This window comes from Sphingobacterium sp. UBA7855, from assembly GCA_002500745.1.
GTDB lineage: Bacteria > Bacteroidota > Bacteroidia > Sphingobacteriales > Sphingobacteriaceae > Sphingobacterium.
In genome coordinates, this window is record DLST01000018.1 from 618,598 (window position 1) to 733,940 (window position 115,343).

The 115,343-nt window shown below is 39.5% G+C and carries 97 protein-coding genes and 1 tRNA gene (2 of these 98 only partly in view); 36 read left to right on the forward strand and 62 right to left on the reverse strand.

Annotation, left to right across the window (positions count from 1 at the left end; translation table 11 throughout):
- From truA to B2107_RS18810, 3 genes are all read right to left on the reverse strand, one after another.
- Positions 1-121: the 5' portion of a tRNA pseudouridine(38-40) synthase TruA gene (gene truA / locus B2107_RS18800; protein ID WP_293957264.1), read on the reverse strand. It extends 635 nt beyond the left edge of the window; the window shows 121 of its 756 coding nt (coding positions 1-121); the start codon lies at positions 119-121; the stop codon falls past the left edge of the window.
- Between the two features lie 72 nt (positions 122-193).
- Positions 194-316 carry a hypothetical protein gene (locus B2107_RS18805; protein ID WP_293957265.1) on the reverse strand — a complete coding sequence of 41 codons (123 nt, stop codon included), beginning with the start codon at positions 314-316 and terminating at the stop codon, positions 194-196.
- 136 nt (positions 317-452) lie between these two features.
- A complete protein-coding gene (locus B2107_RS18810) occupies positions 453-1,754 on the reverse strand; it encodes a UDP-N-acetylmuramoyl-tripeptide--D-alanyl-D-alanine ligase (protein ID WP_293957266.1) in 1,302 nt (433 codons plus the stop codon).
- Positions 1,755-1,947: 193 nt separating this feature from the next.
- Between B2107_RS18810 and B2107_RS18815 the strand changes: the two genes are divergently transcribed.
- From B2107_RS18815 to B2107_RS18865, 11 genes are all read left to right on the forward strand, one after another.
- Entirely contained in the window at positions 1,948-2,928 is a 981-nt protein-coding gene (locus B2107_RS18815) for a pectinesterase family protein (protein ID WP_293957267.1), read from the forward strand.
- An 88-nt stretch (positions 2,929-3,016) separates the two neighbouring features.
- Positions 3,017-4,687 (forward strand): glycoside hydrolase family 28 protein, encoded by a 1,671-nt coding sequence (locus B2107_RS18820; protein WP_312362334.1) that lies wholly within the window; start codon positions 3,017-3,019, stop codon positions 4,685-4,687.
- A gap of 7 nt (positions 4,688-4,694) precedes the next feature.
- Positions 4,695-6,611 (forward strand): glycoside hydrolase family 88/105 protein, encoded by a 1,917-nt coding sequence (locus tag B2107_RS18825; protein WP_293957268.1) that lies wholly within the window; start codon positions 4,695-4,697, stop codon positions 6,609-6,611.
- A 5-nt stretch (positions 6,612-6,616) separates the two neighbouring features.
- Entirely contained in the window at positions 6,617-7,654 is a 1,038-nt protein-coding gene (gene pelA / locus B2107_RS18830; RefSeq protein WP_293957269.1) for a pectate lyase, read from the forward strand.
- 16 nt (positions 7,655-7,670) lie between these two features.
- Complete coding sequence (locus B2107_RS18835) at positions 7,671-9,188, forward strand: tagaturonate reductase (RefSeq protein ID WP_293957270.1); 1,518 nt, start codon at positions 7,671-7,673, stop codon at positions 9,186-9,188.
- Positions 9,189-9,280: 92 nt separating this feature from the next.
- On the forward strand, positions 9,281-10,927 hold the full coding sequence (locus B2107_RS18840) for a UxaA family hydrolase (protein WP_293957271.1): 1,647 nt from the start codon (positions 9,281-9,283) through the stop codon (positions 10,925-10,927).
- Positions 10,928-10,940: 13 nt separating this feature from the next.
- On the forward strand, positions 10,941-12,341 hold the full coding sequence (gene uxaC / locus B2107_RS18845) for a glucuronate isomerase (protein ID WP_293957272.1): 1,401 nt from the start codon (positions 10,941-10,943) through the stop codon (positions 12,339-12,341).
- A gap of 5 nt (positions 12,342-12,346) precedes the next feature.
- The gene (locus B2107_RS18850) at positions 12,347-13,372 is read left to right on the forward strand and encodes a sugar kinase (protein ID WP_293957273.1); all 1,026 of its coding nucleotides are present in this window, start codon (positions 12,347-12,349) and stop codon (positions 13,370-13,372) included.
- A complete protein-coding gene (locus tag B2107_RS18855; RefSeq protein ID WP_293957274.1) occupies positions 13,369-14,016 on the forward strand; it encodes a bifunctional 4-hydroxy-2-oxoglutarate aldolase/2-dehydro-3-deoxy-phosphogluconate aldolase in 648 nt (215 codons plus the stop codon). Before B2107_RS18850 ends, B2107_RS18855 begins: the two co-directional genes overlap by 4 nt.
- A gap of 97 nt (positions 14,017-14,113) precedes the next feature.
- The gene (locus B2107_RS18860; RefSeq protein ID WP_409456555.1) at positions 14,114-15,556 is read left to right on the forward strand and encodes an MFS transporter; all 1,443 of its coding nucleotides are present in this window, start codon (positions 14,114-14,116) and stop codon (positions 15,554-15,556) included.
- A gap of 71 nt (positions 15,557-15,627) precedes the next feature.
- Complete coding sequence (locus tag B2107_RS18865; protein ID WP_209578345.1) at positions 15,628-17,247, forward strand: NADP-dependent glyceraldehyde-3-phosphate dehydrogenase; 1,620 nt, start codon at positions 15,628-15,630, stop codon at positions 17,245-17,247.
- A 144-nt stretch (positions 17,248-17,391) separates the two neighbouring features.
- On the opposite strand, the gene B2107_RS18870 is transcribed toward B2107_RS18865, so the two are convergent.
- From B2107_RS18870 to B2107_RS18885, 4 genes are all read right to left on the reverse strand, one after another.
- Positions 17,392-18,159: a rhamnogalacturonan acetylesterase gene (locus B2107_RS18870; RefSeq protein WP_293957275.1), complete on the reverse strand. Its 768-nt coding sequence runs from the start codon at positions 18,157-18,159 to the stop codon at positions 17,392-17,394.
- Positions 18,160-18,229: 70 nt separating this feature from the next.
- Entirely contained in the window at positions 18,230-19,789 is a 1,560-nt protein-coding gene (locus B2107_RS18875) for a DUF4957 domain-containing protein (RefSeq protein WP_293957276.1), read from the reverse strand.
- A 16-nt stretch (positions 19,790-19,805) separates the two neighbouring features.
- Entirely contained in the window at positions 19,806-21,587 is a 1,782-nt protein-coding gene (locus B2107_RS18880) for a RagB/SusD family nutrient uptake outer membrane protein (protein WP_293957277.1), read from the reverse strand.
- Between the two features lie 4 nt (positions 21,588-21,591).
- Positions 21,592-24,786, reverse strand: coding sequence for a SusC/RagA family TonB-linked outer membrane protein (locus B2107_RS18885; protein WP_293957278.1), 3,195 nt, complete (start codon positions 24,784-24,786; stop codon positions 21,592-21,594).
- A 218-nt stretch (positions 24,787-25,004) separates the two neighbouring features.
- Here B2107_RS18885 and B2107_RS18890 point away from each other — a divergent pair, with 218 nt between their 5' ends.
- Positions 25,005-26,015, forward strand: a complete 1,011-nt coding sequence (locus B2107_RS18890; protein WP_293957279.1) for a LacI family DNA-binding transcriptional regulator — start codon at positions 25,005-25,007, stop codon at positions 26,013-26,015.
- Between the two features lie 83 nt (positions 26,016-26,098).
- On the opposite strand, the gene B2107_RS18895 is transcribed toward B2107_RS18890, so the two are convergent.
- From B2107_RS18895 to B2107_RS18905, 3 genes are all read right to left on the reverse strand, one after another.
- Positions 26,099-28,507 (reverse strand): outer membrane beta-barrel family protein, encoded by a 2,409-nt coding sequence (locus B2107_RS18895; RefSeq protein WP_293957280.1) that lies wholly within the window; start codon positions 28,505-28,507, stop codon positions 26,099-26,101.
- Positions 28,508-28,640: 133 nt separating this feature from the next.
- Positions 28,641-30,311 carry a PspC domain-containing protein gene (locus tag B2107_RS18900; protein ID WP_293957281.1) on the reverse strand — a complete coding sequence of 557 codons (1,671 nt, stop codon included), beginning with the start codon at positions 30,309-30,311 and terminating at the stop codon, positions 28,641-28,643.
- The gene (locus B2107_RS18905) at positions 30,304-30,675 is read right to left on the reverse strand and encodes a PadR family transcriptional regulator (protein ID WP_046673104.1); all 372 of its coding nucleotides are present in this window, start codon (positions 30,673-30,675) and stop codon (positions 30,304-30,306) included. The genes B2107_RS18900 and B2107_RS18905 overlap by 8 nt, the downstream gene beginning before the upstream one ends.
- A 153-nt stretch (positions 30,676-30,828) precedes the next feature.
- Between B2107_RS18905 and B2107_RS18910 the strand changes: the two genes are divergently transcribed.
- Positions 30,829-31,212, forward strand: a complete 384-nt coding sequence (locus tag B2107_RS18910; RefSeq protein ID WP_293957282.1) for a VanZ family protein — start codon at positions 30,829-30,831, stop codon at positions 31,210-31,212.
- A 58-nt stretch (positions 31,213-31,270) separates the two neighbouring features.
- Here B2107_RS18910 and B2107_RS18915 read toward each other — a convergent pair whose 3' ends face one another.
- The 6 genes from B2107_RS18915 to B2107_RS18940 all read right to left on the reverse strand — a co-directional run bounded on the left by B2107_RS18915 (position 31,271) and on the right by B2107_RS18940 (position 38,332).
- Positions 31,271-31,969 (reverse strand): ComF family protein, encoded by a 699-nt coding sequence (locus B2107_RS18915; RefSeq protein WP_293957283.1) that lies wholly within the window; start codon positions 31,967-31,969, stop codon positions 31,271-31,273.
- 41 nt (positions 31,970-32,010) lie between these two features.
- Positions 32,011-33,111, reverse strand: coding sequence for a 23S rRNA (adenine(2503)-C(2))-methyltransferase RlmN (gene rlmN, locus B2107_RS18920; RefSeq protein WP_409529463.1), 1,101 nt, complete (start codon positions 33,109-33,111; stop codon positions 32,011-32,013).
- Positions 33,112-33,184: 73 nt separating this feature from the next.
- Positions 33,185-33,766, reverse strand: a complete 582-nt coding sequence (locus tag B2107_RS18925; protein WP_293957284.1) for a tRNA-(ms[2]io[6]A)-hydroxylase — start codon at positions 33,764-33,766, stop codon at positions 33,185-33,187.
- A gap of 68 nt (positions 33,767-33,834) precedes the next feature.
- The gene (locus tag B2107_RS18930; protein ID WP_293957285.1) at positions 33,835-34,875 is read right to left on the reverse strand and encodes an Atu2307/SP_0267 family LLM class monooxygenase; all 1,041 of its coding nucleotides are present in this window, start codon (positions 34,873-34,875) and stop codon (positions 33,835-33,837) included.
- A gap of 172 nt (positions 34,876-35,047) precedes the next feature.
- A complete protein-coding gene (locus tag B2107_RS18935) occupies positions 35,048-35,716 on the reverse strand; it encodes an AcvB/VirJ family lysyl-phosphatidylglycerol hydrolase (RefSeq protein WP_293957286.1) in 669 nt (222 codons plus the stop codon).
- Between the two features lie 21 nt (positions 35,717-35,737).
- Positions 35,738-38,332, reverse strand: coding sequence for a phosphatidylglycerol lysyltransferase domain-containing protein (locus B2107_RS18940; protein ID WP_293957287.1), 2,595 nt, complete (start codon positions 38,330-38,332; stop codon positions 35,738-35,740).
- A 123-nt stretch (positions 38,333-38,455) separates the two neighbouring features.
- Here B2107_RS18940 and B2107_RS18945 point away from each other — a divergent pair, with 123 nt between their 5' ends.
- Positions 38,456-39,691 (forward strand): glycosyltransferase, encoded by a 1,236-nt coding sequence (locus tag B2107_RS18945; RefSeq protein WP_293957288.1) that lies wholly within the window; start codon positions 38,456-38,458, stop codon positions 39,689-39,691.
- A 4-nt stretch (positions 39,692-39,695) separates the two neighbouring features.
- On the opposite strand, the gene B2107_RS18950 is transcribed toward B2107_RS18945, so the two are convergent.
- A complete protein-coding gene (locus B2107_RS18950) occupies positions 39,696-40,805 on the reverse strand; it encodes an MBL fold metallo-hydrolase (protein ID WP_293957289.1) in 1,110 nt (369 codons plus the stop codon).
- Complete coding sequence (gene dcd / locus B2107_RS18955) at positions 40,805-41,341, reverse strand: dCTP deaminase (protein WP_209578319.1); 537 nt, start codon at positions 41,339-41,341, stop codon at positions 40,805-40,807. The genes B2107_RS18950 and dcd overlap by 1 nt, the downstream gene beginning before the upstream one ends.
- Positions 41,342-41,459: 118 nt before the next feature.
- Between dcd and B2107_RS18960 the strand changes: the two genes are divergently transcribed.
- Complete coding sequence (locus B2107_RS18960; RefSeq protein ID WP_293957290.1) at positions 41,460-42,101, forward strand: 4'-phosphopantetheinyl transferase family protein; 642 nt, start codon at positions 41,460-41,462, stop codon at positions 42,099-42,101.
- A gap of 110 nt (positions 42,102-42,211) precedes the next feature.
- Positions 42,212-42,283 (forward strand) — tRNA-Glu (locus B2107_RS18965).
- 328 nt (positions 42,284-42,611) lie between these two features.
- Here the strand turns inward: B2107_RS18965 and B2107_RS18970 are convergent.
- The 26 genes from B2107_RS18970 to B2107_RS19095 all read right to left on the reverse strand — a co-directional run bounded on the left by B2107_RS18970 (position 42,612) and on the right by B2107_RS19095 (position 69,679).
- Complete coding sequence (locus tag B2107_RS18970; RefSeq protein WP_293957291.1) at positions 42,612-43,958, reverse strand: ankyrin repeat domain-containing protein; 1,347 nt, start codon at positions 43,956-43,958, stop codon at positions 42,612-42,614.
- Positions 43,959-43,977: 19 nt separating this feature from the next.
- Positions 43,978-45,174 (reverse strand): ankyrin repeat domain-containing protein, encoded by a 1,197-nt coding sequence (locus B2107_RS18975; RefSeq protein ID WP_293957292.1) that lies wholly within the window; start codon positions 45,172-45,174, stop codon positions 43,978-43,980.
- 152 nt (positions 45,175-45,326) lie between these two features.
- On the reverse strand, positions 45,327-46,106 hold the full coding sequence (locus tag B2107_RS18980) for an enoyl-CoA hydratase/isomerase family protein (RefSeq protein ID WP_293957293.1): 780 nt from the start codon (positions 46,104-46,106) through the stop codon (positions 45,327-45,329).
- Positions 46,107-46,110: 4 nt separating this feature from the next.
- A complete protein-coding gene (locus tag B2107_RS18985) occupies positions 46,111-48,651 on the reverse strand; it encodes a DUF5686 family protein (RefSeq protein ID WP_293957294.1) in 2,541 nt (846 codons plus the stop codon).
- Between the two features lie 206 nt (positions 48,652-48,857).
- Positions 48,858-50,234, reverse strand: coding sequence for an NADH-quinone oxidoreductase subunit N (locus tag B2107_RS18990; protein ID WP_293957295.1), 1,377 nt, complete (start codon positions 50,232-50,234; stop codon positions 48,858-48,860).
- A gap of 17 nt (positions 50,235-50,251) precedes the next feature.
- On the reverse strand, positions 50,252-51,694 hold the full coding sequence (locus tag B2107_RS18995; RefSeq protein WP_293957296.1) for a complex I subunit 4 family protein: 1,443 nt from the start codon (positions 51,692-51,694) through the stop codon (positions 50,252-50,254).
- 15 nt (positions 51,695-51,709) lie between these two features.
- Entirely contained in the window at positions 51,710-53,632 is a 1,923-nt protein-coding gene (gene nuoL, locus B2107_RS19000) for an NADH-quinone oxidoreductase subunit L (protein WP_293957297.1), read from the reverse strand.
- A 19-nt stretch (positions 53,633-53,651) separates the two neighbouring features.
- Complete coding sequence (gene nuoK / locus B2107_RS19005; RefSeq protein WP_209578304.1) at positions 53,652-53,981, reverse strand: NADH-quinone oxidoreductase subunit NuoK; 330 nt, start codon at positions 53,979-53,981, stop codon at positions 53,652-53,654.
- Entirely contained in the window at positions 53,981-54,478 is a 498-nt protein-coding gene (locus tag B2107_RS19010; protein WP_209578303.1) for an NADH-quinone oxidoreductase subunit J, read from the reverse strand. The genes nuoK and B2107_RS19010 overlap by 1 nt, the downstream gene beginning before the upstream one ends.
- 11 nt (positions 54,479-54,489) lie before the next feature.
- The gene (locus B2107_RS19015) at positions 54,490-54,999 is read right to left on the reverse strand and encodes a NuoI/complex I 23 kDa subunit family protein (protein ID WP_293957298.1); all 510 of its coding nucleotides are present in this window, start codon (positions 54,997-54,999) and stop codon (positions 54,490-54,492) included.
- 12 nt (positions 55,000-55,011) lie between these two features.
- Positions 55,012-56,052 (reverse strand): NADH-quinone oxidoreductase subunit NuoH, encoded by a 1,041-nt coding sequence (gene nuoH / locus B2107_RS19020; protein ID WP_293957299.1) that lies wholly within the window; start codon positions 56,050-56,052, stop codon positions 55,012-55,014.
- A gap of 8 nt (positions 56,053-56,060) precedes the next feature.
- Positions 56,061-57,080: a 2Fe-2S iron-sulfur cluster-binding protein gene (locus tag B2107_RS19025; protein WP_293957300.1), complete on the reverse strand. Its 1,020-nt coding sequence runs from the start codon at positions 57,078-57,080 to the stop codon at positions 56,061-56,063.
- A 30-nt stretch (positions 57,081-57,110) separates the two neighbouring features.
- Positions 57,111-58,466, reverse strand: coding sequence for an NADH-quinone oxidoreductase subunit NuoF (gene nuoF, locus B2107_RS19030; RefSeq protein ID WP_293957301.1), 1,356 nt, complete (start codon positions 58,464-58,466; stop codon positions 57,111-57,113).
- A 1-nt stretch (position 58,467) separates the two neighbouring features.
- Entirely contained in the window at positions 58,468-58,989 is a 522-nt protein-coding gene (gene nuoE, locus B2107_RS19035) for a complex I 24 kDa subunit family protein (protein WP_293957302.1), read from the reverse strand.
- Positions 58,982-60,217: an NADH-quinone oxidoreductase subunit D gene (locus B2107_RS19040; RefSeq protein WP_293957303.1), complete on the reverse strand. Its 1,236-nt coding sequence runs from the start codon at positions 60,215-60,217 to the stop codon at positions 58,982-58,984. The genes nuoE and B2107_RS19040 overlap by 8 nt, the downstream gene beginning before the upstream one ends.
- A 10-nt stretch (positions 60,218-60,227) precedes the next feature.
- A complete protein-coding gene (locus B2107_RS19045) occupies positions 60,228-60,722 on the reverse strand; it encodes an NADH-quinone oxidoreductase subunit C (protein ID WP_293957304.1) in 495 nt (164 codons plus the stop codon).
- Between the two features lie 3 nt (positions 60,723-60,725).
- Complete coding sequence (locus B2107_RS19050; RefSeq protein ID WP_046673075.1) at positions 60,726-61,277, reverse strand: NADH-quinone oxidoreductase subunit B; 552 nt, start codon at positions 61,275-61,277, stop codon at positions 60,726-60,728.
- Positions 61,278-61,335: 58 nt separating this feature from the next.
- On the reverse strand, positions 61,336-61,710 hold the full coding sequence (locus B2107_RS19055; RefSeq protein WP_293957305.1) for an NADH-quinone oxidoreductase subunit A: 375 nt from the start codon (positions 61,708-61,710) through the stop codon (positions 61,336-61,338).
- 119 nt (positions 61,711-61,829) lie between these two features.
- A complete protein-coding gene (locus B2107_RS19060) occupies positions 61,830-63,629 on the reverse strand; it encodes a tetratricopeptide repeat protein (protein ID WP_293957306.1) in 1,800 nt (599 codons plus the stop codon).
- A 25-nt stretch (positions 63,630-63,654) separates the two neighbouring features.
- Positions 63,655-64,581, reverse strand: a complete 927-nt coding sequence (locus B2107_RS19065) for a PstS family phosphate ABC transporter substrate-binding protein (RefSeq protein WP_293957307.1) — start codon at positions 64,579-64,581, stop codon at positions 63,655-63,657.
- A gap of 328 nt (positions 64,582-64,909) precedes the next feature.
- Positions 64,910-65,797 carry an energy transducer TonB gene (locus B2107_RS19070; RefSeq protein WP_293957308.1) on the reverse strand — a complete coding sequence of 296 codons (888 nt, stop codon included), beginning with the start codon at positions 65,795-65,797 and terminating at the stop codon, positions 64,910-64,912.
- A gap of 31 nt (positions 65,798-65,828) precedes the next feature.
- Positions 65,829-66,386: an ExbD/TolR family protein gene (locus B2107_RS19075; protein ID WP_293957309.1), complete on the reverse strand. Its 558-nt coding sequence runs from the start codon at positions 66,384-66,386 to the stop codon at positions 65,829-65,831.
- Positions 66,387-66,410: 24 nt separating this feature from the next.
- Complete coding sequence (locus B2107_RS19080; protein ID WP_293957310.1) at positions 66,411-67,073, reverse strand: ExbD/TolR family protein; 663 nt, start codon at positions 67,071-67,073, stop codon at positions 66,411-66,413.
- Positions 67,074-67,183: 110 nt separating this feature from the next.
- A complete protein-coding gene (locus B2107_RS19085) occupies positions 67,184-68,008 on the reverse strand; it encodes a MotA/TolQ/ExbB proton channel family protein (protein WP_209578290.1) in 825 nt (274 codons plus the stop codon).
- 431 nt (positions 68,009-68,439) lie between these two features.
- Positions 68,440-68,790, reverse strand: a complete 351-nt coding sequence (locus B2107_RS19090; RefSeq protein WP_293957311.1) for a translation initiation factor — start codon at positions 68,788-68,790, stop codon at positions 68,440-68,442.
- A gap of 10 nt (positions 68,791-68,800) precedes the next feature.
- Positions 68,801-69,679 carry a diacylglycerol/lipid kinase family protein gene (locus B2107_RS19095; protein ID WP_293957312.1) on the reverse strand — a complete coding sequence of 293 codons (879 nt, stop codon included), beginning with the start codon at positions 69,677-69,679 and terminating at the stop codon, positions 68,801-68,803.
- 305 nt (positions 69,680-69,984) lie between these two features.
- On the opposite strand from B2107_RS19095, the gene metK reads away from it, so the two are divergent.
- Together metK and B2107_RS19105 are read left to right on the forward strand one after the other, a co-directional pair.
- Positions 69,985-71,238, forward strand: a complete 1,254-nt coding sequence (gene metK / locus B2107_RS19100; RefSeq protein WP_293957313.1) for a methionine adenosyltransferase — start codon at positions 69,985-69,987, stop codon at positions 71,236-71,238.
- 153 nt (positions 71,239-71,391) lie between these two features.
- Positions 71,392-71,796, forward strand: coding sequence for a Dabb family protein (locus B2107_RS19105; RefSeq protein WP_293957314.1), 405 nt, complete (start codon positions 71,392-71,394; stop codon positions 71,794-71,796).
- On the opposite strand, the gene B2107_RS19110 is transcribed toward B2107_RS19105, so the two are convergent.
- From B2107_RS19110 to B2107_RS19135, 6 genes are read right to left on the reverse strand one after another with little or no spacing between them, the layout of a single operon-like run.
- Entirely contained in the window at positions 71,789-73,117 is a 1,329-nt protein-coding gene (locus B2107_RS19110) for a DUF58 domain-containing protein (RefSeq protein WP_293957315.1), read from the reverse strand. The two genes, B2107_RS19105 and B2107_RS19110, sit on opposite strands and share 8 nt — an antisense overlap.
- Positions 73,117-74,106, reverse strand: a complete 990-nt coding sequence (locus B2107_RS19115; protein WP_293957316.1) for an AAA family ATPase — start codon at positions 74,104-74,106, stop codon at positions 73,117-73,119. Before B2107_RS19115 ends, B2107_RS19110 begins: the two co-directional genes overlap by 1 nt.
- Positions 74,103-75,296 (reverse strand): DUF4350 domain-containing protein, encoded by a 1,194-nt coding sequence (locus B2107_RS19120; RefSeq protein WP_293957317.1) that lies wholly within the window; start codon positions 75,294-75,296, stop codon positions 74,103-74,105. Before B2107_RS19120 ends, B2107_RS19115 begins: the two co-directional genes overlap by 4 nt.
- Positions 75,293-76,129, reverse strand: coding sequence for a DUF4129 domain-containing protein (locus B2107_RS19125; RefSeq protein ID WP_293957318.1), 837 nt, complete (start codon positions 76,127-76,129; stop codon positions 75,293-75,295). Before B2107_RS19125 ends, B2107_RS19120 begins: the two co-directional genes overlap by 4 nt.
- A gap of 34 nt (positions 76,130-76,163) precedes the next feature.
- A complete protein-coding gene (locus B2107_RS19130) occupies positions 76,164-77,075 on the reverse strand; it encodes an ABC transporter permease (RefSeq protein ID WP_293957319.1) in 912 nt (303 codons plus the stop codon).
- Positions 77,066-78,028 (reverse strand): stage II sporulation protein M, encoded by a 963-nt coding sequence (locus tag B2107_RS19135; protein ID WP_293957320.1) that lies wholly within the window; start codon positions 78,026-78,028, stop codon positions 77,066-77,068. The genes B2107_RS19130 and B2107_RS19135 overlap by 10 nt, the downstream gene beginning before the upstream one ends.
- Positions 78,029-78,143: 115 nt before the next feature.
- Between B2107_RS19135 and B2107_RS19140 the strand changes: the two genes are divergently transcribed.
- The gene (locus B2107_RS19140; RefSeq protein ID WP_293957321.1) at positions 78,144-78,875 is read left to right on the forward strand and encodes an RDD family protein; all 732 of its coding nucleotides are present in this window, start codon (positions 78,144-78,146) and stop codon (positions 78,873-78,875) included.
- Positions 78,876-79,127: 252 nt separating this feature from the next.
- On the opposite strand, the gene fabD is transcribed toward B2107_RS19140, so the two are convergent.
- The 3 genes from fabD to B2107_RS19155 form a co-directional block, all read right to left on the reverse strand.
- Positions 79,128-80,018 (reverse strand): ACP S-malonyltransferase, encoded by an 891-nt coding sequence (gene fabD / locus B2107_RS19145; protein ID WP_293957322.1) that lies wholly within the window; start codon positions 80,016-80,018, stop codon positions 79,128-79,130.
- Positions 80,019-80,238: 220 nt separating this feature from the next.
- Entirely contained in the window at positions 80,239-81,522 is a 1,284-nt protein-coding gene (locus tag B2107_RS19150) for a M16 family metallopeptidase (protein WP_293957323.1), read from the reverse strand.
- Positions 81,523-81,659: 137 nt separating this feature from the next.
- The gene (locus tag B2107_RS19155; RefSeq protein ID WP_293957324.1) at positions 81,660-84,497 is read right to left on the reverse strand and encodes an outer membrane beta-barrel protein; all 2,838 of its coding nucleotides are present in this window, start codon (positions 84,495-84,497) and stop codon (positions 81,660-81,662) included.
- 260 nt (positions 84,498-84,757) lie between these two features.
- On the opposite strand from B2107_RS19155, the gene B2107_RS19160 reads away from it, so the two are divergent.
- A complete protein-coding gene (locus B2107_RS19160) occupies positions 84,758-85,354 on the forward strand; it encodes a ribonuclease HII (RefSeq protein ID WP_293957325.1) in 597 nt (198 codons plus the stop codon).
- Between the two features lie 29 nt (positions 85,355-85,383).
- Here the strand turns inward: B2107_RS19160 and B2107_RS19165 are convergent, their stop codons facing one another.
- The 5 genes from B2107_RS19165 to B2107_RS19185 form a co-directional block, all read right to left on the reverse strand.
- Complete coding sequence (locus B2107_RS19165; RefSeq protein ID WP_293957326.1) at positions 85,384-87,864, reverse strand: YfhO family protein; 2,481 nt, start codon at positions 87,862-87,864, stop codon at positions 85,384-85,386.
- Positions 87,865-88,186: 322 nt separating this feature from the next.
- Positions 88,187-88,507 carry a YbjQ family protein gene (locus tag B2107_RS19170; protein ID WP_209582059.1) on the reverse strand — a complete coding sequence of 107 codons (321 nt, stop codon included), beginning with the start codon at positions 88,505-88,507 and terminating at the stop codon, positions 88,187-88,189.
- A 3-nt stretch (positions 88,508-88,510) separates the two neighbouring features.
- Positions 88,511-89,197 carry a potassium channel family protein gene (locus tag B2107_RS19175; protein WP_293889222.1) on the reverse strand — a complete coding sequence of 229 codons (687 nt, stop codon included), beginning with the start codon at positions 89,195-89,197 and terminating at the stop codon, positions 88,511-88,513.
- A 126-nt stretch (positions 89,198-89,323) separates the two neighbouring features.
- Positions 89,324-91,114, reverse strand: coding sequence for a TrkH family potassium uptake protein (locus tag B2107_RS19180; protein WP_293957327.1), 1,791 nt, complete (start codon positions 91,112-91,114; stop codon positions 89,324-89,326).
- 118 nt (positions 91,115-91,232) lie between these two features.
- The gene (locus tag B2107_RS19185) at positions 91,233-93,128 is read right to left on the reverse strand and encodes a hypothetical protein (RefSeq protein WP_293957328.1); all 1,896 of its coding nucleotides are present in this window, start codon (positions 93,126-93,128) and stop codon (positions 91,233-91,235) included.
- A gap of 95 nt (positions 93,129-93,223) precedes the next feature.
- On the opposite strand from B2107_RS19185, the gene B2107_RS19190 reads away from it, so the two are divergent.
- Together B2107_RS19190 and B2107_RS19195 are read left to right on the forward strand one after the other, a co-directional pair.
- The gene (locus B2107_RS19190; RefSeq protein ID WP_293957329.1) at positions 93,224-94,261 is read left to right on the forward strand and encodes a hypothetical protein; all 1,038 of its coding nucleotides are present in this window, start codon (positions 93,224-93,226) and stop codon (positions 94,259-94,261) included.
- On the forward strand, positions 94,227-96,674 hold the full coding sequence (locus B2107_RS19195; protein WP_293957330.1) for a hypothetical protein: 2,448 nt from the start codon (positions 94,227-94,229) through the stop codon (positions 96,672-96,674). The genes B2107_RS19190 and B2107_RS19195 overlap by 35 nt, the downstream gene beginning before the upstream one ends.
- 122 nt (positions 96,675-96,796) lie before the next feature.
- Here the strand turns inward: B2107_RS19195 and rsgA are convergent, their stop codons facing one another.
- On the reverse strand, positions 96,797-97,717 hold the full coding sequence (rsgA, locus tag B2107_RS19200; protein ID WP_293957331.1) for a ribosome small subunit-dependent GTPase A: 921 nt from the start codon (positions 97,715-97,717) through the stop codon (positions 96,797-96,799).
- 107 nt (positions 97,718-97,824) lie between these two features.
- Here rsgA and polA point away from each other — a divergent pair, with 107 nt between their 5' ends.
- From polA to B2107_RS19255, 11 genes are all read left to right on the forward strand, one after another.
- Complete coding sequence (gene polA, locus B2107_RS19205; protein ID WP_293957332.1) at positions 97,825-100,626, forward strand: DNA polymerase I; 2,802 nt, start codon at positions 97,825-97,827, stop codon at positions 100,624-100,626.
- 4 nt (positions 100,627-100,630) lie between these two features.
- Positions 100,631-101,761, forward strand: coding sequence for a toxin-antitoxin system YwqK family antitoxin (locus B2107_RS19210; RefSeq protein WP_293957333.1), 1,131 nt, complete (start codon positions 100,631-100,633; stop codon positions 101,759-101,761).
- Between the two features lie 24 nt (positions 101,762-101,785).
- Complete coding sequence (locus B2107_RS19215) at positions 101,786-102,439, forward strand: phosphatidylserine decarboxylase family protein (protein WP_293957334.1); 654 nt, start codon at positions 101,786-101,788, stop codon at positions 102,437-102,439.
- Positions 102,440-102,502: 63 nt separating this feature from the next.
- Positions 102,503-103,540 (forward strand): sensor histidine kinase, encoded by a 1,038-nt coding sequence (locus B2107_RS19220; protein WP_293957335.1) that lies wholly within the window; start codon positions 102,503-102,505, stop codon positions 103,538-103,540.
- 89 nt (positions 103,541-103,629) lie between these two features.
- On the forward strand, positions 103,630-104,277 hold the full coding sequence (locus B2107_RS19225) for a DUF47 domain-containing protein (protein WP_209582087.1): 648 nt from the start codon (positions 103,630-103,632) through the stop codon (positions 104,275-104,277).
- Between the two features lie 36 nt (positions 104,278-104,313).
- Positions 104,314-105,324 (forward strand): inorganic phosphate transporter, encoded by a 1,011-nt coding sequence (locus B2107_RS19230; RefSeq protein ID WP_293957336.1) that lies wholly within the window; start codon positions 104,314-104,316, stop codon positions 105,322-105,324.
- A 243-nt stretch (positions 105,325-105,567) separates the two neighbouring features.
- A complete protein-coding gene (locus tag B2107_RS19235; protein ID WP_293957337.1) occupies positions 105,568-106,956 on the forward strand; it encodes an OmpA family protein in 1,389 nt (462 codons plus the stop codon).
- Between the two features lie 181 nt (positions 106,957-107,137).
- Entirely contained in the window at positions 107,138-108,550 is a 1,413-nt protein-coding gene (locus B2107_RS19240) for a tetratricopeptide repeat protein (protein ID WP_293957338.1), read from the forward strand.
- Positions 108,551-108,648: 98 nt separating this feature from the next.
- Positions 108,649-109,395, forward strand: a complete 747-nt coding sequence (locus B2107_RS19245; RefSeq protein WP_293957339.1) for a shikimate dehydrogenase family protein — start codon at positions 108,649-108,651, stop codon at positions 109,393-109,395.
- Positions 109,396-109,439: 44 nt separating this feature from the next.
- A complete protein-coding gene (locus tag B2107_RS19250; protein ID WP_293957340.1) occupies positions 109,440-110,081 on the forward strand; it encodes an MBL fold metallo-hydrolase in 642 nt (213 codons plus the stop codon).
- A 5-nt stretch (positions 110,082-110,086) separates the two neighbouring features.
- Positions 110,087-111,316 (forward strand): FtsX-like permease family protein, encoded by a 1,230-nt coding sequence (locus tag B2107_RS19255; protein ID WP_293957341.1) that lies wholly within the window; start codon positions 110,087-110,089, stop codon positions 111,314-111,316.
- Here the strand turns inward: B2107_RS19255 and B2107_RS19260 are convergent.
- Together B2107_RS19260 and B2107_RS19265 are read right to left on the reverse strand one after the other, a co-directional pair.
- Positions 111,313-111,960 carry a hypothetical protein gene (locus tag B2107_RS19260; protein WP_293957342.1) on the reverse strand — a complete coding sequence of 216 codons (648 nt, stop codon included), beginning with the start codon at positions 111,958-111,960 and terminating at the stop codon, positions 111,313-111,315. The genes B2107_RS19255 and B2107_RS19260 overlap by 4 nt on opposite strands.
- A 57-nt stretch (positions 111,961-112,017) precedes the next feature.
- A complete protein-coding gene (locus B2107_RS19265; RefSeq protein WP_209582127.1) occupies positions 112,018-112,293 on the reverse strand; it encodes a NifU family protein in 276 nt (91 codons plus the stop codon).
- 242 nt (positions 112,294-112,535) lie between these two features.
- Here B2107_RS19265 and B2107_RS19270 point away from each other — a divergent pair, with 242 nt between their 5' ends.
- Genes B2107_RS19270 through coaBC form a run of 3 tightly spaced genes read left to right on the forward strand, consistent with a single transcriptional unit; the run spans position 112,536 to position 114,985 of the window.
- On the forward strand, positions 112,536-113,465 hold the full coding sequence (locus B2107_RS19270) for an outer membrane protein assembly factor BamD (protein ID WP_293957343.1): 930 nt from the start codon (positions 112,536-112,538) through the stop codon (positions 113,463-113,465).
- Positions 113,449-113,778 (forward strand): DNA-directed RNA polymerase subunit omega, encoded by a 330-nt coding sequence (locus B2107_RS19275; protein ID WP_293957344.1) that lies wholly within the window; start codon positions 113,449-113,451, stop codon positions 113,776-113,778. The genes B2107_RS19270 and B2107_RS19275 overlap by 17 nt, the downstream gene beginning before the upstream one ends.
- Positions 113,779-113,788: 10 nt before the next feature.
- Entirely contained in the window at positions 113,789-114,985 is a 1,197-nt protein-coding gene (coaBC, locus tag B2107_RS19280; RefSeq protein ID WP_293957345.1) for a bifunctional phosphopantothenoylcysteine decarboxylase/phosphopantothenate--cysteine ligase CoaBC, read from the forward strand.
- 60 nt (positions 114,986-115,045) lie between these two features.
- Here the strand turns inward: coaBC and B2107_RS19285 are convergent, their stop codons facing one another.
- Positions 115,046-115,343 carry the 3' end of a methyltransferase RsmF C-terminal domain-like protein gene (locus B2107_RS19285; RefSeq protein WP_293957346.1) on the reverse strand. Its footprint extends 1,064 nt past the window's final position, so the window shows 298 of its 1,362 coding nt (coding positions 1,065-1,362); its start codon lies beyond the right edge, outside the window — the gene reads right to left on this strand; its stop codon occupies positions 115,046-115,048.

Here is a 115,343-nt window from a genome sequence, read left to right on the forward strand (position 1 = left end):
ATAGGATTTCAAGCGCATTATTCAGTACTTCTTGCACGGAAATTGCATTATTCTGAATCTGCCAACCATGATAAGCCTGCCCAAAATAGGCTATTTCTAAAAAAAAACGTCTTTTATCCATTATATGTAACAAAGGTACGTTTTTCCAAATGAGCATCATTTCTCAGTAGAACGAATTTGCTCATTTTACTCATTATTTAATTCTTACATGACAAAACTGTTTGTTTTGCACTTCCTTTTTACTCAAATCTGCCTGATGGGTAATTTGGTATTCAGCGGCACCAAAGCCACAGTAAACACCTACTATCTTCGCCATGCGACCACGGTAAGTCCACCGTGAGTCCACGTTGAGTCCACCTTTTAAAGTACATTCAATGCGGGAGCATCATGGTCGCAATATGGTTGCGCGCCAAACTTATCCCCTAGTTGTGCATAACACAAAGCTAAAAAGGCTATAGTAATTCGACTAAATTTTCAAACGCCATGCCCCTTGAGGCTTTCAGTAAAACCGTGCTGTTCATTACTGGCGTGTCACGGATGGCTTGTTTTGCTTCGGCAGTAGTTTCATAAAACTCTCCCCCCTCGTATCGATGCACAAAAAACTCTTTTCCAACAAAGATCTTGCGATCAGCTGGGATAGATCTTACGTTTTCGACAATTTTTTTATGCTCTTCAAAAGATTCTTCTCCCAATTCGAACATATCTCCCAATACAATTGCTTTCTTATCTGCATCAATAATACGGATATTATCTAGTGCAGCGGACATGCTCGTTGCATTTGCATTATAATAATCGCAGATCAGTGTATTGTGTGCAGTTTTCATCACCTGAGAACGATTGTTCGTTGGGGTGTACCCTTCAATCCCCCGATTGATGGCAGCAGCAGAAATGTCAAAATGCAACCCTACGGCAATAGCAGCTAGAAAATTTTCGGTGTTATAAGATCCTGTTAATTGGGTATTTACTATATAAGAGTCGGTCGTACCCTTCTTTTGCCATTCAATTTGCAACAGAGGATTTGCTTTAAGAAGCTTCCCTATGACCTGATTATTTTCCGAAAAACCATAAGTAACAATATCGGTAATTTGGCGGGCGGCAGCCATTTCCTTGAGATGTGGATTATCCGCCTGCAAAAATAATACACCCTGATGGTCCTGCAACCAGTCGTACAGTTCGCCTTTGGTTGTCTTTACACCTTCAAAAGATCCAAAACCCTCGAGATGTGCTTTACCAACGTTGGAAATCAAACCATGTGTCGGTTCGGCAATTCCACATAAAAAAGCAATTTCTTTTAAATGATTTGCTCCCATTTCTATGATTGCCAGTTCGATCGAATCGTCTATTGCTAATAAAGTTAACGGAACTCCAATGTGGTTATTTAAATTTCCTTTCGTTGCATATGCCTTGAACTTTTGTGAAACCACCGCATATAACAGCTCTTTGGTTGTTGTTTTTCCATTCGTACCAGTCACGCCAATAATGGGAATATGCAATTGATGCCGGTGATAATTCGCAAGCTGCTGCAATGTATTAAGAACATCATCAACAAGAATATACCTTTCATCTTTTTGGTAAATATCTTCGTCAATAACAACATATTTAGCGCCCATTTCAATCGCATTTTCTGCGAACGTATTGCCATTGAAATTAGCCCCTTTTAAAGCGAAAAAGATACTATCTTTTCCAATTTTACGTGTATCTGTTGTAATATTCGGATACTGTTTATAAATCTGATAGAGTGATTGGATATCCATGTTGAGCAATTTGTTGAACAAACTTAGAGAAATTGCTTTTTATATGCAATACAATTATCTTTCGTCTAAACAATTTAGCATCTAACACCTTTCCGCAAACGTGACCGATAACGTTTGCGCATTTATTTTGAGGGATTTTCTTTAACGAAGGCTTTAATATTGGTAATTTCATTGACCAATTAAACAATCTGGAATGCGAGCAACTATACTTTCTCTTTTTTTAATCCCTTTTTTTCTTTTTGCTGTGGACGTAAAGCGTTACGACTTTACTGTGGCGGCGGATGGTACTGGAGATTTCACCACGGTTCAAGACGCCATCAATGCTGTCCCTGATTTTCGAAAAAAGGAGACTAAAATATTTATTAAAAATGGAACCTATCGCGAAAAAATCATTGTGCCGGGCAGTAAGCAGTTTGTCACCTTGATTGGTGAAGATAAATTTCGAACGGTTATCAGTCACGATGATTACGCACAAAAGAAAAATCGTTTTGGCGAAGAAATGGGTACCTCTGGCTCTGCAACATTCTATTGTTATGGCGATGACTTTACAGCTTTAAACCTTTCTTTTGAGAACGTATCTGGCCCGGTGGGGCAGGCTGTTGCAGCCTGGATAGCAGGCGATCGCAACCTGTTTCTCCATTGTCGCTTCTTGGGTTTTCAAGACACCTTGTATACCTATGGGAAAGGTGCGAGGCAGTTTTATTTTCAATGCTATATCGAAGGAACGGTGGATTTTATCTTTGGCGCGTCCACAGCTTGGTTCGAGGACTGCGAACTACATTGCAAAAACAGCGGATATATTACCGCCGCCGCAACTCCAGAGCAAGCAGACTTTGGCTATATTTTTAACAACTGCAAGGTAACTGGAAATAAAGACACAAAGAGTTTCTACTTAGGTCGGCCTTGGCGGCCTTATGCCAAAGTAATCTTCATGAATTGTAACCTACCAAAATTTATAGAAAGCAAAGGGTGGCACAACTGGGGAAAGGAATCGAACGAAAAGACAGCCTATTTTGCAGAATATAACAGTAAAGGAGCAGGTTCCATGTCACAAAGTCGTGTCAAATGGAGTCATATCCTAACAGATAGAGAAGTAAAAAACATTACTATTCAGCATATTTTCAAGGATTGGACGCCAAATCTCTCATTCGATAGCCTAAGTGATGGCCGGTAACGATTGCATAAGTTTTTCATCCAAGTTACAAACAAAGAATGTACAATTGCTTTTGCAAATAACCATTTTTAAACCAAAATGTAAAAAAATGACTCCGTTTAAAAGGTACTATTCCCGTACATTACAATTCGCACTCGGTTTGTTTCTTATGCTTCCACAGATTGGCATGTCGCAAGAACCGGCTCGTCCAGTGATACAGCAGGTCGAATTTAAAAAAGACACTTTAAATATTAGTAATTATGGAGCCAAAGGAAATGGTCAATTTCTGAATACGGCGACTATTAACCAAACCATACGCACGTGTAGTGAACGTGGTGGGGGCGTGGTATTGATCCCTGCAGGGATTTGGCTCACAGGCCCTATTGAGATGCAGAGTAATGTAAATCTACACCTTAAACGAGATGCGGTCTTGCTATTTACCAAGGATTTTGATCAGTACAAACTTGTTGAATCAAATTGGGAAGGAGAGCCAGCATGGCGGAATCAAAACCCAATATCGGGTAAAAATCTAAGCAATATTGCTATTACAGGTGCTGGTATCATTGATGGAAGCGGCGATGCTTGGCGGATGGTAAAAAAAAGCAAACTCACAAGCTCTCAATGGAAAAACCTTGTAGCATCTGGCGGGACAGTCGATAGCGATGCCGCAATATGGTACCCCTCGGAAAGTTCTCTTAGAGGTTCAAAACAAAAGAAGGCGGGCGTAATCCGTCCGGGTACGACCGCCGAAGACTTCAAAGATGTTAAAGATTTTTTACGTCCCAATCTTTTGGTATTTACAAATTGTAAAAAAGTATTAATAGAAGGGGTTACAATCCAAAACTCCCCAGCCTGGAATATACATCCCCTTTTATGTGAAGACCTTACCTTACGTAAAGTATCTGTCCGCAACCCTTGGTATGGCCAAAATGGGGATGGTGTAGATGTTGAATCTTGTAAGAACGTCCTCATTGAAGATTGCACTTTCGATGTTGGTGATGACGGCATTTGTATTAAGTCCGGTCGCGATAAAGCGGGGCGAGAACGGGGTAAACCAACAGAAAATGTCATTATCCGCAACAGTGTTGTTTATCACGCTCATGGGGGCTTTGTGATTGGCAGTGAGATGAGTGGCGGGGCGCGCAATATATGGGTTGAAGACTGTTCATTTATTGGTACTGACATTGGACTTCGTTTCAAAACAACACGTGGAAGAGGTGGAATCGTTGAAAATATATTTATCAATAACATCAATATGGTTGATATCCCCGGTGAAGCGATCTTATTCGATATGTATTATGCTGCTGTAGATCCGGTACCGCTTGCTGGAGAAAAGAGACCGGCGATAAAATCAGTCAACATTCCAGTCACAGAAGAGACACCCCAATTCAAGAATTTCTATATCAAAAATATTGTAGCTAAGGGAGCTTCAAAAGGGATTTTCTTCCGAGGTCTTCCTGAAATGCACATTCAGAACATCTGGATTGAGCATGCAACACTGCAGGCAAATAAAGGAATTGAGATCATTGAAGCTTCGCAAATCAATCTTAAAAATATTGTATTAAAAACACAGCAAAGTAATCCACTCATTACTATTGAAAACAGCAGCGGCATACATTTGGACAATATCCAGGCACTGGATACTCCTGAGGTGTATGTCCAAGTATCTGGCGATACAAGTGACAATATACGACTAACAAAATCCAATACATCCTCGGCTAAAGTTGTCAGTCAATTTATTGCAGGAAGTACAGAAAAGTCCTTAACAATTAAAAATTAGGAACGTGATGAGAAAGTTATTTTTATTTTTTTTAGTCCTGCCGATACTTATTCCATTCGCAGGATTTGGACAACAGAAACCTCTTTCTGAACAAATGGCCAACACAGTACTTGAAAAACTTTATCCAGATTCTTTATTTAATAAGACGGACAAGTTTCCAAAATGGTCGTACGATATGGGGGTTATTTTTGAAGGCTTAACAGCGGTATGGCGCAATACAGGAAATGCAGATTATTTTAACTATATGCAATCCCGCATGGATGCTTACCTGAGTATACCTGATTCTATTAAAAATTATGATGTCGAAGACTTCAATATTGACAATGTCAAAAACGGCACAACCCTATTAATGCTATATAAAGTAACAGGCAAAGAAAAATATCTTCAGGCATGCCATCGGTTATATGCACAACTTCAAAAACATCCACGTACTCATGAGGGCGGTTTTTGGCATAAGAAGATTTATCCTTATCAGATGTGGTTAGACGGCCTTTACATGGCCCAGCCCTTCTATGCTGAATACGCTAGCCTTATGAATATTCCATCCGCTTTTGATGATATCGCAAACCAATTTGTCTACATGGAAAAAAATGCCCGTGATCCAAAAACTGGACTTCTGTATCATGGTTGGGACGAATCAAAGAAGGAACGCTGGTCCGATCCAAAAACAGGTCTATCACCACATTTTTGGGCCCGCGGTATGGGCTGGTATGTTATGGCTCTGGTAGACGTATTGGATTATTTTCCGGAAGATCACCCGCGCAGACAGGAACTGATCGCAATCTTAGATCGAACCCTATCAGCCGTTGTTAAATACCAGGACACCAAAACTGGTGTTTGGTACGATATTGTGGATTTGGGAACGAGAAAGGGAAATTATTTAGAGTCTTCAGCTTCCAGTATGTTCGTATTTGGATTAGCGAAATCATTACGTAAGGGGTATATTCGAACATCGTTTCAGAAGTATTTGGATCGGGGCTATCAAGGGATCGTAAAGGAATTTATTAGCGTTGCTGGAGATAACCGTGTAGACCTCAACAAAACGGTGCAGGTTTCTGGTTTAGGCGGAAAAAAATATCGCGACGGTAGTTTTGCATATTACATGAGTGAACCCGTTGTTACTAACGATCCAAAAGGTATTGGTGCCTTTATCCTTGCCGCATCAGAAGTTGAATTTGCGCAGGGAAAAAAAGGCAAAAAACAACATGTCGTCACACTGGATAATTATTTCAACAATGAGTATAAAAAGACGGCATCAGGTGAGCTTAAACCCTATCACTACCTTTGGGATGGTGATGACAACAACGGTTTTTCCTTATTGGGCAGGATATTTGAAAAAAATGGAGGGAAGTTAAATACTTTAAAGACAGCACCCACATTAAATAATCTCTTGAAATCCAATATTTACATTATTGTGGATCCTGACACAGAGAAAGAAACCGAACAGCCGCATTTTATGAACGAAACCCATGCACAGCAGATTGCTCAATGGGTGGACAGGGGGGGCGTACTTGTTCTTTTCTTAAATGATAGCGGTAACTGCGAGATTAAGAAATTCAATATGCTTGCGCAAAAGTTCGGCATTACATTCAATGAAGATAGCCGTAATCGCGTAAAAGGAAATGAATTTCAAACAGGCGCAATACCTATCCCGAAAGGTAATATCGTATTTCCAAATACATCCAAAATATATATCAAGGAGATTTCAACATTACAGGTAAAATCTCCCGCTCAGACATTGATTCAAGACCATGGTGACACGATCATTGCTACAGCAAAATATGGAAAAGGAACGGTATTTGCCATCGGAGATCCTTGGTTGTATAACGAGTATACAGATGGGCGAAAGTTACCGAAAGAATACGAAAATTTTACTGCGGCCAATGACTTAGTAAAGTGGTTATTTAAACAGGTCAATAACTAAGGACTATGAAAAAAATCGCTATTGTAAGTTTCATCGCGGCTTTCTTATTGTGTAGACCATGCGTTGCACAAGGCCTCGCTGCCAAAGATTCACTTGCAGAGAAGATGCTTGTATATCAGCTAACAAATGGTGCCTGGCCTAAGCAGTTGGCCGACAAAAGTGTCGTCGACTATAAGCTTCCACTTACAAAAGAGCTGCTGCAAAAGATCAAAAAGACGGATATTAATCATGCCACGCTTGACAATGGTGCGACAACCCGGGAAATAAATGGGTTAATAAATGCTTTTACGGAAACAAACAATGACATTTACCTGAAGGCTGCCGAAAAAGGCATTTCATATCTCCTATCAGCTCAATATGAAAACGGCGGGTTCCCACAGTATTATCCCAATAAATCGCTTTATAGAGCTGAGATTACCTATAACGATAATGCGATGATCAATGCATTGACGGTTCTATACCATGTGGCCAATAAGCGGCCTGGTTTTGACGCTGTTAATCCTACTTTTATATCCAAAGCTCAACATGCCGTAGCGAGGGGAATAGCTTGTATTCTAAAAACTCAGGTCATCCAAGAGGGAGAGCGGACTATATGGGCTGCTCAATACGATGAGCAAACATTAATACCTGCCCAAGCCCGAAAATTCGAGCCGCCTTCATTGAGTACCAGTGAATCGGTTGCTATCATCCGTTTTTTAATGCTGCAGCCTTTAACGCCCGAGATTAAACAGGCCATTGAACAGGCCATAAATTGGTTTCAACGAAATGATATCGAAGGTTACCGTTTTGATCACGTCAAAAATAAGTTGACAGGCAAGAGTGAACGTAAACTTATCGCTGATAGTTCGTCCACGATATGGGCCAGATTTTATCATCTAAAGGACAATCGCCCACTTTTTGGTGATCGAGACAATACGGTCAAATACCGTTTCGATGAAGTATCTGAAGAACGGAGAAATGGATATGCATGGTTTGGAAATTGGCCCGAAAAACTTATACAAAAAGATTATCCAAAGTGGAAAAAACAACATCACATTCAATAACTAAAAATAGCATCACATGTTACTAACGCAACATACTATACAAACGATTAATGCTGACCTGGTGCACAAGCCCACAGCAATTTCTTTCTCCTATCCGGAAAAGATACTACAGTTTGGTACGGGTGTACTGCTCAGGGGTCTACCTGACTATTTTGTTCATAAAGCCAATCAGCAGCACTTGTTCCAAGGAAGAGTGTTGGTTGTGAAGTCGACCGCATCCGCTGGTGCCGATGCCTTCGAACAGCAGAATAGTTTATACACATTATGTATCAAAGGTATAGAAGACGGGTTGGAAGTCGCTCATTATGAAATAAACAATGCTATTTCTCGTGTGCTATCTGCAAATCAGCATTGGGAAGAAATATTAAAAAGCGCAGAAAATCCAGATCTTGAAATTGTCTTTTCCAACACAACGGAGGTTGGTATTACCATGAGCGATGACAACGTCAATGCAATGCCACCGGCCTCTTTTCCAGGTAAACTTCTCGCCGTTCTGTACCGGAGATTTGTCTATTTTAATGGTGACACAAACAAGGGTTTAACTATAGTTCCTACCGAATTGATTACTGAAAACGGGAGTAAACTAAAATCTATCATCACTGCGCTAGCGAAACTTAACGAGTTACCCGATTCATTTATGGATTGGCTTGATACCGCCAACGATTTCTGCAACACCTTAGTTGACCGTATCGTTCCCGGAGCGCTCCCCTTAACAGCGTATAAAAAAACCTGCGAGCTATTAGGTTATGAGGATCAATTGATGATTATGGCAGAACCCTTTCGCTTGTGGGCAATCGAATCATTGTCTGAGCGTGTGAATCAACGTCTTTCTTTTGCTTTAGCAGACTCCAATGTATTATTGGTTCCGTCCATTGAAAAATACAAGGAAATCAAGCTTAGACTGCTTAATGGCACACATACGTTGAGTTGTGCTCTTGCCCTTCTTTCAGGCTTCAATACGGTAAAAGAAGCGATGAAAAATCATGCTTTCCATCAATATGTCAGTTCCTTAATGCGCGATGAAATCGGTCCCGCTATCGTAAGTGAAACTATTTCCGTTTCAGATATTAACGATTTTTCATCCAAAGTGATTGATCGCTTTGCTAATCCACATCTTGAACACAAATGGGAATCCATTGCTCTGAATTACAGTTCAAAAATGGCCATGCGGAATATCCCTTTATTAAAAAAATGGTATGCAAAGCATCATGAAGCACCGCAGCTTTTTGCGCTTGGTTTTGCGGCCTATCTTTATTTGCTAAAATCCGAGCAGAAAGATGATCATTATATCCGTGTAGTCAATGGGCATACCATTGAGCTTCAAGATGAGTTGGCGCCAAAAATATACGCCGCATGGGCGAATCAGGATCAGATTGTGCATACCCTACTTTCTGCAATAGACCTATGGGGTGAAGATTTAACGGAATTTTCACGTTTTGAAGAAACAGTCAAAGAAAAATTACAACTGATCGCTGAAAAAGGAGCTTTAAAAGCAATTGAGCTTTCGTTAGCCTTTGATAATAAGAAAGTATAACAAGTTACCACATGAAATACGCTCGCTTAAAAATCCGATATGCAAATCAAAACAACCGTGTATTTCAAAGTGAAAAAAAAAAAGAAGCTTTAATGAAAAATAAAGTATTAAAAATACACCCCAAAGACAACGTCTTAGTTGCCTTACAAGATCTTCAAAAGGGTGATACGATCTCGTTTGAGGGAAATCATTATATTTTGCAGGAGGATATTCCTGCCAAGCATAAATTTTTTATGCAAGACATGCACTTTGGTGATGAAATCTACATGTATGGTTTACTGGTAGGGAAAGCGCAATTTGATATCCCGCAAGGAAGTATCATGAATACGGACAATACAAAACATGCTGCGGAGCCCTATCATTTCAGACTATCAAATTATCATTGGGAAAAGCCCGATGTTTCCAAGTTTGAGGGTCGAACTTTCCAAGGCTACTTACGTTCAGATGGTCGTGTTGGAACTGCAAATTACTGGTTATTCATTCCGACTGTTTTTTGCGAAAATAGAAATCTTGATGTCATCAAAGAAGCACTGTATAATGAACTTGGGTATTCTGTGACTGGAAAATATAAAAACTTCACTCACCAGTTATTAACAGCCTACGAAAAAGGGGAAGAGTTATCTGTCGCCGCTCTGGAACGGCTAAATAGTACAACAGACCAAAGTGATCGCATTTTTAAAAACGTTGATGGTATAAAATTCCTAAACCATCAAGGTGGTTGTGGCGGAATACGCCAAGATGCAGCCATATTGAGCAAATTATTGGCTGCCTATGCTGATCATCCAAATGTGGCCGGCGTGACGATCTTAAGCTTGGGTTGTCAGAACCTTCAACTCAACGACCTTGTTAAGGATATCAAATTACGCAATCCTGCTTTCGATAAACCCCTCTTTGTATTTGAACAACAACAATCCAAAAGCGAAGAACTGCTCATTAAAGAAGCGATCTTGCAGACTTTTGTTGGACTGACGGAAATCAATAAATTCTCAAGACAGCCTGTTCCATTGAGTAAATTGACGCTAGGGGTAAAATGTGGCGGCAGTGACGGATTTAGTGGTATCTCTGCCAACCCTGCCGTTGGTTACACAGCCGACCTTCTAGTTGCGCTGGGCGGCAAAGTTCTCTTAGCTGAATTTCCGGAGTTATGCGGAGCAGAGCAGAATTTAATAGACCGCACTATCGACCCCAAAGCAGCGAATAAATTCATTGATCTGATGACGGCCTATAGCCATGCCGCCGAAGCCGTTGGCTCTGGATTTTATATGAACCCCTCTCCAGGAAATATTCGTGACGGTCTTATTACCGATGCAATCAAAAGCAATGGTGCAGCAAAAAAGGGCGGGACATCTCCCGTGGTTGATGTTCTGGACTATACAGAAGAGGCGACGAAGCCAGGTCTTAATCTAGTTTGCACTCCTGGTAATGATGTGGAAGCTACTACAGGAAAAGCTGCCGCAGGTGCAACACTTATTCTGTTTACCACAGGCTTGGGCACTCCTACTGGTAACCCAATATGCCCCGTCATCAAAGTGGCGACAAATAATGTCCTGGCAGCTAGAATGGCTGACATTATCGATATCAATACCGGTCCTATTATAGATGGAGATAAATCGATCCAAACGATGGGAGAAGACATATTAGAATATTGTATCAAGGCAGCCAGCGGGGAAGTAACTCCTAAAGCTGTGTTATTAAATCAGGATGACTTTATACCTTGGAAAAGAGGTGTAAGCTTATAAATCAGCATATAGAATGAAAACTTTTTTAGACGACAATTTTTTATTGAACACGAATACAGCAATTGAGCTGTATCACAATTATTCAAAACAGCTGCCCATCATTGATTACCATAATCACTTGATTCCGGAGCAGATTGCAAACGATGTTAAATTTGAAAATATCAGCCAGGTTTGGTTAAATGGTGATCATTATAAATGGCGTGCCATGCGCGCAAATGGGGTCAATGAGCGTTTTATCACTGGCGACGCATCAGATGAGGAAAAATTTGCGAAATGGGCAGAAACAGTGCCTTATACTTTGCGTAATCCACTCTATCATTGGACACATCTTGAATTACAGCGTTATTTTGGAATTACCGATATCTTATCGCCAAAAACCGCTTCTAAAATATATGCAGATACTGCATCCAAATTGAGCCAAGACAGCTATTCTGTACGTGGTCTGCTTAAAATGATGAACGTAGAGGTTGTCTGCACAACAGATGACCCGATCGATAGCCTAGCATTTCATCAACAGTTTGCAAAAGAACACGAATCGTTCAAGATGCTACCTGCATTTCGCCCCGACAAAGCAATGAACTCGGACGATATTATTGCTTTAAATCAATACATCGATAAACTTGAAGAGGTAAGTGACATGCAAATCAAGAGCCTAGGAACATACTTAGAAGCATTAAAATCAAGACATGATTTCTTTGCGGACCATGGATGTAAAGTATCGGATCACGGATTGGAACAAATCTACGCGGAAGACTATACCGAGACAGAAATCGTAGCAATCTTTGATAAAATTCGGACAAAAAAGGAAATTTCTATCTCAGAGAACTTGAAATTTAAATCTGCGATGCTGATTTATTTTGCCGAATGGGACCATGAAAAAGGATGGGTTCAGCAATACCATCTGGGCGCACTACGCAATAACAATGCGCGTATGCATCGTTTGATAGGCCCAGATACTGGATGGGATTCTATTGGAGATTTTAGTCAGGCACGTGCATTGTCAAAATTTTTGAATAAATTAGACAATCAAGATAAGCTAACCAAAACCATCTTGTACAATCTCAATCCTGCAGACAACGAACTTATTGCCACCATGATCGGTAATTTCAATGACGGTTCTATCAAAGGGAAGATTCAATTTGGCTCAGCTTGGTGGTTTTTGGACCAAAAAGATGGCATGACAAAACAACTCAATACGCTATCAAATATGGGGCTACTAAGCCGACTTGTGGGTATGCTGACCGATTCCAGAAGTTTCCTTTCATTCCCTAGGCATGAATATTTCAGGAGATTAGTCTGTGACATATTTGGGGAAGACATCGAAAAGGGAGAAATACCAAATGATATTCAATGGGTAGGGAAAATCATACAGGATATCAGCTATAATAATGCGAAAGAATATTTTGAATTTTAATGAACATGCAGGGTAAAGTTTTAAGCTTTGGGGAATTGCTGCTAAGAATCTGCCCCGATATCGAACAGGATTGGATCGAACAGCATCAGTTGCCGTTCTATGTGGGCGGTGCAGAATTGAATGTAGCCACAGCTTTGGCATTGTGGGATGTGCCATCAGCCTATCTTTCTGCTGTGCCCCAAAATGCCATCTGCGAGGGTATTGACAACTACCTAAAACGTAGAAATATCGACACATCAGCAATGCTATGGGGTGGAGAACGATTGGGCATCTACTATCTTCCCAAAGGGAAGGATTTAAAAAATGCAGGAGTAATTTATGATCGCGCAAACTCATCGTTTTCCAATCTCAAAGTAGGCAGTGTCAATTGGGACGAGGTATTTTTTGACGTCAAATGGTTTCATTTTTCTGCGATATGCCCTGCAATCAACCAAGATATTGCCGACCTCTGTTTAGAAGCTGTAACAAAAGCGCAAGAGAAGGGTATTTTTGTGTCACTAGACCTGAATTATCGCGCAAAGCTCTGGAAATACGGAAAATCTCCGAAAGAGATTATGCCTGCGATTGCCAAGTATTGCAATTTAATCATGGGAAATATCTGGGCAGCACATAAAATGCTTGGTACGCCACTAGATGAAAGGTTTCTAAACTCTTCTTCGGACTATTTAGAAGAAGATTTATTGGCGCAGGCGGATCGTACAAGCAGAGAAATCATTGCTACCAATCCGATATGTCAATACGTAGCCAATACGTTTCGTTTTGACCATAACAATAAAGGAATAAAGTATTATACAACACTGTTTGACAAAGACAGCCTCATTAAATCAACAACATATATTGCGGACGAGATTTTGGATAAAGTAGGCAGCGGCGACTGCTTTATGGCAGGCCTGATTTATGGGCTATACTCCAATCTATCTCCAAAAGCGACATTAGAGTTTGCAACGCTTGCCGCATTTGATAAACTATTTATTGCAAGCGATGCAACAACAAGTTCTGTAGACGATATAAAAAATAGAATGACAGCATGAATTTAAAAAAGATCGTATTAGACAAAATCATCGAACAGGGGATGCTTCCCTTGTTCTTCCATCACGATAAAGCAGAAAGCATCGCGATTCTACGCACATTATATCAAGCTGGTATACGTGTTTTTGAATTTACAAATCGAGGTCCCGAAGCTTTGGCAGTTTTCGAGCGATTAGTTGCCACAAGAGACCTGGAGATGCCGGATCTTTATTTAGGTATTGGGACGATTAAATCCGTTAACGAAGCACAACAATTTCTACAAATTGGTGCGGATTTTATCGTTTCACCACTGGTCAACCCGCTGGTTGGATCGCTAGTGCACGAACAGCGTAAGCTATGGATTCCCGGATGTATGACACCGACAGAAATCTATACGGCTCAAGAACAAGACGCGGCACTTATCAAATTGTTTCCTGCAAATATCTTGGGGCCAGCATTCATGTCATCAATCCGGGACCTATTTAAAGGTCAGAAATTTATGCCGACCGGGGGTGTAGAAATCGAAATGGATAACTTAAAGGCATGGTTCAAATCAGGCGTATGTGCTGTGGGCATGGGGAGCAAGTTAATTGACCCTAAAGACACAAGTAATTTAGTCGAAAACACACAAAAAGCGCTTGAATTCGTTGCAGAAGCAAGACAATAAAAACTCTGGTGTTACCCTTAAAAAGCGGGCGTACTAAGCGCGTATACTGGCAGGGGCAAACAGACACGTACATTAAAAATAAACTATTAAACCCATTATGATTAACACGGAGAAAAAGGGTAATTACCGTTGGGTAATATGCTCGCTACTATTTTTTGCCACTACCATCAACTACCTGGATCGCCAGGTACTTTCCTTAACGTGGAAGGATTTTATCAGTCCTGAATTTCATTGGACAAACACCGACTATGGCAATATTACCGCATTATTTTCGATTTTTTATGCAGTCAGTATGCTTTTTGCAGGTCGATTTGTAGATTGGATGGATACAAAAAAGGGATTTTTATGGGCAATCGGGATCTGGTCCATTGGCGCGATATTACATGCATTTTGTGGTATCGCTACTTCAGGCATCGTGGCTGGAGAATGGTTTGTTGGTTTTGAAGGGGCAAAAGAAGCAATATCGCATGTGAACAACGTGGGTTTGGTATTGAGCGTCAGTGTCAATCTATTTATCTTTGCACGGTTTGTTCTTGCTGTGGGTGAAGCGGGTAACTTTCCGGCGGCGATTAAAGCTACGGCAGAGTATTTTCCTAAAAAAGATCGGGCTCTATCTACCAGTATTTTCAATTCAGGAGCAACCATTGGGGCATTAGCGGCTCCATTGACCATCCCAGTTATCGCAGCGCATTGGGGCTGGGAAATGTCCTTTATCATCATTGGTGCATTGGGGTTTGTATGGATGGGTTTTTGGATCTTTCTGTATAAAAAACCACATGAAAACCCGAAAGTAAACGCTGCCGAACTGGCTTACATCCACCAGGATGATCATGAACATGCGCCGGAGCAAACTGGTCTAACAAAGCAACCCCGAACGACGATAGCTGAATGTCTAAAATATAAGCAAACCTGGGCTTTTGTTTTTGGTAAATTTATGACGGATGGTGTATGGTGGTTCTTCTTATTTTGGATGCCAGCCTATCTTTCGGCAGTATACGACATCAAATCATCAGATACTGAAGGTCAGCTGGCCATTTTTGTGCTTTATGCCATCACCATGTTATCCATTTATGGGGGCTGGTTACCCACCTATTTTGTTGACAAAAAAGGAATGAATGCATACGAAGGGCGTATGAAAGCGATGTTATTGTTTGCTTTTGTCCCATTAGTTGTACTTTTTGCTCAACCTCTGGGTCACATATCTTATTGGATACCTGTCATTCTAATCGGTTTTGCAGGAGCAGCACACCAATCGTGGTCTGCCAACATTTTTTCAACCATAGGAGATTCTTTTCCCAAACGTGCTATTGCTACCGTTACAGGGATTGGAGGCCTTGCTGGTGGCATAGGCGCATTTATAATTAACAAAACATCAGGCTGGCTATTCGATTATGCAAATGAAACGCAGCTCATTTTTATGGGTTTTAAAGGGGAGGAAGCAGGATACTTTATTATCTTTTCTTTTTGCGCCATAGCGTATCTAATTGCATGGGTTGTAATGAAAACACTAGTACCTAAACTAATTTTAATAAAAAATTAACATATATTGCGAAATTTATATTATATTAGCAATATCTTTATAAATATCAATCTAAACCATTTTTAAAAACAATGAGCTTAAACTTAGAAGGTATCTTCTACGAGGAGAATAACATTCCCGCAGAATTTACGCTAGACGAACAGGTCGATCAAAGAGAGTTCCTTTCCAATGGAGAAATGATTTCTTGGACGGGTCAGGTAAACGAGGTTTTTTCACCAATCTGTGTAAAGACTAAGGATGGCTTGAAACGTAAGCGCATCGGTAGTTTTCCTGTTTGTACAGAAAAAGAGTCCATGGAAGCCTTGGAAGCTGCTGTTAAAGCATACGACAACGGCCGTGGAGAATGGCCGACAATGAGCGTTGCCGATCGTATTACCTGTGTTGAAAATTTCACACAAAAGATGATTGCCAAGAAAGACATTGTTGTCAAGCTCATTATGTGGGAAATTGGCAAATCCTATGCAGACTCCGTAAAAGAGTTTGATCGTACTGTAGAATATATTTACGCAACGATCGACGCATTGAAAGATATAGACCGCGACTCTTCCCGTTTCCAAATCGAACAAGGTATCGTTGCGCAAATCAGGAGATCTCCTTTAGGAGTAGTACTCTGTATGGGCCCATTCAATTATCCGTTGAATGAGACCTTTACCACATTGATCCCAGCATTAATCATGGGAAACACCATGTTATTCAAACCACCTAAGCATGGTACGTTATTACATTATCCTCTATTAGAGGCTTTCAGAACAAGCTTCCCGAAAGGCGTTGTCAATACAATCTATGGCCGTGGAAATAAGATTGTTCCTAGTTTAATGCAATCTGGAAAGATCAACGTATTGACTTTGATCGGTTCAAGCCGTGTTGCTGATGAACTTAAAAAATTGCACCCAAAAGTTAACCGTCTTCGCGCTATCCTTGGACTGGATGCTAAAAATGCAGCTATCATTACGAAAGATGCGGATTTGAATTTAGCGGTTTCGGAAACCGTTCTAGGCTCTCTTTCTTTCAATGGTCAACGCTGTACAGCACTTAAGATTATCTACGTACACCGGAGCCTAGCACAAGAGTTTTTAAAACGCCTTTCGGCAGAAGTGGCAAAATTAAAATATGGGATGCCTTGGGAAAAGGGTGTGTCGCTTACCCCTCTTCCAGAAGTCAATAAACCTGCTTATTTAACGGAATGCATCGAAGATGCAAAAGCCTACGGCGCAAAAGTTATTAATGAGCACGGAGGGCAGGTTGCAGAATCATTCTTCTACCCGGCAATTGTATACCCTGTTAACTCACAGATGAAACTTTACAGAGAAGAACAATTTGGGCCAGTGATCCCTGTTGTTCCTTTTGATGACCTCGAAGAACCTATTGAATATTTAATTGGTTCCTCTCACGGCCAGCAGGTGAGTATTTTCAGTAACAATGCTGCTGTTGTATCTTCATTGATTGATCCATTAGTCAATCAAGTAAGCCGTGTTAACATCAACTGCCAATGTCAGCGTGGTCCAGATACTTTTCCTTTCACCGGTAGAAAAGATAGTGCTGAAGGAACATTATCGGTAGTCGACGCATTGCGTTCGTTCTCTATTCGTTCGCTAGTGGCAACAAAGTTTACTGAGGAAAACAAAAAGTTGCTGAACGATATTGTTAGCGAAAATGAATCCAATTTCTTAAGTACGAAATACATTTTCTAGTCTCTTAAGACATCGTTGAAAAAGCGACATCGATCTGACTGGCATTTGTCAGCTATTGATGTCGCTTTTTTTTATGAAAATCCTCCCCCTATTTATCCAATTGATTGGCGTCTACTTTTTTTCTGATCATGTAACACCCTTAGGTTACTTCAGAATCAACTTTTTTTGGATAGGCAGTGCTAATTCTCGAATTCCGTCGACCACAAGCTTCGCCACTTCGTCTGCTCCAAAAGTGTTTAGATGCGTATCATCTTTCTTACCGTGGGGGTAATTTCTATCGCCGCTATTTACATATAAAAACAATTGCCGGCTCCCTTCCTCTCCATATTGCGTTAAAAGTTCCGTTGTTTTACTTTCCATGTCAATCCATGCGGTGTGCGTATGATCGGCTACCTTACGTACAATGGCAGGATATTGTCCATGGGTATTCATGAGCGTGCCATTTTCAAACTTACGTCTTGCGATTGGTGTTAATAGAATTGGGACACCTCCTTTCTCGCGCGTTTGATCAATATAAAAAATAAGATTTTGTTCGAACTCATCCAGCGATGTTCCCACGTTAGGCTTATCGATCTTTTCGTCATTATGCCCAAACTGGATGAATACATAATCTCCGCTTCGGAGATGCTCAAAAATAGGTTTCCAATGATTCACAAAGCTTCCATCTTTGCTCACATCCCGTTTAAAGGATTTTGTACTACGCCCATTTAAAGCTCGGTTATCGACTTTAACCTGTTGATTGAACAGCTTTGCAAAGGCCATTCCCCATCCAGTTTCAGGAAAGGTACTATTGTCTTTGTTGGCAGCCGTAGAATCGCCAATGATATAGATTGTAACTGGTTTTTCGCGCTGGAAAGCAAATAGAAAAATGAGAATAAGCCCTCCAGAAATTAGTAAAAATTGTTTTTTCATTACATCGGTCAAAAAAACACTCGCCTTCTTATTATCGAAGGCGAGTCGTCCTAAATTTTACTCAAATCCTTTATTTTACCCACCTCGGGTCGCCAATACCATTCTCTTTTAAGGTCTGGTTTGTTACTGTGAAATCTCCCTTGGCAGCGTCCTTAAATCCAGGGTCCAAAAGTGTATAGCCGTTGGCTACTGCATCGTTTTTCACTCCAGAAGCAGAACTGTTGTAGAAGTTTACCGCATCAAAGTAATTATTGCTTTTGCGCTCGACCAGATTAGTAGCAGACTGATTAGCAGTCATTGCCAGCGACTTCACCATTAAATTTTTGGAGAATGTAATTTCATTCTTTGCTAAACGGACATATAGAAAGCGTTTAGAAGCATCTTGTATGACGTTATAAAAAGTATTATTGTTTACTTTAATGATACTCGTAATAGCCGGGTAAGCTGTAGATCCACCTGCATCCATGCGAATAAAATCACGCCCTGACAAAAGAGCATTAGAAACGGTATTATTTGTAAATTCAAGCGTTTTGGTAATCGCGTTTCTAAAATCAATGAAATCATTTCCATTACCAACAATATTATCAAAAATAGTATTATTTATGCTTACGCTCTCAATCACAGCATTGACGCTACCAGAAATGATTCCTTTCGGATAATTTATCAATTTACTATCTTCTAGGCGGATACTTCCGAATGCACCTGTCTGCAAGTTAATGAAAGAATTTCCCCCCGCCTTATTTTCTCCATCAAGTATCAGATCTTTTAATGCCAATGAAGCGCCCTTATCCAAATTAAAATAAGCAGATTTTACCATTGGACGATCGGTGGGTTTTGCCCCTTTGATGGATATCGCCTTGTCGATTAGTACATCCGCCGCTAACGAATAGACCCCCGGCATTAGAGCGAGCACATCCCCCGCTTTGGCTGTACCGATCACAGCCGCTAAATTATCTGTAGGCTGCACAACAACTGCATCACCCAAGTCAAGCAATGTCATAAATGTGACGGACCCGCGGATTTTGTTTCCTTTCAACAATGTCGCTGTATAGCTTGTTTCTGCGGTTAGCCCTGTGACTGTTGCCTCCCCTGCTGCAATCTCTTGCGGAGTGACGGTATGGATGATATTCCCGGGATTAACACTTATTGTCGTAGCCTCTTCCCCTGGGGTCCAATTAAGACGAACCGAAGTTGCCTGTATACCCTCTGGGCTGACAGCTTTCATAATCTGTTCTTCGTTTGTCTTAAAAGTAATGGTACTCCATTTGGATTCTGCAATCTTCGGTCCGATAGCCTTGATGCGGACAGAATAATTTGTTGCCCCATCCAGCCCAACAATAGTATAGGGAATCTGGTCATTGGTAATCCCTTCAATTTTTTTGTGCGGGCTACCTTCAAAATTGAGTTCACCATTCGCAAATAGTTCTAACGTATAACTCTCGGCTGCTGAATTCTTCTTCCAGGTTAATCGGACTCCTGTTTGATTGACTATTTGGGCACTCATTCCAGTAGGAGAAAAATAACGGTCTGTCGTTAGTTCCGTTAATTCTTTTACACGATCATCGGAACAACTTATATCTGTCGCTATAAGTCCAAGACCGAGATATAGCAATATATTGATTCTTTTCATGCGTCTGATTGTCTTTCTATTGAAAACTAAAACCATTATTTGTCAACTTACCGTTGCTGTTATCCAGAAAATATTGCCAAATAGGCCAGAATTGCTGTGTATTGGGATCACGTAGATACAAAGCATCCCAAAAGGTTGCTAGGTCGCTACTTGCAACCATTGTCCATTTTTTCGATGAAGGGTATCCTGCTGCGGCACCCGCTGCATCTGTATCGCCATAGTTTAAGCCATATATTTCCACTTTTTCACCATCAGCGGCTGTCTTGTAGTAAATATTGGCTGGCAATGTCGCATATTTACCCTGCCTATTTTCCAGCTGCTGTAGTTTTTGTTTAGCTTCAGCCAATTTGTCCCCCAGCAGATTCCATCGAATCAAATCCCCTTTACGCAACATTTCTCCCGTAAATTCCAGTGCACGTTCATGGACAATTGCATTAAAGAAAACATCCTTATCTGCTGTAATTTCCTGCATGTAAGCTGTAACTTTCTCTGGATTGTTTGGATATGCTCGATCACGGATCATTTTAAAGTAAGGGGCTGCAGCACTCGGACCATCCAATTCATTAATAGATTCTGCAGCCATAAGAAGTACATCCGCATACCTCATATACATCCAATTTAATCCATCATCATTTGTAGAAGTAACAAATCTGGACATCCACTCATAGCGGTACTTTCCAAAATACCATTTCCCCAGATTTGTTGGCACCTGTACCCCGCTCGTCCATTCATAGGGAACACAACTCACATCCCGGCGCACATCTTCTTTCTCATACTCATAGAACATGATTGGATTAGGTCCATTTGTCCCACCTTTATTTTGTCCGGTATACTTATCTGTTGTGGTATGCTTAACGCCAAGGTCAAATATCACGCGGCCACGGCCTTCACTAAACGGAATTTCCCATAACGATTCTAATCCGGCCTGACCTTTTTCTTGACATAATGTTTTAAAAACTTCTTCAAATCCCAGAAGTTTTGCAGTGCCACTAGTAATAATATCCAAGCATTCTTGTTTTGCTATCGCATACATCTTTTTTGAATCCAGTTCTGGATCATTACTTTTTCGAATTCCATCTGCACGTTGCGAATAACCTCCGGCGGCCAAAGCCAAACGAGCACGCAGCCCCTTAGCGAACGCTTTGTTGACATGTTCAACATTGGCCGTTTTAGCACTTTGATTTGGCCAAGGCAAATATTTTTGTGCTTCCTCTAAATCGGCAAGTAATTGCTTGTAAATTACGTCACGGTCACTACGTTCGATATAGATGGTTGCTGTACTAAGCGGTTCAAAACGGGCTGGTACATCTCCCCAAGCCTTGATGAGATCATTGTACACAACAGCTCTTAAAGTTAGTATCTCCCCTAGAATGTAGGCCATTTCTGGACGTTGTTCTATGTCGCCATACTTACGTAACCCTCTAATCGCCAAGTTCGCTCGTTCTATTCCTTCATAGAACTTCGCCCAGGCATTATTATCTGTATTCATCTGGGTGTTATTCACGTTTGTGTTATAGTTTGACAATCGTGACTTTTCATCGCCAGTATTCTTCAAGCTATTATTGACTTCTGTGTCTGTATTGACGCCATAAAATACGAGGTACCTCCCCCGGTAGGAGTTTGTTTCACCAAAAGATTGAATAATTCCTGCAACTGCCCCCTCCGCAAGATCTTGATTAGAAAATATAACGGATTCATCCAATGCAGATTTAGACGGTGCTTCCAATATTTTATTACAAGAAGATATAGATCCTGCAAAAATTAAAGCTATTGTTATATGCAAAAGTGTTTTTTTCATAAGACTAGAAGTTTAAATTAAGACCTGCTACGAAAGTTCTGCTTTTTGGATAAGCTGAATAATCCACTCCCGGAGTAAGGTTTGTTCTCCTTCGTGTAGAGACTTCAGGATCAAAACCACTATAATTTGTCCAAACGGCAAGATTATATCCAGACACATATACTCTGAAGTTCCGGATTTTTAACTTTTCTGTAAATGCCTTAGGGAGTGTATAACCAATTGTAACAGTTCCTAAGCGCAAAAATGAACCATCCTCCACAGCCCAGTCGCTGAATATAAATTTATTGGTAAGGGGAGACCAAAGACTTGTATTTTTATTCATATCGTACAATTGGTTAGGATCGTTACTGATTGTTCCATCGGGCAGCAAATTGGTCCAGCGTTGTCCTTCTTCCATCACAGTAAGCATGTTTCGGTTATTATACTTGCTTGTGGATGTGTATTCAATCTTATTTGCATTGTAAATATCATTTCCATAGCTCCAGTTAAATAATGCCGTCATATCAAAGTTATAGACACGCGTATTGATTGAGAAGCCTCCTGTATGCAAAGGGTTTGCATCGCCAATAATGGTTTGATCGCTCGCATTTATCTTGTTATCTTCACCGGCTAAATTTTTCAATTTCATTGTCCCCGGTCTTATGGTTCCAACGACAGCAGAGGCATCTGCGACGCCATCCCTCAAAATCCATTTTTTTGATGCTGCGTCATAGCCTGTAAAATCTGAAACTTCATAGCGCCCATCACTCATGTAACCATACATTTTTCCAACTCGTCCACCAGTCTCCACAATGTAATCCGTTCCAATTTCTGTTGAAGCCCAGCCCGAAGCCATTGGAATCGAAGTCAAGGTCCCCAAAGAATTAACTTTCGTTTGATTGAAACTAATATTACCGCTAAAATTAAGATCAAAGTTTTTCTTATTTATTGCGGACCAGTTTAGCGTAAGCTCAATACCTTTATTTTGGGTCTCTCCCAAGTTGCGGTATTGATCATCATAGCCTGATCCGGCAATTGGGAAAAGGATCAAAAGATCTTTCGTTTTGTTTTTATAGACATCAATCGTTCCCGATAGCTTCTTCTTGAACAGGGTAAAGTCCAGCCCTATATTCCTTGAAATGGTCGTTTCCCATTTTAAATCTGGATTAGACATTGTTTTTGACGTAGCCCAATAATTTTTATACCCGTTAACCCATTCTGTATTCTTAACCGAGAATATGGGATAGATCTGCTCTAATGGAATATTATTATTTCCGGATGTACCCAAACTTGCCCTTAGCTTCAGGTCATCCAGCCAAGATTGCGTATTGTTCATAAATGGTTCTGATGAAATCCGCCAAGCTGCTGCCATGGATGGGAAATATCCCCAATAATTATTTGCAGAAAACTTCGACGAACCATCTGCCCGAAAAGTTGCATTAAATAAATACTTCGAATCTAGATCATAATTTACCCGGCCAAAAAATGACAGTAATTTTTCTTCAGCAAACATATAATTGTTTATCGTACTGGAGGCGCCTTGTGGTGTTAATCTGCGGGTATCATCCAATTTAAAGCTTTTCGGAAAACCGTGTGTTGTATTCGTATTTAATGTTTTTTGTGTAAACAGATATTCCTGACCAACCAACACACTTAAACTATGTCCTTTAGGGAGAAAATCTTGAAAGTTATAGTTCAGTGTATTTGTTGAACGTATTCCTTGGGTAGAAGTATTCAATGAGATAAGAGCAGGCTTGTTTTGTTCTAACGCAGCGGGAACATTCCGTACATAATAAGTGGTTGTTGCGTAGAATCGATCGTTATAATTGCGGTAATCATCAAAGCCAAATTCTGTCCTAAACCGCAAGTTTTTAACAATATCCCAGCTAAATGCAGCATTTAGGTTATATGTTCGTCTTCGCTGCAACTGATCATTATCGACCAAGGATTCTAGTGGATTATATAAATTAAATTCATCATCGGTTTCGTCACTATTTGTCAAACCTCCCACCGGAAAGGGAGGATAAATCATTGCGAATTTTAATCGGGAGTCTGCTGATGAGGCTTCATTCTGTTCATTCATGCCTCCACCTGAAATGCGAACGTCAGAAAATCGTGCTCCTAGATCTATTGAAGTGCTTTTTGATGGTTTATGGTTGAGTTTAAAATTAATATTTTGTCTCCGAAAGCCTGACATTTCCATAATTGCCTTATCTTTTACAAACGAATGTGAAATAGAATATTTCGTTTTATCAGTCCCTCCGGAGAGGTTGAAATTCTGATTGAAAGTATTTCCTGTCCTTCCGAATACAAGTTCCTGCCAATCGTTTGGTTTTACGTCTTTATAGAGATCTATATCCTGAAAGTTACCGAAGTATTTGACATAGGTATCCAGATTATTTTCCAATAAGGCCTGCTCGTATTGCCATGTTACATAATCGTATGGAGACAATATATCAAGCTTTTTTGCCAAATTTCGAATTCCCCCAAACGCACTATAACTAATTGATGTTTTCCCAGATTTGGCACTTTTAGTAGTTACTATGACAACCCCATTTGCACCTCGGGAGCCGTATATAGCTGCAGAAGATGCATCTTTTAATACATCAATCGATTCAATATCAGCAGGTGCGATATCTGATATCGAAGACATGGGAAATCCATCCACGATATATAAAGGTGCGTTATCTCCCGTAACGGAGCCACCGCCACGCACACGAACCTTCATCTCGGCATCAGGGGAGCCTTCTGTTGAAGAAATTTGTATACCCGCCATTCTCCCTGCAATCGCTTCAAGAGCAGAAGATACTGGAGCTTTGGAGATAGTTTCTGCACCTACGGAAGTTACAGCCCCTGTCAGATCTTTTTTCTTAACGGTTCCATATCCGATATTAACGGTTACTTCCTCGAGCGTATTAGACTTTTCTTCTAGAACAATACTTAGCATGTTCTGATTCGTAGGAATTGCAACTTTTTTAGTCTGAAATCCGACATAGGTAAATTGAAGTTCGTGATTGTTACCAGGTATCTCGATACTGAACTTCCCTCGCTGGTCGGTCACAGCAACAACTTTTGTCCCAGGCACGGTCACACTAACACCCACCAATGCTTTTTGATCCGTACCAACGACTGTTCCTTGGACTTTTCGGGTTTGAGCGTGTGCATTCAATTTGAATAACGAAGCACAGATAGCAGTAGAGATTACTAAGGCTTTACTCATATTTTTAGGGTTTAAAATTTTAATGATTAAATTGCTGTTGCAGGAACTGCATCAAAATTTAATTGGTTATCATACAATCAAGTTTACAAAGTATATTTCACTTGTTCATGCAAGTATCATTAAAAAGTTATGCAAACGTTGCCGGCAACGTTTGCATATCCTGATAAATTAGGTTTTGTAATTTTTTTTGATTAATATTATAGTTTATTTTGCCGATTATGAGATTCGAAAACTATACAATTAAAGATATCGCTAAGGCGCTTAATTTATCCACTTCCACGATCTCGAGAGCCCTAAGAGATAGTTATGAAATAAGCCCCGAAACAAAAAAGATTGTATTGGAATATGCCGAAAAAATAAACTATCGTGCCAACCCGATTGCTAGAAGTTTGAAAGAGCGTCGTAGTCATTCAATCGGTGTTATTGTTAGCGAAATAGCCAATAATTTTTTCTCACAGGTCATCAACGGTGTAGAATCTGTTGCTTATGACAAGAACTTTCAAATTATAATATCACAAACGCATGAATCGTCTGTACGTGAACGACTAAATGTTGAATATTTAACTTCCAGATCCATTGACGGACTATTGATTGCATTATCTTCGGAAACCGAAGATATATCCTATTTGCAGCAGCTGAAGGAGCGGGGATTTCCAATTGTCTTTTTTGATCGCGTGCCGCAGCAGTTTGACACTTACAAAGTCGTTGTAAACAATCAACAAGGAGCCTATGATGCGACGCAACACCTTATAAAACTTGGAAAGAAAAAAATTGCACACCTGACAAACTCCAAATCATTATCTATAACGAAGGATCGATTAATTGGCTATAAAAAGGCGCTAATGGCGAATCATATGGATTTCGATCCAAATTTGGTCAAGTATTGCCAACATGGCGGACTACACGCAGAAGAAATTGAGAAAGCTGTTGAGGAACTTATCCGCATTGGTTTTGATGCTATTTTCATTTCGGGCGACAAATTAACCACAGGATATCTTCATGTAATAAAAAAAAGGCCTTTAGCAATACAACAAGATATCGCTATTGCTGGATTTACAAACTCAAATGTTGTCGACTTATTTTCTTCCAAAGTAACAGCAATTAGACAGCCTGCTTTCGAAATGGGGAAAATCGCGACAGAATTGCTTATTAAGTTGATAGAAACCAAATATCCAATCGCTGAATTTGAAACACGTGTATTACCTACTGAATTGATCAACAACGATTAAATCAATGGGGCGCTGAACTTACATCAAACAAAAAAACCGTAAGAAATGATATTCTTACGGTTGGATAATAAGACATTGTTGTCCTATTGCGCCCTTTCCTTCTCTTCGTTACTTGTATCTTTCTTACGGTAGTTATTTTTTAAATTTCCAAATTTATAGGAATAGGTCAGTCGCAGCACACGCCGGTCTTGGTATTGCCTAATACTGGAGTCAAAATCTCCAAAATTAGTTTTCAGATTCTGATTGCCTGTATTAAACACATCGGTCACAGCGAACTTTAATGAACTTCGTTGATCTTTAAATGTTTTTGTCGCTCCAACTTCCATATCCCAACGGCCCTCCATGTCGTAGACATTATATTTGAAAGGAGAGAAATACCTTAAGTTGACATTCGCCGACAGACTTTTTGTTAGCTTAAGATTGTGCATGGATGTAGCTTGCAAAAGAAAAGATTTTCTTTTTAGTGGACGACCGCCCACCATACCATCAAAGTTAAAATAGATACCTGTAACATTGTTATTCATGCTCCAAATAGTGGATACTGTAACCGGAATGTTGAGATTCAGATAAGCCGTTAAATTTTTACCTAAATTTTCACGTATAACCCAAGTTTGTTTCAGTACCGAATCTTGTCCCATGCTTTCTACAATAGCATCCCTTACATCGTTAATACCCAATGTCACATTATAACGCTGCATCAACGTATAATTGAAGGTAAATTCATTGGAATATTGCGGATTTAGATACGGATTACCACGCTCAAAGGTTAGTTTATCAATGAAATAATCAAAAGGATTAAGCTGACGGTAATTCGGTCGGGTGATTTTCCTTGCATAACCCAAGGAAAAAATGTGGTTTGCATGGAGGGTATACGTTAGGTTTGCATTCGGAAAAAGCTTAAAGTAATTCCGTTTCACCTGCTTATTTAATGTTAATGAATTTCCGTCGGAAAACGTATATTCCCCTCTTGCTCCTACCTTCATTCCCCATTTTCCAATCGTATTGTTATAGTCTATGTATGCCGCGGCAATCTGCTCTTTATACACAAAATGATTTGTACGCTTTTCATTGTTAATCCAAGAATTATTCAAAAAATCTTCAAAAGTTAAATCGTTATCCGACATAACATTGGAGTATTTAGCTCCCATTTCAATCTTGGAGACCTTAGATAGTGGTTGTTCATAATCCAGTTTGGCGACATAAATATCAATTCCGATGGGCATTCTACTTCGTTGGATCTCTTCAGGCGTAATTGCGTCCATCTGACCATCAAAATATTGATTATTGTAACTAACACGTTTACTGCTATTGAATTTACTCCAATCCAGGTCGAGCGTGAGTTTTCGTCCATTAGAATCAATTCGAAACTCGTTGTTCAAATTAGCAGAGTAACGATCAAATAATTCTTTGAATGCAGACGTGGAAATCAAAAGGGAATCCAATGTTGTAAAAGATTTTCCCACATTGGTCTTACTATCGTTATCATTGTATTCGACATTATTTGATCCATTAAACTGTACCGTGACTGTGTTTCTAGCTGATGTCTTTTGCTCTATCCCAAAACGATAAGAATGGTTTCTTTCCTTTTCGTGTAATAGCGACCGTTGATTGAAATAAGTCTTTATTCCTTCATTCTGTATGATACGGTCGAGCAGAAGCTTCCGGTAGCTTTTTTCATCGGAATAGGCATACGATCCGAATAGGGTTGTATTGTTCTTTTTATAGTTTAACGACAAAGAGCTATTCCCTCTGAATTTTTCTCCCCTCCCTGCCGTCATGTTAAAGGTGCCGTTAAACCCTTCCATCCGATTTTTTTTTAGAACGATATTTATAGTTCCTACTGCCCCCTCAGCATCATCCTTAGCTGCGCGAGCGGTTATGACTTCGACTGACTTAATCTGATTGCCGTCTGTACTTTTCAAAAAATTCAACAACTGTTCACCCGACATATAGGTCTGCCGTCCATCGATAGTAACGGACACACCAGATTGGCCCATCAACTGTAAATTATTGTTGTTATCCAAACTTACTCCTGGAGCTCGTTGCACAATATCTAGGGCATTATTACCTGCTGCCAAGGGAGAATTATCCACATTTAGGACCAATTTACCGGGCTTGCTTTCAACCATCGGCCGCTTACCTTCAACAGCAACTTCCTGCAGTTTTCGTGTATCGGTGTTCAACAGAATTATCGGAGCATTGTAATCTGACCTACCAATATCAAAAACATTACTTTTATTGCTTATATACCCGACCATCTTGATGTTGACATAATAACGTCCAGGTGTTATATCTGAAAATTGGTATTTTCCATTATCATCTGTAACCCCTGTTTTCAACATAACGTCCATCTTGGCGCTCATGAGGTAAACCGTTGCAGAAGCCAAAGGCGCGTTGTTTTCCAGCTGTACTTTCCCTGTGACTTTAACTTGCGCACAGGCGAAGGAAGCAATCAATAAATTTAAGAGTAAGAGGTAAAAAAATCTTTTCATTCGTTTATAAAATAGATGCAAAAGCAGTTACGTTGGTGGTATTCAATAGGCTTATCACACGGGGTTGCGTACTGACTTTCGATTGGCTAAAGCTACCTTGCCTTCCGCCCGCAGGCAGAAGACACGGTATCGATTATTTCTTTTTTGTTTCTACTATGACACCATCTTTTTTCACCTTAATAATGGTATCACGACGGATGACAATAGACGTATCATTTGCCGCTACTTCACTGTCTTCTGCATCTACTTCGTCGTTGTCATCAGATTTTTTCGGTGACAGGGCACATTTCAACCCAAGTGAAGTAACCATAAATTCGACATCCTTTACTTCACTTAAATCCTCACTGTACCGGTCACGACATTCATAAAATGAAATATCCCTTAATTTATCTTCCAGTTTATCGTTAATGATCAGTTTGGTTCCAACTGGAAGAAACAATGTTATATTGACTTCTTGGTCCCGATAGAGTTCACCTTCATTTAATTGAAAAGCATTGTCAAATACTAGAGATGTACTATCTTGCCTCAACGTATAATGAATGTTACTTGCTCTATCCGTTGCAACTTTATAGGAGTTTCCTTTAGCCGAATATTCATAGCGTACGTAAGGTTCTTGTAAGGAGTCGATACGTTCGATGCGGATGCGAATATTACGTCTTAAATAGGTAGACAGGTTTTCGCTTTTTATGCCCAGACCGCTTTTTACACCGTTCTTTAAACGAATCACCCGAATATCATTTTCATTTAAGTAATAAACAGCTTGCTTTTGCAGCGGCTTCTCTTCAACAATTGTACTTGACTCTTTGAATTCTTTTGCTACGGATGTAGAATAGTAAATAATAGCACCTATCGAAGCCAACCACACCAAAAATAATGTTGTAGTCAAATAATTGCTCATTGGCTTTTTCTCGAAAAGAACACGGAGAAGTAAATAGAACAATCCAGCAAACGGGATAAAAATGGCCAAGAAACCTGCTATCAATGCAAAAGGTACATCGCTCGGATCCATTAAATAAAATGGTCCAGAATTATCCATAACGTCCGGAATGATGTTTAGAATAGCTAATGCAAAGAAAATAAGTCCAATGATCAAACCAATGAGGGTCAAACCAACGATTATAACAAAGAATACGCCAATGACTTTTACAATAATCTGCAATAATTTAGCAACACTATCGCCTGTACGATCCATACCCCTTGAAAATGAGTCACGTACTCCACTCATTTCTTCGTCGAAAGAACGTTTAAAATTATGAATATTTGGCGCCTCACCACGCATCTCCATTTTATCTGCACGTGTGATAGCCAACGGCATTACAATCCATAGTATGACATAGACCAATACACCTGATCCACCGATCACAACAAACAAAGCAAAAAGTAAACGTACCCATTTAGCCTCAATGCCAAAAAAGTGCCCAAGTCCACTACATACTCCACTAAAAACCTTATCATCAGGGTCGCGCATCAATTTTTTTCCCACTTTAAACCCATCTGCATTCGACTGTTGCTGGAAAGACGCATAACCATCCTGATCTTCGGATTCAAAATCGCTAACGCTTCCCATTTGCTCGATCACTGCATTTACGTCATCCATATTAAGCACTTCCTTGCTACCTGCCTGAATCTTCTCAGTAAACATTTCAGCAATACGATTCTCGATATCTTCTAAAATTTCGCGACTATCTTCTGATTGTCCAAAGTGCTTCTTTATATCAATCATGTACGAGCGAAGCACCTCATACGCATCCTCTTCGATATGAAAGACGATACTATTTATGTTGATAATTATTGTCTTATTCATCGTTATTATCTTTAACCGGTTTAGTTGAATCATTGTTTCTACCTACCAATGAAGTGTTTACAGCAAACACCAACTCATTCCAGGTAACATCTAATCTAGAAAGGACTTCCAATCCTTCTTGTGTGATTTCATAATATTTTCTAGGCGGACCTGAAGTTGACTCTTTCCATATATAGCTTAACAGTCCGTTGTTTTTTAGACGGGTCAAAAGCGGATATAAGGTACCTTCTACTACTAATAATTGAGCTTTCTTCAGTTCGCTGATAATATCAGAGGCATAAATTTCTCCTCGAGAAATTATGGATAGGATACAATATTCAAGTATACCTTTCCTCATTTGTATTTGTGTATTTTCAGCTATCATAACAATACAAAGATATATGTATTTTATGGTACCATGCAATACATAGTACCATCCAAAACAATAAAAATATACAAATGACTGATTTACAGGAAAATAATTTTTAAAAAAATAATAATTTAATTTCTATCAGGAAATTTTTGGATATTTATGGCCATGATTAAAATCTTGCTAGACTATAAATGGTGTTTTATTTGGGCCATCATAGTTATCGTTTTATGCACACTCCCGGGCAACAATTTCGACGCAGTTCCTTCTTATCCAGGTATGGATAAATTAGTCCATTGCGGTATGTTCTTTGTTTTCTGCACGCTGTTATATAATGGGGTGATCCAACAATTCAGCGGCAAACCTACACGTTGGGTTCCTTTCTTTATTGTGTCTATACTCGGATTCTTATTTGCAGGGCTAACGGAATTACTTCAGCTTTACATTTTCACATATCGCAGTGGCGATTGGTGGGATTTATTTGCTGACACTGTCGGAATAGGCATGGCAGGATTTGCTTATCTTCTGAACTATGTTAACCGAAGGTCATAGATCGGTAGATGGGTTTATTCCGATAGGTTGCCCCAATAAGCTAGGCTTGGAGAATGAACTAGGCCCTGGCCAAAGTAGCAACAGAAATCCGACAGTCAAAAGATTCGAAAAGCATTAACGCTGCTGAAATAACTGTTGCGCCGGTTGTTAACACATCGTCCACCAGTAGTATGTGCACATTATCCATTAAAACAGTGGTTTGACAATCAAAGATATCGCTGACGTTTTCATAGCGCTCGAGCCTTCCCTTGCCGGTCTGACTAATGGTTGCTTTCTTCCTAACCAAAATATCCTCCCGCAATGGAATTTCCATCGCTCTGGCTATTCCCCTTCCAAAGTAGGTAGATTGATTATATCCTCTTTTTCGTAGTTTACTACGATGTAAAGGCACGGGAATCACAAAATCGATATCTCGGTATGCCTTTACTTCGATTAATTTTAAGCCATATTGATAGCCAAAATATTCCGCAATAAAAGGTTGGTTATTGTATTTAATCTGATAGATTAGACGCTCTACACGGCTATCCTTTTGCATGAACAAAAAAGAGCATGCTTCTTCCAACGGTGCTTTTCCCCAGAGCTGTCTTGCGGTATCATTATCTGAATATTCGTGATAGTTCGTATAGGGCAAATGAAAATCGCATGCTATGCAGATAAACTTTTCCTGATATTTTAGCACACAACCGCAACATCCACATTCTCTAGGAAAAAATATAGATAAAAAATCGCCAAAAAGCTTATTTAGTTCGGACTTCATCTGGTTAACTATCCTATTAAAGATAGGAATAATCCATCAGATTATGCTTCAGATTCCTCTTCTTTCTTATCCTTGATAGCTAATTGCCCACAAGCAGCATCAATATCCTTTCCACGGCTACGTCTCACATTCGTGATGATTCCTTGACTTTTAAGATAATTTGCAAAAATTTCGATTTTATCTGCCTCGGCATTTAGGAAGTCTGCTAATGCAATAGGATTATATTCAATTAGATTGACCTTACACGGTACATGTTTACAGAATTTGGCCAGTTCTTTCGCATCTTCCAATTCATCATTGAAATTATTAAAGACAATATATTCAAATGTGATCGGGCTCTTTGTTTTGGCATAGAAATATTTAAGGGCTTCAGCCAGCGCTTTTAGGGAATTCTGCTCGTTAATCGGCATAATTTCATTTCGCTTTTTATCATTTGCGGCATGCAAAGAAAGCGCTAAGTTGAAACGCACTTGATCATCACCCAATTTCTTAATCATTTTTGCAATACCGGCCGTGGACACCGTAATCCGCTTGGCAGCCATATTCAATCCATCTGGAGCAGTAATACGTTCTACCGATTTCATCATATTGGCATAATTCAACAAGGGCTCTCCCATTCCCATATAGACAATATTTGTCAGAGGCTGACCATAATTCTCTTCGGCTTGCTTGCTGATTAGAACAACCTGATCATAGATCTCATCGGCATTGAGGTTCCTTTTTCGATCCATATAGCCTGTTGCACAGAACTTACAGGTCAGACTACAGCCTACTTGTGAACTGACACAGGCTGTCATACGCTCGGGAGCAGGGATTAACACGCCCTCAATGATATTATTATCATAGAGCCAAAAACTACTTTTAATGGTTTTATCCGAACTGATCTGTGATTCTTTAACTGTAACTGCATTGATTGTAAAATGCTCTTTTAGCTTCTCGCGAAGGGATTTACTTAGATTGCTCATCTGATCAAAATCTACACAAGATTTAACCCAAATCCATTCATAGATCTGTTTTGCACGAAAACCTTGCTCCCCCAACGCTGTAAGTTGGTCTTTGATCTGATCCAAAGACAAACTCCTGATATCTATTCTTTTACTTTTTTCAATCACGGTACAAAGATAAGAATAATTAAGTGACAAAAAATCCCGTTCTACGAAATAGAACGGGACAACTGTTATGTATGTGTTTTAAAATAGGTAGGGCGATATCCAATTAGCCATGAATGGCCTCTTTATTTCCATATGACTGAATAAGCTTACCTTCAAAATCCAGCCACTCCTTCCAACGCTTTTCTACATCAACATCTACGCTATATTTACGTGCAAAATTTAAAAATGTGGTATAATGATTTGCTTCGGAAACCATTAAATCGTAATAAAACTTTGCCAATTCTTTATCTTGAATATTTTGCGACAGCACTCTAAAACGTTCACAACTACGAGCTTCAATCATCGCTGCAAATAATAAACGGTCTATAAAAGCCATGTTACGGCTCCCGTCCTTTTTAGAGAATTTCATCAACTGACCTACATAATCATCTTTTCGCTCACGCCCTAAAGTATATCCTCGTTCTTTAATGATATCAATGACCATCTTAAAATGTTCCATTTCTTCGATAGCGATTGCGGTCAATTCATGTACTAAATCCTCGTGCTCTGAGTTGTTTGTAATTAAGGATATTGCATTTGAAGCAGCTTTTTGTTCACACCATGCATGATCTGTCAAAATCTCCTCTAAATTACCTTCTGCGATGTTTGCCCACCGCGGATCTGTCAATAACTTTAATCCAAGCATCTTACTCTCTAAATGATTTATTCCACAAAGGTATGTAATATCTAAACGTTAAAAAAATGATAATATCGCTAAATATCTCTGTGTAATGCCCTCCCAATTTCTGGTGCTATTTTCTCGCCATAAATCTCTATAGATCGCAACATTTCTTTATGTCCAGGGGCACCTACATCCATATGAGCAGAGAAACGTGTCAGCTTAAATTTCTCCTGAATCTGCAAGATTTTATCTACAGCATAATTAGCATCTCCAACAATCAGGTGGCCTCTGGAAGACCTTCCGAAATCATATTGCGTGCGTTGATATGGAGGCCAGCCTCGACTTGCCCCTATACGATCCATCTGTGCGGAATAAATCGGATAGTAATAATCTGCTACCTGAGTGCTGTTGTCGCCAAAAAATGCATGCATGTGTACTCCAACTTGAAAATTAGCCATATCATGACCATTATCCTCATACGCTTGGCGATACATGTCAAATAGATGATCGAAACTTTCATACATACCACCAATGATAGCAAACATGACAGGTAAACCCAATTTTCCTGCACGGATAACAGAAGAAGTTGTGCCCCCGACGGCAACCCAAATTGGCAGTGATCCGTTCTTAGGCCGTGGGAAAACTTCTTGATTGATTAGAGGAGCTCTAAAATTTCCACGCCATGTGATTGGATTTTGCTTATTCAAGCTAAGCAAAAGCGCTAACTTCTCTTCAAATAACTCGGAATAATCTTTTAGATCATAACCAAATAAGGGAAAGGATTCGATGAAAGATCCCCTCCCGGCCATTAGCTCGGCCCTTCCATCTGACAACAGATCAACTGCAGCGAAATCCTGAAATAATTTGACAGGATCAGCAGAACTCAATACCGAAACTGCACTACCCAATTTAATATTCTTGGTCACGGTAGAAGCCGCCGCCAAGACTATCTCTGGTGCCGCTACTGCATAATCTGCGCGATGATGTTCTCCTATTCCAAAGAAATCTAAGCCCACTTGATCCATGAGTTTGATTTCTTCAATAATTTCCTTCATTCGGTCTTGTGCTGCCTGGATTTTACCCGTAACTGGATCTATCCGAGAGTCACCAAACATTCCTATTCCTAATTCCATAATTGTCTATTTAAATTCTAAATCAAAATTAAGCCCTTCATAATTTAATTAAATTGATGTAGGACAAGAAATACGAAGAGCATCAAAGCTTTTACCTTCCTTAAAACTATAAAGACCGTTGGTAGCGTACTACCACCGTAGCAAGGAGCTTGCGTATATTAAGGCTGCTCCATTAAAATAGTGCGACAGTATTCTTCGCTACCTGTTCTGCATTTCCACTAAAATGATGTCCGCCAGAAAGGTATACTTTGCTAAAATTCCTAAGGGTTACCTTCTTTACAGCAAAGTCGGCTTCATCGTCACCAAGAATAACACTCGTTTTCACGCCATCCATTCTGTTGATTTCCGACACGACATCAAGACTTCGTTTTGCATTACTCCGCCCCAAAATATCTGCAATATGGATCTCAAGATCAGTCGACCCCGAAGGTTCCAAAAGTACTACACTTTTAAGGTTTTTTTTAACGGCAAGATCCAAGCGATTAATAATAAAAGGAACTGCATCCGCACCGAATGAATAACCAACCACAAAAAGGCGGGTATTATGTCGTCCTCCAAGCAAATTTTTAAGCGTGCTTGACACATCCGTAGCAATTTCATTTGGACTTTTTTTCTTCCAGAAATAGCTTTTTGAATCGATAGCAGCCACCGTATATCCCGCTCCAGCAATCAGCTCACAGAGTTTATTTGAAAACGAATTGAACCCGCCATCTCCACTCAGATAGAGAACCAAAGGTAGTACAGCTTTATTATTCCAATATTTCATGTCAATCAAACGTTGTTGAGCAAAAGCATGAAACGCTATGCTTCCAATTATAAATAAAGTGGCTAATTTTTTCATCTGTATGAGCTCTATATAAAGCTATTCATTTGGCTTCATTACTTTTATCAGTGCTGCGGGAAGTTGTATGAGATCAAAATCGTTATCAAATACAAGGTATTTATTTTCCCAAAATGTCGCATATTTTTCTTTAAAATCGCGCAGGCTATGATAATGTTTGAAATTACCTAATCGCTTTGAGGCAAATTTCATAATTTTCTCTGCGGGGCTCTCCGTCGCTCCTAAACCCGTCATTGGTACCATGCCCAAATTTAAATACACGTATTTTCTGGCTTTCGCATAGGCAATAAGTTCAACGATCAACGCATCCATACTTCCACCTGGAGCTTCCGAAGACTTTCGAATCATATCATAGGTACACTCATCTTTTGCATAGTCAGGAATAATATTGAGAAAAGCAACGACTCGACTTGCTTCATTTTTCAGAACAATAATATCCTGTGAGACAATACCTTCCCCGTCGAACATACCCTGTGAAAAAACCATTTCCTTTTTATCAAATGCTTTCAACCACTCATCGGAGATCGCTTTCAATTGATCTATAATTTCCTTGTTATGCGGTGCTGTCAACACTTCTGTGGTAAACCCCTTTTTATGAATTGCATTCAGTCCGTTACGCAATGACTTACGCTCCTTACCCTCCAGCTTAAATACCTCGAGTTCTAATACTGCCTCCTGTCCAATTGTAATCTTCTGTTTGCGAAGGGAAGAAAAGTGGACCAAGCTATTTTCATCAACACGATAATAAATGGCTTTCAATCCATTTGCATAGCAATATGCATCAAATTCCCGAATCAACTCTTCCTTATCCCCTTGTTCACACACAGGTTCATCCAATACAATTGCAAATTCGTTAGCCAAGCGGTAAGCCGTAAATCCTTCTGAAATTTCCGAAAAAAATAGGCTCTTATCTTTTCCGAGTTTAAAAAAATCCATCGGAGACTGTCCAAATTCGAGCAGCAGCCGCTCCGCACGCTCAAATTCAGATTGGTTCGCGTCCTCATCTGCTAGAAGACGGGGGCGTGCTAACGCATAGATCAAGAGAAACCAGCAAAAAAGGCCAAGTACCTGAGTGATCCGCAAGAGTTCTTGACCAAAGTTTGTTTGTGGCATCAGTTCATCGTCGGCAAACAATAAGAAGCTTCTTGCGGTATGGTAAATGGATTGTCCCCACGTAAAATCGACCCCGAAATGTTGCTTATCAATAAAGTAAAAGCTCAGCACATCAAATAGGCATATGGCCAAGAGAGCAACAAAAAATGTGATAAACCCAATGCGCATCCATCGAATATTACTTTTAATGCGATATTGCTTATAGCTCATCGCCAATAAAACCAAGGTCAATAAAGCCACCGAAGCTTCTTCGTAGTCCAGGGCTTTAAAGACATGCCCCAAAAGGGATAGTGCGCTGAATACTACAGCTATCCAAAATGCAATACGGAAGCCTTTAATCAAATAGGCCGAAGTGACCAGTAAACCCAATCCCAACACTAATACCATAAATTTAGATGCGTGAATTGCTTCCAGCGGCAAATAAAATCGATCAAGTTTCATACGATCGGCCAACGGTGGTGTCAGTACGGAGACGAGGTTCACCACGCCCAAAAAGAAAATAAGCAAGGCAGGTCCAATCCTCGCCAGCAATTGCTTGCCACGCCATGCAAAAGCCAAAAGTCCCAAAATTAAGGGTAGCCAAAATTCGAATGCCCGATAGAGGATAGTGATGCCTAAACCCTCTGCCTGGGAATAGCCATATGCTTTAAAAATATATAACATGGTTAGTTCGACAGCCCCAAGCCCGCGCAAGAAAGGAGAAACGATCATTAATACAACTGATACAGTGTAAGCAATAGCCGCAGCTTCAAAGGAATGATCCAAACCTAGGGCATACATACTTACAAATGCATGTGCTATACCGCAAAATTCCACCACCATGGAGGCGATCATAGTCCCCAACAGATACTTCAGCTTGACTTCTCCGGAAAATATTTCATCAATATTGGAAGAAACAGCAGGAAACTTTGATTCTACCCAGTTGTAGATCCCTCTGTGGGTTCTAAAAGACCAGACTATCCAAAATACAATACCCAACAGCAATCCTAAAATCACCAGTGAAATCCAGGCATCGTCAAAATTTTTGTTGTGCCAGATTGTGTATAATATTACGGGTACGCCAATTATAAAGACAGTCAATAAACCAACATAACCATAAAGAGCGCCAGCCTGATGAATTTGAGTGGTATTTAAATTTCTTTTCCGCAACTGAGTCGTTGTGTAGGCAAGCGAACTAATTCCACCCGCGGGCAAAAACACACTGAGTAAATTGCGCTTTAAGAAAAGATCAATTGCAATGCGCAGATTAATGGAAAGACCAATAGCCTTAAAACTCTGTACATACATCAATCCCTGGAGCACAATATAGATGATGGTTATGGCCACCCCCACGGATACCCAGGTTAAATTGGCCGCACGCAATTGCGGAATAATTGCAGCAAGCTCTTTTCGCTCATTTCTAAAAAATACAAAGGCTAATAAGATTACCAAAACAGCTATTAGTTCCTTCCAATAGGTTTTTGGTGAAAAATGTCGAATCTGTTGAGCAATAGTTTTGACCATATAGTTGTTTAATGGTGGATAACCTTACATATTTTATAAACACTGAATAAAGCTAATCGTTTGAAAATGACTAATTGTTAATTTTTCGTCAATTCTTTTCACATTAATCAGTAATTTTCCAGCATGAAAGAGAAAAAGGTTTTGTTCATCGGACTTGTGTGGCCAGAGCCAACATCTTCTGCGGCGGGCTTTCGCATGATGCAATTGATTGAAACATTCCATGCAAGCTCCTACCAGATTACATTTGCTTCGGCCGCGGCCAAATCACCCTATAGCGCCTTTTTGCAATCTCTGGGGATACAAGAACAGACAATTGTGCTTAATAGCAGCAGCTTTGATGATTTTATTACGCAGCTTCAGCCTGACATTGTTGTATTTGATCGTTTTATGGTCGAAGAGCAATATGGCTGGCGTGTTGCTCAGCAATGTCCCAACGCACTTCGTGTACTTGATACAGAAGATTTACATTTCTTGCGCCAAGCAAGACAGACATCTGTTAAGAGTAAAGATAATTTTTCCTTTCAAGCATTATTTACCGATACCGCCAAACGAGAACTTGCCGCCATACTGCGGAGTGATCTCTCATTGATTATCTCCGAATCTGAAATGAAGATTCTTATCGAAGAATTTCGAATTTCACCGGATATCCTTTATTATCTTCCGTTCCTTGAGAAGGAGATCACTCCCTCTGAGGTGGCACAATGGAAGCCTTTCAAAGAACGCAAGAATTTATTATTTATTGGGAATTTCATTCATGAACCCAACTGGCATACCGTGCAATATCTAAAAACACAAATATGGCCACAGTTAAGAAAGATGCTTCCTAAAGCGGAATTACACATCTATGGGGCCTATGCGACGCAGAAAGTACTACAGTTAAACAATCCAAAAGAGCAATTCTTGATTAAGGGGCGGGCAGAATCTGCTCGTGTTACTATGGAAAACTACCGGGTCCTCCTCGCACCGATTCAATTTGGTGCAGGTGTAAAAGGGAAATTTATTGACGCCATGCAGACCGGCACTCCATCGGTCACGACGACTATCGGAGCAGAAGCCATGAAGGGAAATTTGGACTGGAATGGTTTTATAGAAGATGATCCCGAAACATTTTGTGTCAAAACTGTTGAGCTATATGAAAACAAAAAGATTTGGTATACTGCTCAGGAAAATGGCATCCGAATCATCAACGAACGGTATGAAAAACGAAAGTACCAAGATGACTTTATGACAAATCTATCCTTATTAAAGGCGCAGATTGACAAACATCGTCAACAAAATTTTATTAGTCAGATTTTATTACACCACACGATGCAGAGCACAAAATATATGTCACTATGGATTGAGGAAAAAAACAAATAGATCTTTATTGGACTTCACGCCACCAAGGTGGATATACGCTATCCAATCTATTAAAATACACCAATTGTCCTATTTTAGGCGTAAGCAGATTGATATTTTCTTCATCAGCTATTTCGTAAAATTTCTCCATCGGTTCTTTCCAATCGTGCATAGCCAAAGCGAATTTCGAAGAATGTACGGGTAAAATAGCTTGGGCCTTCAAATCCTTCGTTTCCGCAGCCCATTCATCTGGTAAAGAATGGATATAATGCCAAGCATCGTTATACTGCCCACTTTCTAAGATTGCTAAATCAAATGGCCCGAATTGATCACCTATTTTTTTGAAATGCTTGCCATAGCCACTATCGCCACCCAAGAAAATAGTATACTTGGAGGTCTTTAACACAAAGGATGTCCACAAGGTATTATTCCGTGTGATTCTTCGCCCCGAGAAGTGCCTCGCTGGGGTAAAGGTGACCTGAAAATTAGGTCCTAGTTGTATGCGGTCGTACCAATCACCCTCTATAACCTGATCAGCATTATACCCCCAAGATTCAATATGTGCTCCAACACCAAGACCACAAATAACCTGGCCAACTTTATTGCTCAATTTCGCAACGGTCTCATAGTCCAAGTGATCATAATGATCATGCGTGATAAACAAATAGTCGATTTTAGGAAAAAGCATCGTTGCATAGTCAACCGACATCTTAAAGGGATTATTGCTACCTGGCATAGGGGAAGCATTTTCGCTAAAAACAGGATCCACTAATATTAGTTTTCCATCTAATTTTAACAGATATGAGGAGTGGCCGAACCAGATAAGAACATCGTCTGGAGGGAGATTTTCTAAATCGCAGGCAACAACAGGCAACACATCGATAGGTTTCAAGTGGGGATTTTTATTGAAAAGGAAATCCCAAAACAAAGCGACTACATTGACATCGCTTTTCAACGATGGCGTTACTTCAAGATTATGAAAAGTACCATTTTTAAAATTTGGAGACTGTTTCATCCGGTCCAGTCGAGCACCCTTGAAACTTCCACCAAAGATAGGATGGATAAAATAATAAAGTACGCCGCTGATAAGGATAATCAATAGCGTCGCTAATATAATCCACCCAATCGTTCTCATTAGAAATTATTCTTCCACATCATGGATTCGACCGGACGGATTGTCTTACCGTTATATTTTGCATTACCTTTGGTATTATAAAATGTTTCGATCTCCCCCTCTACCGCAAAATAGATTAACTGTCCTATAGGCATCCCAGCATAAACGCGGACCGGTTGAGCTACCGAAATTTCCAATGTCCAGGTATTGCAGAAACCGACGTCGCCCTTTCCTGCGGTTGCATGGATATCAATCCCTAAGCGACCAGTACTCGATTTACCCTCTAAAAAAGGGACATGCTTATGCGTCTCGGTATATTCTTGTGTAACACCTAAATAGAGCGTATTGGGTTCTAAAACGAATCCCTCTTCAGGAATTTCAAAATGTTGAATTTCATTGTGCTTTTTTGCATCCAGTACACGGTCTGCGTACGTTGCCAAATATTTTCCCAAATGTACATCGTATGAATTTGTGCCCAAACACTTACGATCAAATGGTTGAATGACAATACTGCCATTTTCAATCTCTTCGAGAATTCTTTTATCAGATAAAATCATGTATTTCAAAATAGCAAAGGCATCAGGCCATGCTATACAAATTCAAAAATACAGTTCTCCCACTAATTTTACTTCATTTTTCAAAACAAAAATCTGCGATTTGTTTTTAAATTTGGACATGAGTCTAGTATATCTACGTGAAATTGATAGCCAAACCAAATTTGCTATTTGGCGAATTGAAGAATCTGACGATGATTTGATGTCGAAGCTTCAGTTGGATGAACGTGAAAAAGCAATTTTGGGTTCCTTCAATATTGGAAAAAGAAGGCTCCACTGGCTTGCAACACGTGTGTTATTGCGAACGCTATTAAATACATCCCGCTATATTGAATGTCCTTCCGATCCGAATGGCAAACCTTATCTCGCTAATTTTCCTCAGAAAATATCACTTTCGCACTCATTTGACTATGCGGCTGCAATGATCAGTACAAAGGGAGAGGTTGGGATCGATATGGAAATCATCAACACAAAAGTAGAGCGCATCCAACACAAATTTCTAAAACCTGAAGAGCTCGCTTTCATCACCCGTGATGAGAACCAATATGAGCAACTTTATGCATGCTGGTGTGCCAAAGAGGCTATTTACAAACTTCAAGGGAATGCGGGTGTTTCTTTCCTGAACAACATGACCATACAACCATTCACCTATCAATCGCAAGGTATGTTAAAACTTGAACTAGACAGCAATCAAAAGAAGCATATTTATGATGTGTATTACGAAAAATTCAATGCGTATATGCTTGCTTATGCTGTGGAATAGGACATTTAAAAAAATAATTTTTCTCAATTTCAATGAATTAGCTTTCTAACTGCACTTTTTTTTTGCGCTTTTTGAAAAAGCTTCTATATTTGCATCATCGAAAACGATATGGCCCGTTCGTCTAGGGGTTAGGACGCAAGATTTTCATTCTTGAAACAGGGGTTCGATTCCCCTACGGGCTACAAAAAGCGACTCCCAAGGAGTCGCTTTTTTAGTTTATTCACTTATCTTCCCAATGCCATTCCTGTTTAAACAACTGGGATCCTTTTAAAAATCCATTAATCCATGTGGACTGTGGATTATATGCTGTTAACTAAATCTATACCTTATCGCAAACAAGCAATAACCTAACTTCGTAAACGAAGGTGTAAGGTAAGATGAACTTAACCAGCTTCAACATAATCATGAAATAGTAGATATGAAACAGTAATGACCGATCGGAGAAAAGTTCTATTTGAAACTGATTGAGAAGAATTTAGCAGTACAAATTTAAAACGATCGGTCAAAACGCTAACTCTTTAAAATTTTCGCTTTCTCTGTATCAAATTCTTCTTGATTGATAATGCCTGCGTCTAATAAATCCTTCAGATCAAATAGCGCCTGCTTTTTTTGTGTCATATCCATTCCTGCAGGCCTTTCAGGTACTACCTTTTTACTGGCACTGACCGGCCCATCCCCCACAGCATTGGTTTGCGCACCGAAATCAATCAGTAATGCGGTTATTTCGTTATAACCCTGCATATTGGAATAATCTATTGCTTTCTGTTCCAAAACATTCGCTATATCCGTCACCGCCCCGTTGGACAAGAGATACCGCAACACATCTTTTTTACCATAAGCAGCAGCGTAATGAAGCGCGGTGTTACCTGCTGCATCCTGTTTATCGATCGTTGCGCCACTATCCAAAAGCTGTTTGACCAAAGATAGGTAGCCCATTTTTGTGGCCGTATGTAATAATGTCTCCCCCGCATAATGTGGTTCAAATCCGAGTATAAATGTACGGCCGCCTGTCCTAGCAATTAACTTCTCCAAATATTGTCCATCCTTTCCGTCAAATGAATCCACGGGACGCGCATAATCCGCAGACAGACCTTTTTCTAAAAATAAAGCAATCAACTCTTTTTGATTGCTATTACAGACATACCATACTGGAGAAATGCCCTCGGCAGATTCAGCAAAAATATCACTTCCCTGCTCCAACAATTTTTGGGCAAGAATACGATTGCCATTTTTTACTGCAAGCAGTAAAGGGCCCTCGCTTATGTCATTGAGTATATTGACAGACGCACCATTATCCAACAACATGTTCACAATAGGAACAGAGCCCAAAGCCACTGCCAAATTTAAAGCTGTGTTGCCTTCTTTGTCTGTTGTGTCTACACGAGCGCCATTTTCAACAAGCAACTGTACTACAGGTGGATATTTTGCTTGGACAGCCAATAGTAAGGGGGATTCAGCGCTGTTATTTAAAGCATTTACATCCAAGCCATGTGTAATCAGTTTTTCCACCATTTCCTGTTGCCCTGTGCGCGCTGCGATATGAAGCAAGCTATTCCCCAAAAAATCATTGATTAAAATATTGGCATCATTGTCCAATAAATAGACTGCCGTTTGCTTTTGCTTTTGTAACAGGGCAAAATACAAAGGGGTTTCACCCCGATGATCTTCGTAGTCCAAGGTAGCACCTGCCTCAACTAACTTTTTCACCAAATCTAGATACCCCCGATGCGCAGCATAATGCAATGCTGTACGCCCCATTTCATCGGTGTAAGATACATCCACTTGATGCTTTTCCAGTAATATCTCCGCTATCTTACGTTTCCCACTTTCACAAGCAATTATAAATGATTGAGACATAACTCTTTTCTATACTTATTTATTGTTTTAATAACCATTCGACCGTCTTTATCTTAAGATTATCCTCCATAGCGTAATCAACAGCCTTTTTATCCAATCTATTTTCTGATTGAGGGTCTATCCCCTCACCAACAAGATATTTCACCTTTTTGTAAAGCTCACGGGCTTTATTTTCATCATGATTGAGATGTTCTTGACAAACCTTATGCAATAACGTATTACCCTCATTATCCATATAATTTAGATCTAAAAATCCTTTGTCCACAATTTCTTGTATAACCAAAAGAGACTTTTCTGCCAGCCAATCAACTCCTGTTTTTTCTCTCTGGTACCACATGGAGGCTGCCGTCAGATCAGCACCGTGTTCCAAAAGCACGACTAGAACGGTTAGATTAGTCTCACTGTCGGTATGCATTCTGCGAAGGAATGCATTGAGCAAGTTTTCACCTTGCTTATCGGCGCTATGAAAATCTGGCTTTCCATAATTGAAGAGAGTCAGCAGTAAATCTGGATTAAAGTGCCTAATCGCGGCATAATGAAAAGCACTTTCCCCATGCCAATCCTTTAAGCCTGGGTCTGCTCCAGCATCCAGTAACTTAACTACAGCGTCAGTTTTCAAGGTATCAACAGCCATATGTAACGCTGTCTTCTGTTCAACATTGGCGATATTCGGATCTAAGCCCTCCGCTAACAACCAATCGACAAGCTCGCTAATACGCTCGTTGGGCTGCATACGTAAACTACACACTTTAAAAAGCAATGTTTGTCCATATTTGTCCATTCGCTGCAAGTCAGCACCTGCCTCATAAATAAGTTTTAAGAAAGGCATTGCCACATTTTCCTGCACAGCATATTCCAATAAGGTACTACCGTCCACTTCTTCATCAATATCATCAACCTGAGCCAAATAACTTTTGATCCAATTTAAATGGATGTCAAGTTGTGCTTCGGATGTTAACTGAGGCTTAAATAAGGTATTGATCACAGATGTGCTCAAACGATCGTAATCGTATAGATCAGTTGAGATTAGCCCCTTGTGTAAAAACCGATCTAGGATTTCATAATGTTGAGATCGAATCAATTGGCTCACTAAACTATTCAATTCGTACCCCTGAAACTCAATTCTGCTGTCTGCTGCTGCGACAATCTGTTCCATCTCTGCAATTTCATCTTTGCGCGAAAATTCAGCAAGTGCTCTTAGTTCGTTATTTGTCATTTTTTTTACTGGTGTTAATCTAAACACGAAACCAACATGGTTCAATTAAAAACGATTTAACAAAAAAAATAGTATGAATACCATTTAATATAAGCTACGGAATCAGTATAAAGCTGTAACCTAAAAGGATAATAAAAAATTGCTTTATGCCGTTACTCAAAATTGGGTGTCCTTTTCGCTAAAAATGCAGAAATACCTTCTTTGAAATCTTCTGTACCGAATAAATGTCCAAAGGCATCCATTTCAACTTTGCTTCCATTTTGTTGTTTATCTTCTGCAGCGTTAATTGCAGCTATTGCATTTGCTACTGCAACGCGAGAGCGCGTAAATATCTTTTGAAGTATTTCCTCCGCTCGGGCAATGAGTTTATCCTGTACGACCACCTCGTTTACCAATCCTATTTCATAAGCCTGCTGAGCGTCAATCATATCACCCGTTAAAATTAGTTGCATGGCTCGTCCTTTTCCGATTAATTTGGGTAAACGTTGTGTACCGCCATAACCTGGAATTAAGCCCAACGAAACCTCTGGAAGACCCATTTTAGCATTCTCAGAAGCTATACGCATGTGACAGGCCAAAGCGAGTTCAAGCCCTCCGCCTAGGGCATACCCATTGATAGCAGCAATAACTGGCTTTGGAGAGTCCTCAATAAGATCCGAAAAAATAATATGCCCCCTTTCACTCAGCCATCGCGCCTGAATAACAGACAAATCCAAAAATTCCTTGATATCTGCTCCTGCTGCAAATGCTTTGTTTCCAGCGCCAGTCAGGATTATACCTCGTACTTGATCGTCGGAATTGAAATGTTTGAAAAGATCTTGTAAATCATCCAGTGTTTGCTGATTCAAGGCGTTCAGCTGCGGTTCGCGATTAATAAAGATATAGCCTATACTATCTTTAATAGCGTATTTTAAACTTGAATATTGAACCATATTGCTAAAAATTAAAATGTAAAGATGCCGTAAAAGTATCTGAAGGTACGCCTTCGCCACCTCTATAGCTTAATCTCTTTTTATACTCTAATCTAATCAATTTAAAGATATTATCTACCCCCACAAGCCCTTCCACATAAGGTTTGTTACGGAATGCCTTTGTTTGAATAATGCCTTCTTTATCTGCCTCAAATTGAATATTTTCGGGAGTAACAAATGGATTGTTTGCATCACTCAGCTTTCCATAAAAAGCCTTAAACCCTGTAACTTCACGCCACTTTAACCTTCTGAACAGGGGAATTCTATTGAAAAAGAAACCGTTCCAATTGTGATAATAAGTTAGCTTCAAAAACTGGTCGGAAGCAAATTCCGAAGTCGCCATCAGATCAAAGTTCACCAAAGGTCCCTGCTTATCTTTTGTGACCTCTGGAAGTTCAAGCAAGGTATAAGGCAGGTGCTTACCCCAAATTCTTCCTCCTGAAAATTCGAGATCGGCCTGACCTGCCGGAGATAAGAATAATCGTTTAAAAATACTGAACCGCAATGCATCATACCTATAATCAGCTCCCCAAAAGCCTTTCAAACCTTTGTTATATTGCAGGGTAAAGATGGGGTACTTATTTTCTACAGTACCCCTGTCTAAATTATGATAGGTAAATTCTTCATTTGGAGCCCAGCGTAAAATCAGCTGCAGATCATTTGTATTTACCTGGCGAACTGTATCGGGCAAAGGTAGACTATTGATATAAAACAAATCACCACGGGGCTGTCTTCGGGTGTGCGTAAATGCCGTTCCGACGCTAACATGATTCCCAAATTCGATCAGATGATCTACGCGATAGATGTCATTAAATTGCCATTTGTTAGGCCTATTTCTCCCAAAAGAACGGAAGAATCCATCGCCTTTCAAGAAGCCCAAGCCCCGCCCTGGTTCCATCACATCATGTTGTACAGTAAAGCGTAAATAATTTGCAGGAAACTGAACAATACGTTCACCATTCAACGTAAAGGCCGTACTCAAGTAATATTTAAGTTCTTTATCTTTATCTCCATAAGCAGTATACCCTTCAATATAAGCTTTTTCGGAGAATAAACGAGTTGTTCGACCACTTAAGCGGAACCGATTACCTTCATAATTATTACGGCTGTATAGATATTCAAGAGGTCCAAATTCAACTTTCCCAGCATTATAATAGCCCTTTGCCAGTAAATAACCTAATGCAACCAACTGATTAAAAGATCGCATATTTTGTACCGAATCAACTTTTTGGTAGGCCCCTAATTCCGCATGGCTTAAGGGACTCGGTCTAATCCGTACTAGGGGCACTTGTGCAGCAGATTTGAGAAGATACCTTTTTTCAATAGGTACTCCGGCAAAATTCTCACTCGAAATTGAATCCGTACGATGTCCTAGGTATTGGGATTCTCTGCGTCCATATAATACATCGGACTTACTACCGCCAAATAACATTTTCAGATCTGCATGAACAGGGAGCATACCACCATTTTTAAATTCGCGATAGTTCAGCTCTATCTGTACGTCATTTATCCAATTGATGTTTGCGGCACGTCCTATATTCAATGTCGCGCGATGGACCGCATATCTCGTATCATCCGAGATCAGGAGATCACCGTAGAAAAGCAAATCAATAGCAGATTTGCCTTCAAAATGGAGTGCTATATAATCCTGACCATCGATTTGAATTGTATCTTTGATCTGATAGTTATAAAATGCCGTTGCACCAGTAGCAATTGGGCTCAACACACCTTTGTTAGTGATCTGAATCGTATTATCATAGAGATCAACATCACGGAGTATCGTCTGAAACCGGGTTTGCCAATTATCATTGTTAAAAAAGCGTGGATTTAATTCTGTTTGATTGTGGCTAATGATAATTTTCTTACTTCGGTCTGGATTATGTGATGAATAGACATTTGCATAGTTTTCCTCCAGATAGAATGGCGCGATTGTGAGCCCCCGGAAAGCAGTAGAGTCAACATTCTCAAAAAGAAACCGAAATGGTTTTGGAAATTTCTTGGCTTTATCTTCCGGATTGACAAAGCCAAATTGTGTTTTCTCGTATTCGTCGAAACGAATTTCAGGAATACGGGTGTAATGGTTCTGGGGACGGTTTGCTATCACCTTTTCAATCAAGGCGATGGCAGGATCTTTGAATTTTTTATTTTTTCTACTGACGACAACCTCCTCTAACATATTATTAGAGGCTACTAAACGAACTGTCAAAATCGAATCTTGCAGTCGGCGAACATCAATTGTCCTGCGTTCATAACCCACTGCACCGAAGATTAACTGGCGATACTTCTTAATGTCCTGAATTTTAAAATTTCCAAGCGTATCACTACTACCTCCTCGATCTTCCCCAAGCCAGTTAATTGAGACTCTTGCGATACCTTTTCCTGTATGCGCATCCACTACCTTTCCACGAATAAATTCCTGCGCAATTACCCGCCCTCCTATAAAGAGGAATAATAATACACCGAAAAAATGAATAGAAAAAGATTTAACACACACTTTAAACACCATCTGCAAATTGATAGGATTTCTTTTTTACAATATACAATTTGTATGCAAGAGTTATACCAATAAAAGTAAAAAAAGCACAGCGAATCGCCATGCTTAATAAACAACAAGTATTCTAACAGAAATCTTCACTTTTAATCCACGTAATCGCAATGCTGATTACTAAAAGTCGCTATGCGCATTTAAAACATGTATGTTGAATAAAAACTTTATATTAATTTTAAAAGATAATCTGGATATACTCCAATTATAATTGTAAGCACGACTGCAAGGAATAGTACAAGTGAATAATTCCACTGCACATTGACACAAGATTCCTCACTATCCCTAAAGTACATCGCAACAACAACCTTTAAGTAGTAATATACGGCTATTGCAGCGTTAACGACGGCTAGCACGAGCAATACAATATGATAGTTCTCCATAACAGAAGAAAACATCATAAATTTACCAATAAATCCGGCAGTCAAAGGTATACCGGCAAGAGAAAGCATGGCAACTGTAATTGCAAATGCCAGCATGGGATTACGTTTGCCCAAGCCATTGAACGCTTCAAAATGCTCGGAACCTGTTGTCTTTTTGACAAGGATCAATCCCGTAAAAGCAACAATCGTTGCCAGCGAATAAGCAAGACCATACGCAAAGATGCTATTGGCTGACGTGGCACCCGCGGCTACAATCGCAAACAACATATAACCTGCATGAGAAACACTCGAATAGGCAAGCATTCGTTTGAAAGAAGACTGCATCAACGCTGAAATATTTCCAACAAATAAGGTGAGAATGGCAATCACTAAAAATACGGGTGTCCAAAAATCTTGTAAAGGCAATAGACTATAACTGAATAAACGCAATAATCCAGCAAAAGATGCTACCTTAACAACTGTACTCATATAACTTGTAATCAAAATCGGAGCCCCGTCGTAAACATCGGGTGTCCAGAAATGGAATGGAACAGCTCCAACTTTGAAAGTCAGCCCTACGATTAGAAATAATATTCCGCCATAAAATAAAGGTGAAATCGCCTGAGGATTATTAACAACATATTCTTTCACTGCACTTAGATCAAATGAGCCTGTTGCTCCGTATAGAAGCGCAATTCCAAACAAAAGAAAACCGGTTGAAAAAGCACCCATAATAAAATACTTTAGCGCAGCTTCATTTGATGCTTTATCTCTTTTACGTATTCCGACCAAAATATAAAGTGCTACTGACATAATTTCAATGCCTAAAAAGAGCATCGAAAAATTATGATAACTATTTACAAGAACAGCTCCTGTGAGGGAAAATATTAGTAGTGAATAATATTCCGCGACTTGTCCCTCTTGGTCAAAATACCCTTTTGAAACAACAAAGATACATAAGGTAACGGCAATACATAAGATTGAAAAAACAATAGCATAATGGTCAAAATGAACCATCCCGCTGTAAAGAGGACCGCTGGTAGAATTCCAGTCGTACCATAGAAAACCGATAGCGACAAGAAATCCAAGGATAGAAACAGGCAGTTGCATAGATTTTACCTTGAATAAGCCAAGATAAAGGACCACCAATGCTAATATCGAAAGTGTAATTATTGCACCCATACAATTAAATAAATCTATTATCTGCCTAAAAATGTACTTAAAACTTCCACCGAACTTGCAGAAAGGTTCAATAGGAAATTTGGGAATATACCAATATAAAGAATTAAGGCGGAGACTATCGTTAACACGACAAGCTCGGTACTTTTCACATCTTCAAATTGTTTGGTTCTTTCGGTCGCTTCCCCTAACATGGTCTTTTGATAAAGTCTAAGGATATATACTGCCCCAAGAATTAAGGTTAAACCTGCAAACACAGCAAACCAAAATCCATATTGAAAAACGCCTTTCAATAACAAAAACTCGCCAACAAACCCGTTTGTAAGAGGCAGCCCAACTGCTCCCATACAAATAATCATAAAGAATATCGCCAAACGTGGCGCCTTGCTTGCTATTCCGCCGAGCTCAGAAAGACTACGTGTCTGTGTGCGCTGCTGTATAATATCCAACACATAAAAAAGCCCGATCACCGAAATACCGTGATTTAACATTTGAATAGTTGCTCCACTCAGGCCATTGGTATTCCATGTGAAGACACCAGCACTAATTAAGCCAACGTGGGCTATTGATGAATAGGCGATCAATCGCTTCACATCATCTTGTTTAATGGCAATAATGGAAGCATAAACGATCCCAATTACACATAAGATCATCGCAAAATGACCATATAGTGCAACGCCAGCAGGCGCAATAGGCAGCAGCCAACGCATTAAACCGTAAACCCCCATTTTGAGCATAATACCTGCCAGCAACATTGTACCTGCTGCAGGCGCATTAGTATAGGTGTTAGGTTGCCAAGTATGAAAAGGGAAAATAGGAATTTTAATAGCGAAAGCGATAAAAAATGCCCAAAATAACCACCGCTGTGTATTTTCCCCTAAATCTAATGCGATAAACGAAGTCCACTCAAAATCACGGTTAGGTACTTGTTGATAGAGATAAAGAATCGCAATCAGCATCAAAAGACTACCCAAAAACGTATAGATGAAGAATTTCAAGTTGACACGAATGCGATCTCCTTCGCCCCAAAGTGCACAGATAAAGTAGATCGGGATCAAGGCAATTTCCCAACCCACATAAAAACTAAAAGCGTCCAAGGCCATAAATACCAGCAACAATCCTGCTTGCATAAAAGCCATTAGTGCATAGAAACTTCCTTTATAATCCTTCTTAAAGGTTGTGGCAATAATTAAAGGCATCAGCCCATTCGTCAATAATATCAACGGCAAGCTAATTCCGTCAACGCCGATATGAAAATGAATATGCAACGAAGAAATCCATAGCCAATTTTGTTCAAATTGCATCCCTCCATTCGCGTCAAAAGCATAAAGGAAAGGAATCGTCAACGCCAAAGATATCAATGATAAAATCAAGGCAATAGACTTGGCAGCATTGGTCTTTAATAAAGTTAGCATCAATGCGCTTATTAACGGCAATAAAATAAGTAAAAACAAGTTATCCATCGATTATACCAAAAATTAAAGACTCAACAATCCATAGATGAAAATGGCAATCACCCCAATTACCATCATCAATAAATAAAAACCAACATTACCATTCTGGAGCAAACGCAATACTTTTCCTGTATCAAATGTTGCTTTACCGGCACCATTAACAACGCCATCAATCCCACGTTGATCCACGACATTCCCAAAGAAAGCCGAAAGCCAATTGATTGGACGTACAATGAGGCTATCATAAAGTTCATCCACGTAAAACTTATGGTAAGAAAGATTGCCCAAGAAACCACGCGTACCTTCGCCCTCTTCCGGTAGCTGTTGTCTTTTAACGTATTTATTAAAAGCCAAAGCAACCATAATCAATACCCCAACTACCGAAACACCCATTAGTAAATATTCAGTACTGTGTTCCAAATGATGAGTTGCAGGCATTATCGCTTTTCCCTCTGAGAATACTGGCGCCAGGAAATCCTCAAGCCAATGATTGCCCCCCAAAACAGCGGGTAAATTGATCACACCCCCTATCACCGAAAGTACAGCCAGCACAATGAGTGGTGTGGTCATACTCTTTGGAGATTCATGCAGATGATGCCTTTGCTCTTCCGTACCACGGAAAGTTCCAAAAAATGTCATAAATAACATCCTAAACATATAGAATGCTGTCATTAATGCGCCGATAAACCCTAAACCCCAAAGGACTGGACTTGACGTGAAAGCTCCAGCCAATATTTCGTCTTTGGAGAAGAAACCAGAGAATGGTGGAATTCCTGAAATCGCGATTGTTCCCATCAACATCGTTAAATAAGTAATTGGCATAGCGCTCTTTAGTCCTCCCATTTTACTCATATCTTGTTCCTCACTCATACCATGTATGACAGATCCCGCCCCAAGGAAAAGCAATGCTTTAAAAAAGGCATGTGTCAATACGTGGAAAAATGCTCCTGTAAATGCACCTACACCAAGGCCAAGAAACATATAGCCCAATTGCGAAACGGTGGAATAAGCTAATACTTTCTTAATATCATTTTGCGTTAGTGCAATCGCAGCAGCTAGCAGGGCAGTACAAATAGCGATGACAGTAATGAGTTGTAAGGTGAACGGTGAAAGGATAAATAATATATTGGAACGTGCAATCATATAAATACCCGCCGTAACCATGGTCGCCGCATGGATCAGCGCTGATACCGGCGTTGGTCCAGCCATGGCATCCGGCAACCAAGTAAACAAAGGTATTTGCGCAGATTTACCTGTTGCGGCAATAAACAACAAAATAGTAATGCTAATGACTGTGATATCACCAACAGCAAAATTCTTAGCCGCAGGAAATACAGTCGAAAATTCCAAGGATCCAAAAGTTCCAAGGATTAAAAATACCGCAAGTAAAAAACCTAAATCACCTATTCTATTCATCACAAATGCTTTTTTGGCCGCATTTGCATACGAACTATTCTTATACCAAAAGCCGATCAATAAATAAGAACATAGCCCTACACCTTCCCAGCCGATGAACATGACCAGGTAATTGGATCCCAATACCAATAGCAACATAAAAAAGATAAAGAGATTCAAATAGGCGAAGAACTTACCAAATCCATGATCATGATGCATATAACCGATGGAGTATACATGGATAAGAAAACCGATTCCTGTAACGATCAGCAGCATGATGGCACTTAGTGGGTCTACTAAAAAGGACAGACCGATCTTGAGATTGCCCACCGCAATCCAGTCAAATACATGTTGTTCAATAATACCTGCTTGTCCAGCTTGTCTCGCTTGATAGACTTCGGAGAAAAGAATACAGCTGCATACAAAAGAAATAAGCACTACAGCGCTGCCAACAGCACCTATCATACCTTTGGATAAGGCATTCCTACCCAATCCGTTCACAATAAACCCGATTAAGGGCAAAAGGGGAATCAACCAAACTAATTCACTCATCGTATTTATTTCTTAAGTTCTACCAACGCAGTTTATTTAAGGAATCGATATCCACAGACTTCGTATTCCGATATACCATAATAATAATCGCTAGGCCTACGGCAACTTCTGCCGCTGCCAACGCCATGATAAAAAAGACAAAGACCTGTCCGGATGAATCGCCATGCTGTACAGAAAATGCTGCTAAAAGAAGATTGACCGCATTCAGCATCAATTCAATAGACATCATGATAATGATGACGTTACGGCGAATAAGAACACCAATAACACCAATAGCAAAAATAATCGAGCAGAAAATCAAGTAATGATTTATTGGCACCCCTTGCAACTGTTGAACAACTGTTTCCATTAGATTTGTTTAGGTTCTTTCTTAGCTAATAATATCGCTCCGATCATTGCTGTCAATAACAATAGCGACGATAACTCAAATGGGAGCAAAAATTCGTTAAACAACACTTTACCCAAATTCTTGACCAATCCGATCTCTGGATTTACGACGGTCAGTGGATTTGAAATATCGAATACACGATACACGCCGAAAAAAGTCACCAGTAAGCAACAGCCTGCGATAACGCCCATAAATTTAACTAAATTGGATTTCATGGGCTCGGTATCCTTATTGAGGTTGAGCAACATCAGTACAAATAGAAACAAAACCATAATGGCCCCCATATACACAATGAAATTCACTACAGCCAAAAACTGGGCATTCAAAAGAATATAATGTATGGTAAATGTGAAAAACGTAATCACCAAATACAATACACTGTGTACAGGATTTTTGGTAAAAATGGTCATTAGCGCAAAGAAAATAGACAAGAAGGCTACAAAATAAAATACGGTCATAATTTCCTGGTTTAGCTCTTTAATTTGGTAATATCAAATGTCGGTTCAACCAATTTGTCTTTTCCATAGATAAAATCCTTACGGCGATAATCTGCGGTCACATGGGGACCGTCCAAATAGATCGCTTCTTTTGGGCAGGCCTCTTCACATAGGCCACAGAAAATACAGCGCAACATATTGATTTCATATACTGACGCATATTTTTCCTCGCGATAAAGGTGCTCCTCCCCTTTTTTACGCTCAGCAGCGGTCATAGTGATCGCCTCCGCAGGACAGGATAAGGCACACAATCCACAGGCTGTACAACGTTCGCGCCCCTCTTCATCACGTTTGAGCGAGTGCTGCCCTCTAAAATTTTTCGAATAAGGTCTTATTTCCTCAGGATATTTAACGGTTGGTATTTTTTTAAAAAAATGCCTTAATGTAATTCGCAAACCTTTTACAATAGCCGGAAAGTAGATTCTTTCGGCGAATGTCATTGGTTTTTGTTCAATTACTTTTTTACGATTGGTAAGTTGCATAAAAGTCCTTTCTTATGAGAAATACGTGTCTTTAATCAATGTAAATACACCTGTAAGTACGATATTGGCAATCGCCAATGGGATCAGCATTTTCCAGCCCAGATTCATCAGTTGATCATAGCGGAAGCGAGGCAATGTCCAGCGCACCCACATAAAGAAAAAGATAAACAAAAATATCTTGATAAAGAATACAACTACCCCGATGATCGTGATCATATTGGCAGACAATCCCAGATCATTCATAAAAGGGAAATTATAACCACCAAAATAGAGTGAAGCCATAAGTGCCGAGGAGACAAACATATTGATGTATTCGGAGAACATATAGAGCCCCAATTTCATGGAAGAATACTCCGTATGATAACCACCAACAAGCTCGGTCTCACATTCGGGTAAGTCAAAAGGGACTCGGTTACACTCAGCAAAGGCACACACCATAAAAATAATAAAACCTAACGGCTGAGCCCAAATATTCCAATTGACAAAACCAGATTGTTGCGCAACGATTTCCTTCAGGGAGAGGCTTTGTGTCACCATCAATAAAGCGATTATCGAAAGCCCCATGGCAATTTCATAACTGATGCTCTGTGATGCTGCACGAATAGCACCCATCAAAGAAAACTTATTATTCGACGCCCAGCCGCCCAACATAATTCCATATACACCCAATGCTATGACACCAAACATATACAGAATACCGACATTAACATCAGTAACCTGCAAGGAAATTATCCGATCTCCAATCTGCAACTCCTGTCCCCAAGGGATCACGGCAGAACTTATACAGGCAGTTATAATGGCTATCGTAGGGCCTACTATAAAAAGTACTTTATGCGCACCTGCCGGGATAATTTCCTCCTTAAAAAAGAATTTTCCCCCATCGCAAAGGGGTTGCAAAATTCCAAAAATACCAGCACGATCAGGACCATAACGATCCTGCATAAAACCGGCAATTTTACGTTCTGCTAGCGTAGAATACATCGCAATTAACAACGTAACTACGAAGATGATAAACACCAGTATTAATTTTTCGATGACAAAAGACCACTCCATATTCGTGATTATTTCAATTTTTCTGTTCTAGCTAACTGTTCGCGATTTTTTTCCTGCAGTACAGGATTTTCCTTAACGACTTTTGGCGGATTAAATAACTCATAGTGATTAGCTGAGATAACCGAATGTGGGTCTATTTCTGTTGGTTCCTCCAATATCCAATCACTTGTTTTTTTCTGATCATAGCGGCAGGTATTACAAATAAACTCTTCCACTTCGCCAAATTCATCCTTTCGCGCGGTCACCCGAATAACCTCTTCCCCTTTATACCATAACGTTACCTTACCAGAACAAGTGGGGCAATTGCGATGTGCATCAACCGGTTTGGTAAACCATACTCTATTTTTAAATCTGAAGGTTTTATCCGTCAGAGCGCCCACAGGACAGACATCAATGACATTCCCAGAAAAATCATTATCAATCACATTTTCGATATAAGTAGAGATTTCTGAATGATCACCTCGCCCTAAGATACCATGTACACGCTGATCGGTTAACTGATTGGCAACATACACACAACGGTAGCATAAGATACAGCGATTCATATGCAATTGGATTTTATCACCCAGATCGATACGTTCAAAAGTCCGCCGGTCGAATTCGTAACGCGTATGCGCACTGCCGTGTTCGTAACTTAGATCTTGCAATTTACATTCACCTGCCTGATCACAGATTGGACAGTCCAAAGGATGATTAATCAATAGGATTTCAACAACCCCCTTTCTTGCTTCTATTACTTCAGGAGAGGTTATATTTTGTACTTCCATCCCGTCCATCACCGTTGTACGGCAAGATGCAACCAATTTTGGCATAGGCCGAGGATCTTTTTCCGATCCCTTGGATACCTTTACCAAGCATGTACGGCACTTACCACCACTTCCCTCCAATTTGGAGTAGTAACACATTGCTGGAGGGACAATATCACCACCGATCTGTCTCGCAGCATTCAATATGCTTGTCCCAGGAGCAACCTCTACAGGTATACCATCGATGGTGACCTTAAACTTTACATCTTCCGCTTCTGCCATGATATAATTTATTTAGCGTTACAGCTTCTATTATGATACTATTGGTTGTAAAGGATCAGCATAATGTGCCAGTCCATAATTCCGTGTTTGTGACTCTTTCGGATGAAGGATATGCCATTCAAATTCATCCCTAAAGTGTCTTATTGCTGCTGCCACAGGCCATGCCGCAGCATCACCAAGTGGACAGATTGTATTTCCTTCAATTTTTCGCTGCACATCCCACAGCAAATCAATGTCTGACATCGAGCCATGGCCGCTCTCGATCTTATGCAGCACCTTCTCCATCCAACCCGTTCCTTCACGACAAGGCGAACACTGACCACAGCTTTCATGATGATAGAATCGCGCAAAGTTCCACGTATTGCGTACCACGCATTGATCCTCATCAAATACGATGAAACCACCGGATCCAAGCATTGTACCCGTCTGGAAGCCACCATCCGCCAATGACTCATAAGTCATCAATCGACTATTTCCAGCGGCAGTTTTCAAAATTAAGTTGGCTGGTAAAATAGGGACCGAAGAGCCCCCAGCTACGACAGCCTTCATCCGTTTCCCATTGGCAATACCACCACAATATTCGTCTGAAAAAATAAACTCTTCCACAGGCAGACCAAGTTCAATTTCATAGACACCTGGTTTTACAATATTTCCGCTCGCAGAAATCAACTTTGTTCCTGTACTACGTTCTATACCGATCTTCGCATACTCATCGCCACCCAAATTTATAATGGGAACCGTCGCTGCGATTGACTCCACATTATTCACCACGGTGGGGCAATTATATAAGCCAGCAATTGCGGGAAAAGGAGGTTTTATACGTGGGTTACCTCGTTTCCCTTCTAAGGACTCTAATAAAGCCGTTTCCTCACCGCAGATATAGGCTCCGCCGCCCGGCTGAACATAGATTTCTAGATCATACCCCGAACCTAAAATATTTTTACCCAAAAACCCTTTTTCCTTAGCTTCAGCAATAGCACGCTCCAGAATTCTGATCTGTGGCATCATCTCTCCACGCACATAGATATACGACGTGTGAGCCCCCAAAGCGAAGCTAGATACAATCATTCCCTCAATGAGCGCATGTGGAATATGTGTCATTAAATAACGGTCTTTGAATGTCCCTGGTTCAGACTCGTCCGCATTACAGACCAAATAGCGCGGCACCCCCTCAGGTTTGGCCAAAAAGGACCATTTCATTCCCGTTGGAAAACCAGCTCCCCCACGGCCACGTAATCCAGACTTCTTAACCTCTTCGACAACGTCCTCAGGAGACATTGTCTTTAATACTTTTTCAACAGCAACATAACCACCTTTTTGCCGATAGACCTCAAAGGTATTGATGCCCGGAACATCGATATGAGTCAACAAAAGTTTACGTGCCATATTATTCTGTTTTAGCTTTTAAATTATCAATCAATTCGTCGACTTTATCTTCTGTCAGATGCTCATAGAATGTATATTCAGGGCCGATCTGCAAGACTGGGCCAAAGCCACAGGCAGCCAAACATTCCACACCACGCCAGGAAAAAAGCCCATCGCTGGTGACCTCGCCTTCCTTCACACCAAGCTTTTGCTCTAAATGCTTCATAATACGCTCTGCACCGACCAAACAACAAGGCCCTGTACGGCAAATCTCGAGGACATATTTTCCTTTAGGTTGCAACAGGAACATGGTATAGAAAGTTGCCACCTCGTATACCTCAATCGGTAATATATTCAGGTAAGCAGCAACCTTATCCATCGCATCTGCGCTGACCCAGCCATATTCCGCCTGAACCAGATGTAAAATGGGCAATAAGCCTGATTTTTGCTTTCCTTCGGGGTAACGGCTTACTACTTCTCCAAACTTGGCTAACAATTCTGGAGAAAACGTTACATTTACATTATGTTGTTTTACACTAAGCATCTAATTCTCCAGCTATAACGTTAAGACTACTCATATTTATAATGGCATCAGAAATCAGCATTCCTGCACTCATTGGCGCAAACATCTGATAATTGACAAAAGAAGGTCTCCTGAAATGCAGACGATAAGGTGAGCGTCCACCATCATGAATTAAATAAAATCCAAGTTCACCATTTGCCCCTTCGACGGCATGATAGACTTCAGCTTTTGGTGTATCCACCTCACCCATGACGATTTTAAAATGATAGATTAAAGCTTCCATATTGGTATACACCTGTTCTTTCGGAGGCAAATAAAAATCAGGCACTTCGGCATGAAATACCCCTTTAGGCTCTTTCTCTATTTTGTCCAATGCCTGCTCTATAATCCGAAGAGATTGCCACATTTCGGCATTCCGTACCATAAATCGGTCATAGACATCCCCTGTCGTACCAACAGGCACATCGAAATCAAATTCATCATACGAGCAATAAGGATTCTGTACGCGCACATCATAATCGACACCTGTTGCCCGTAAAATAGGGCCAGACCAGCCATAATCCAGGGCATCTTCTGCTGTTACAGCAGCAACACCCGACGTTCGTTCGATAAAAATGCGGTTACGAACAAACAACTCTTCAAACTCTTGCAATACCGGAGGATAGCGTTTCAGAAATTCACGTATCTTCTCAAAGGCTATCGCGTTAAAATCACGCTCGAAGCCTCCGATACGACCAATATTCGTTGTCAGGCGAGCACCACAGATTTCTTCAAAGATTTCATAGATAAACTCGCGCTCCTGCATCACATACAAAAAGCCCGAAAAAGCACCCGTATCTACCCCCAAAATACCATTACAAATAATATGATCTGCAATACGGGCAAGCTCCATAACGATAACACGCATGTATTGCACCCGTTTAGGAATCTCTATCTTAAGAAGCTTCTCAACAGTCATATGCCAGCCCATGTTATTGATCGGCGCCGAACAATAATTCAAACGGTCTGTCAATGGAGTAATTTGATAAAACGGTCGATGCTCAGCAATTTTTTCGAATGCGCGGTGAATATAACCGATCGTCGATACGCCACTCACAATACGCTCGCCATCGATTTGTACCACGTTCTGAAACACGCCATGCGTAGCGGGATGCGTGGGCCCAATATTTAAGGTAATCAACTCATCTTGTGGATCGTTATCTTCAAAAACGGGTTGATTAGGTGTGATCTTGCTAATAAATTCGCTCATAGTATATACTTTAACGGCCGAAATACAAATCTTTTTTATCTACGCGATTTGGATCCTCCAAAGGGTATTCCTTACGCATTGGAAACACCTCCATATCATCTACATTCAAAATCCTTCTCAAATCCGGATGCCCTATAAAATTGACGCCAAAAAAATCAAAAGTCTCACGCTCCATCCAATTTGCACCTTTCCAAACCACAGTCGCAGTTGGAATCTCTGGATTCGGGCCTTGCAAAAACACTTTCACCCGTATCCGTATATTATGAACTAGACTATGGATATGATAAACGACAGCAAATTCCTTTTCCAAATGCGGATAATGTACTGCTGTAATATCGGTTAGATGGATAAATTGCAACTCACCACTCGACTTCAGGAAACGAAGCACTTCAATCAGATCTTCCTTTTCAACCATAACGGTCAATAAATCGTGAGCATCCGGAATTTCCTGAATCTTTGCGGGAAAATTCTCTTCGAGCTTATCCAATAAAAAACTGCTTTCCATCGTTTATTTATTTGTATGAATTCCGTACTTTTCAAGCAATGCCTTATATTCTGGCGTATTTCTCCGGTTCAAGGATTCATTCTTCACGATGTCCTGTAAACGCAACACGCCATCCAAAATTGCTTCAGGGCGGGGTGGACAACCCGGCACATAAACATCGACTGGTATAATTTCATCGATCCCCTGCAGCACAGAATAGGTATCGAAAATACCACCACTAGAGGCACAGGCCCCCACAGCGATTACCCAACGCGGCTCAGCCATCTGCACATACACTTGCCTAAGCACAGGTGCCATCTTCTTAGCAATAGTACCCATAACCAATAGCATATCTGCCTGCCTCGGTGAAAAGCTAGGCCTTTCGGCACCGAACCTTGCCAAGTCATAGGTTGAACCCATTGTTGCCATAAACTCGATACCACAACAGGATGTGGCGAACGGCAAAGGCCATAATGAGTTGGCTCGCGCCAAGCCAATGGCTTTATCTAAACTCGTCGCAAAAAAACCTGCGCCTTCTACCCCTGGAGGAGCTTCTGCTAATTTTATATCACTCATGAAAAGTCGATTTATAGGTTTAGTATTGTTGGCCAAAAACCAATCATAATAAGGATATCTAATCCCAGTTTAATGCTTTTTTCTTGATCACATAGATAAAGCCTAATAAAAGAAGTCCCATGAAAATAAACATCTCTATCAAGCCTTGAAATCCCATATCACGAAAGTTTACAGCCCATGGGTACATAAAAATGACCTCAACATCAAATATCACAAATAGGATAGCCACCAAGAAATATTTGATAGAGAACGGCTGCCTCGCATTACCGATCACTTCTATTCCTGACTCAAAAGCTCCAAGCTTGTTTTCTGTGCGGACCTTTGGTCCGATAAGATGTGTAATAATTATCGTACTTACTCCAAATCCCACAGCTACTAAAAGCTGTATAAATATCGGCAAGTAGTCTATCGGCATACTATTGGCTTGCTCCATCTCAACTAAAATTTATATTGGTAACTATCTTTAAATATAGAGATTCCATGGTAAAAAACAAAACAAAAAAGGCGTAGATATTACTATCTACGCCTAATTTAGAATGATTTTACTTAAGCTTACTTTAGACCTTCCAAGTAACCTTTAACAGCTTCGTTCGCTGGGTCTATAGCTAATACTTTTTGGAAACTTTCCTTCGCTTTAGGAAGATCTTGTTTCACATAATAGTAAAGACCGATATACGTATTTGCATCGATTAAATAATTCTTATTTTTCTCTTGTGCACCGCGTTGATTGATTGTTTCAATCAATTTTTGGAATGACGCTACGAAATCACCTTTTGGTTGTTCCAAATTATCCGCCGTCAATGCTGCAAAAGCTTTGTAATAAAGCGCATTGATCAAATATTTATCCTGTGCTTCTTTATTATCAGTAGTTTCGATTACAGTCAAGAATGTCTGAGCTTTTTGTAAATCAGCAATCGCTTTATCTCTAAGTTCCTGATTAACTACAACTTGCTCTTCATTTTTACTAGCTGCATCTTCTTTAGCACCTATTTGATAGTATGCTTCACCAGCATAATAATTTGCATCATACAAATATGTTTTATTATCTGTGTAAGACGCTACCAGTTCGAAAAGAGAGGCCGCTGTCTGCAATTCTTGCTCTTGATATTTAGCAAACGCCAGCTCTGCTGTTTCGCCCAAAAGCTCCTTGTCTAAATCAATTGCTTTTTTAATATCAGCAATACCTTTTTGGATATTTGCCGTATTTTCTGCCGTTAACACTGGTGCTGCTGTGGCCGTGCTATCTGCACCACCTTCTGCATGCTTTGGACTATTAGCAGCGATTTCAGACATACCCAAATACATATAATCCAATGGAATTACACGATCTTTCTCCATTTTACTGAACATCTGATTCAAATACTCCAATGCTTTTGGATAATCTTTAGCTTTTTGGAAAGCGATATAACCTAAGTACCGGTAGATTTTTGGATCTACGGAAGGATTTTGTGCTAACTCCTCCGAAACTACCTTCAAATCGTCGTACTGACGTGCATATACAAGGAAATCGGCGTAACGAATTTTTGCTTCCAACGAGTTATCACCAGCAACTTCAAGATATTTCTTATATTGCTCAACACCCTTTTTATTTAACTCAACATATTTTTCATCAGAAGTACCTGGCAATCTTGACCATTGGTTGTAAGTCTCAGCTAACTCACGATAGGTGGGAGCATAGGTTGGCGTCTCCGCCGCAATAGCTTCCAATTGCGTGATGGCTTCATCAAAAGCTTGTGCACCCCGTACAATTACCGCTTGTCCTACTTTAGCTTGAACGGAATTTGGATCGATATCCGTAGCGTCACCATAGCTTGTATAAGCCAAAGATCCCTCTTTCAATCCGCGATACGCATCACCTAACGCGATAGGAATAGCAACATCCTTCTTGTTTTTTTCCTTCGCCTGTGTTAGATATTCTAACGCTTTTGCATAATCAGGTTCAGGTGCATTAATATATGCACGACCGATCTCCAATAATGGCTCATAATCCTTTTTACCCAATTTTGCCGTTGCCAAAGCGAATTTAGATTCCGCACTTGCCTTATCCTTTTTCATTAAGTCAACATAACCCAAACCTACATTATTAATTGTAGCCTTTGGATCAGCGGCCAAACCTTGGTTGAAAATCGTAGCGGCAGAATCCGCTCTGTCGTTTACCAAATAAATTTGACCCAAATAGAAATAATTATCTCCATTCTTAGGTTGCTTAGTCACTAACTGTTGAAGGATAGTTTTCGCTTTACCATAATTTTCAGCCTCGATGGCTGCTCTAGCATCTTTCAAACTTTGTGCACTTACTGTGCCCACAGATCCGGCCAATAAAAGACTAAATAATAATTTGCTGTTTGTCATAATCTATTTTTGTACTATTTATTATCTATTTAATATAACTTTCATCTCTAATAATGATCTCACGCCCAGGCATTGTAGCTGGAACCAATCCCGCTTTCAAAACGATACGCTGTCCGCGATCGCCTGTCAAAAAAGCACTAAAACCTAAACCTAAGCCCATATTCGGCTGATAATTCATAATGTAGACAGGCCTCACAAAGGGGTATACGCCATCGGCGATAGTCGATTGAGATGGTCTATAGAAATTGACCTTTTCACCCCCTGGATCACTACTTCCGATGCTCAATGTACGAATTTTCTCCAATAAATTCGAATTTTTTTCTACAGCTTTCAGATACCAATTGTACCCAATCACACCCACTGTATTCGCATTCTCACTGACATATTTCATCACTTCTTCACTATCCTTCATTGCAGAAACAGCTTTCGGATCAATTTTGTTTAATTTGAAATAATCTTTCAAATAACGCAGTGTACTCGAATTTGCATTATCAAAGATCAAGCGTTGCCCTGCTAAATTACCTTCCAACAAAGACTTAACGTCTTTTTGCGACATAATAGTATCTTTACTATACCGATTATTGATCAGTACAACTGCATCGGAAGCTATTTGGAAGACTTTCGGCTGAATACCGCGCTTCTGAAAATAGCTACCTTCCTGGTTCGTCAACTTTCTCGTCAATACAACCACATAAGCTGAATCAGAAAGCAAGGCATTTACCGCTTTAATCTCGGGCCTGGCGATCAATTCCAAACTTGAGTTTGGGTATGAACTTTCAAAAACATCGGCAGATTCTTGGATGATAGGCAACAAAGTCTGATCAACAATAACCGGAAGTTTACCCGTTAGAATATCCTCTCCTTCCTTTGTACTCTTCGTTTTATTTTTGCACGAAACAAATACTCCCATACAGATGCCTAGCATCATAAGAACCATTTTATATTTTCTCATACGATACATCATAAAATAAGACAGTTTAAATAAAGAATAGTTTAACTTTTGAAGAGAGAGTTGGTTAAAACTAAAAGAAAGAGGCGCTTAATTAAAATTATTTTGCCAAAGCCGTACAAACCGCATAAATGAATACAGAATCAATACGACGCCAAAAATTGTTTTGTAAGTTGGATTAATTTCAATCGGAAAATTGTCCCAGAATATAATCAAAAGGCCCAAAACAAAATAAAAGCCAAACATGAAAAGTCCTAAAATAGACAGAAACCGCTTCAGAGGCGATTTCTGTCTATAATTTGAACTATTACTAGAATTAAAATTTGTCATTCTAATTTTGAAGGTTCAATCGAATTGGTAAAGTATACGCTACACGAACTGGACGACCATTTTGAATTCCCGGTTTCCATTTCTTCGCTTTCTTAAGCAACCTAACGGCTGCATCGCCAGTACCATATTTCAAATCACGTTTGATATTGATGTCTGTTAAGCTACCATCTTTTTCTACAACGAAGGATACCTCAACAACACCATTTACACCATTTTCTGTTGCCGCTGCTGGATACTCGTAGTTTGACCCAACCCAAGACATAAATGCTGCCATACCACCGATAGGTGTTGGTTGAACCTCAATGGCATTAAATGGAAGAATTTCATCTCCATTACCATTCGGATCTCCTTTTGCAGCACCAGTGATCGCACCATCTTGTTTCTTTGAACCGAATTCGCCACGTGCAACCGAAGTACCTGTCGGACTACCTTTCAAAGTAATACGCGCTGGAGTTTTATTTGGATCCTTCAATTCTTCCTGAGAAGCAACTTCTTCTACAACTTTGTTAGCAGGAGCTACTTTAGGTTCAGGGAAACGAACCAAATCCTCTTTTGGTACATCCATGGCCACTTGTTGAGGTTTTTCTTCCGGTTCTTGTGGAAGTGGCTCCTCTTCTGGTGGTTCTGGTGGCTTGATTTCTTCAAGGTCTTCCAACGTAACTTCGGTTACAGCCGGAGGTGCCTCAACAGCTTTCTTCGGGAACAGCTTACTTCCAAACACACTAAGGAAACTAGCTATGGCTACAATGCCGATAACGACAAGAAGCCCCCTGTTAGTCGCTTTGGGCGCAAGTTTGCGAAGCTCGTAAGCTCCATACTCCCTGTTACGGCCCTGAAAAACGACATCAAGCCATTCTTTCTTAAAAATATCTAATTTTGACCCTATCATTTTATTTTAGTTTTATGTGTCAATCTAATAACTAATCATTATAGATATTGTCACGTTTTAACACTTCGACTTCTTCTGGTGTAATCTTTCCGATCATATAGCGTTTAACGTCTACAATTTTCATCTCGTCAAGAATATCAACTAGATTGCGCTGTGTACATTTTTCACTAGGACGTATGATTACAATCATGTCTTTACCGCCTGAAACGCGAGGTACATAAGCCTTTTTCTCCATCAAGACCTTACGGATTCCATCTGCGCCATAACCAGCAACAGTAGGACCTTCGATCGGATTAGCTACTTGACCATATACCCACGAGACTTTATTGTCAGAACCCAATAAAATTGTAAGGGAACGATTATCTGCCGTAAGCAGTTCATCGCTTTGTTGTTCTTTAATTTTATTTTTGTCTGGCATAGCCACATCCATTGCCTGCGGTTTATTTAAGGACGTGGTCAACATGAAGAAGGTAATCAACAAGAATGCCAAATCTACCATGGCTGTAAGGTCTACCTTACCCCCATTTTTCTTGGATCTAACTTTCCCGCCTTTTCCTTTTTTACCACTATCCTGATTTAATTCTGCCATCGTTTGTTCTTATTAAATCGTCAATTATTTGTCCTCAGCACGCATGCCTGTTATGAAACTAAATTTGTTTTGCTTTTGATTACGCAATGTTTCAATAACTAAATTAACCGAAGGATACTTCTCATTCGCATCTGCTTTGATAGCCATCTTCAAAGGCCCAGGGTGCACGAAGTTTTTATCCGATGCCTCCTTTTCCTTATTTACTTCTTCGGCGGCTAGTCGGGCATTTTGAACCCAATAATACAGCTCATTTGAAGTATTCTCTGTACTATCAACCGGGATACCAGTTTGCACGCCTTTTTCTGTACGCTTACTTCCATCCAAGGCCAATAAACCCTTCAATTTAGACATTGGTACACCAAAGTTTTCCATCAATTTGAAACGATCGTAATCTTCTTGCGAAAAGCCAACGCCATACTTTGCTGACATTCTTTCTAGTGCTTTTACGCGAACCTGTTGATCAGTCGTACCGAAGAAAACTTTACCTTGATCGCCTATTGTGATCATACCTACATTTGAATCAGGTAACTTATCTTTAGTAGTCGATGCTGGGGTATCCACCGTCAATGCTTCCGGTTGGCGCGCTGTCGCCGTTAAGACGAAGAACGTAAGCAGCAAGAACGATACGTCACACATCGCTGTCATGTCGATCGACGTACTGGCTCTTTTTACTTTTGCTTTACCCATTTTAAATTCTTCTTTTTAAATTAAAAACTCAATCTTCTATCCTATGATGATTTTAATATTTGATTTCCATAAAATAAATTTAAAAAAATCAAATATTTTCATCACAGTTCTTATTTGTGGTTTGCAGCGTATGTTTGTACGATTGAGAAACCAGCTTCGTCGATAGAGTAAGTTAATTTATCGATTTTTGCAGTAAAGATGTTATACAATACGATAGCGAATGTTGATGTCGCGATACCAGTTGCTGTATTGATCAAGGCCTCAGAGATACCGTTCGCCAATTTAGCTGAATCTGGAGCACCACCTGTTGCCAATGCCGAGAAGGCTTTGATCATACCTGTTACTGTACCCAATAGACCACATAATGTACCGATAGAAACTAATGTAGCGATAACGTTTAAGTTTTTCTCTAACATAGGCATTTCCAATGCAGTTGTTTCTTCGATTTCTTTTTGGATTGCAATAGCCGCTTTTTCAGTGTTCACTTCAGGATCTACAGATACTGATTTGTACTTCAATAAACCAGCTTTCACAACGTTTGCTACTGAACCTTTTTGTTTGTCACATTCAGCAATCGCTGAATCGATGTTTCCACCATTAATCAACGTTTGGATTTTACGGACAAAGTTTCCAACGTTTCCAGTACCAGAAGCTTTGTTGATAACGATAAAACGTTCTACCGAGAAAACCCATACCATTAAGAATAAACCAAGCAAAACAGGTACGATAGCCCCAGCATGGTAAACCATTCCTAAATAGTTACCTGGATTAGGAGCATTTTCCGGATTGTTATCAACGAAGTTAGTTGGATTACCCATCACAAATTTCCATACACAGAAACCCACGATGAAACAGATGATGATTGCAGCTTGAGCAAAGAAAGATCCTCCGTTGTTGCTCTCTTGTTTTGCAGCAGTTTTAGGTGCGTTTGCCATTTTTCTAATTTTTAGTTTTTTACTGTTGTTTAAATATATAATGTTGTTTAAATTATATGCACTCTTGTTCGCTTTTGAAATCAATTTGCAAAGCAAATTTAATATCTAATGTCAAATTTAAAATATTCCTCTTAAATATGTAAAAAAAATCAAATTTGTTTTTTTAAACTGAAACACCGTTAATGTGTGTTATTTTTCTCAGCAGCTCCCGTTATATAATCATTGTTTCTCGTTGCTAAATCGCTTATTCGCAATAATTATTTTACAATGAAAGCCATTTTTTTTTTGATATGCAAGAAAATCGAAGATTTTAAATTACAAAAAGTAAGTGATTACTCATATTACCAAACAAACACACAGTCTGCACACAAACCATACTTGCCTAATAAACAATTCATTAGATTTAATCTGCATATTGCCATAATACTTGTTTAACCACCCACCAATTTTACGCGATACCCCTCTTTAAGTAACAACTCGTAAATCTTTTGTTTAAACTCTCCCTGTATGATGATCTCGCCATCCTTTACAGTTCCACCCACTCCACACTTCTGTTTCAACAATTTACCTAAAATTTCCAGATCTTCGGTTTTTCCTACAAAACCTGTAATCAACGTAACAACTTTCCCTTTTCGCATTTTACGATCAAGCTGTACTTTCAAGTTTTGCTGATTCGTTGGTAAAGTATCCTGTTCCTGAAAAAAATCAGATAATTGATAATTGAAGTTATCATCTGTAGAATAGACAACCCCTTCATAAGACTGTTTTTTATTTTTACTCATTATCTTAATTTTAGCAAATTATTTTTAAGGCTTTTGGCATAATGGAAATATCCAGTTTATCTCCCAATTCGATGGGTTCCCCATCGACGTGTACCGGCGAAATCTTATCCACCTCAATCTGTATATTCTTCCCGGGAATAATCTCTACATAACTGGATTGATCTGCCGACTTGTTAAACAGATGAAAAATCATCTTTGGCAAAATATAGAGTGGAAATTTGTGCACAATACAGACATCTAATATACCATCATTGACTGAAGCTTGAGGCGCAATATAAGCGTTATTTCCATATTGGGGAGAATTCGCTACACTGATCATAAAAGCCTGTCTTTCATACACTTTTCCATCGATGGTCAATTTGTAATGTGCAGGTTGATATTTACTGAGCACATTAAACACTGATTTCATGTATCCCAACGGTCCACGAATATTTTCATTAGCAAAATTTTCGCTCACGGACGCATCGAACCCTAAACCAGCAATATTAAAAAATCTCCTTTCATTGATAACACCACAGTCCACCTCAATTGATTCAAAACGATTAATCCGGCGGATAGCAGCAGCTTCATTCATAGGTACCCCCAAGTAAAGCGCCAAACCGTTGCCAGAACCCTCAGGAATAATCCCCAATGGAATTCCAGACCCAACCAAAGCTGACCCCAATTCATTGATTGTTCCATCGCCTCCCACTGCTATAACCGCATCGTAACCCTCTTCGATTGCTTTCAAACCAATTTCATAGGCATGATTAGGTCTCGCAGTCTGTTGAAAAGTAGGATCAAATTTTTGTAGATCAAGCACATCCAACACCTGCTTTTTAAAGGATGTCTTGTGCTTTCCTCCTGAAATCGGATTAATAACAAACAATATTTGTTTACGTTCTGACATATCCCAAAGATAGCGGAAATTACGAATTTCTTAAAATAATGTAATCTTTACCCATCTTAAAGTATATACCTATACTTTTTAAATTAAAATATAGATTTGATTTTAAATAATCCTTAAAGTATTGTAGCTTTGTCGCATAAAAAATAGAATGTGGACTGATTTGCGTGCTGTTGCGTCACAAAAGCAACGACAAGGAGATTGCAACCACAGTAAAAAAGTGCTAAAAACCCTTCGCTATTACGGCGCTTATCACTTTGCTGTTAATTCATTCTAGCGCAAATCCAATATTTAAAATCAGGTAAAGCATGGCTTATTTATTTACGTCGGAATCTGTTTCTGAAGGACATCCAGACAAAATTGCGGATCAAATTTCAGATGCATTAATAGACAATTTTTTAGCATGGGACGAGGATTCTCGTGTCGCTATTGAAACGTTGGTAACAACAGGACAAGTAGTCCTCGCCGGGGAAGTTAAATCAAACATATACCTCGATGTTCAGAAGATCGCACGTTCGGTAATTCAAAAGATTGGCTATACCAAATCTGAATATATGTTTGAAGCGAATTCCTGTGGCGTATTATCGGCGATCCACGAACAATCTGCAGACATTAATCAAGGTGTAGACCGTAAAACAAGGCAGGAGCAAGGGGCGGGTGACCAAGGGATTATGTTTGGTTATGCGAATAACGAAACAGAAAATTTTATGCCTCTGGCATTAGACCTATCTCATCGCTTACTTTATGAATTGGCCGAGCTACGTCGCGAAAATAACGAAATTAAGTATTTGCGCCCGGACGCAAAATCTCAGGTTACCCTTGAGTATAGCGATGATCACAAACCCAAAAGGATTGACGCCATTGTCATCTCAACGCAACATGATGACTTTGATACCGAACAAGCGATGTTGGACAAAATTACACACGACATCAAAACTATTTTGATTCCTCGTGTTAAAGCACAATTAAAGCCAGAACTTCAATTGTTATTTAACGATGAAATTAAGTTTCATATCAATCCTACTGGAAAATTTGTAATCGGCGGGCCTCATGGAGACACCGGTCTTACGGGCCGAAAAATAATTGTGGACACCTACGGTGGTAGAGGTGCACATGGTGGCGGTGCTTTCTCTGGAAAAGATCCGTCTAAAGTGGACCGGTCTGCGGCGTATGCGACACGCCATATTGCCAAAAACTTAGTGGCAGCAGGTGTAGCCGATGAAATTCTTGTACAAATTTCTTATGCGATTGGTGTAAAAGATCCGATGGGAATCTATGTAAACACGTATGGAACGAGCAAAGTAAATTTAACCGATGGTCAAATTGCTGAAAAAATTACCCATTTATTTGACATGACTCCATACGGAATTGAAACGCGTTTGGGACTGAGGAACCCCATTTACTCGGAAACAGCAGCTTATGGACACATGGGAAGAACACCAAAAAAAGTAATAAAAGAATTTGAAAGCTCAACAGGCGAGAAAAAGCAGGTTGAAGTTGAACTATTTACTTGGGAAAAACTGGATTATATCGAGAAGGTAAAAGCAGAATTTGGTCTATAAGAACACCAAGTTCATTAAAATACAACGNNCGTTGTATTTTAATGAACTTGCCTAATTTTCACTAACAAAAAAGTCCATTTGCGATTTCCTCACAATTGATACTGGTGAAATCAGGAACGTTTTGTATCTTCATAGTTCTAAACCGTTTCAATCATGAAAAGACGCAATTTTCTTCTGGCACCTATGGTGCTTATGACTGCCCCAACATGGGCCCATCCAGTTCGCGCGAGCCAAGATATTCAGACCAATACCATCGTCCACGTGGTTAATTTCTGGCTTAAGAAAGATATCAGTGAAAAGGATAAAATGAATTTTACCCAGTTTTTTGAGGAACTTCGGAAAATCGACGTCATCAAAACACTTCATTATGGCGTACCTGCTCAAACAAACCCGAGACCTGTCGTAGACAATAGTTTTGACTACACGTTGATTGTTACATTTAAAGATCTTAAAGATATAACAAACTATGAGACACATCCAATCCATTTAAAAGCAATTGAAAAATACCAGCATCTCTGGACGAAAGTTATGGTCAAAGACACCTCGATCATTAAATAAGGCCTCGTGCCTTAATTTCAAGGTATTTATTGATGGAATTGATGGTTAAATTTTCCGGCGCAGTATAAATAGTCTGAAATCCATGACGGATAAGCTCCTGTACAATAAGCTGCTTCTCATAGATAAACTTCTCAGCAATGATTTGATTATAGATATCTATCGTCTTTCTGGGTACACTTTTAGCTAGATCCTCAACCTCCACATTTTTAAATACGACGACTACAATTATATGACTTCTATTCAGCATAGTCAGGTAATTTATCTGACGTTTAAGGGAATCTAAGGTCTCAAAATTGGTGTAAAGAAAAACTAGTGAACGCTTGTTGATATGCGCATTGGCATAACTATACAGTTTTCCAAATTCCGATTCTTCAAATTTAGTCGATACCTGGTAGAGTGACTCTGAAATTTTAAGCATCTGATTATTTCTTTTCTCAGCAGGTATAAATGCATTGATATCCTTTGAAAAGGTTAATAAGCCAGCACGATCCTGCTTTAATATTGTTGCATTTGAAAGAACCAACGAAGCATTGATAGCGTAATCTAATAAGCTCAGGCCGTTGAAAGGCATACGCATCGCCCTCCCTAAATCGATAAAGGAATAGATTGGCTGCGACCTCTCTTCCTCATATTGGTTGACCATCAACTTTTTTACTTTCGCAGATGCTTTCCAATTCATGTGACGGTAGTCATCGCCCTGAACATAATCGCGAACATGATCAAATTCCATGGCCGAACCAATCCGTCGAATACGTTTTATCCCGAGTTCATTCAGTCTATTACTTGTTGCCAAAAGCTGATATTTCCTTAATTGTATATAAGATGGGTAACAAGGTATTTCCTGTTCTTGATTAGTAACAAACCTTCTTTTGAAAAATCCAAGACGCATCACGAGTGCCATACAACGTCCAAAGGTATAGATCCCCCGCTGGGTCGGCCGCAGCGAAAATGATATCTCCGATTGCTGAAAGCGCGGTAGATGGGCCATAAAGTCCTTATCGCGAATTTGAAGCTGAACAGGAAACTCCTCCAAAATCTCCACTTTCGTACTAAATGGATAAAAAGAACGCACAATCAGTCTCATTGGGTTCTCATCTCCGTTGGAGAGCTTTTCAGGATATACCCTAGTGATTTCTATTTTCCCCTTTCCAGAAAATAAGACTATAAAATCAAAGACCAAAATCGCCAGCCATATCCAAAAAACAATCCATGCTACAACCAACAACCCCTTAACAAAAAAAGACCATGTAAAGAGGGTTGCTATACTTAATAGCGAGTAGAAAAATTGATTTGTTAGAAAGAGCTGACTTAATTTCTTCATTATCTTGGAATTTCAACAGAATTAATGATTTGGTCGATGACATAGGCGGTAGTAAACCCTTCCATTTCTCTTTCTGGCGTCAACATAACCCGATGTCCTAACACGGCCGATGCTACCCTCCTAATATCCTCAGGAGTAACAAAATCTCTACCGCTGACTGCTGCTGAAGCTTTGGCTGATTCCAGTAAAGCAATAGAAGCTCTAGGGGACGCTCCGAGTGTCAAACTTGGATTCGTTCTTGTCTTTATAATAACTTGAGCAATGTAAGTTAACAACTCCTCATGAACAAAAATAGACTTGATCAATTTTTGGAACCCCAAAATTTCAGCTGCGGAAACTACTGCCTGAACCTGATTCTCTTTATTGAGTGCCTTTTGAGCATGATGCTCCTTTAATATTTCCAGTTCCTGTTCAAGTTCAGGATAATCCACATTGATCTTAAACAAGAAACGATCGAGCTGAGCTTCTGGCAGGCGATAAGTTCCTTCGTGTTCGATCGGATTTTGCGTCGCAAAAACAACAAATGGAGCGGGTAATCGATAAGTAGTTCCATCAACTGATGCCTGCTGCTCGGCCATGCTTTCAAAAAGCGCGGCCTGCGTTTTTGCCGGAGCCCGGTTAATTTCATCGATTAACACGATGTTTGCAAAAATGGGGCCCTTGCGAAACACAAATTCATTGCTTTTCAGATCCAATATCGAGGATCCCGTTACATCTGAAGGCATTAGATCTGGTGTAAATTGAATACGTTTGAATTCGCTATTGATGGTTTTGGCGATCAATTTTGCAGATAATGTTTTTGCAACCCCTGGCAATCCTTCAATCAGGGAATGTCCCGACGCTAAGATGGAAATCAAGAGCATATCGATCAATTGATCCTGCCCAACGATTACTTTTTTAACTTCTGCCTTTACCTGAGCCATTTTATCAGACAAAACCGATACATCAATTCGGTTTTCAAAAGATATATATTTATCAAAATCACTCATATCATTTTTGCTTTATGTTTAAACTCTTCTATAGTATCATTAACCAATTTAAGATCAGCCAAGTCATGCTCTTTCGCATCCTGCATACGAACAATCAACCTGACCAAAACCTGTGTCTCCGCAAGAAAAACGCCAGACCGTTCAGCCAATTCTTCACTGAACTCATTTTCCCGCAAGGTTAGTGTGTCCACATGAAAACGACTCCGAAGGTCGTGAAGAAAGTAATCTATTTTTTTGGCTACCATGTTTCCTGGCGCACCATTTTCATAATATAAGGTAGCTATCGTCTCACAGAATTCTTTCGAGAGATTCGGCTCTGGCGCCACGACCGCCACCGCACGCTGTTCGCGTCTACTTCTAAAAACGAGTAAAAGCACCAGTCCCGCTAACAAAACGTACCAAGCTTGCCGAAGACCATCATTCATCAGCAATACACGCAAAGGCGTACGATACTGATCCATATTTGCTTTAAAATCATACCACGCGAGCGGTTTATCATTTAAATAAGATAAAGATTTCGCAACATAAGCATACTGCGAAGCAGAATTCAGCAAATAATAGTTCCCAAATAAATCGGGGGTCAGGTGCAGATAAATGGTTCCTTTGCCAAATTGAATCGCCACGAAGTTAGGTAGTGCAAATTCTTTATAGGTGATCGCACCTAAAATAGTTGCATTTTTTGGAAGTTTTTTAAATACTTCACCAAGCTCCGATTTGCCGTAATGAATTTTATTGTTATCATTCATCAGCCGAACGCGCAACTGACTTTTTATATTTACACGTTTTTTAAAACCATAGAAATTATCTGCTTCCAAACCCAGGGAATCCAATAGGTAATTATCAATATCCTCGGCTACAATCATTGCTTTCCCACCCCGGTTTACATAATCCAGTAATTTATCTTCCGCGGCTTCACCCATTGAAAAATAGGAGGTGTAAAAAAACAGGTTAACGTCTGTTTTCTTTGTGCTATCCAGATACTCATACAATGGTCGCTCAATCGTTGTATTCTTTTGATCAATGATATGCTTCAGCTCTTGACGCAATACATACGCTCCAAAGGGATTTTTATCTTTTGCATCAAAGGTCCGATCCCAGATAATTGGCTTCTTACTTGTGGCATCGATAAGCGCAATGAGCACTAAAACAACAGCCAATAATATCAGTCCAAATTTTACCGATCCCTTCATTTAATTTGATTTTGATATTGGGTAAACAATTGCTGGTATTGGGCAAAATTGTCCTCTGTTAATTCAAATTGACCAAACCAGACATAATCAAATATTCTTGTACATTCAGCAAATCCACGACGGAGCTCCTCGTTTTGAATCTCTTCTGCAAATTCAGCATTTGTTTTGCTCAGCTTCCATTTTATATGATCTGATTGCGCTAGTTTCTGGATATTCAATAGCTGTAAGTATCGGATCCCCAACGCATAATTCCTTTGGGCAATAGCCTCCTGAATATAAGGTTCTAGGTTGCTATTCATCAGATTTCGCTCTACATACGCTAAAACGTCAAGTTCACTCTCCTCTTCACGATGTTTAATAAAATATTGTTTTCTGTTGTAGAGCACTTTATAAAGGATAAACGCCAATGCAATAACAGCTAAAAAAGCAAATACATAACCGAACTCTTCCCGAAATTTATAGGGATTATCTGGCATGATACTTCCAATCCAATCCGCGAGCCGCGCAAGGATGCGCTGTAATACGCCTACGCGATCTTTAATATTTTCTGAATAAACAAAATCATCCGTCTCGTATCTTTTGATGATATCCTGATAAGGATCCATTTTAAATGAACGTTCTTTGGTATATTTTGGGATTGAATCAAATAATGTGGGATCCCACAGGTCAATTTCATCTTTTTCCTGCTGGCCATTTGGTGCTTTTAAAATTATCGAGTCAATAGCGACAGAATCGTCTGTCACTAAGGTAGAATCTCTTTGTACATAGAGCGAATCCGCACTTTTGCTGTCGGAATCTACGGTCTCTGGTTTCGGATCACAAGCAAACGTCATTGACAAACCGGCAATGCACAAAAAAGACAAGAGTTTATTCACTTTTTCCTCCTATTTCTTCAATCATACCATAAATCCGTTCTCCAAATTTGAGATCCTTTGCTGTTTCATAAATAATACCGTTGGCCAAAACTCCTGACATATAAAGAAACAACGTAAATAATGTGATAAATAAACCGCCCAATGTCATCAGCAGTTTTCCCCAGGATGAGTCAAAAAAAGCAGCATCTATTCCGAGGAAGTTGAATGACAGTAACCCCATGATAACCAATGGTACAATAGAAATCATCATCACAGCCATTTGGAAAATAAAATTTACGATATAGGTAGCAATACCATACTGAATCAATTTTTTGCTTAGCATTACATAGGCATCTGTAAAACAACTTCCGAGATCCGAATAGCCTTCGCGATAGAATAAAAATGAGCAAAACAACCAAATACCAACCATGGACGCCAATATTCCGATAGCAAAACTTCCGACAAAAGGGATAAATGCACAAATCGCAGCTACGATGGCCAAGGGAATAAAGACGACAATTAACGCCAAGACCATGGCAATCAAAAACATAAAGTATTTCCCAAGGTTTGATCTAAAATTCTTCAGTACGTCCACACCCGAAAATGCTGTACTCTTGCGCTCCTTAAGCAGTACAAAATATTCGATAGAAATACCGTAAACGTACAGTCCCAAGGCGATCAGCGCCACAATAAGTAAACCGGCCCAAGTAAGAGCATCGATGTCTTCAAAAGAATCACTATTAGCAGAGAACGTAATTTTTGTAGACAGAAAATAATAAACCAAGGCAATCCCGGCTAGGGGAACAGCAGATAAACCAAAAATAGTAGATACAAAATGCCTATAGATCAATTTAAAAAGATCTATAAAACTTTGCACAAAGTCCCCTACCTTCCGTTCTTTTTGAAATTCAAAGTCTATTTCCATCGAAATCGTTTTGCTAGTCGATACGGATTAATAACATAAAAATAAAGAATGGCTATTGAGGATAAAATGATGATCAATAAACATAACCAAATTGACACATTATAATATCTTGTTACAAAGCCTTCCAATGTACCCGCAATAATAAAAAAAGGAATCGTGCTGACCAACACTTTCATCGCAATCTTTGCCGTACGGACAAAAGATGTTAAACGCGTGAAAGATTTTGGAAATAAGATGCTATTACCGATTGCTAATCCGCAACCCCCGGCCACAATAATTACCGAGATCTCGATGGTACCATGAATCCAGATTGCGGACATAGCCTTCCCCATAACGCCATATTGAAAAAACATATGATGAAATGCACCTAGCATAATACCATTGCTAAACAAGACATACCCCGTCCCAACACTAAAAAATAGTCCGGCAGCAAAAGCCATAAAAGCAACCCGCACATTATTTATCGTAATCCAAATTGCAGATCCAAAGTTACTACCCTTTCCATATACCGCAGCAGGATCTCCGGCTTTTATACTTTCTATCGTTGAATCGACATAATAGTCCCCTAAAATAAGCCGAATAAAATCGATATCATACATAGCGGACAAAAAGCCGATAACGGAAGCCAAAACAAAAATTAAGAAGGAGTATAACAACGGTCTACGGATAGACCAAATTGCTTGCGGTATCTCGTCGGTGATAAAAGATTTAAATTTATTATTGGAAGCTTTTTGATCTTTATAAATCTTTTGATGGACAGTCACCGCCAATTCATTTAAGTAAGTTTTTACTTTACTTTCAGGATAGAAAGTTTGCGCATAAGCCAGATCATTGGTCAGCTCAATATAATTTGAAGCCAGCTCATCAGGATCAACTGCTGTATTAATTGACAAATTATTTTCAATTAACGTCCATTTTTCTTTATTTCGTTCTACAAATGATGCTTCTCTCATTAATTTTTTTAACTGGCTCAACCAAATATAGGAAATATCCGTCATTGAAAAGCACAAATAACTGCGAAATTGACTTATATATTCTATATTGCCACTAAATCCAAATCATTTACAGATGAATAAGCTTGAGATAAATACAGCGCAAAATGTAAAAATCGAATATAATCTTGCCAGCCTTGGCTCAAGAATGATAGCCTTTGCAATAGATTATTTCATTATAGTCTGCTATTATTTCTTTTGCTTTTTCCTCTTGGACACTTTAAATATCACCAGTAATGACCCCTATCTGTTTTATGGGATCATGATGGCACTGACTCTACCGGCTTTTTTTTATACATTGATTACCGAAACAGCTTTTGGCGGCCAAACGGTTGGAAAGAAAATAATGAAAATAAAAGTTGTCAAACTCGACGGCTCCCGGGCCAATTTTTATCAGTACTTGTCTAGATGGAGCTTGTCTATTATCGATATCTGGATGACGATGGGCGGGGTTGCAATTACCGCTATAGTTTTATCCAAAAACGGGCAACGCATTGGGGATATTGCCGGAGAAACGTCTGTTATTAGTCTAAAACCAGCCTTAAAATTGAGCGACACTATCTATGAGGAAACATTCGATAATCACCCCATTCTATTTCCTCAAGTAATTAAATTGAGTGACAAAGATGCCAACTCGATTAAAGAGATTTATCAGACAGCTTTTGACAGAAGAGATGTGGGAATTTTAACGGCTTTAGTTCAACGCCTGGAAAAAGTCATGGACGTTAAACACCCTGAAGTAATGACTCCCAATGATTTTGTCTTACAGGTGATGAAAGATCATTATACGATGTTTAAAGATAAATAACCCTAAAGACTTCCCGCTTACCAACTTCGCCCTTTCGCCCGGTTCTTTAACGTACATCATACGTATATACAACGGAGATTGTTCGGTTGCGACCGAACAATCTCCGAACAAAGGCCGAAAGAGGTATCAATTTGATACGTCACTATCAAAATAAAAACTCTTACTTTATCTTGTTACTGGCACAAAAAAAGTCGGAAGATTTTTCTTCCGACCGCGAATGGATCATACGACCTTTTTTATCGGATTTTATCCTTAGCCCGTTACTGAAGCCGCAGAAGTTTGTGCCTGACGATCGACTTTTTTGACCAATCCTTGTAATACATTACCTGGACCAACTTCAACAAATGCCGTCGCACCATCAGCCAGCATATTTTGTACCGTTTGTGTCCATCGAACAGGTCCCGTTAGCTGTGCGATCAGATTTTGCTTGATAACAACTGGATCTGTCTGTGGTTTAGCATCAATATTTTGATAAATCGGACAGCTAGGCGAAAGCACCTCTACCGCTTCAATAGCTGCTTGCAATTCGACTTTAGCTGATTCCATCAATGGTGAGTGGAATGCACCACCTACGTTTAGTTTTAATGCCCGTTTAGCACCAGCCTCGGTCAACAAAGCACAAGCCTTATCCACACCTTCGATAGATCCCGAAATAACCAGTTGTCCAGGGCAGTTATAATTTGCAGCCACAACAACTTCATCAACCTGAGCACAGATATCTTCCACTATAGCATCTTCCAGTCCTAATATCGCAGCCATCGTTGATGGTTGAAGCTCACATGCTTTTTGCATCGCATTAGCACGTTGTGCAACCAATTTCAAGCCATCTTCAAAGCTCAATGCACCGGCCGCTACCAAAGCCGAAAACTCACCTAACGAGTGACCTGCAACCATGTCCGGCTGAAAAGACTCTCCCAAGGCTTTCGCCAAAATAACCGAATGCAAGAAAATAGCAGGTTGGGTTACTTTCGTTTGTTTCAATTCCTCATCTGTACCGGAAAACATGATATCCGTGATGCGGAATCCTAAAATATCGTTAGCCTGTTCGAACAAGGCTTTCGTTTCATCATTTAAATTATACAGGTCCTGCCCCATTCCAACAAATTGGGCCCCTTGACCAGGAAATACATATGCTGTTTTCATCCCTTATATTTTTTATTCATTTATTTGTCTGCTACCATAGGTATTGAATCTGCCTTCGGCAGTCAATGGTTGAGAAGAACGGATTCCCGTAAGCGCAAACTTAGATAAATTGCTTTTTATATGCAATATAAATTCATGTCAGCCAGCTATTATTCCTATTGTAGGACCATCGGTCTCATATTATTTATCTCCTCTGAAGGGTCTAAATCGGTCCTTAAATTCAGTCTTCGGGAACAAAACTTAGCGACAACATCTTCTTCGGGTCAAATACATCTTGTGCTATTTCCAGCAGCCCTGTATTCGTCAAATCCTGAATTTTTTCAATTACTTCGTCCAATAAGATGACACGATCATAGTCCATTACGTTTTTCGCGGCAGAGATAATCATACTCATACGATTCTCTTCAGTCAAAGCAATCTGCCCAATAAATTTCTGCTTCGCCTTTTTTACTGCAGTTTCAGATAGCGGTTGCTCGCTCAGCTTCGCAAGTTCTTTAAAGACGAGTTTTTTAGCTTTTTCAACTTTTTCTTCATCAGTACCGAGGTAAATACTAAATAATCCTGTATCCGAAAAAATAGTATAATTAGATTCAATGGTATAGGCTATTCCGTATTTCTCCCGTATGGAGAGATTCAAGATAGACCCCATCCCCATTCCACCAAGCATATTATTTAAAAGCAGTAGCCCCGTCTTACGGTCATCTCGATAACTATAAGCTAAAGAACCCAGCATATAATGCACCTGATTGATTGGCTTGCCTACGGCAACATGCTGTTCAACAAGCGGTCTGACGTCATTGCGGAGACGTGCTATCGTATTTGAAGGCACGGTCACAAATACTTTGTGCAACAATCGCTCAACTTCTTTTAGCGTATAATTGCCCGTGATACCAATGACCATTTCATTAGTATCATAATTTGCCTGCATGAAATCGACAATATCACACTTTTGCAGTGCAAGAAGCTGATCTTCCAGACCCAAAATATTATGCCCTAAACCCGATCCCTGAAAAACCAAATCTTCAAAATCGTCCACAATAGACTCTTCCGGGCTATCCAGATAAGATGCCATTTCATCTACAATGACAGATTTTTCTTTATCCAATTCTATGTCAGGGAAAGTGGAATGAAAGAAGATATCTTCAAAAAGATCTAACGCACGATTTAAATAAGGCTTAAGAATAGAGGCATGTACACAGGTATACTCCTTCGTCGTATAGGCGTTTAGATCTCCACCTACGGATTCCAAATGATTTATAATCTGTTGTGTAGAGCGTCTCTCAGTACGCTTAAATAAAAGATGTTCGATAAAATGGGCTACACCATATTTCCCAACAGCCTCGTCCCGAGACCCCGCATTGATGACCATGCAGACATGTGTAACCGGTAAATTTTGATATTGAAATACTACGCGTATTCCGTTTGAAAGTCTAATAATTTCGTATTCCATGCAGTACAAACTTGCTGTAGCTTCTTTTAGTTTATCTCTTTTTGTGCGCTCCATGTTTACGATATTTTTGCCACTTTGCTCAATCTTCAAATCGTATGGGGCATGAAGTCGTCACAAAACTAGGCATTTTTAAATGCAAAACGGTCATAGCGAAATCACTATGACCGTTTTTATATCTTATAGCAATCAGATTACATACGCGGAGGTCTCATTCCACCTGGCAATCTGTTCTCTCCTTCAGGATTACCCATCGCGAATTTTTGGAATTTGTAGGTAAATAAAATCATAAAATATCGTCCTAAACGGTTTGTACGGCTATCAGTAATCATCGATTCACTGAAGGTCCGGGAGACATTCGTTTGCTGATTTAACAAGTCAAATGCCTGTAGACGTACAGTCCCGCGTTGCTGACTTAAGAATTTCTGTTCCAGGTACGTATTTATGACAAAAGGATTTGCACTGATACCAGCCCCATACCCACTATTGAATTGTTTGGATAGATCTGCTCCGAAAATCGTATTTTTTGTAATATTAACCGACCCGATTAAGGTTGGCGTCCAGGACGAAACATTCGTATTACGATTTGTCACTGAGTTTTCTGTATGGTTAAATTGATAACGAACGCCTGGATTAATTTCCAGATTCTCCGACGGGTTATATCTAAACATCAACCCTTGATTCAACACGATATTGCGTGCAACATTCTTTTGACCGATGTCATCATCTTTCTCCGTAGATACATATCCAATATTTTTGTTATAGGATATTCCCCCCATCAACATAATATTATATGTTTTTTCCTTTAAGGATTTCCCATAGTGGTAAAAAGAATTCACATTAAATGGTTTATCGCTTGTTTCATTAAGATAACGGGTTTCGGAAACTAAAGTTGAGTTTGTCTGACCTGTTTGATAATCGATTAAATCATCAAAATAGCTTTTGCTCAAACTTACAATCTTATTGTTGGTCAGCCCAGCATTAACAAAAGCGAAGAAATTGTTTCCTTTTTGAAAGTCATTCTTACGAAATCTGACGTTCAATTGATGGCTGAACTCCGGATTCAAATTTGCATTACCTATTACGATACTGGTCCGGTTGGTACTCATATCAAACGGCAAGATCTGGGTGACCGAAGGCTCGTTAGGTGTTCCGGAATAATTGATGGTAATATTCGATTGCCTAGAAAACTTATACTCAAATCGCGCAATAGGCATCCAGTTCATGTTATTTCGACGAATTGGAACGACTAATCCCGAGCTGATGGCATCACCTCTCAATTGAGAAGGTTGAGCTGCAGCACCAATGGAATAGGTTATTTTATCACCACTATACAAATAGTTTGCTCCGATTTTATGTGTTGTGAAGGAATAATCATAATTATAATCAAAATTCAACTTGGGATCTTCTGCAATAAGGTTTCCATCGCGATCAAACCCTTTTTGTTTGTTCGAATTGTCATACTTATTTTTGTTGAAATCATAGGTAAATTCCACTTTTCCCTTCTCAGAAACAGGTTCAGTATAATTCACCGAAGCCCCGCCATTCCAACTTTTATTATTTGCTTTCAGGATCGTTTTTTCATAAATTGAATCTAAAGGAGCATTTGCATTGTTGGGATCAGCCAATAGCCTATCTAAAATTGCATTTTGATCTTTCGTTGTTTTTGCATTGTTAAAGTTCATGTTTACAAACACATTACGCCCCTTATCGTTGAACTTATGGTTGTACAATCCACTAATACCGAATCTCGGTGCACTGGAATTGGTAAAAACATCTTGAACCTGCGAATTATTGAATGCTCCACTACGGTAAGTAAGCGAATTGGTACCTGTCGTTACATCGCTATTATCATATCCAAACTGGGGTGAAATTTTGATATAATCTTTTGTAGTTGGCTTCCATTCGACGTTAGCTTCAAAACGATGGCTATCGCCAATGGTATTCGAATTGGATGTTACACTGTCCGTCTGCATAATATTTGGCAATGTATTTTCCTGAAAACGTTGAGATAGCGTGGTATTATTGCTATGGCTAAAACTATAGCTACCGTAAACTGTCAGTTTATCACTAAAGTCTTTACGGTAATTCAGTCCTATGGAGCCAATTTTAGTCAAACCGTCCGAACCGCCAAACATACCACCACCGCGGCGACCGCCACCACCTTGGCCACGACGCGCACCGCCACCTACAGTACTAAAATCAAATAATGGGGCATTGGTATTATTTAAATTTCCCAATACAGAAATTTGTTCGCCTTCGCGCATACCCATCCACATCCCCGTAGCCTGATAGCGATCTTCTGTCCCCACACCCGCCCGAAGTGTGGTCATATGACCTGTATTATATTTCGGGTCAATTTGGATATTCAATACCTTTTCAGAATCACCCGTTTTATTACCGGTCACATTCGCCATATCACCATAATCGTCGATGACCTGCATTTTTTGAATAATATTGGCCGGCAAATTCTGCGTTGCAGTCTTAACATCCCCACCAAAAAAGTCCTTTCCATTAATACGAACGCGCTTGACGGATTCACCCTGTGCTGTGACATTACCATCTTTATCGACTTCGACCCCTTGTAACTTCTTCAAAGCATCCTCGGCGACAGCCCCATCGCGGAGCTTTAGATCTTTCATCGTATATTCTAGGGTATCACTTTTGACAACAACTGTAGGGACTCCATCAATCACCACTTCCTCCAGCATCTGCGAGTTCTGTTGTAGCGTTAAACTTGGAATAATGTGCTTTGATTCACCTTTAGGAACTGTAAATTCTTGCTCAAAACGTTCGAATCCAAGGATGGAAACCGTGATTTTAAACGTATCAGCTTTAACTTTATCAAAGATAAAGATCCCCGCCATATTCGACCCTGTAGTCATGGAATCTAACCTCGATGTCAACTTCACCGTTGCACCTGCGACAATTCGATTCTTGTCGTCTTTCAACATACCTTGTACACTTTTCGTCTGGCCGTAAACAGTCCACCCCATCAGCATACTAAACAAAAAAAGCATATAGCCTCTCATAATACGTATTTTTATATTGCTATAATTGATAACCTTTTGATTCTAAAACTATTGTCTAAGTTTATGAACCAATATGATCCAAAAAGAAACAACCCTTAATTGTATGATTGAAATTATTCCAATTCATAGTTTGATACTCCAAACTCTTACAAAAAAAAGGATTATTAGTGTTAATTAATGTAAATGGACGATCTTCACACAGAAGTTACAATAGATAACTCTAAAATTATTTGTACTTTCGGCTATTTTAAAGACGGAACATGCTATTATCATATTATCAGGAAGAGTGCATAGAGGCTGGCTGTGACGAAGCGGGTCGGGGTTGTTTGGCAGGACCTGTTTTCGCTGCCGCGGTAATTTTTCCGACAGACTATCATCACGAGCTACTTAATGATTCCAAACAACTAAGCGAGAAAAAAAGAATGGCGCTACGGCCAATTATTGAACGTGAAGCCCTTGCTTATGCAGTTGCCAGTGTCTCTGCTGAAGAGATCGATCGCATAAATATTCACAATGCGAGCTACTTAGCCATGCACAAGGCTCTTGATCTCTTGAAGACAAAAGCGGAGTATATCATTGTCGATGGCAATAGGTTTATTCCTTATCAGCAAATTCCGCATACTTGTATTGTCAAGGGAGATGGCAAGTACCTATCCATCGCAGCAGCTTCAATTCTGGCCAAAACTTATCGCGATGAGTATATGAACAACATCGCATTAGCTTATCCAGATTACGACTGGCTCAATAACAAAGGGTATCCTACAATTAAGCACAGAACAGCTGTATTGGCACACGGCTCTACACCACATCATAGAAAGAGCTTTAGAATAACAGATCCACAGCTCAAATTATTCTAAAGCTCTAACATGCGTAAAAAGGAACAGCTTTAAACCGCTGTTTCCTTTTGATTTCGTTTAAAGGTGAGATAAACCGCTGCTCCTATTCCTGCAACCAGAATGAAGGAGGAGATCAGAGTCAATAGATTACCCATTTTGTGCGACTCTGGGTCAAAGATGAATTCAACTTTATGTTGACCTGCCGGCAACTGTAATGCTCTCAGGATATAGTCGGCACGAATGATAGGCGTTTCCTTCCCATCCACATATGCTTTCCATCCTTTATCATAAAATACTTCCGAAAATACAGCAAATGCATCATTTGTTGCAGTATATTCATATTGCATTTTATCTGGATGGTAAGACGTTAGCTTGATTTGGCCAGTTGTTGAAGCACTTGAAGTCTTCGCCTTAATTTCATTCTGATATTGTTGATTGACGAAAGCCTCTTTACGCGGATCAAAAGAACTGATTGCTTGCATTTCTTCCGCATTCCCTTTTACAAAATTCACCTTATCCACAAACCATGCATTTCCTGCGGCTGTACTTCTTCTAACAATACGCTGGGACTGATTCTGAGGATCTGTCGTAATCAAATAACGTACGTTAAACATGTCTAGAACATCTTCATTCAGAGCCCCATTAAATTGATTTTCCAAAATTTCCTGAAAGCGCATCAATTTTGCCGCATGATATCCACCCAGTGATTTATGGAAATAAGAGGGGCGCGCATCCGAAAATGGATCAGACGTCAGATCAAGTACGCGATAACTTAGATCTTTATCCATTAATATCAATTGATCTACCTCACGTTGCTGGAACACCTGTTGTGCAGTAGTTCCTTTATCCATAAACGATTTATCATTTAAGAAACGTTTATCAATACTCCATAAATCAAACAGGAACAACACCAATAATGCCCCTAATAACATCCCCTCGCTTAACTTTTTCTTTAGAACTACCCATACAAAACCGAATGTTAATAGGATGATAAAAAAGGAACGATAGGCATCTTTGCTCGCAATATCTTTGCGGTCTAGTACCAACTGGTTTGCTAATTCTGTTGCAAAGGCTTTATCGCCTATATTGTGCTCGAGCATCTCTATCAGATTGCTATGTCCGGCATTTCTAAAGTTTAAAAATAGATCGGGCATAATAGCAATCAACAAACAGAACCCACCAACTCCGATAAAGGTATACAGTACTTTTTTATCTAAGTTGGGGATTTCCTTAGCACGTATCAACAGCTCGTTGACAGCCATAATTGCCATCATAGGCACCGTAATAGAAACCAAAACCAAGATGGATTCAACCGCCCTAAACTTATTATACATGGGGAAGTAATCAAAGAAAAGATCCGATACGAGTGTAAAATTTCTTCCAAATGAAAGCAACAATGCTAGAATGGTTGTTGCCAAAATCCACCACTTAAACCGGTCTTTGACAATAACGAGACCTAAAACAAATAGGAAAAAGATCCCAGCGCCAAAATACCATGGCCCTGAGGTAAAGCGCTTATCGCCCCAATAGGTTGGCATGCCTTCTGCAAACTGCCCCGCCTGGACTTCCGAGATTCCTCCTTTTTCCATTAAAAATTTAGCCACGTGTGACTTCTCGTTCAACTGCCCGCCAGTCGAGCCGCCATAGGCATTAGGAATCAAAAAGGTAATCGTCTCACCAATTCCTTGGCTCCACTCATAAGCATACTCTTTATCAAGTCCCTTCTCTTTGGTATTGGCATTATCCACCTTTGTGATATTGGCATGCCCACGGGTACTTAATTTACTATACTCCCAGGTAGGTAATAAAATAGACGCATTGACCATCAAAGCAATGACGACTGCCAAAACCTGCCTCCCGGAGGCAATAAAAAATGCCCTCAGTTGATTTTGTTTCAGCGCATCTATGAATGTAAAAATCACATATACCATAAGAAGCATCAACAGATAATAGGTAGTTTGCAAGTGATTGACACGAATTTCAAGGGAGAGAAACAAGGCTAATAATACAGGTCCCCACAACTTACTCCCGCGATAACACATAATGACGGCGGCTATAACAGGCGGAATAAATGCAATTGCATTTGCACGAGTGATGTGCCCGGCCTCAATATAGATAAAATTGTAGGATGTAAAAGCAATGGCTACAGCGCCAACCGCAGCCAGCCAGGGCTTGATGCGTAACACGCTAAAGAGAAAATAAGCTCCCAACAAATAGAACAGAACCGTATCCATTGGGCTCGGAAAGGCAAACTTAACGGCTTTTAAGAAATAGGTACCAATATTATTTTCATTTTCTTGCCAAATTTGATAGGTCGGCATCCCCCCGAACATGGAATTTGTCCACAAAGGTGCTTGTCCATCCTTTGCTTTAAAATCAAATAATTCCTTCTGCGCCGCTTGTGCTTGTACCACATCCGACTGGGCGAGTGTTTTACCTTGCCAAACAGGAGTAAAATAAAAAAATACCAGCACAATGAATATCGCTATAACAATCAAATGCGCCGAATTTGCCTTAAACCAATTTTTCATCCGTATAAATTTGTCTTTAAAGTTGATGAAGCTACCTAATTTATTCAACTTACGATATAATTGTTCATTCGCCGTTCATATTGCACTGTAGGTATGAACGCATTATACGTGATTCTGATAAATTAAGATGATTTCATTTATCCTCTTAGGTTGTTTAAAAGTCTTAAAAGCCAAACTTAGATAAATTTGGCTTTATATACAATTATAATTATCGCATTGATTGCTAACAAAAGCGACTTATACCCGCTATTAACACGGAATGCGCAATATGACTTCCTTTAATATACCTAAAAAGCCCTAACATTATTCAGGGCTTTGTATTTTAAGATCGCATTTTAACAGCTGTCCCAGTCGCTCCTACCATCATCATGCCCCCTGTTCCAACCGTTTGAAAATCCAGCCGGACGCCAACAACAGCATCCGCCCCCAATGCGCGCGCGCGGTCTTCAAGCTCACGTAGCGCCGCTTCTCGCGTCTCTTGAAAAGCGCGTTCATACGAATTGGATCTGCCACCAAAAAAATCGCGAAATCCGGCCATCATGTCTTTTATCGCATTAGCACCTAAAACTACTTCGGAAGAGACAATTCCCAGATAACGTTCAATTTGGTGCCCTTCGATAGTACTTGTTGTTGTCAATAACATATTTTATTCTCCTTTTTGAATTAACTTATTAATATTGGATAGTTCGCCAAAAACAACCAAAATATCGCCTTCTTCCATCATCGTTTCGGATATTGCTATTCCCGAAGCCTCTTTTTGCTCTTTTGTCACGCCATCCTTTTTTACGTCTGTGATCTTGACCGTCGTCAGTACAATCACTTTGTATATGTTGGTCAAGTTCGCTTCACGCAATGTCATGCCCACATAACGGGCCGGCACTTTAGTTTCTACAATAGAATATTTATCCGAAACCTTGAACGAATCAACGATATCAATATTATCCAATCGCATGGCTAGTCGCTCGGCGGCTTCTTCTTCGGGCATAATATACTCGTTGATTTCCATTGCCTCCAGAACAGTTTTTTGAAGCTCTGAAACAATACGTCCAATGATCCGTTTTACTTTCAATTGCTTTAAGAGCGCTACGGTCATAAGCGATGCTCCTTCATCTTCTCCGATAGCTACAATAACAGCATGCGCATCTTTAAGCGGCAATGACGAAACCGCTTCTCTATCGGTTGTATCTAAACAAACGGTGTGTGTTATCTTGTCCTTTAACTGTTCAACGATACTGAGCTTTCGGTCGGCTCCAATCACCTCGTGGCCAAGTTCAGTTAGGTGTACCCCCAAAGAACGTCCAAAGTGCCCCAATCCTAAAACAATATACTTCATATCCCAAACTAAAATAAATTTACTGTTATTTCCAAGCTATATTTCGACATACAGCTTCCTTTCAACCTATAGGCTAATTGCTGGGATAAGTTAATCAAAAGTTCGTCAAAACGCTTTTCAGTCTGATTAAAACAAGATCTTTTCTTCCGGAAATACAATATTTCTCCGCTTTGAATTTTTAATGAACGCGACCAACAAGGTTAGCATTCCCACCCGTCCAATGAGCATAGTAATAGCGATAATTAATTTACCACCCATACTTAATGATGCTGTGATTCCTAAACTTAACCCACAGGTAGTATAGGCCGATAGCGCCTCAAACAGTAATGCTTTCATACTCTTATCCGGATCCGTAAAAATCAAAGAGAAGCAGCTACATCCGACAACAAACAGGGAAAGCAGGATAATTGCAAATGCTTTATGAACAGATTCATTGGCTATCCGTCTTTTGAAAATCTCGATGTATTCCTTTCCCTTAGCCAACGATATAATATTCATCAGTGACACGGCCACTGTTGTTACTTTCACCCCACCTCCTGTCGATCCCGGAGAAGCTCCCACCCACATTAGAAACATGATGATAAAGACGGTAGGAGCAGTTACAAAACTGAGGTCGACACTATTGTATCCCGCTGAGCGTGCTGCATTTGCCATAAAAAAAGAAGTCGCCCATTCGCCTTCAAGCCCTTTTTCGAGAGAAAGTGTGTTTCCATGTTCCAAAAAATAAAAGAATAAAGTCGCTGCTACAATAATAACCGCGTTACATGCTAAGACCAACTTAGAATTGAAACTAAAATTCCAGGCTTTGTGTTTATAGCTTTTCTTTGTCACCCAGCGATGATAATAAAGCAGGATGGACTCTTTGATATAGGTGTAAAAATTTAATACAATTCCGAAGCCCAGTCCGCCAAGGATAAACAATGCGGACAAAGCCAATTGAAAAGGGTAGTTAAATTTATAGGCATCATTGGTAATTCCTCCTGATAGAATTGAAAAACCAGCATTGCAGAAAGAAGATATGGAATGAAAGGTAGAGAAGAAAACCATACTTCCCAAATTTGGAAAATTTGCACGGTCTAATGTACTGAAGATGAGTATTGCACCAAGAAACTCAAACAATAATGTGATAAAGATCATTGTCAGTAATGTCTTAATCACCGAGGCAACCTTATTTTCGCCTAAGATTTCACCAAACATCAACTGGTTCTTATAGGAAAATCCCCCGGAAAAAAAATAGCCAAAAAAGCCTGTGAAGGTCATAATGCCCAATCCGCCCACCTGTATTAGAACAATCACCACTGTCTGCCCGAACATACTAAAATTAGTTGAAATGTCGGCAACGGACAGACCTGTGATACATACGGCACTCGTCGCCATAAACAATGCGTCAACGAAGGACAGCGGAGCTTCCACCGTGGTCCTTGGCAGCATCAGCAATACTGTTCCAATTAAGATTAGCACCAGGAAACTTATAACAAACAGTATGGTTGGATTAAAATAAAAATTATCAAAGAAAAGGGTACTTTTGGACAGTTCGGCAATGAAAATTAAATAGATTCCCAAATAGATCCATTGTTCTCTGGAAAATACTGCGAGCGCTCCAAATCCCGAAAAACGCGCGATGAGAATAAATATAAAATAAGCGAGGATAACTATTCCCGAATAATGCTCCACGGCAATTTTTCGAAGTGCATAAATGGCCGACGATTCGCGTAGAGCAATCATAAAAAAGAGGATAAAAAAAAGATGATGGATAATTGTGCCCAGCAACTCTCCCAGCACTTTGTCCGTGACATATCCCACATTAAAGATGACTATCACAGCGCAAATCATGCTTGCATAAAACATGATTTTGTCCACAAGACCATTTTTGTACTTGAAAACAAATCGGATAAAACTTAAAATCGAATCTATCATGATACCGTAAACTAGACAAATCTGCCAAAAAATGCAAATCTATCTTCTATGCATAACATAGCCACTGAATTCTCAATTCAATCATCGCTTACGAAAGCTTTTCACGTGAAACGGGCAATCAATTATCTGTACCTTCTTTTTCAAGTTCCTTTTCAGCTTTTTCACGATTACGCTTTCGTTTCTCTTCAATCTTTGCAGCCGCTTTGGCCTCATCTTCCTTCTCTTCCTTCAGGAGCTCTTCAGGAGTTTTATGTTTTTTAAATATACTTGAAATCATCTTTTTCGCCTTGCTCACCCCACTCACGACTTTTTCAACCTTTCCAGCGGTATTCATCAATTTGACCTCACGTTCTGGGCCAAGACCTACACATTGTTTGATCCCAACCAATAAAGTCTGCCATAATGCTTTAAAAAACGGATGATTCGGGTCGCGCCGCTTATTAATATGCCCAACCGTATATTTTCCATACAAATCAGGGTTACTGGGATTAAACAGAACCTGATTAATCATAAAAGAAAGCAGGCCTTTCTTTTCACGCCGCCCGTCGTCGCCGACCTCAGTCAGTATATTTACCTTGAGGTCGTCATAATCCATTTTAAATGTTCCTTTGCTCCGATAATCATTAGCAAAAATATCAAAACTGATCTGCTTTAGATTTCCAGATTTGACTTCAACATTCAACAATGGGCGAATCATCTTGTTTATTACAGGTAGGTCCATCTTTCCAAGTGTTCCCTTGTAGGTGTAAGCGCCCACTTTGGAAGTCATATCAAATACAAAGTTGGTGTTTAGCCTACCTGCATTCATAAAATTACTGTGCAGATTTGCACGCATCAGCTTCTGCTTTTTTAGTTTTGTGGAGTCATTTGTGATATTACATATTGTCCCATAAGTATGATCGAATGTAATTGTACCGATCTGACTGTATTCATCGCTCATTTCGGAATACGAAATACCCATATTTTCGAGAATTAATGAATCAATTCCCATTCGTGTTGATATCTTCATCAACTTCATGTGTGGAGCATGTCCAATATGGCTGGTCGGTGCGCTTTTATAATGCTTGTCACTATAAATCGAAAGTGTTCCATTTTTGACAAGCGCATGCTTTGTGTAAACTTTTTTATCGCGCGAAAGCGCTGCAAAATTGAAGCCTGTCAGGAGCAAGGTGTCCATTTTTAACACCATATAACTTCCTCCTTCACCTTTCTTCCTGTAATAGGCAGCTTTATTCAATGTTGGCTGATAAGCAACTTTTGTTAACAGCACATTCCGGCTTTTGCTATTGATTTTCAGCTGATCAAAGTTCACCTTATAAAAACCATCCGGAGTTTTATACGTAAAACCAGGTACTTGAATATCCACCATTTTACTGTGATAAAACCGCTGGCTATCTTGTTCGGAAGTCGAATCTATCAATACATCATCTATTCGGACCATTACCTTTTTAATCTCAAAATCCTGATGAACTCCCTTTTGGACCTGAGTATATTTAAAATCAATATTATTGAGGTTAACCGCCTCCACTTGGATTTTTTTAAGATTGTCTTTTATCTTCTCATAAAGCGGCTTTTTGGGCCCGCTGCTAACCGTATCATTATAGCTATGAACCTCATTGATCACATGGATATTTGGCGTCTCCACTGTAATATCATGTAAGAAAAGCTCCTTGTCCATCAGAACCCTCCGGATGCCAAAGCTTTTTATTTTTAATCTATTTACAGCGACCTCAAAGCGATTGTCGGGTGCTTTCTGGGCCAATACGAGTTTCCTATAAACTGTACTATCTGGAACGAGATGCAAATTATCTATTGTTACATTTCCAAGGATTAAATTGACATGGATATCATCGTATTGTATCGAATACAGACTGTCTGTTGCCTGTGACACCAATTGTTTGAGTTTTGTGTCCAAAAGTGGCTTCCACTTGTGGCTAAAATACCAAATACCCCCAGCCAAAACCAACAGGATAAATGCTATAACACCAAGGATCCATTTTAAAATAGGCTTCATAAAGTCATAATCTCTTCGTAATTTCGTCTTTATTTTATTGAATAACAAACAAAATTAATCCCATTTTGTTTGACATAGGACTAAATAAAGGAAATATGCTGCGTAAATCACAACTATATTTATTTCTTGCACTATCCACATTACTTTTTTCACTATCCTGTTCTAATACATCGCATGACACAGGTTTTTATTTTTGGAAGACTGTATTTCAGTTAGACACTGTAGAAAGTCGCTCGCTAAAAGAAATTAATGCGCAATCTATTTATGTGAGAATAATGGATATTGATTTTGACCCTTCGGGTGTACAGGCCGTTCCTATTAGCCCAATTACCTTTACCCAACCCGTACCAAAAGAGCTGCAGGTAATCCCCGTAGTCTTTGTCAACCAGCGTATTTTTACGGAAATGGATAGTCTTCAGATTCGGGCATTGGCTAATAAAATTGTACCATTTATTGTAGCCAAAATAAAACAGGCAGGAAAGGAGAATTTTAAGGAACTCCAATTGGATTGCGACTGGACAAAAACTTCGCGTGATAAATTCTTCTATCTTCTCACCTACTTACAGCAGCTACCCGCATTGAAAGATATTCTAGTAAGCTCAACATTAAGACTACATCAGGTCAAAAACATAGTCACGAGTGGAGTCCCCCCTGTCCGAAAGGTCATGTTGATGTGTTATAACATGGGAAATCTGAGACAATTTGGCCCTCAGAATTCCATTATAAACCAAAAAGATCTGAAAACCTATCTCAGCGGAACATTACACAACTACCCTATCGAGATGGACATTGCTTTACCCTTATTTCAATGGTTTGTAGTCTTTAGAAATAATAACTATATCGGCATTTCAAAACATATCAGTGAAGAAGAGATAAAAGACACTTCTTTATTCACCCATAACCCTAATACCAACCTTTATATTTTAACAAAAGACCTTCCTAAAGCCAATCTCAAAAAAGACGATATCATCCGATTTGAATCCGTCAACCAAGAAGATCTCTTACAAACGGCAAAATTTTTGAAGGGAGAATTAAAAGGAAAAGAACATCGAATTATTTTTTATCACTTAGATCAAGCTACACTAGTAAACCATAGCAATGCCGAATTACAAAAAATTATTGCTGCTTTCTAGCACAACACTTGCTTTCTTCTTCGGAGAGATCGCAACTAATATCGCCTGCGGTCCAGAAATAGACCCTTATGATAATCAAACGACCTATTACTTGCCGCATCTTGAGGACAATGGATTTTCGGCTTTTCAATTTATACCGTACCAATTTCTCTATAGTGATGAAGAGCCCGTTAAAGAAAGCTTGATTAATGCGGAGGCTTGGGTTAAGCATCTTGGATCGGCAGTAAAAGTTAGTGATGTCGAACAATTGATGTATAAGAGTAATACTGAAACGGCCAATTTGGCGAGCAATCAACAGAAATCTACTTGGTCAAACTTGCCAGATTCTGTTCGTGGAAACACCTTCTTAAAGACGTTGATTGATGGAAAACATGAGGCAGAGCGAGCTTATTTTATATTTACCAAAAAACAGGAGCCTATTACCAATATCCAACATAGTTATTGGGACCCTGATACACGAAATTTTAAAGAAATCATACAATTTGCCGAACTTGCCGAACAGCAGATCGCCAAATACCCAAAAAATAGTTTCCTCTATATCCGCTACGCTTATCAGGCAGCCCGTTTATATCTATTTGGGCATGAGTATACCAACAGTATGACCACCTATGAGCAGTATCTGCAGCCTGTAAAAGGGAACGATGCCATTCTCAATTGGGCACTGTCGAATTATGCTGGTGCTGTGCGAAAAAATGGTGATGGAGCAAAAGCTGCATACCTCTTTTCTAAACTCTTTACCATGAGTCCCGAACGACGTATATTGGCTTACTCCAATTTCCACTATATCACTGCGAGTGATGCCGAGATTTTTCAATACGCCAAAAATGATGCAGACAAATTCAACATTAACGCCATTATAGGCTTCGGCAATAGCGGTCGTGCCCTGAAATATTTAAGCGAATGTTATCAGCTTGACCCAGCAAATACCATAAATGCAGTTTTACTAGGTCGCGAAGTCAACAAAATAGAAGCTGAAATGAACGAGTCTTTTTATCTCAATAGAGATAGCTATACCTATTATTCAAGGAATGAGGACAAAGGGGACGCCAAAAAATACCTGGATTCTGTTCGCACATTTGCCTTGCAGCTCTATCGTGATAAAAAATATGTGCAACCGCAACTAGGACTTATTACCGCAGCATACTTAAGCTGGATAAATAAGGAAAACACATTGGCAAAGGAATATCTTTCAGAAATTAAAGAATCCGAACTCAACCCTAAATTGGTTGACCAGCTTCAAATTACCCGTTTATTGACCCAACTGACCGACTGGCAAAATAGCAAGCAACTGGATGAGATCAAGTTGACACAAACATTGACCTGGTTGGAAGAGAAGGCCAAACTTGACGGTAAAAATGACACTAACGAACCAAGATGGAATTATAATGCTTTTGAACACAGCAACTATAGCTTAATATGCCGCAATATCTTACAGAACCTAGTGGTAAAACATTACTTGAATACTCAGGATACGGCCATGGCAAGTTTGGCAGCGGTGAAAGCTGACATCTTTTACAACTATGGTTTTGCGCAGGATTCACTGGAGGAAAATATGCAATGGTCAACCATGCATTTCTGGGAAAATAGCCTAACGCCCAAAACGTTACTAAAGATCAGAAATTTGCTCACAGATAACGGCCAGCAGCAGACCTTATCCAAATTTTTGCTGAAAGATATCAAGCATTTCAATCGAGACTATCTCACAGAATTATTAGGGACGACGTATTTGCGCGAACTTGACTTTCAGAAAGCCGCTAAAACCCTTGCAGGGCTACCTAAAGATCATAAGGAAATGGAAATTAAGAATTGGTATAGCGAGGAGCAAGAAGACCTCAAGCCCAATCCGTTTATTGTCACTATAAATGATTACCCAAAAAAATATGGCAAACAGTCCACCACTAAGCTAAAATATGCTGAACGCATGGCACGCTTGGAAAATGCCATAAAAACGGAAAAGAACAACCAGAAAAAAGCCGAGTATTATTTCCAAATGGCAACAGGAATCTACCAAACAAGTACCTATGGAAATGCATGGTCGATGGTGTCTTATGAATGGTCTTCTATAGATAATCACGCAGCTTCTACACTGCACTGGCAACGGAATTACCTGCAAACGAAATCAGCAAAAGAATGGTACAACAAGGCCCGTTCGCTCAGTACAGATAGGGATTTCAAAGCTAAATGCACTTTTATGCTCGCCAAATGTGAGCAGAAGGATTTTGTTTATACCAATGAGTCCCGTTGGCAATACTACGACTCACCTTTAAAGAATCCATTCTATCGCTTTGCGATGCAAAATAAATATTTCAAGGAGTTGGGAGCACAATACAAAGACACACCATTCTTTACGATCGCTTCGCGAGAGTGCACCTATCTTCGTGACTTTTTAAATTTAACCCAAGCGATACGCTAGGCATTTGTATTAGGATTCAATCATATTACTAGAAATTGCTTCCCATGTATGGAGTGTTCCCAAAAAGTTAGCCACTTTTTGGGGGCATTTCTGATGATAAAATAAAAAGTCCTTTTTGTTAACTATGCTCTGCTATCTTCATTATGGTACATACTGAGGTAGCTATCGTAGCGCGAACTTTCGATCCGCCCTTCTTCCACTGCTTCCATGATAACACAGCCAGGTTCGTTGATATGTCTGCAATTATTAAATCGACACTGGTTCATCAAAGCACGCATCTCTGGAAAAAAATGAGATAGTTCTTGTTTCTCGATGTCAACAATGCCCAGTTCACGAATGCCTGGCGTGTCAATCAGCTTCCCGCCGAAAGGGAGATCGAACATCTCAGCAAAAGTGGTCGTATGCTTTCCCTTGTCAGACCAGTCGGAGATTTCACCGGTCTTTAATCCATATGCTGGAACAATCGCATTGATTAATGTTGATTTACCCACTCCTGAATGTCCTGACACTAATGTTATTTTATCCTTAAGCAGTTCCTTGACCACATCTATATTTATCCCCGTTAAGGCAGAGACCTCAAAGCAGGGATATCCGACACCCGTATAAATCGCCTTATAGTCTGCCAAAACCTCCAATCCTTCATCACTGAACAGATCCAATTTATTGAATATTATTACTGCCGGAATACCATATGCTTCTGTGGTCACTAAAAATCGATCAATAAATCCCAAGGAAGTCGGTGGAGAGGCCAAGGTCACCACCAAAAATGCCTGATCCAAATTTGCTCCTATAATTTGGGTTTGCTTGGAGAGATTGACTGATTTACGGATAATGTAATTCCGGCGAGGTTCCAATTCATAAATGACGGCACTTTCCCGATCCGGCTCCACCTCAAAATGAACCCAGTCTCCAACAGCGACAGGATTCGTTGTTTTTATCCCTTTGGTGCGAAATTTTCCTTTGATCCGACAATCGTATCTTTGATCATCTTCGCCCAAAACCTGATACCAACTACCGGTCGATTTAGTTACCAATCCTCTCATAACTCCTGCTGCATTAAATGTGTCATGCTGCAAAAATCGGAAAAATTTATTAAACTTACCCGTTAATGAATTTCTTACCTTTGCAATAGACACTAAAATTCAATTTTGTGAAAAAACTATTTCTTTTAGATGGAATGGCTCTTATATATAGAGCTTATTTTGCATTGAGCAAAACTCCCCGAATTACCTCAAATGGGTTAAATACAGGAGCAATCATGGGATTTACCAATACGCTTTTGGACGTATTGAAAAATCAGCAACCTTCTCATATAGCAGTAGTGTTTGACACCGCAGCTCCTACCGCCCGACATATTGAATTTGAAGCTTATAAAGCGCACCGCGAGTCTATGCCTGAGGATCTTGCGTCCTCTATTCCCTATATAAACCGTTTAATCGAAGGCTTCAATATCCCGATTATTACAATGGATGGGTACGAAGCAGATGATATTATCGGGACCTTAGCAAAGAAAGCTGAAAAACAAAATTTTCAGGTCTATTGCATGACACCGGATAAAGATTTTGGCCAGCTCGTATCGGACAATATTTTTATCTACAAACCTGCCCGGATGGGTAACGGAGCAGAAGTACAAGGTGTCAAAGAAATTTTGGAAAAATGGGAAGTTTCTAATGTCTGTCAAGTCATCGATATCCTCGGCCTTTGGGGTGACGCTGTAGACAATATACCGGGTATACCGGGCATCGGTGAGAAAACAGCAAAAAAACTTGTGCAGGAATACGGATCTGTCGAAGGTATTATTGCTAACGCGGATCAACTCAAAGGAAAAATGCGCGAAAACGTGGAAAACTTTGCTGAACAAGGACTTATCTCTAAAAAATTAGCTACCATTTTATTGGACGTACCAATTGACCTTGACGAAAAATCACTTGAACTGGAAGATCCAAACAAAGAAATTCTTGAACCACTATTTGCGGAACTAGAATTCAGAACACTTGGAAAGCGGGTTTTCGGCGAAGATTTCTCCATTCTCGACAGAAGTGCCGCCACAACTGGCCAAATGGATTTATTTTCGACAACAACAACTACAATTACCACGACCGAAATTGTTACCGAAGTAAGCGTCGAAAATGCAGCAATAAATAACATACATAATACCGCGCATGAATATGTTTTGGTCGATACGCAAGAAAAACAAAAAGAGCTTGCCGAAAAGCTGTCTTCTTTGAATAGTTTTTGTTTCGATACGGAAACGACAGGATTGGATGCTAATCTTGCGGACATCGTAGGCTTATCATTCTCCTTTGAAAATGCCAGAGCTTACTATATTCCCACTCCGGCAGACCGTGAAGGAGCACAAGCTGTAGTCGATATTTTTAAGGCAGTATTTGAAAATCCGAACATCGAAAAAGTGGGACAAAATATCAAATATGATATTTTACTTTTGGCACGATATGGTGTAAAAGTAAAAGGGCCTCTTTTTGACACGATGGTTGCACATTATCTGATTGATCCAGATACCCGTCATGGTATGGACCTCCTCGCAGAAAATTATCTTAATTACAGTCCAGTATCCATCACTGAGCTTATAGGGGAAAAAGGCAAGAAACAAGGAAACATGCGCGATGTGGAGATTGAAAAAATTAAGGAATATGCAGCCGAAGACGCAGATATCACATTACAGTTAAAAAATATATTTCAACCTCTCCTTATCGAGACCGACACCATAGAACTCGCTCAGGATGTTGAATTCCCATTAGTATATATACTCGCTGAAATTGAACGAAATGGTGTAAAAATTGACGTTCCGGCACTCGAAGAATTTTCAAAAACTTTGGAGCAGGACATCAAAAACCTCGAGGGATCTATTTTTGAAAAAGCAGGTGTAAATTTCAACATTGCTTCCCCAAAACAATTGGGTGAAGTTTTATTCGATAAACTGCAGTTGGATCCCAAAGCGAAAAAAACAAAGACGGGACAGTACAAAACGGGAGAAGATGTATTACTGGCGTTAGCTCATAAATCAGACATCGTTCAAGATATTTTAAACTTCAGGCAAATGCAAAAACTAAAATCAACTTACGTGGATGCACTGCCGGAGTTAATAAACCCCGAAACAGGATTAATTCACACATCTTACAATCAAGCTGTTGCTGCAACTGGACGTCTGAGTTCGACTAATCCGAATTTACAAAATATCCCGATACGTACCGAAAGAGGTAGAGAGGTAAGAAAAGCGTTTATTCCACGATCTGAAGAGAACGTGATTCTATCAGCCGATTATTCGCAAATTGAACTGCGCCTGATCGCCGAGTTAAGTAACGATCAAAATATGATGGAGGCATTTAGTCAAGGTCATGATATCCACCGGGCAACAGCCGCAAAAGTATATCATACCGATTTTGATGCTGTTACTTCTGAACAACGCCGCAACGCTAAAGCCGTCAACTTCGGTATTATATATGGTCAATCGGCATTTGGTCTTTCCCAAAATCTTGGCATCTCACGCAAAGAAGCATCGGATATCATCAACGAGTATTTTAACCAATATACAGGGATAAAAAGATATATGAGTGATGCGATCGAGTTTGCAAAAGAGAAGGGTTATGTTGAAACAATTTTAAAGCGGAGGCGTTATCTTAGAGATATCAATTCGGCAAATATGACAGTTCGGGGATTTGCGGAAAGAAATGCTATTAATGCACCTATCCAGGGTTCGGCCGCAGATTTGATTAAACTTGCCATGATTGCCATTCAAAATGAAATTGAGCAGCAAGGCTTATCGGGTAAAATGATCATGCAGGTACATGACGAATTGGTTTTTGACATACCTAAAAGCGAAATACAGCTTTTTAAGCAAATCATACAGGATAAAATGACCAATGCAATCAAAACAAATGTACCTTTGGTTGTAGAAATTGGAGAGGGCAAAAATTGGCTTGAAGCGCACTAATATTATGATTAAAAAACTCATCCATCTATTGTTATTCATTTCTGTGTGCAGTTTTACAACCCTTTACGCACAGGATGAGAAGCCTGTATTCTACGAAAAATTAGATCAGGGGCTGATTCGTTTTTATTTCGACAAATACTACTATCTCGTTTCGAAAGAGTGCGAGTTCAAATCCATCGAGCGTGTTAGTAAATTCGACTTTACCAAACAGTCATTCGAAGGTGAATTTCGCGATTTTGCCCCCAATGGTAATAGAATACTCGTCGGACATTACACAGACGGTAAAAAAGAGGGTTTGTTTCAAGCTTATCATCCAAACGGCGTATTAAAATGGGAGGTAACTTTCCAAAATAATTTTCCTACTGGTGACTGGAAATTTTACTATCCTGACGGAAAGCCGTTGTTAACCATTACATATAGCGAGCAAGGCTACTTTATTAAAGATTACTGGGACAATAGGGGAAGGCAAGAAGTAACGGATGGTGAGGGCAATTATGAATTTTCCATTCCTTTTGAAGGCTTTACCGAATTTGGGTTTGATTTTTACCTACGTAAAGGGAAGGTGAAAAATGGCAAGCCCCAGGGAAACTGGAATACGTATTTCTATAATGTTGGCCAGCAGCCTGTGTATGCTATGACACAACGGTTTTCAAATGGTGTACTTACGACAACGTATGATGACAATGGAGAACTTAACAGTGAAGATTTTTTGTCGCTAAGCATCCTCCCTTATGACTATTTCATGCGGGCAGAACTATTTAACAGCAAATCGTGCAGCTTTGATGACTATGCTAACTTTTATGCTTTCCTCGCGAAACGATTTAACGATAATCTCAATAAAAAGGGGATTGAAATTACCCAACAAGTAAACTTCTCATACCTGGTGGAGGTAAAGAAAACAGGAATGGCTAATCTGAGAAACCTAAAGTTAGTTTCAGATTCGGGGAGTGAGTCTTTCGATGGAATCTTAAGCGGCATTGCAAAAAGCATTGATTTCTATTTCCCTACCTATAAAGAGAATAAGCCACAGGATGACCTCATAAAAGTGTCTGGGAGTATTACAACAGGGAATGATGGAAAAGTATACACCCATTCAATTAAAATTGAAAGACAAATAGACAATTCGAGTAAATAACTATCTTTGCAGAAATAAATAGATATGAAATTTCATAAAGAAGGATACACCACATTAGCAATCGCTGTACTTTTTATCTTTATTATCAATGCAGTTGCGGATTATTATGATGCTTCGCAATATGTCAAATGGTTTATTTATGCCCTATCAGCATTCCTGTTTATTACAGTTGTTCAGTTCTTCAGAAGCCCTAAAAAAGTGTTCAATCCAGAAGATGGGATCATTCTTTGTCCGGCTGACGGGAAAGTTGTTGTTATCGAAGAGACTGAAGAAAATGAATATTTCCACGATAAACGTATTCAAGTTTCGATTTTTATGTCGCCAGTTAATGTACACGTTAACAGAAATCCTATTAGTGGTTTGGTTACATTCTTTAAATATCATCCTGGAAAATTTTTAGTGGCCTGGCATCCCAAATCATCCACCGATAACGAAAGAACAACGGTCGTTGTCAAAGATAAAGCAGGGAGAGAGGTTCTTTTCCGTCAAATTGCGGGAGCCCTAGCACGCCGTATTGTATGGTATATAAAAGAAAATGACGAAGTGGTGCAAGGGAATGAGTTTGGTTTTATCAAATTTGGTTCCCGCGTAGATTTATTCCTCCCTTTGGGCACTGAAATCAATGTCAACATTGGTGATAAAGTTACAGGAGCTAAAACCATCATTGGGAAATTTTAACAATTTATTAATATCATTATAAGTAACTTAGGCTCCAAATTAGGGGCCTTTTTTATTCAACAAATGAATTTTAGACAATTATTATTGACAAACTCAGCAGCGGTTGGTGTTGCAATATCCACAATCAGCTTTTATTATAAACACGAGCTGCAGACAGCATTGATCATTTTCTGTGTTGCGGTGGTAACGAGTTTTCTTCTATTTAACTATTTATTTGAGAAGTATATATATCGGCGTCTCAACACCATGTATAAACTCATTCACAATCTCAAACTTGGCAAAGATCTTAAAGATGCCATCGGAGAACATATCAGCGAGGACCCCATTACAGATGCTGAAAATGAAGTCAAAGCATGGGCAAAAGATAAAAAAAACGAGATAGAACAATTAAAATCACAGGAAAAATTTCGAAGAGAGTTTCTATCCAACATTTCCCATGAATTCAAAACACCACTCTTTGCTACACAGGGCTACATTGAGACGCTGCAGGACGGCCTTATGGAAGAGGATATGGAAATGGCAAAAAATTTCCTCAACAAAGCTGCCCGAAATCTTGATCGCCTTAATTATCTAATTCTTGATCTGGATGAGATATCTAAATTGGAATCTGGCAAAATGGTTCTTAATATCGAAAAATTTGATATTGTCGACCTGATCAAAGACACCTCAGAATCCCTTGAAGACAAAGCCAAACAGCACAACATCAAAATCGAATTCAGACCTAAGGCCGGAACACCACATTGGGTGAAGGCAGACCGCAATAAAATACATCAAGTACTGTATAATTTGATAGACAACTCATTGAAATATGGAAAAGAAGGTGGAACAACAAAAATTAAGATTTTCCCATTATTTGAGCAGGTTCTTATCGAAATTACAGACGACGGCTATGGCATTGAGGAAAAAAATCTCAGCCGCGTATTTGAACGTTTTTTCCGAACTGACAAAAGCCGATCACGCGATATAGGAGGGTCTGGGTTAGGGTTAGCAATCGTTAAGCATATTGTTGAAGCACATCAGCAAAATGTCAATGTGCGCAGTACGGAGGGTATCGGAACCACATTTGGGTTTACGTTACAAAACGTGCAAGCCGGAAACTAAACAATGATGACACTTTTGTGTTTAAACAAAATCAATGTTAACATTAACTTAACATTAAGGTATTACTTTTGTAAAAATAATTTTAAGATATGTCTTTAAATAGCATTTTTCAGTACTTCGTTCCAAAGGACAAAAAATTCTTCCCTTTGTTTGAACAAGCCGGCAACAATTTGATCGAGATGTCAAAGTTGTTAAAAGATATTGTAAACTCAAGCAATCCTGAGAAGAAAAAAGATTTTACGCGCAAGATGGAAGATTTGGAGCACAAGGGCGACAATATCACACATCAAATTCATTTGGAGTTAGGAAAGAATTTCATCACTCCTTTCGATCGCGAAGATATACACTCTTTGGCAAGTTCATTGGATGATGTAGCCGATTTTATTCACGGTGCTGCCAACAGAATGGACCTTTACAAAGTTGAAAAAGCGACTGAACCAATGATAGAAATTGCGGACTTGTTGGTTGAAGCCACTGAACATGTGTCAAAAGCTATTCATGAGCTTAGAGACTTAAAAAATATCCGAAACATTACAGATTCATGCGTGCGAATCAACAGTGTTGAAAACAAAGCAGATTATATCTTTGATAAGGCTGTAGCTGACCTATTTGAGTTTGAAAAAGATGCAATTTCATTAATTAAACACAAAGAAGTGTTATCTGCAATGGAAGATGCAACGGATAAGTGTGAGGATGTTGCTAACGTATTAGAAAGCATTCTAGTTAAAAACGCATAATCATTCGATATAAGTGCACAAAAATTCTACGAGATTATGATGTCAACATTACTCGTTGTCGTGATTGTCCTGGCAATTGCTTTTGACTACATCAATGGATTCCATGATGCAGCCAATTCCATTGCGACAGTTGTATCAACAAAAGTTTTAACGCCAGCAATGGCAGTTTTATGGGCTGCAATATTCAACTTTGCCGCTTACTTCTACTTTACAGACCATAAGGTCGCCAATACCATTGCAAAAACAGTATTGGAAGAATACATTACATTAGAAGTAATTTTTGCGGGATTATTAGCAGCAATTGGCTGGAACTTGTTCACATGGTATTACGGCGTACCATCAAGTTCTTCACACACGCTTATCGGGGGATTTGCTGGTTCTGGTATGGCTTATGCATTTATTCTGGGCGCAGATCCAATTCATGCTATCAATATTGATGCTACCCTAAAGATTATTGCTTTTATCGTGCTCGCTCCGATCATAGGTATGACGATTTCCGTCATCATTACCCTACTTGTCATTAATCTGGCGAAAAACTCTAGACCAAGTGTTGCCGAAAAATGGTTCAAAATATTACAACTTGTTTCCTCTGCAGCACTAAGTTTTGCACACGGGGGTAACGACGCTCAGAAAGTAATGGGAATTATCCTGGTGGCTATGGTAGCGGGTGGTTATGTCCCAACGACAGAACACATGCCGGAATGGATTCCATTAACTTGTTATGCGGCTATTGCAGCTGGAACAATGAGTGGTGGATGGAAAATAGTAAAAACAATGGGAACCAAAATAACAAAGGTTACCCCACTGGAAGGTGTCTGTGCTGAATCAGCGGGAGCGGTTACATTAGGTATTACTGAACATTTTGGTATTCCGGCTTCTACAACACATACCATTACAGGAGCAATCATAGGCGTTGGTGTCGTTAAACGTGTTTCGGCCGTCCGCTGGGGTGTCACAATCAGTTTGTTATGGGCTTGGATATTAACGATTCCGGTTTCAGCCGTGTTAGGTGGATTGTCGCTATTGATTGTACATTATTTGCTTTAGAAAAAAAAACCTTAATTTTTTTCTTAAACGTATTGAAACAAAACAAAAATTTGGTACTTTCGTAGCGGATTTTTGTTTTGTTGTTTCACATTAAATCCTTAATTTAGTACAAAATATAGCGGAAACAAAATATTTAACATAACTTTAAGACTTTGGCACGGCAATTGTACTGTTCCAAGTGTTGATAAAAGATAATTAAGTTTGAAAACAATTAAAATTAATAATAACCTTAAAAACAAGAGTATGAACTATTCTACAATTAAAAAAACAGCTGTTGCTGCTACATTAGTTGCCGCTTTAGGTTTTGCTGGTACAGCACAAGCTCAACAAGTATTCGGTGGTAGATCACAATACAGAACTTGGTCTATCGGTGTGCAAGGTGGTATTACTACACCAAACACAATTCTTCCTGGATCAAATGCTTTTGGACAAAAAGTAGGTTACTTCCAAAACAAAGTTGGTGAATACTACGGATTAACTATTCGTAAACAATTCTCTCACACTTTTGGTTTAGAATTAGAAGCAAACCGTGGTAAGATCAAAACTTACAATCACAATCAATCTGGACCTATTGCAGAAAATTCTTTGGGTGCAAAATCGGTACAAACTGACGTAAACTGGGCTGCTAGCTTGAACGGTGTATTCCAATTAGGTACTATCGATTTCTTGAGAAGAGAAAATGCAGTTAACTTCTATGCTAAAGTAGGTTTAGGAGTATTAGCAAATAATCCTATTCAATTTGCTAATAATGACTTCACAGGTACAGAAGTATACAATGTCGCGAACAATCCTGATGGTCAGAAATGGGGATCAAGTATTTTTGGAGATCGCGAACGCAAAGGTGACCGCGATAACAAATTGACAGCTTTCGTTCCAGTAGGTGTTGGTGCTAAATTTAAATTATCTGAAGTAGTTGCGTTGAACTTAGGTTACACGATGAACTTCACTGATGATAACTTATTGTATGGTCCAGCTCGTACAGACTACAAAGGTAAATTCTCTACAGTAATGGCTGGTTTAGAATTCACTCTAGGTTCAAGAGACAAACAAAACTTGACTTTTGCTAACCCAGTTGCTACAATGTACGATGAGTTGAAAGATCCTTCATTGAGAAACGAAGTTGAAGCATTAAAACAACGTGTAAGCACTTTAGAAGGTACTGTTAACACATTAAGCGCTGATGCTGATGGTGACGGTGTATCTGATAAATTTGATAAATGCCCTGGAACTCCCGCTGGTACTCCAGTAGATGGTTCAGGATGTCCAATCAAATTCCCAGAGCCAGTTGTTAGCTCTACTACTTCTAACGGTTACTATGCTCCAATTCAATTCGAATTTGATAGCTCAGTATTGAAAACTTCATCTTACTCTACATTAGACAAATTGGCTAAAGAGTTACGTGATAACAATGCATCTGTACAATTAGATGGTTATGCATCTGCTGAAGGTTCTGAAGCTTATAACATGACTTTATCTAAAGACCGTGCTAACTCTGTAAAACAATACTTAGTAAATGCTGGTGTTTCTTCATCAAGCATCACTGCTAACGGTTACGGAGAGAAAAATCCAGTTGCATCTAATGCTACTGAAGAAGGTCGCGTTCAAAACCGTCGCGTTGAGATCAAAAAATAATTGTATAAAATATATACCATTATAGTAAAAGCCGGCTATTAAGCCGGCTTTTTCATTTTACACGTATTTATCCTTAACTTTGTGAACGATATCCAATTTGTGGAAAATTAGTTCCATTAAATTAGATAAGAAATTAGTATTTTGAATTAAAGAACAGGATACTGATTTTAAACTTTTGAGAATGGAAGAGGATTTTGAATTTGAGAACCCCGAAGAAAGAAAAATCTCGGTGGACAGATATGAGGAAATGCTTCGAAACGAGGATCAGTATTTTTTTGACTCCAAAGCTTTTGAAGGAATTATTGATTACTACGCAGAAAAAAATGATCCTGTTAAGGCGCTGCAGGTCGCAGAATTCGCAATCAGCCAGCATCCCTTTGATATTACATTTCTATTGAAACAAGCGCAACTGTTTTCAACGATTCAACAATATCAGAATGCACTCGCTGCATTGGATAAAGCGGAACTATTAGAAGCCTCCGAAGGAGATATATTTTTGATCCGCGGCGGTATACTAGGAGGTATTGGAAAATTCGACGATGCCTTGGAACAGCTGTTTAAAGCTCTTCCTTTATTGGACAATAAGGATGAGGTGTATTTCCATATTGCGATGATATTTCAGGCCCAAATGAATTATGATAAAGCCATCATTTATCTAAAAAAAGCTCTTGAACTCAATATGGATTACCAAGAAGCACTTTATGAATTGGCTTATTGTTATGACGTATTGGATAGACAGGAAGAAAGTATCTCCTTTTATAAGAAATACATAGATTCAGACCCTTACTCCTACTACGCGTGGTATAACTTGGGAAATTCATATCATAAGATCGGCCGGTTTGAAGAAGCATTGGATGCTTATGACTATGCAATATTGATCAAGGATGACTTTTCTTCAGCTTATTTCAATAAGGGAAATGCCTTGGTCAATTTAGATCGCTACCAAGAAGCATTGGACGTATACAAGCAAACATTTGAATATGAGCAACCCAGCGCTGATACCTATTGCGCAATAGGTGAATGTTATGAAAAACTGGAGCAGATGGAAGAGGCTCGAAACTACTATAAAAAGGCAGTCAAATTAGATGGTGAACTTGCGGATGCCTGGTTTGGCATTGGGGTCACCCTAGATTTCGAAGAACGTTACTTTGAATCGCTACACTTTTATAAAAAAGCATTGGAACTTGAGGATACAAATCCAGATTACTGGTTTGCAATCGCCGATGCACGATATAAATTACAGCAAATAGACCTAGCAGAAGAAGCTTATAAAAGAGTCGTTAGCTTAAATCCAACTGATATCGATGCATGGCTGGATTATTCCTCAATTCTATTTGAACAAAGTAAAATTGAAGAAGCTATAGATGTAATTTCCGATGCGATCACACAGAATCCGAATGCGGCAGAGTTATACTACCGGATTGTTGCATATCTATTCGCCAATGGACAATATAACGACGCACTAAACTTTTTGGAACTTGGTTTAGCAACTGACCCGGATAAGTATCATATCCTTTTTGATTATCTCCCACAGCTTCAGGGGAATCAGATTATTATTGAAATTGTCAAAAAATATACAAAGCCGAAAGATTAATATAGTATAGGCACTATATCCGGTCATTGCCAAAGTATGACCGGATATCAAAATTAAAGCGCCATTCATATTCCAACAACCTAATCTTCCCACTTTAAATGAAAAAACTAGGGCTAATAGGATACCCATTAGGGCATTCTTTTTCAAAAAAATATTATTTAGAAAAATTCCGCCAAGAGCAAATAATCGATGTGGATTATGACTTATATCCCATCCCTCAAATAGCTGATTTTTCAAAAATTGCCTCCAACAAAGATTTCTATGGTGTGAATGTGACCATTCCTTATAAAATTGAAGTTATGGATTATTTGGATGAGCTTTCGGAAGAGGCCAGCGCAATTCAAGCCGTCAATTGTATTCGAATCAGCCATACTGTAGATGGCACAACAAAGCTAAAAGGCTACAATACTGATGCCTATGGTTTTGAGGCTTCATTAAAACCGTTAATCAATCCCAAAGTTGATAAAAAAGCCTTAATATTAGGCAATGGTGGTGCTGCAAAGGCAGTAATTTATGCGCTGAATAGACTTGGAATAATGCATTCTCTCGTAAGCAGAACAAAGAGCGTAAACCAATTGACTTATGATGAATTGGATGCTGCTATCCTAGCAGACCATACGGTGATTATTAACTGTTCACCTGTTGGTACTTTCCCCCATACAGAACAATCGCCAACAATTCCTTACGAATTTTTAAATGAGAACCATCTTTGTTATGATCTAATTTACAACCCAGAGGAAACTACATTTTTACGAAAAGGTAAACAAATGGGAGCCAGAATCAAAAATGGATATGAAATGTTGGTCCTTCAAGCAGAAAAGAATTGGGAAATTTGGAATAGTTAATCTTTCCATAGTAAGAAATCAATAAAATCAGTAATTTTACCTATATGCTTACGATCAAATCATTTACTTTCAATCCATATCAGGAAAATACTTACCTACTATACAACGAGTCTGGAGATGTAATTATCATTGATCCGGGCATGTATGGAGAGCACGAGCAGCAAGAAGTAGTAAGTTTTGTCGCCGACAATAAGCTTCGACCTAAACTTCTATTAAATACACATTGCCATATTGACCATGTTTTAGGAAATAATTTTGTTCATGAAAAATATGGTTTGTTGCCACAGTTTCATGAAGGTGAAGTACCTATTTTAGTAGCTGTTCAGAATTATGCCCCTCAAATGGGCATCCGATATGACATCTCTCCAATTGGAGAAACATTTTTAAATGACGGTGATACCATTTACTTGGAGAATGACGAACTAGAAGTCATTCTGGCACCGGGTCATTCTCCAGCACATATTTGTTTCTACTCTGCTCATCAAAAATTTCTGATTGGAGGGGATGTGCTCTTTCGCAACAGCATAGGTAGGACAGATCTTCCAGGAGGCAATCATCAACAGCTTTTGGATAGTATAAAGTCAAAACTCTATACTTTGCCCGATGATACTGTTGTATATCCTGGGCACGGGCCATCCACAACGATTGGCTTTGAAAAAAATTCCAATCCTTTTATTCGACAATAAGAGTCATGAATCTGCCCTTTCTATTTGCTAAAAGATATCTTTTTTCCAAGAAATCTGTCAACGCCATTAATATTATCTCATCCATTAGTGTAATCGGTGTAATGGTAAGTAGTGCTGCATTGATTATATTGCTTTCCTCCTTCAATGGAATGGAACAACTTATTTTGTCTATGTACAGTAAGTTTGCTCCAGAACTCAAGATAGAACCCTCCAAGGGAAAACTTTTCGATACAAAAAGTGCAGCTTTTGATGAATTAAGAAAAGACCCGAACGTGATTCATTACACGGAAGTTCTACAAGAAAAGGTATTACTACAATATTCAAATAGACAATTTATTGCTAATATAAAAGGAATTGAGCCGCAATCACTAAGTAAAACAACCGGAGACAGTATTATTGTAGACGGTCAATATGAGCTTAAACACGATTCTATTAATCTGGCCATTCTAGGCGCAAGTGTCCAGGCCAACCTGGGGATTCCATTACAAAAACCTGCTGAGCAAATTCAAGTATATTCTCCGAGAAAAGGGGTGAAAAATTCATCAAATCCTGCTGAGGAATTTAATATACGATCGATTACTCCGGGCGCAGTATTGCGTTATCAACAAGATTTCGACAATTTGATCATTACCCCAATCTCATTTGCCCAAGAGGTTCTTGGAGAATATCAGCGTGTCTCATCAATCGAATTTTATCTAAAAGATGGCGTAGACATCAATGCGTTCGAGCGGCTATTACAACAGAAAATCGGGCCTGATTATATCGTAAAGAATAGAGAAGAACAAAATCCAACTTTATATAAAAATGTACGCGTAGAACGATGGGTGGTTTTCTTTATATTGACCTTGATTAGCGTTATTGCAATATTTAACATTGTGGGTTCACTAACAATGCTTGTACTGGACAAGCAAAAGGATATGACGATTCTGAAAGGTCTCGGCGGTGGTAATGACCTGATTCAACGCATCTTTTTTTACGAAGGCCTCATGATAGCTGTTATCGGTTGTTTCTTAGGGCTATTGATAGGTGCAATATTTAATTATGTACAATCAACTTATGGAATTATTCGCGTAGAAGATGGTGCAAATACGATTATTGACAGTTACCCTATGGTAAGTCAATGGAGCGATTACCTTTTGGTTTTTGTAACAGTCACTGGCATTTCTGCGCTAGTCTCTTACTTTTCTGCCAAAGTAAGCGTCAAAGAATTAAGCAAATTGAAGACAACAAATTAATAATTTGAAGTTTTTCGGCTCTTACTTCCCTTAGTAATTTGCTGGATTAAATTACCCCAAGCAAAAGGATTTAACAACGGATTAGCATATCGCTGATTGATGACCTTATTATTCATCGTATTGAAGCTCTGCGCATTGTTAATTGATCGCATTTCGTTTCCATCACGCGGTATTACTGCAGCCATTGCAGCTAAAGATTCATAAGATAAGGATCTTCTTACTCTCACAATATTATCTTCAGAAACGTCAAGATTCATAAAGGCAATATTGAACTCTTCAATGCTCGCCCAGGGGTATGGGGTTACCATCGGTAGTTCCGTAACGAGATTTTGCATAACGATATTTGCTGTATACTTGTCGCCCTTGACTTCAGGAATAGTGACCATTAGTGGATCAAACCCCACAGATGTAAAACGAATGGTATCCCCTACATGTGCTACAAAAGAAAAGTAACCTTCATTATTTGCGGCAAATGCTTCATTTCTGAAAGATAAATTAGTGACTGTTGCATAACCTACCGGTAGCCCAGATCCAACTGTTGTGACAATACCAGAATATTGAACAATCTTCCTTTCCTGAGCATGTGATGCGGAAAAGAAAAAAGTCAAAAGGGTGATAAGAAATATTGAAATCAGCAACTTCATAGAACAAATTTAAACAAAAGTAGCCGAACTAGCCGTTAAATTGTGTTAAGAGCACAACTAATTAACAGGGGGTAGAGTCGCTTCGGGAGAGTCGGGATCTGTTAAATTAATTGCCTCAACAGCTGTAATTTCAGGAACAGCCTTCCTTATTGCCTGTTCTAAGCCCGCTTTGAAGGTCATGATACTCATTGAACATGAAGCACATGCTCCCAATAATTTTAAACGCACGACATTATCCGCTGTGATCTCTTCGACACTCACATTTCCGCCATCAGTTTCCAAATATGGTCTCAAGGTATCTAGTGCTTGCTCAACTTTTTCTTTTAATGTCATACTCTTAATGCTATTCAATGATTGTAATATGTAAAGATAGTCAAATATTTTAAAATGTATATTCTTAGGCCTAAATGCCCCCACAAAAACAACAAGTATATGACAATATCTTCATCTCGCGCTGTTGATCGAGTTAAAGTATGTTAATAAGAAATCATGTTTTTGCGATCAAAAAATTATTAAACTATATTGCGCAATAAAATTTAATTGATTAGTATAACAAATTCACTTATCTTTGTAAAATGTTTTTAAATAGGCGTATAGCGGCTATCTGTGCCGGCATGATGTTTCTATTGGTATTTACTGGTTGTAAGAGTAAATTTGAGAAATTGCGCGCAAGCAATAATATCGCTCAAAAATACGAAGAGGCTGTAAAACTTTATGAAAAAAAGAAATATACCAAGGCGTTAGTTTTGTTTGATGACTTGCGGACGAAATTCCGCGGACAAGCTGAAGCAGAAAATATTTACTATTATTTGGCATTTGCCAATTACCGTTTGAAAGATTATACGTCAGCGGCATTTCACTTTAAAGATTTTGCTGATGTATACCCCAATAGTGCAAGAGCAGAAGAATGTAGGTTTATGCATGCCTATTGCTATTACTTGGATTCTCCAAGATCAACATTGGATCAAGCAAATACACGAAAGGCAATTGACGCATTACAGCTCTTTGTTAATCTTTATCCCGAATCTGAGCGATCTAAAGAAGCCTCTGATCTTATTCAGAAGTTAAGAGATAAGCTAGAGCTTAAAGCTTTTGCCAATGCAAGACTGTATTACGACATGGGGCTTAATGATGATTATAGGGCGGCGGTCATTGCTTTGCAAAATGTCCTAAAAGAATACCCTGATACAAAATATGCAGAAGAAATTGAGTTTTTGACATTAAAGGCTCAATACATATATGCATCAAAAAGTATCTTCCTGAAACAAGAAAGTAGATTTGATGAAGCTTTGGATTATTACCGTAACTTCGCAAGTAATTTTCCAAACAGCAAGCATATGAAGGAAGCAGAATCCCTTCGGGAAAATTCTGAAAAAGGCATTAAAACTGCACTCTCCCAGGTGAAAGATTATAATAAGGCTCTTTCAGAACAGGAAGCATATATCAAAGAACAAAAGGCGAAAAAAGAACAAGAAAATACCCAAAAAGATGAGTCAAAAAAATAATAATTCAATTCCAAATTCTACAGTTACACGTGACTTGAGACAATTGGACAAAGGCACTGACAATCTCTATGAATCTATTGTAGTTATTTCTAAACGCGCGAACCAAATTGCAGTAGACATTAAAGAAGAATTGAACGGAAAACTTGCGGAGTTTGCAAGTAATAACGATAACTTGGAAGAGGTATTCGAAAACCGCGAACAAATAGAGATTTCAAAACATTATGAGCGTATGCCAAAGCCTACTTTGGTTGCAATCGATGAATTTTTAAACGATAAAGTTTACTACAGAAATCCTTCGAAAGAGCAGGACTAATCCGTAAAAAATGGCTTTAGCTGGGAAAAATATTGTAATTGCTGTATGCGGCAGTATTGCCGCATACAAGATTGCACCCCTCATCCGCATGTTGATAAAAGCAGATGCCCAGATTAACGTAATTATGTCAAAAGAAGCCACGGCCTTTATCACGCCGCTTACACTTTCTACACTTTCCAAAAAACCAGTGCTTATTGATTATTACCAGCCAAATACCGGGGAATGGAATAATCATGTCGAAATCGCGCTATCTGCTGATTACATTTTAGTCGCTCCTGCAACAGCAAACACCATTTCCAAAATGGCCACTGGATTGTGCGACAACTTGCTAACAGCCGTATATCTATCAGCGAAGTGTCCGGTGCTATTCGCTCCGGCGATGGATTTAGATATGTGGAAACATCCCTCTACACAATCCAATATCAAAAAGCTAAGTTCTTACGGCAATATCTTAATTCCTCCGGGGAACGGGGAATTAGCTAGTGGATTGATAGGTGAAGGGCGCATGGCTGAGCCGGAAGAAATAATGGATTTTTTAGTTAAATTTTCAGACCGAGGGCTCCCTTTGTCGGGAAAGAAGGCTTTAGTATCTGCCGGCCCTACTTATGAAGCTATAGACCCAGTCCGCTTTATTGGCAATCATTCAAGTGGAAAAATGGGTTATGCCATCGCTGCGCAACTCAAAGAACTTGGAGCGGATGTCACCCTTATTTCAGGACCCAGCGCCCTGAAAAGTCCTCAAGGTATTCTTAAAATTTCAGTAACCTCAGCAGCCGATATGTTAGGTGCTTGTGAAGAACACTTCCAAACGGCGGATATTGTTGTGATGAGCGCTGCTGTAGCAGACTACACTCCCATTCATGTAGCCTCCCAAAAAATAAAAAAGAAAGAAAACAAATTCGCTATTGAACTGATGAAAACAGTCGATATTCTGGCTACTTTAGGAGCTAAAAAGAATGAGCAACAACTGCTCATTGGATTTGCATTGGAAACCAATAACGAGTTGGAAAATGCCAAAGATAAATTGATTCGAAAAAACCTAGATTTTATCGTTCTCAATTCCATGCAGGATAAAGGAGCTGGCTTTGCCACCGACACAAATAAGGTTACTATAATTGAACGATCAGGGAATATCCATGAGTTTAGCCTAAAATCGAAAGAGGAAGTTGCCGAAGATATCTGCTCAATTATCGTCAGCCTTTCTTAGGCAAAACTTTTATAAGAAAGCACTCCCGAAACACTATTCGTACAGATGTACGAGCAGATCTTATAAATTTACAATTCGAAGTTCTTTTGGATAATAATTATTGATTCGGTTAGGTAATACCTTCATCCAGCCCAATCGCTGGCCTTGAAACCTTGCTATTGCCCATCCTTGGATACCAGCAAATGTATCCACAACGATATTCTCCTTTCTAAGGTAATTACGCGCGTCCTCAAGCGATAAGTCTACCGACTTATACTCTACTAAATAATTACTCAAAGCCAATGCATGGCTCGGTATTAACTCTTTCCTATTGAGCTTACCCACATTAGTTCCTGCATTCTTGAGATAGAGTACATTT

What these genes read in the sequence shown, in the direction of transcription:
- B2107_RS18805 (WP_293957265.1), bottom strand. Translation starts at nt 316, where the DNA reads ATGGCGAAGATAGTAGGTGTTTACTGTGGCTTTGGTGCCGCTGAATAC.
- B2107_RS18810 (WP_293957266.1), bottom strand. Translation starts at nt 1,754, where the DNA reads ATGGATATCCAATCACTCTATCAGATTTATAAACAGTATCCGAATATT.
- B2107_RS18815 (WP_293957267.1), top strand. Translation starts at nt 1,948, where the DNA reads ATGCGAGCAACTATACTTTCTCTTTTTTTAATCCCTTTTTTTCTTTTT.
- B2107_RS18820 (WP_312362334.1), top strand. Translation starts at nt 3,017, where the DNA reads ATGACTCCGTTTAAAAGGTACTATTCCCGTACATTACAATTCGCACTC.
- B2107_RS18825 (WP_293957268.1), top strand. Translation starts at nt 4,695, where the DNA reads ATGAGAAAGTTATTTTTATTTTTTTTAGTCCTGCCGATACTTATTCCA.
- pelA (WP_293957269.1), top strand. Translation starts at nt 6,617, where the DNA reads ATGAAAAAAATCGCTATTGTAAGTTTCATCGCGGCTTTCTTATTGTGT.
- B2107_RS18835 (WP_293957270.1), top strand. Translation starts at nt 7,671, where the DNA reads ATGTTACTAACGCAACATACTATACAAACGATTAATGCTGACCTGGTG.
- B2107_RS18840 (WP_293957271.1), top strand. Translation starts at nt 9,281, where the DNA reads ATGAAAAATAAAGTATTAAAAATACACCCCAAAGACAACGTCTTAGTT.
- uxaC (WP_293957272.1), top strand. Translation starts at nt 10,941, where the DNA reads ATGAAAACTTTTTTAGACGACAATTTTTTATTGAACACGAATACAGCA.
- B2107_RS18850 (WP_293957273.1), top strand. Translation starts at nt 12,347, where the DNA reads ATGCAGGGTAAAGTTTTAAGCTTTGGGGAATTGCTGCTAAGAATCTGC.
- B2107_RS18855 (WP_293957274.1), top strand. Translation starts at nt 13,369, where the DNA reads ATGAATTTAAAAAAGATCGTATTAGACAAAATCATCGAACAGGGGATG.
- B2107_RS18860 (WP_409456555.1), top strand. Translation starts at nt 14,114, where the DNA reads ATGATTAACACGGAGAAAAAGGGTAATTACCGTTGGGTAATATGCTCG.
- B2107_RS18865 (WP_209578345.1), top strand. Translation starts at nt 15,628, where the DNA reads ATGAGCTTAAACTTAGAAGGTATCTTCTACGAGGAGAATAACATTCCC.
- B2107_RS18870 (WP_293957275.1), bottom strand. Translation starts at nt 18,159, where the DNA reads ATGAAAAAACAATTTTTACTAATTTCTGGAGGGCTTATTCTCATTTTT.
- B2107_RS18875 (WP_293957276.1), bottom strand. Translation starts at nt 19,789, where the DNA reads ATGAAAAGAATCAATATATTGCTATATCTCGGTCTTGGACTTATAGCG.
- B2107_RS18880 (WP_293957277.1), bottom strand. Translation starts at nt 21,587, where the DNA reads ATGAAAAAAACACTTTTGCATATAACAATAGCTTTAATTTTTGCAGGA.
- B2107_RS18885 (WP_293957278.1), bottom strand. Translation starts at nt 24,786, where the DNA reads ATGAGTAAAGCCTTAGTAATCTCTACTGCTATCTGTGCTTCGTTATTC.
- B2107_RS18890 (WP_293957279.1), top strand. Translation starts at nt 25,005, where the DNA reads ATGAGATTCGAAAACTATACAATTAAAGATATCGCTAAGGCGCTTAAT.
- B2107_RS18895 (WP_293957280.1), bottom strand. Translation starts at nt 28,507, where the DNA reads ATGAAAAGATTTTTTTACCTCTTACTCTTAAATTTATTGATTGCTTCC.
- B2107_RS18900 (WP_293957281.1), bottom strand. Translation starts at nt 30,311, where the DNA reads ATGAATAAGACAATAATTATCAACATAAATAGTATCGTCTTTCATATC.
- B2107_RS18905 (WP_046673104.1), bottom strand. Translation starts at nt 30,675, where the DNA reads ATGATAGCTGAAAATACACAAATACAAATGAGGAAAGGTATACTTGAA.
- B2107_RS18910 (WP_293957282.1), top strand. Translation starts at nt 30,829, where the DNA reads ATGATTAAAATCTTGCTAGACTATAAATGGTGTTTTATTTGGGCCATC.
- B2107_RS18915 (WP_293957283.1), bottom strand. Translation starts at nt 31,969, where the DNA reads ATGAAGTCCGAACTAAATAAGCTTTTTGGCGATTTTTTATCTATATTT.
- B2107_RS18925 (WP_293957284.1), bottom strand. Translation starts at nt 33,766, where the DNA reads ATGCTTGGATTAAAGTTATTGACAGATCCGCGGTGGGCAAACATCGCA.
- B2107_RS18930 (WP_293957285.1), bottom strand. Translation starts at nt 34,875, where the DNA reads ATGGAATTAGGAATAGGAATGTTTGGTGACTCTCGGATAGATCCAGTT.
- B2107_RS18935 (WP_293957286.1), bottom strand. Translation starts at nt 35,716, where the DNA reads ATGAAAAAATTAGCCACTTTATTTATAATTGGAAGCATAGCGTTTCAT.
- B2107_RS18940 (WP_293957287.1), bottom strand. Translation starts at nt 38,332, where the DNA reads ATGGTCAAAACTATTGCTCAACAGATTCGACATTTTTCACCAAAAACC.
- B2107_RS18945 (WP_293957288.1), top strand. Translation starts at nt 38,456, where the DNA reads ATGAAAGAGAAAAAGGTTTTGTTCATCGGACTTGTGTGGCCAGAGCCA.
- B2107_RS18950 (WP_293957289.1), bottom strand. Translation starts at nt 40,805, where the DNA reads ATGAGAACGATTGGGTGGATTATATTAGCGACGCTATTGATTATCCTT.
- dcd (WP_209578319.1), bottom strand. Translation starts at nt 41,341, where the DNA reads ATGATTTTATCTGATAAAAGAATTCTCGAAGAGATTGAAAATGGCAGT.
- B2107_RS18960 (WP_293957290.1), top strand. Translation starts at nt 41,460, where the DNA reads ATGAGTCTAGTATATCTACGTGAAATTGATAGCCAAACCAAATTTGCT.
- B2107_RS18970 (WP_293957291.1), bottom strand. Translation starts at nt 43,958, where the DNA reads ATGTCTCAATCATTTATAATTGCTTGTGAAAGTGGGAAACGTAAGATA.
- B2107_RS18975 (WP_293957292.1), bottom strand. Translation starts at nt 45,174, where the DNA reads ATGACAAATAACGAACTAAGAGCACTTGCTGAATTTTCGCGCAAAGAT.
- B2107_RS18980 (WP_293957293.1), bottom strand. Translation starts at nt 46,106, where the DNA reads ATGGTTCAATATTCAAGTTTAAAATACGCTATTAAAGATAGTATAGGC.
- B2107_RS18985 (WP_293957294.1), bottom strand. Translation starts at nt 48,651, where the DNA reads ATGGTGTTTAAAGTGTGTGTTAAATCTTTTTCTATTCATTTTTTCGGT.
- B2107_RS18990 (WP_293957295.1), bottom strand. Translation starts at nt 50,234, where the DNA reads ATGGGTGCAATAATTACACTTTCGATATTAGCATTGGTGGTCCTTTAT.
- B2107_RS18995 (WP_293957296.1), bottom strand. Translation starts at nt 51,694, where the DNA reads ATGGATAACTTGTTTTTACTTATTTTATTGCCGTTAATAAGCGCATTG.
- nuoL (WP_293957297.1), bottom strand. Translation starts at nt 53,632, where the DNA reads ATGAGTGAATTAGTTTGGTTGATTCCCCTTTTGCCCTTAATCGGGTTT.
- nuoK (WP_209578304.1), bottom strand. Translation starts at nt 53,981, where the DNA reads ATGGAAACAGTTGTTCAACAGTTGCAAGGGGTGCCAATAAATCATTAC.
- B2107_RS19010 (WP_209578303.1), bottom strand. Translation starts at nt 54,478, where the DNA reads ATGACCGTATTTTATTTTGTAGCCTTCTTGTCTATTTTCTTTGCGCTA.
- B2107_RS19015 (WP_293957298.1), bottom strand. Translation starts at nt 54,999, where the DNA reads ATGCAACTTACCAATCGTAAAAAAGTAATTGAACAAAAACCAATGACA.
- nuoH (WP_293957299.1), bottom strand. Translation starts at nt 56,052, where the DNA reads ATGGAGTGGTCTTTTGTCATCGAAAAATTAATACTGGTGTTTATCATC.
- B2107_RS19025 (WP_293957300.1), bottom strand. Translation starts at nt 57,080, where the DNA reads ATGGCAGAAGCGGAAGATGTAAAGTTTAAGGTCACCATCGATGGTATA.
- nuoF (WP_293957301.1), bottom strand. Translation starts at nt 58,466, where the DNA reads ATGGCACGTAAACTTTTGTTGACTCATATCGATGTTCCGGGCATCAAT.
- nuoE (WP_293957302.1), bottom strand. Translation starts at nt 58,989, where the DNA reads ATGCTTAGTGTAAAACAACATAATGTAAATGTAACGTTTTCTCCAGAA.
- B2107_RS19040 (WP_293957303.1), bottom strand. Translation starts at nt 60,217, where the DNA reads ATGAGCGAATTTATTAGCAAGATCACACCTAATCAACCCGTTTTTGAA.
- B2107_RS19045 (WP_293957304.1), bottom strand. Translation starts at nt 60,722, where the DNA reads ATGGAAAGCAGTTTTTTATTGGATAAGCTCGAAGAGAATTTTCCCGCA.
- B2107_RS19050 (WP_046673075.1), bottom strand. Translation starts at nt 61,277, where the DNA reads ATGAGTGATATAAAATTAGCAGAAGCTCCTCCAGGGGTAGAAGGCGCA.
- B2107_RS19055 (WP_293957305.1), bottom strand. Translation starts at nt 61,710, where the DNA reads ATGGAGCAAGCCAATAGTATGCCGATAGACTACTTGCCGATATTTATA.
- B2107_RS19060 (WP_293957306.1), bottom strand. Translation starts at nt 63,629, where the DNA reads ATGACAAACAGCAAATTATTATTTAGTCTTTTATTGGCCGGATCTGTG.
- B2107_RS19065 (WP_293957307.1), bottom strand. Translation starts at nt 64,581, where the DNA reads ATGAGAAAATATAAAATGGTTCTTATGATGCTAGGCATCTGTATGGGA.
- B2107_RS19070 (WP_293957308.1), bottom strand. Translation starts at nt 65,797, where the DNA reads ATGATAGGGTCAAAATTAGATATTTTTAAGAAAGAATGGCTTGATGTC.
- B2107_RS19075 (WP_293957309.1), bottom strand. Translation starts at nt 66,386, where the DNA reads ATGGCAGAATTAAATCAGGATAGTGGTAAAAAAGGAAAAGGCGGGAAA.
- B2107_RS19080 (WP_293957310.1), bottom strand. Translation starts at nt 67,073, where the DNA reads ATGGGTAAAGCAAAAGTAAAAAGAGCCAGTACGTCGATCGACATGACA.
- B2107_RS19085 (WP_209578290.1), bottom strand. Translation starts at nt 68,008, where the DNA reads ATGGCAAACGCACCTAAAACTGCTGCAAAACAAGAGAGCAACAACGGA.
- B2107_RS19090 (WP_293957311.1), bottom strand. Translation starts at nt 68,790, where the DNA reads ATGAGTAAAAATAAAAAACAGTCTTATGAAGGGGTTGTCTATTCTACA.
- B2107_RS19095 (WP_293957312.1), bottom strand. Translation starts at nt 69,679, where the DNA reads ATGTCAGAACGTAAACAAATATTGTTTGTTATTAATCCGATTTCAGGA.
- metK (WP_293957313.1), top strand. Translation starts at nt 69,985, where the DNA reads ATGGCTTATTTATTTACGTCGGAATCTGTTTCTGAAGGACATCCAGAC.
- B2107_RS19105 (WP_293957314.1), top strand. Translation starts at nt 71,392, where the DNA reads ATGAAAAGACGCAATTTTCTTCTGGCACCTATGGTGCTTATGACTGCC.
- B2107_RS19110 (WP_293957315.1), bottom strand. Translation starts at nt 73,117, where the DNA reads ATGAAGAAATTAAGTCAGCTCTTTCTAACAAATCAATTTTTCTACTCG.
- B2107_RS19115 (WP_293957316.1), bottom strand. Translation starts at nt 74,106, where the DNA reads ATGAGTGATTTTGATAAATATATATCTTTTGAAAACCGAATTGATGTA.
- B2107_RS19120 (WP_293957317.1), bottom strand. Translation starts at nt 75,296, where the DNA reads ATGAAGGGATCGGTAAAATTTGGACTGATATTATTGGCTGTTGTTTTA.
- B2107_RS19125 (WP_293957318.1), bottom strand. Translation starts at nt 76,129, where the DNA reads ATGACGTTTGCTTGTGATCCGAAACCAGAGACCGTAGATTCCGACAGC.
- B2107_RS19130 (WP_293957319.1), bottom strand. Translation starts at nt 77,075, where the DNA reads ATGGAAATAGACTTTGAATTTCAAAAAGAACGGAAGGTAGGGGACTTT.
- B2107_RS19135 (WP_293957320.1), bottom strand. Translation starts at nt 78,028, where the DNA reads ATGAGAGAAGCATCATTTGTAGAACGAAATAAAGAAAAATGGACGTTA.
- B2107_RS19140 (WP_293957321.1), top strand. Translation starts at nt 78,144, where the DNA reads ATGAATAAGCTTGAGATAAATACAGCGCAAAATGTAAAAATCGAATAT.
- fabD (WP_293957322.1), bottom strand. Translation starts at nt 80,018, where the DNA reads ATGAAAACAGCATATGTATTTCCTGGTCAAGGGGCCCAATTTGTTGGA.
- B2107_RS19150 (WP_293957323.1), bottom strand. Translation starts at nt 81,522, where the DNA reads ATGGAGCGCACAAAAAGAGATAAACTAAAAGAAGCTACAGCAAGTTTG.
- B2107_RS19155 (WP_293957324.1), bottom strand. Translation starts at nt 84,497, where the DNA reads ATGAGAGGCTATATGCTTTTTTTGTTTAGTATGCTGATGGGGTGGACT.
- B2107_RS19160 (WP_293957325.1), top strand. Translation starts at nt 84,758, where the DNA reads ATGCTATTATCATATTATCAGGAAGAGTGCATAGAGGCTGGCTGTGAC.
- B2107_RS19165 (WP_293957326.1), bottom strand. Translation starts at nt 87,864, where the DNA reads ATGAAAAATTGGTTTAAGGCAAATTCGGCGCATTTGATTGTTATAGCG.
- B2107_RS19170 (WP_209582059.1), bottom strand. Translation starts at nt 88,507, where the DNA reads ATGTTATTGACAACAACAAGTACTATCGAAGGGCACCAAATTGAACGT.
- B2107_RS19175 (WP_293889222.1), bottom strand. Translation starts at nt 89,197, where the DNA reads ATGAAGTATATTGTTTTAGGATTGGGGCACTTTGGACGTTCTTTGGGG.
- B2107_RS19180 (WP_293957327.1), bottom strand. Translation starts at nt 91,114, where the DNA reads ATGATAGATTCGATTTTAAGTTTTATCCGATTTGTTTTCAAGTACAAA.
- B2107_RS19185 (WP_293957328.1), bottom strand. Translation starts at nt 93,128, where the DNA reads ATGAAGCCTATTTTAAAATGGATCCTTGGTGTTATAGCATTTATCCTG.
- B2107_RS19190 (WP_293957329.1), top strand. Translation starts at nt 93,224, where the DNA reads ATGCTGCGTAAATCACAACTATATTTATTTCTTGCACTATCCACATTA.
- B2107_RS19195 (WP_293957330.1), top strand. Translation starts at nt 94,227, where the DNA reads ATGCCGAATTACAAAAAATTATTGCTGCTTTCTAGCACAACACTTGCT.
- rsgA (WP_293957331.1), bottom strand. Translation starts at nt 97,717, where the DNA reads ATGAGAGGATTGGTAACTAAATCGACCGGTAGTTGGTATCAGGTTTTG.
- B2107_RS19210 (WP_293957333.1), top strand. Translation starts at nt 100,631, where the DNA reads ATGATTAAAAAACTCATCCATCTATTGTTATTCATTTCTGTGTGCAGT.
- B2107_RS19215 (WP_293957334.1), top strand. Translation starts at nt 101,786, where the DNA reads ATGAAATTTCATAAAGAAGGATACACCACATTAGCAATCGCTGTACTT.
- B2107_RS19220 (WP_293957335.1), top strand. Translation starts at nt 102,503, where the DNA reads ATGAATTTTAGACAATTATTATTGACAAACTCAGCAGCGGTTGGTGTT.
- B2107_RS19225 (WP_209582087.1), top strand. Translation starts at nt 103,630, where the DNA reads ATGTCTTTAAATAGCATTTTTCAGTACTTCGTTCCAAAGGACAAAAAA.
- B2107_RS19230 (WP_293957336.1), top strand. Translation starts at nt 104,314, where the DNA reads ATGATGTCAACATTACTCGTTGTCGTGATTGTCCTGGCAATTGCTTTT.
- B2107_RS19235 (WP_293957337.1), top strand. Translation starts at nt 105,568, where the DNA reads ATGAACTATTCTACAATTAAAAAAACAGCTGTTGCTGCTACATTAGTT.
- B2107_RS19240 (WP_293957338.1), top strand. Translation starts at nt 107,138, where the DNA reads ATGGAAGAGGATTTTGAATTTGAGAACCCCGAAGAAAGAAAAATCTCG.
- B2107_RS19245 (WP_293957339.1), top strand. Translation starts at nt 108,649, where the DNA reads ATGAAAAAACTAGGGCTAATAGGATACCCATTAGGGCATTCTTTTTCA.
- B2107_RS19250 (WP_293957340.1), top strand. Translation starts at nt 109,440, where the DNA reads ATGCTTACGATCAAATCATTTACTTTCAATCCATATCAGGAAAATACT.
- B2107_RS19255 (WP_293957341.1), top strand. Translation starts at nt 110,087, where the DNA reads ATGAATCTGCCCTTTCTATTTGCTAAAAGATATCTTTTTTCCAAGAAA.
- B2107_RS19260 (WP_293957342.1), bottom strand. Translation starts at nt 111,960, where the DNA reads ATGAAGTTGCTGATTTCAATATTTCTTATCACCCTTTTGACTTTTTTC.
- B2107_RS19265 (WP_209582127.1), bottom strand. Translation starts at nt 112,293, where the DNA reads ATGACATTAAAAGAAAAAGTTGAGCAAGCACTAGATACCTTGAGACCA.
- B2107_RS19270 (WP_293957343.1), top strand. Translation starts at nt 112,536, where the DNA reads ATGTTTTTAAATAGGCGTATAGCGGCTATCTGTGCCGGCATGATGTTT.
- B2107_RS19275 (WP_293957344.1), top strand. Translation starts at nt 113,449, where the DNA reads ATGAGTCAAAAAAATAATAATTCAATTCCAAATTCTACAGTTACACGT.
- coaBC (WP_293957345.1), top strand. Translation starts at nt 113,789, where the DNA reads ATGGCTTTAGCTGGGAAAAATATTGTAATTGCTGTATGCGGCAGTATT.